Here is a 115,343-nt window from a genome sequence, read left to right as displayed (position 1 = left end):
TCTATCATAGTTGGAGTTCTAGTTTTAGGCATTATCCTATACCCAAATGAAGCTATAAAATCTGCAAGAGAGGGCTTTACTATATGGTCTAATGTTTTAGTTCCATCACTACTACCATTTATAATTGGAGCAAACTTAATTGTAGATTTAAAAATAGTGGATATTATAGGATTTATTATCAATCCCATAACTAGACTTGTGTTTAATGTTTCAGGAAAGAGTGCTTTAGCTTTTGCTATATCTACAGTATCTGGTTATCCCGTGGGAGTAAGTTTGGCCTCTGAGTTTAGAAATAGTAGACAAATTTCTAAGCATGAGGCTCAAAGACTTGTGTCTTTTTGTTCTACATCAGGGCCTTTATTCATAATAGGTTCAGTCGGTACAGGTATGTTCCAAAATTCAAACTTAGGTTACTTAATGATTCTCTGCCATTATCTAGGAACTATATTAGTTGGTCTTTTCTTTAGAAACTATGGTAATGAAAGTCTTCCAAAGACAAAATTGGATTTAAAAACAAACATAAAAAATATAATCAACATTAGGAATTCAAGTGGGAATGGTTTTTTTGTTCTATTTGGAAATGCTGTATTTAATGGAGTAAATACATTACTTACAGTTGGTGGATTTGTAATTGTTTTTTCAGTAGTATTTAAAATACTATCTCTTTTTAATGTAATCTCATTAATAGCATCAGTTATATATTTGCCTCTTTCATTTTTAGGTGTCAATAAAGAACTTTGTCAAGCATTTGTAAGTGGTCTATTTGAAATTACTATAGGTTGCAACAAGGTATCTAGTGTAACAAGTACTCCAGAAATTTTAAGAGCATCTTTAGCTAGCTTTTTGATAGGATTTAGTGGATTGTCCATCCTAGCTCAATGCTGTACATTTTTATCAAAAACAGATATAGACTTAAAATTATACATACTAAGTAAGTTTGCACATGGAGTTTTAGCTGCTATATTTATATTTATACTTTATCCAATTGCAAACTCTACTGTATTAGTTTCTAGCTTTGCTGATACATACAATGTTATATATAACAATTTAATCTGGTTTTATTATCTTAGCTATTATGATACAATTCTTCAAATTATAGTAATAATCTATCTAATCTCAGCTGTATTTATTGCTAAAAAGCATATGAAAAATTTATCTACAAGTGGGAAACTAATAAGATATAAAAATACTTTTTTCATTAGAAAATTTTTACGAAAAAAATAAAACTAACAAAAATTGACTAAATACTTCCATTTTTTTATTATATTTGTCATAATTTTAATAACCTTTTTAATTAGTTTAACAGTACAGTTATTTCATCACAATTTGATAATTTTATCAGAAATATTTTTCAAAAAATTCTCCTTAATCACATATATCACACTTGCATAAGTTTATTGGAATATTTTTCCATTATATAATATTTAATTTATATTATATAATAAATACCGACCTAAACTTACCAAATCAAACTAAGAGGAGTGGTTGAAAATGGCAACAAGACCTATAGAAATAGACGAATATAAAAAGATAATGGAACTATTACATACTGGCTTTATTTATAGTGAAAATGGCATTGAAAAAAGATTTAGAAAAAATCCTAAAGTTGCGTTGGCACTAATGTTAGAAGCTAATTTAGGTCTAAGAATATCAGATATTTTAAGATTAAAAATAGGTAATTTTAAAGGTAATATGTTAGAAATAAATGAAAAAAAGACAGGTAAATTACAATATAGACCAGTTAATAAAAATATAATTGAATCTATAAATGAACATGCAAGAAAATATAATCTTAAATCAGATGACTATTTAGTAAATATAAAGACAAAAGCTATTCAGAAACAATTGAGGATAATTTGCAGATACTTAAATTTGTATAATATAAGTACACATAGCTTTAGAAAGCTCTACGCTACTACTCAATTTGAAAAGAGTAACAATAACTTAGAATTGGTTAAGGAACTGTTAAATCATAGCTCTGTTGCCACTACACAGAGATATATAAGAGTAACTCAGCAAGCTATTAATGAAGCTAGTGAAAATTTCTTTATTGGATAATTATAACGTATACATTCTATTATCTTATTAATTCACCAGATACTAAAAAGGAGTGTCTCAAAATGAACTTTTTAGTTCATGAGACACTCTTTTTGAAGTATTATTTTCTATTAAATCAATTAATCCACTTCCTACTGTTCCATACCCTAATATTGCTATCTTCACTGTTACATACCCCCATCATTTTTATTATATTAAATTATTTATATATACAAATCAAAAAAGCTTGAGTATAAACTCAAGCCATATGACGGGTTTATACTCATCTTTCAGCATAACTGCTGCAGGATTTAGCACCAATGTATAATAAAATATACTGGTTGCTGGGCTTCATAGGGCCAGTCCCTCTGCCTCTCTTGATAAGATTGCTAATTTAAATTTATGTTTAATAGTATAATACAATTTCTTCTAATTGGCACTATTTTTTTAACTTATTTTCCTAAAAGGATATAAACTATTATCTAACTGCTCTTTTAGTGGGTTTACCTTTTTTTGTAACATTATTATTTTTAGTTTTTGCTTTTGCCTGTTCATGTCCTGGGAAAAGTATCTTAGGCTCATCAATGTTTTTCTTATAAATAGTAAATTTAAAACCAATAGCCTGCACAAATTCTGCTCTTAAAGCTTCACATACTGCATTGGCAGTTTCTTTAGCATCAAGACCTGCATTTTCTAATATAGTAACTTTTACTAATTCTCTAGTTCTTAACATACCATCTAATTGTTCTAAGAAGCTTTCTGTGACACCTTCTTTACCGATTTGTGTAGTAGGCTTTAAAGTATTTGCCAAAGATCTTAAATACGCCCTTTGTTTTCCTTTTAACATATTCTCACCTCTATAATTCTATACTTAAATTAATTGTAAAACTCAAATTCTAATTCGTAAATTTTAACCACATCTCCATCTTCTATTCCCATTTCTCTAAGCCTATCAAAAACACCTTGACTTTCCATAGCTTTTTGGAAATATTGAAGGGATTCCATATCATCAAAATTTACAGAATACATTATTCTTCTAAGTGCTTTACCTGTAACTACATACACACCATCTTCAATATCTATACTTAGCTCTTCTTCAGTACCAATATCAAGCTCTGGTCTGTACATTTCTTCCTCTGAAACTAATTCTACATCTTCTACTTCTTTTAATATTTTAGAAACATAAGCTATTACATCATCTATGCCCTCACGAGTCGCTGCTGACATTTTAAATACTGTATATCCTCTTCCTTCTAATTCATTCTTAAATGTATCAAACTTGCTTTCATCTTCTAATATATCCATTTTATTTGCAACTACAATTTGTGGTCTCTTTGAAAGTTTTTCATTATACAGTTTAAGTTCGTCATTTATCTTATCAAAGTCCTCTATAGGGTCTCTTCCTTCTAATCCAGATATATCTACAATATGTATCAATACCTTAGTTCTCTCAACATGTCTTAAAAAATCATGACCTAAACCTACACCTTCCGAAGCACCTTCTATGATTCCAGGTATATCTGCAAGTACAAAACTATCTCCAAACTTAGTTTGAACAACACCTAGATTTGGTGTAAGTGTTGTAAAGTGATAGTTTGCAATTTTAGGTTTAGCTTTAGTCACAACTGATAAAAATGTTGATTTACCTACATTTGGGAACCCTAAAAGACCTACATCTGCTATCATTTTAAGTTCAAGAGTTATCCATCTTTCTTCTCCATCTGTACCAGATTTTGCAAAAGCTGGAGCTTGTCTTACAGCATTTGCAAAGTGTTGATTACCTTTACCACCTATACCACCTTTTGCAACTATAGCTGTATCTCCTTCTTTCTTCAAATCTGCTAGTACAAGACCTGTTGCCTCATCTCTTATTACTGTACCTGCTGGTACTTTTAATATTAAATTTTCTCCATTTTTACCAGCTCTTTTACCTTTGCTTCCGTCACCACCATGTTGAGCTTGATATTTTTTCTGATACTTAAAGTCCATTAGAGTTCTAAGACCTAAATCAACTTCAAATACAATGCTTGCTCCACGACCGCCATCTCCGCCATCTGGTCCACCAGCTGGAACATATTTTTCTCTTCTAAATGCTACCGAACCATTTCCACCATTTCCAGCCTTAACAAATATTCTTGCCTTATCTATAAACAAATTCTTCACCTACTTAATTAAAAACTTTTAATTAGCATTGCCAAAAATACTATTATAAATTCATCAGTATTACAAGAAAAAGGAGTGCCTCAACACTCCTTTTATGTATATTACTCAGCTATTGCTACTGGATATATACTAACTTTTTTTCTCTTCTTGTCTTTTCTTTCGAATTTAACAGTACCATCAACTAATGCAAATAAAGTATCATCACTACCTTTTCCAACATTAGTTCCTGGATGTATTTTAGTTCCTCTTTGTCTAACTATTATACTTCCAGCAGTTACTAATTGACCATCGAATCTCTTAACACCTAATCTCTTAGATATAGAATCTCTACCATTTTTAGAAGAACCTACCCCTTTTTTAGATGCTAATAATTGTAAATTCATGTTTAACATATGGAGTCACCCCCTACTTTTTTAAAATTTTTATATTTTTTGGGTATTCCCGTTTAATTTCTTCAACCGCTAATTGAAAATGATTTAGTAATAATTGTGCGTCTTTTATATGTGTATCTTTAACTATACACTCTATATGACCTTCTTCTCCTACTACTTTTTCAAATCCAATCTTTTGTAATTTGTCTAAAGAATTTATAACTGCAATAGCATTAGATGTAACTGCAGCACATACTATATCATAGCCTATTTCAGCAAAATCAGCATGTCCCTTTAAACAAAAACCTTGTAACAAGAAATCATCATTATAATAATATTTAACCTTTATCATAACTTAACCAATAATTAAGCGTTTATTTTTTCTATAACTATCTTAGTGTATGATTGACGATGTCCTTGTTTTCTTCTGTAATCTTTTTTTGCTTTATACTTGAAAACTATAACTTTCTTAGCCTTACCTTGTTCAACAACTTTAGCTTGAACAGATGCTCCTTCTACTACTGGAGAACCTAATTTTAATTCTCCATCTTTAGAGCAAGCTAATACTTCGTTTAAAGTAACAACATCACCTGCGTTAGCTTCTAATTTTTCAACGAATAATACATCACCTTCAGAAACTTTATATTGCTTTCCACCAGTTTTTACTATAGCGTACATTAAATACACCTCCTCGGTCTCAAACTCGCCAGTACAAGGTACTTCATTTGAAGATTTAAACCTTTACTGTGCGGCATTACAATTATTAATTATAAAATATTTACATTTTATTGTCAACTATTTTATCAAAAATAACATTGGTTTTATTGTGCTTTAATGTACTATTTGCGTTTAAAGAAATATTTATATTATATTTTTCACCAATTTTATCAATTATATCCATATAATATTCTTTTATTTGTTTAAAAATAAAATCATTAAACTCTACTATTATGTTTTTGTAAACAGTATGTTCACTTATTCTCATAATTTCTTTTTCAATACTATCTAGTACATGATGTACAGATTTTATTGTTTGTTCACCATTACAACATGGACAATCCATTAAATAATACTTATCAATAGATTCTTTTTCTCTACGCCTAGCAACTTCTACTAAACCAAGTTTCGTCATACCTAATACTTCAACTTTTCTTTTATCTTTATTAAATTCTTCTTCTAGGATGTGTAAAACCTCATTTTGATGCTTCTTTTTATGCATGTCAATAAAATCAATTATTATTATTCCAGCTATATCTCTAATTCTAAGTTGCCTTACAATTTCTTTTGCAGCTTCAAGATTCGTTTTATAAACAGTTTCATCAAGTTTACCAGTTCCAACAAACTTACCTGTATTAACATCTATAACTGTAAGAGCTTCTGTCTTTTCGATTATTAAGTAACCTCCACTCTTCAACCATACCTTTTTATTTAATAATTTTTCTATTTGAGATTCTATTCTATATAAATCAAATACATCTCTATTTTCTTCAAGACATAGTTTATCAACATAAGTCTTATCTATATATCTTAAAATAGACTTAAGTTCAAAGTACTTATCATAACTATTAGTAATTATAGATTCAACATCATCATTTACATTATCTTTTACATATTTGGTTGCAAAATCTAAAGATTTATATAATAATTTTGGTCCCATGCCAAGTTTATATTCTTTTAAAATATTTTCATACTTTGATTTCAACTCTTCTATATCTTTCTTTATTTCATCATGGGTACAACCTTGAGCCTCAGTTCTTATTATTAATCCTAAATTTTCTTTGTTTACTGCCTTAGTAATTTTTTTTAATCTAAATCGTTCTTTTTCATCAGTAATTTTATTTGATATTGTAGTTCTATCATTGGAAGGTATATAGACAATATACCTTCCAGAAATACTAATCTCAGTATTTAATTTTGCACCTTTAGTTCCTATTTCTTCTTTATTTACCTGAACTAAAATATCCTGACCAGACTTTATAGTGCTTCCTTTTTTTAATTGTAAATAGGCAAGCTTATTAAATCCAATATCCACAAAACAAGCTTCTATTCCTGGTATAACTTTTTTTACGATTCCACGATATATATTGGATACAGTCTTTTTATTTAAATTATCTTCAACAAAAAGTTCTGTTAATCTTTCATCTTCAAGTACTGCTGTTTTCTGAGACCCTATTAAGGACTCAATAACTATCTTTTTCACAACTTCACCTCTCGAGCCTACATAGGAGTCACTAATTCTCCATCTTCTAATACATATAAATCTCTTCTCAATATATCAACATCTAATGGGTCAATATCAAGTTCAAATATCTCTAATATCTTTGGAATAAGTATATTAGTATTTAAATTAGTTTTTGAACCTGTAGCTATAGTGGCAGTAAGGGTAATATGTTCATCTTCTAAATTTAAAACATCAAAAGTCCTTATCATAGGTCTTATATCTACTTCAACCATCTTACCTTTTTTATTCTTTTTCGTTATGATTATTTCTTTATTGTTCATAAAATCGATTACTTTTCTTTTTACAAACTCTTTAGTCATAGGTCTTTTCAAATCTATATTAAACAAATATTCTCCATAATCTATCACAGAAGAAAGAGAAGGTGTTTGTCTATCAATTTCTTTTGCTTTGATAAATTCTATCCCCTCTGGAAGTTGAACTGATACTTTACTTAAAAATCCCTCTACTGATAAATCGTCTTCTTCTATCTCAATATCTACATACTCACCTTGGCTTTCCGTACCTAAAGCCAAAGCATTGCCATAACTCATCTTAGGATGAGGATTAAATCCTTGAGAATGTGATAAATTTATTTCGGCTCTTCTAAATGCCCTTTGTAATAGTCTCTGAAGGTCAAGATGTGATATATATATCATATCGCCTTCCTTTTTAAATTTTACTCTTATTATCTTACTCATATTAGCAAAGCCCCCTTCCTATATCATGTATATTTATTCCACAGCCATTGCAATTATGTCTACAATCAGAAGTAATTTTTTCTTTTTTAGCATTTTCATCTTCTCTAATTAGGAATTTTTTACTAACGCCTACATCTATATGGTCCCAAGGAAATACCTCTTCATAATTTCTATTTCTATGTGCATAAAAATCTATAGAAAGATTATTTTTTTCCATAGCTTCCTTCCATATATCCAAATTAAAATATTCTGCCCATCCATCAAACTTTGCACCCAGTTTGAATGCATCATATATAACTTTTCCTATTCTTCTATCTCCTCTAGCTACTACAGCTTCCATCAAGCTAGTTTTTGAATCATGGTAATTGTATTTTATATTGTTATTTCTCAATTTATTTACTAAATGTCTTTGCTTCTCAACAACTTCTTCTGTAGTGTCTTGACCATGCCATTGAAAAGGTGTAAATGGCTTTGGCACAAATGTAGAAGTACTTACTGTAACACTAAAACTTCTCTTTAGCTTTCCTCCATTTACCTTTCTATAAATATCAATAACCTTATAAGCTAATTTAGCTATTCCATCTAAATCATCATAAGTCTCAGTTGGTAAACCAATCATGAAATACAATTTGACACTATTCCATCCCATCTCAAAAGCTTTTTCTGTTGCATTTTCCAAATCTTCTTCTGTAACACCTTTATTTATGACATCTCTAAGTCTTTGAGTTCCTGCCTCTGGAGCAAAAGTAAGCCCAGACTTTCTTACTTGTTGTATTTTATCAGCAATTTCCATTGAGAAGTTATCCAGTCTAAGAGATGGAAGTGAAATACCTATATTATTAGATGCATATTCATCTACCAAATAATCAGTAAGCTCAGACAACTTGCTATAATCACTAGTACTAAGTGATGATAATGATATTTCATCATATCCAGTATTCTTAACTAATTTATCCAATATTTCCTTAAGTCTTTTAACACTTTTTTCTCTTATTGGTCTGTATATCATACCCGCTTGACAGAATCTACATCCTCTTGTACATCCTCTGAATAATTCCAACACTATTCTATCATGAACAGTGTCTATATAAGGTACTATTAGTTTTTCTGGATAGTCTACAGTCTCAACATCTTTTATTATTCTCTTAGTAGGATTTTTAGGAATTCCATTTCTATTAGGAGTTACACTTTGAACTGTTCCATCTTCATTGTATTTTACATCATAAAAACTTGGTATGTATACTCCCTCTATACCTGATATTCTATATAAAAAATCTTCTCTAGTCGTTTTATTTTTCTTCCATTCTTTATACTCATTTACTACTTCTAAATTTACCTCTTCACCTTCACCTAATATTACTACATCTACAAAATCTGCTAAAGGTTCGGAATTATAGGCACAAGGACCACCAACCATTACAAATGGGTCTTCCAGATTTCTTTCTTCTTTTAATATTGGTATATTGGCTAAATCTAATATATTTAAGATATTAGTATATGAAAGTTCATATTGAAGTGTAAAAGTAACAAAATCGAAGTTTGTTATAGGCTCTCTTGACTCTAATGCAAACAATGGTATATTTTTTTCTCTCATTATATTTTCCATATCAACAGCAGGAGAATACACTCTCTCACAAAATACATTTTCATCCTTATTTATTACATCATATAATATATGACTACCCAAATGACTCATACCAACTTCATATAAATCTGGAAAGCAATGTGCATATCTTATCAATTCACTATTACTAGTATCTTTATGAATTGAATTTATTTCATTTCCAAGATATCTAGCAGGCTTTTCTACTTTTTTTAAGATTTTTTTCAAGTCTACTTTATTCATTTATTAAAATTCCTCCAAACAAACGCTTTATTTTTATTCTTATTTATAAGTAATATTATACACGATAAAATATTTTCTATCAAAAATATAACTAAAATATTGAATTTAAAATCTATATTATTCACAAAATAGAATATCTAAAAATATATAATGATATTTTCTATTAAATTTTTATTAAAATACAGATTTTTTACCAAATATGATATATTATAAACATAAACTATTATTTTATATGGCTTATAATGACATCTTTTGTTTCATTGACCCTAAAATGGGGTATGTTACTTGTATAATGATAAATTTTAGGAGGGTTAAAAATGAGTAAAGTTTTTGAAGTAAAAAAAGATATCTACTTTACTGGTGTAGTAGATGAAGGTTTAAAAGTATTCGACATAATAATGGAAACTGAGTATGGAACAACTTACAATTCTTATTTAATCAAGGACGAAAAAACGGTTTTATTTGACACAGTAAAGGCAAACTTTAAAGATGAATTCCTAAGCAATCTATCAGAAATTACTGATATAGCTAAAATTGACTATGTTGTAATTCATCATACAGAACCAGACCACGCTGGTAGCTTAAAATACTTATTAGATTTAAATCCTAATATAGAAGTTTTTTGCACTAAAGCTGCTAAACTATACTTAGATGGTCAAATAAATAGACCTTTTAATTGTCATGTAATAAAAGATGGTGAAGTTTTAAATATAGGTAAAAGAAATCTTAGATTTATAACTGCGCCATTCTTACATTGGGTTGATACAATGTTTACTTACATTGAAGAGGAGAAGACTCTTTTAACTTGTGATGCATTTGGTTGTCACTTTGCAAGTGTTGATGCAGATGTAGTAAACAGTGAAGATTACCTAAAATCAGCTAAACACTATTATGACTGTATAGTTAAGCCATTTGCTAAGCATGTTTTAAGTGCTGTAGATAAGGTAGTAGGACTAAACATAGAATTTGATACTATATTGACTTCTCATGGTCCAATGCTTACTAAAGACCCAATGGCTGCTGTTAAAAGATATGTTGAATGGTCTACAGAGGCTATTAATAAAACTAATCAAAATCAAGTTTCTATATTCTATTTATCAGCTTATAGCAATACCTTAGAAATGGCTAAAAAGATAAAAGAAGGACTTGATAAAGAAGGTGCAAAAGCTGAATTATATGATTTAGAAGATATGACATTAACAGAAATGCACGATACATTAGTAGTATCAAAGGTAATACTATTAGGTTCTCCAACTATAAACAAAACTATGGTTAAACCTATGTGGGATTTATTCTCTGTTATAGACCCAATGGCTAATCAAGGCAAGATAGCAGGAGTATTTGGTTCATTTGGTTGGAGTGGTGAAGGTATAACTATGGCCGAGACCTTACTTAAATCTATGTCATTCAAAATGCCTGTAGAATCTCTTAAGAAAAAATTCTTCCCTAGTGAAGAAACATTAAAAGAGTGTATGGCATTTGGTGCAGAGTTTGCAAAATTAGTTAAATAGTCATTAATCTTATAAAATACTCTTATTTAAAAACAAATGTGGGGCTGTATCCGAAATACAGGATAAGCCTCTTTTTCATTGTTGAAATGATTAAAATATATTTGATTTTATGCAAAAAAGAGTGCCTCATGAACTAAAAATTTCATTTTGAGACACCCCATAATTTTATATTATTTACTTTTATTAAACACGTTGACTTTTACTTTTTCTAACTTCTCTCCATGATAGTTCTCCCCTATCAAGAGCTTTTATAAATATTTCTGCAGAAGCTAGATTTGTAGCTATTGGAACATGATAAACATCACAAAGTCTTATCAAAGCTTGTATATCTGTTTCATGAGCCTGAGATGTCAATGGGTCTCTTAAAAAAATAACTAAATCTATTTCTTGCGTTACTATTAAAGAACCTATTTGTTGGTCTCCACCTAAAGGACCAGATGCCAACCTATTTATATTTAATTCAGTTTCATCCATTATTCTTTTTCCTGTAGTTCCAGTTGCATATAGTCCATATTTCTTTAAAATTGATTCATAACCTATACAAAATCCGACCATGGTATTTTTCATTTGGTCATGTGCTACTAATGCTATATTCATATACTCAATCTCCTCAATTTATGTTTACAAGTATTAAATCTAGAAATTTATTTTCTTTCTTCTCATACAAACATTTAGTACTAATCCTAAATTTGCTAAAGATGTTAATAATGAACTACCTCCATAACTTACAAAAGGTAATGTTACTCCAGTTACTGGTATTAACGCAACAGTCATACCTATATTTTGGATTATCTGGTAAGCAAACATTCCCAGAACACCAACTACTATGAGGGTTCCATAAAAATCTTTTGCATCTCTTGCAATTGCTAAAAGCCTTAATAGGAATATCATAAATAAGATTATCAGTACCGCCATCCCTATTACACCAAGTTCTTCACCTACAACAGCAAATATGAAATCACTATCTTGCACAGGTAAAAAGTCTTCTTGATTTTGACTTCCATTGTATAGCCCCTTACCAGTTACACCGCCAGAACCTATTGCAATCAAAGATTGCATAACTTGATAGTTTCCTTTTAGTGTTACATCTTCTGGATTTAGAAAAGCTTCTATTCTTATCTTCTGATGGTCTGCCATCATTAAATACATTAGTGGCATTGATACCAACAGTATGATTATCCCTCTTTTTATCAACTTTGAGCTAAGACCTGCTGTAAACAGCATTGCAAATATCATAGAGCAAAATACAATCCCTGTTCCCAAGTCTGGCTGTGCAATTAACAATCCGATAAATGGAAGCGAATAAACTACAACAGGCATGACTTCCTTTAATGTATTTAATTTATCCTTTTTGGATTCAAGTATTTTTGCATAACTGAGTATAAATGTTAATTTAACTATTTCAGATGTCTGCAAATCAAGTGGCCCTAAGTTAATCCATGACCTAGCTCCACCTTTTACTGTACCAATTCCAGGTAATAAAACGATGGTTAACAAAATAAGACTTATTATATAAAGTGCTTTGTAATACCTACCTAGAAGATTATAATCAAAAAATAGTATAACTATAATCATTCCTATACCAAGCACAAAAGCTAGCCCTTGTTTAATCAATTGAAGATATGAACCTGTTGAGTTAGCATGTGTCGCACTACTAAGTATAACAAGCCCAAAAATAAAGATAGCTAATACTGTAACTATAAGTTTCCAGTCTAACTGTTTTATCAACTTAATTGTCGACTTATAATTAATATTGATTTTTTTCAAAGAATCACCGTCTTTCTATCTTTAAACATATAATTAAATAAAAGGGGCATATACCAATAAGGATATCCCCCTTTTAAGCACTAATTACATACATCTATCTTTTATATTCTTTAGTGGTATATTAGCAACTAATGCAGATACAGGTTTGTCATCATGCTCACCTCTGCATTTAGACATTTTTATTTCAAGGCCATCATCTTCTATTTCTGCATAATTAGCTATTACTTTTAAAATGTCTGTTTTTATCATCTCTAAAAGTTGTGGTGAACAATCTACTCTATCATGAACTAAAACTAGCTTTAATCTCTCTTTAGCAACAGACTTACTAGTTTTAGCTTCGTTAGAAAAAACTCTAAATAAATCTAACACAGATGTATCCTCCTTTGCTACTTAGCCATGCTAAACATTTTTTTAAGTCTACCAAAGAATCCATCTTCAACTTCAAGATCAAGTAGAGGAACTTCTTCATTTAGTATCCTTTTTGCGATATTTTTGTATGCTTGACCAGCAAGTGACTTAGAATCAAGTATAGCTGGCTCTCCTTTATTTGTTGATATAATTATGCTTTCATCATCAGGAACAAGACCTAACAAATCTATTGCTAATATTTCTATTATATCTTGTTTGTCCATCATATCTCCACGCTTAACCATATCATTTCTAATTCTATTTATAACTAATCTTATCTCTTTTATTTCATTTGCTTCTAATAGACCTATTATTCTATCAGCATCTCTTACTGCTGATATTTCTGGATTTGTAACTACAATAGCTCTATCTGCTCCTGCTACTGCATTTTTAAAACCTTGCTCGATACCTGCTGGGCAGTCTATTATTATATACTCAAAAGATTCTTTTAGTTTCTCACACAGGTCAATCATCTGCTCAACTGAAACAGCATTTTTGTCTCTAGTTTGTGCTGCTGGTAATAAATATAGATTATCAAATCTTTTGTCTTTTATTAGAGCTTGCTTAAGCCTACAAGTTCCTTCAACAACATCTACTATGTCATAAACTATTCGATTTTCAAGACCCATTACTACATCTAAGTTTCTAAGTCCAATATCTGCATCCACAACTACTGTTTTTTTATTTTCTAGGCTTAGCGCAGTTCCTAAGTTTGCTGCGGTAGTAGTTTTTCCAACCCCACCTTTACCAGATGTTATAACTATAACTTCGCTCATAATACTACCCCCTATTTTTCTTTCTATTTGTCTAACTTTGACAAATAGCTTTCGATTACAATTCTTCCATTACTTACAAAGGCTATTTCTGGGCTAATTTCTGATTCACTTTCATAATTTTCTTCATCATCTGGAGCTTCTGCAATATTATCTGCTATTTGTAATATTTTAGGATTAAGATTTCCAGCAACAACATATGCAAATTCATTGCCTTCTGCACCTGCATGTACAAAACCTTCTATTTTACCCATTACAAAAACATTACCTCCTGCTACAACCTTAGCACCAGCATTTATATCTCCCATAACAACTGTATTTGATTTTGAAAGGACTTTTGAACCAGGTTTCATATCATTCAATATAACTACATCACCTTCAAATTCAATATTTTCACCAGATCTTAGGGTATTGACATATTTTGTTGGAAAATTACTATTTTCTTCAACTTTTTGATCTTCAACAAATTCCACATCAAATCTAGAAGTAATTCCTTCTTTTAATTCTAGAATCTCCATGTCAGTTAAACAATCACTATTAATTTTACTAATTTTAGCCCCATTAAAAAAGCCAACATACGCTTCCAATTTGTTTATTATTTTTTCCTGTATTTCCTCAAATGGAGCTTCTCTTTTTATATTTACTATTATCCCTCTTTTATTACCCTTGAACTCTACTAGTTCTTGACTACAAATTTCTCTTAAAGACATAACAACCTCCAGAGTGATATATCATTTATATTCTTCAAATACGCTTTAAACCCTTTTATTTTTTCTATATAAAGCTAAAGTTTATACATAGATTGAGCTATCTATTAATTTGTGACTCGAAATTTATATTTTCGTCAGAAGAATTGTTAACATCATTCGTCTTGTTGTCATTTTTACTATTATTTGGCTCTAATCCCATGTAAGTTCCAATAACTTCTCTAGTTGGTAAAAGTGAGAATACACTTGAATCACCTTGAGGAATTACACATACAACAGCTATTTCTGGGTCATCTGCTGGAGCAAAAGCAACAGTCCATGTAAAAGAACCATAATCTTGTTTAAATTTATCTATTTGGTCATCTGTTATTTTTGGATTTAATTCTTTTATAGCTTTTCTTAGATATGAAGAATTCACTTTATCAGTATCCTCTAATCTAACTTTTACTCCATCTTCTAATTCTTCCTCTAATTTCTTTCTTTCTTCGTCTTTCAAATCTTTATTTTCTAATTTCTTTTTTATTTCCTTTTCTTTAGCTAATGAAAGTTCTTTTTCTTTTTCTGCTTTCATCTTATCAGCTAGTTTAATCGCATCATTTAGATTAACATTATAAGATGACATATGACTTTTTAAATATTCATATTCATTATCTGTAGGTATTTTCCCACTTTTCTCAGCTGTACCAGTTTTTGCTGCTACATCTATCGGGAAATCAGCAAAAGCACTCTTTGCTGTACCTTGTCTTGCAACCAATTTCATACCTTTTGTCAATTCTTTTAAGTTGTCTGGATTTTTAAAAGGTATTTTTTCTACTTTCTTCTGGTCATTGATTTTAATTGATGAATAATCACTTGAAACAGCTCTATCAACTACAGATAATTCTACTAAATTACCTCCATTTGCTATTACAGCTACATATCTTGATATTTGAGCTGGTGTATAAGCATTCTCACCTTGACCTATAGCTAAGTTGAATGTATCTGCAGTACTCCATTTTGCAAAGTTGAAATAACTGAATACTGCTAAATCTGCTACATCTTCGATTCTATCTTCTTTAACATCCATTTTTTTTAGCCTATTCATTGTTTCTACTCTACCAGGAGTTTTCTTTTCTGCTGCCCAACTTACAATCTCATTGATTCTTTTTTCATACTCTTTAGGATTTTTTTCTTTAGTTATATCAACAAAATCATTTGCCATTTCTCTTTCTAAATTGGACTTTAACAGAGCTTGTGTTGATTTTAATTTATCTTCTGTGCTAGGAACTTTACCTGCTCTTTCTTCTACTTCATCTTGAAGCCCTGTATTTTGGTCAAGCCCAAACAGTTTTGCATACTCAAGTATTTTATTTGCATTCATATCTATACCAATGCTTTTTCCATCTGGCCATGTTTTACCTGTACCAATCGTTGCCATATATATATTACAAGACTCTTGTATTGCTTTATATAAGTTTGTCATACCATGGTTTCCTCTACCATGGTTCCATACATAGTCACCAAAAGACTTTTTACCCAACATAATAACCCCAGGGTCATTTATAGTAAAGTTTGGATTTAAACCATTTTCCAAAGCTGCCATTGAAGTTACCATCTTAAATGAAGAACCTGGCTGGAATTCCCCTTGTGTAACCAAGTTTAAAAGTGGGCTTCCCGCTAGTAAGTCATTTGGATTCTTTGGTTGAAGTGCTTTATAATCTTCTGTAGAAATACCTTTTGCAAATTTATTTGGGTCATAATTAGGATAGCTTGATGAAGCTAGTACCTCTCCATTTTTGACATCAATAGCTATAAGAGCTGCTGATTGTGCTTTTCCTGCATATGCACTAATTGGCTTATCCCCAAATTTACTTTTAAAAGTACCTCCTTTAGAAGCAACTTCGATTATCTGTTTTAATGCATTATCTGAAACTTCTTGTAAATCTTTATCTAGTGTAAGGTATACAGTATCTCCTGATTTAGGCTTTTTAGATTCAATTTCTTTACTGATTCTACCCAATGCATCAACTTTAACCATTTTATAACCATCAGTTCCTCTTAGTCTACTTTCGTTACTCTTCTCTACTCCTGCAAGACCTACCATATCTCCATTTTCATAACCTTTCTGAAGATATGATTCTATTTGAGTGGATGGCATTTTTCCTACATATCCTAACATATGTGAAGCTAATGTCCCATTAGGATAATATCTTACTGGTTCTACTGCTATTGAAACACCAACAAGGTCCATAGCACTCTCTTCAATTTGTGCGATTGTAGTTTCCCCTACATCCTTTGCAATAGTTACTGGATTATATTGAGAATATCCTTTTGATTTTATCAAATCCCTTACAACCATTATTTTCCTTGCATCTTCATCACTTAAGCTTTTATCAATTTCTAATGCTTCACTATTTCTTACTTTTTCAAACGCTTCTTTGGCACTTAGTTTAGTTTCTTTTATCTTATAACTAGCTAACCAATCTCTCTTATCTCTTTCTGCTGTGAACATCCATTTACTAACTAAAATAGGTGGATAGTATCCATTTTCATTTAGTTTTGCCTGTAATTTTGTCGCATCCAACCTTTTATCCTCTTGAGACAATATTCCAGCTGATATAAGTTTATCTACTAAGTAATAAAAACTTTCTTTAGCATTATAATCACTTGGAATACCATTTTCTGATTTATATTCTCTAATATCTCTGTCATATGTATAATAGTACTTTCCATTTTCTACATATATAGGAAATTCATCTACATATTCTTCACCATTTTTCTCGAGCAAATTTATAAGTTTTAATGATATTTCATTTGCTCTTGAATGTTTGTTTGCATCTTTCTTATTGATATCGTTACCTGAAACTTGAACAGTAAATAAGTTTTTATTTCCTGCTAACAATCTCCCATATCTATCTTTTATTTCTCCTCTTGGAGCTTCTATTGCCAACTTTTTATATGTTTTATTCTCAGCTAACTCATTGTAATATTCATATTTAAATGTAGTCATGTAAATTATTTTTATTAAAATAGCTAAAAATATCACGCTCATGACTATTTTAATTATTTTTAGTCTATCAATTTGTTTATTTTCTTCCATGAAATCACCAACTAATCTTCTTTAAGTTTTAAAACTGCTTTTTTAGATAAGCGATATATTACTAAACCAATTAAACTATTCACTATTGGTGCTACTAGTAGACCTTTTATAAAAAGTGTTGATAAGTTATAGCTTTGATAGATTATACTAGATGTACCTATATTGACAATTGAATCAATTAAACTTCCTATAAAAATTAAAACGAAAGTAATAATATAACTGCCTTTATATATCTGATCTCTCATGTGCCCAATTGCATATGCAATAATAAACAAAACTAATGCGTTTACACCAAGAATTCCACCAACGGTTATGTCTTTAATAAGCCCTATTATGGCTGCTATAATCCCACCCTCTAATTCATCTAAATAAAGAGAGATTATAGTTACATATATAAGAGCTAAATTAAAGCTTATGCCAAAAATATCTATATAATTTGTTATACTATTTTCTATAGTCATAAGCACAATCCCCAATAGACAAAGTAAAACTTTTTTCATTGTTTTTATCCCCTTTATCCTATATTTCTTGGTTCTATGACTACAACGTCATTTATATTTTTAAAATCAACATAAGGTTTTACAACTACATATTTTAATGACTTATCTTTATCATCAACCACTTTTTCAACTTCACCAATTGGTATACCATCTGGGAAGAATCCAAGACCTGATGTTGTTATTATATCTCCTTGAATTACATTATATGATGAGTCAAACATATATCCTTGCAAATATCCTTTGCTATTATAACTATCTTTATTATCTAAAGTAGTATTTTGAGTAATTGTACCTTTAGCACTTGCATCCTTTGCTAGTTTAAAACTTACAGATGCCTTAGAATCCAATAGTGAAATTGCCTTACTATAATTGTTGGAAACTTCATAAACTATACCAACTAACCCACTGCCATTCATAACTATACTGTCTTTTTTTACACCTGAATTTTTTCCTGCACCTATGACAAAACTCTCATACCAGTTTCCATCATTTTTACCAACAACACTTGTAGAAATACTTGTCGCCTTATATTCTTCTTGTACAAAGTTAAGTGTCCTTTTTAACTCTTCTAGTGATTCTGTTTTATCTAATTTCGCATTTAAAGCTATCACATCTTTTTTAAGTTTTTCATTTTCTTCTTCTAATTTTTTTACCTTTTTAGAATTATCTTTGAAATTTGCTATGTCTTTAAAACCATTTTTGATAAAAGAAAATCCATCATTTATTCCTTTACCTACACTTGTAATAACATCTGAAGCTACTCCTAAGTTTACTGGACTACCACTAGAAAACTTACCAATTGATATACCCACAATTCCAATTAAAGTGATAGCAACTACGCCCGTTGCTATCACTTTAACATTAATCCTTTTTTTCTCATTTTTGTTCTTGTCAAATCTCAAGGCCATCACCAACTTCTAATTTTTAGCATTCATCATTAATACTTTTTCAAAGATTTCTTGGTCTTCAACAGATTTTCCTGTTCCAAGCGCAACACAATCAAGAGGTGTTTCTGCTATTTGTACAGACATACCAGTTTCTTGTGTAATAAGTTTATCAAGACCTCTAAGCAAAGCTCCTCCTCCTGTTAGCATTATTCCGTTTTCCATTATATCTGATGCTAATTCTGGTGGAGTTTTTTCTAGTGTAGATTTTATCGCATCTACTATTGAACTTACAGGTTCTTTTAATGCTTCTCTAACTTCTGTAGAGCATATTTCTATTGTTTTAGGTAACCCTGAAATTAAATCTCTACCTCTTATTTGCATATTTATTTCTTCATCATCTTTAAATGTAGAACCTATGCTAATCTTAACATTTTCAGCAGTTCTTTCACCTATCATAAGGTTATATTCTTTTTTTACATAAGCAACTATAGATTCATCAAACTCGTCTCCACCAATTCTTATAGATTTAGCAGTAACGATTCCTCCCAAAGATATTACAGCTATTTCTGAAGTACCTCCACCAATGTCAACTACCATATTACCTTCTGGTTCTTCAACTTTTAATCCAGCTCCAATAGCCGCTGCCATTGGCTCTTCTATAAGGAATGCATCTTTAGCTCCTGCTTGTCTTGCAGCCTCTTCTATAGCTCTCTTTTCTACCTCTGTAACTCCAAAAGGAACACATATAGCGATTCTTGGACTCACAACACCTTTTTTGTCAGCTGCTTTTTGTATGAAATAGCTAATCATTGACTGAGTTATATCAAAATCAGCTATTACCCCATCTTTCATAGGTCTTATAGCTACTATATTTCCTGGTGTTCTACCTATCATTTTTTTGGCTTCCTCACCTACTGCTAATACCTCTTTACTGTCATCTCTTATTGCGACAACTGAAGGTTCTCTAACAACAATACCTTGTCCTTTTATGTAAACTAATGTATTTGCAGTCCCTAAATCTATTCCCATATCCTTTGTCATCTTATTAAAACTAAAAAAACCTTTTTTTTCTTTCTTTTTTTCCTTAGCCATGATTTTACTCCTTCCTACTATTAAGAATCATGTTTAAAACATTCTCCTCTTATTTTATCACATATAAAGTCAAATTATCATATTTTCTTTAAAGCTAAAGTATAATCCATCTCCAATAATTATATGGTCTATTATTTCTATTCCAATTATTTCTCCACATTTAACAAGTCTTGATGTGATATTCTTATCTTCACTTGATGGTTCCACACTTCCTGAAGGGTGATTATGCATCACTATTATCTTACTTGCACTTCTTCTTATAGCTTCTTTAAAAACCTCTCTAGGATGGACTAATGACGAGCTTAAAGTCCCTACAGATACATCTACATCAGATATTATCTCATTTTTTGTGTTTAAAAGAACAGCTTTAAAAACCTCTTTTTTTAAATACCTCAGGCTATCCATATAATACCTCTGTATATCCCAAGGATTCTTTATTTTATATTTCATAGGTTTAAAACTAGCCACTCTAGAGCCTAGCTCTAAAGCTGCTTTAATTTGGGTCGATTTTGATAACCCAATTCCATCTATATTACACAGCTCCTCTATTGTCATGTCTTCTAAATGTCTAATACCCTGAATATCTCTATTTATTATATAGTTGGCTAAATCAATAGCATTTTTATTCTTGTTGCCAGTTCTTAAAAGTATAGCTAACAACTCAGCATTTGATAAGCTTTTTACTCCTTCAGCAAGCATCTTTTCTCTGGGTCTTTCCTCTGGTGCCATTTCTTTTACCTTAATGGTTGAATTAAATGACTTTTTCAGATAAATCACACTCCATAAAAAAGATTTATACTAAAATATTTTTTTAATAGTTCACCTAGCCTTGAAATTGGAAGACCAACTATATTAAAATAATCTCCTCTAATTTCATCAACTAACAAAGCTCCATAGCCTTGTATACCATACGCTCCTGCTTTGTCAAATGATTCATTAGTTTTCAGATAATCCTCAATATCCTGTTCTGATAACGTTTTAAATTTCACATCGCTGATTACATAGTCAATTACTTTTTTATCTTCGCACAAGTTTATTAAGCTAATACCTGTTATGACTTGATGCTCTCTTCCAGATAGTCTTTTTAGCATATCTCTTGCACAAGACTCATCTTTTGGTTTTCCTAAAATAGCATTGTCTAAAACAACAACTGTATCAGCTCCAATAACAACATCTTCATTATGTTCAGATGCTACATACATACTTTTTTCAAAAGCTAACCTCATAACTAAATGTTTTGGTGCTTCACCTTCCAATATAATCTCATCAATTTCACTTTTAATTATATCAAATCTTACATTTGTATTCTCTAGAATTTCTTTCCTTCTTGGAGAGGCTGATGCCAAGATTATATTCATTTATTCACCTCGTTTGTACGTAATTTGTACCTATTTAGTCTATCACTATATTGTAAAAAATTCAACAGAAATGTCGAACCTTTTTTGTTACACTATTGTTATATTTATTACCATTAGAATAAATATACATAAAATAGAGGTATGGAAATTATTCCATACCTCTGTTTTATGTACTCATTAGAGATATGGAAATTATTCCATATCCTTATTTTGTCCATATTACAAAATTTTAATAGCTTTCTTTGGACATTTTTCCATACATAAATGGCATCCTACACATTTATCTGCATCTACCTTATGTTTTTCTTTTAATTCTCCCTCTATTGCATCAAACTTACATTGTTTTTTGCACACTGTACAACCAACACAAAGTTCTTGGTCGATAGTAACTTTCTTTTTCTTAGTTATATCACCTGATATTACTTTTGTAGGACATTTCGCTACACACTGCATACAACCTACACACTTATTATGGTCTATCTTAGCTATTTTGTCTTCAAATATTATCGCATCAAATTTACAAGCTTTTACACACATTCCACAGCCAATACATCCAGCAGTACATTTTTCTTTAACAGCTTTACCAAACTCTTTGCTATTACACTCTACAACTACCTCGTGACTTTCTGGTTTTGTGATTATTATACCCTTAGGGCAAACTTCTTTACATTTTCCACAGTTTACACACTTTTCTTCATCTATTACTGCTACTCCATCAACTATAGAAATAGCGTCAAATTTACAAGCAACTTTACATGTTCCAAGACCTAAACATCCAAATTTACACATCTTAGCACCTGAATTTAAAACATTTGCTGCTCTACAATCAGATATTCCTTCATACTCATATTTATCTTTTGCACTTGAACAAGTTCCTTTACAAATAACTTTTGCTACTTGTTTCTCACCTGCTTCAGCACTTATTCCCATTATTTCTCCAACTTTTGCACCAACATCTGCTCCACCTACAGGGCAACCGTTAACTGGTGCGTTTCCTTCAACTATAGCATTTGCAAGACCTCCACAACCTGGAAATCCACAACCTCCACAGTTGGCTCCTGGAAGTACTCCTAGTATAGCTTCCACTCTCTCGTCTACTTCTACAGCAAACTTTTTAGATGCAAAATCTAGTACTATCCCGAAGATTAAGCCCATAATTCCTAAAACTAATACAGCTGTAAGTATCACCATTTTCACCCCTCTTTTTTATAGCTTTATAAGTCCTGTAAATCCTAAGAAAGCTATTGACATTAAACCTGCTGATATAAGCGTTATAGGGAAACCTTTAAATGCTTCTGGTATATCAGCTAATTCTAGTCTTTCTCTTATACCTGCGAATATTACTATTGCTAAAGTAAATCCAGCTCCTGCTCCAAATCCATTTATTATTGTTTCTACTAAGTTATAACTTTTTTGAACATTAACTAGAGCTATACCAAGAACTGCACAGTTTGTAGTTATAAGAGGTAAATAAACTCCTAATGCTTGATATAAAGATGGACTCATCTTTTGAATTACCATTTCAACGAACTGAACTATAGAAGCTATAACCAATATAAAAGCTATTGTTTGTAAGAATCCAGTTTCAGTTTTTACTAATAAAATTTGTATAAAATAAGTTATAATTGAAGCTAAAGTTAAAACGAATGTAACTGCAACTCCCATCCCTACTGCTGTATCAACTTTCTTAGAAACTCCTAAGAAAGGACATATACCCAAGAACTGAGATGTTATAACGTTATTGACAAGAACGATACTTAAAAATAAAAGTATTAAATTCATTTATTACACCTCCACTATGCTTTTTTACTTCTTAATTTATTAAATCCTGCAAATAGGAATCCTAATGTTAAGAATGCACCTGGTGGCAATATAAATATTAATACCGGTTGGAAAGATGCTCCAAATAGTGTCATTCCAAATAAACTACCATTTCCAAGTAATTCTCTTACTGCACCTATTATTGTAAGTGCAACAGTAAATCCAAGCCCTTGACCTACACCATCAACTATTGAAGGCATAGCTCCTGTTTTGAAAGCAAAACTTTCTGCACGAGCTAGTATTAAACAGTTAACAACTATTAATGGTATGTATATACCAAGAGCCTTATCAAGAGCAGGAACGTATGCTTTTAAAAGCATACCTACTATTGTAACAAATGTAGCTATAACTACTATAAATATAGGTATTCTTATCTTATCTGGTGTAATTTTTCTTATTAAAGATATAACTAAATTTGCACATATTAAAACTGCTGCTGTTGAAAGACCCATACCGATTCCATTTATTGCTGAAGTTGTAACGGCTAGTGTTGGACACATACCTATAACTTGAACAAATGTTGGGTTCTCATCTATTAGCCCATTTTTAAATACTTTAGCTAAATTCATAATTAACCCTCCTTATTTATTAAGAGCACTATTGAAAACATCTATAGCAGCATTTACTCCTGTAGTAACTGCTGTAGATGTAATAGTTGCACCTGATATTGCTAATATTTGATTATCTGCTGTTGTACTTCCTTTTGCTACTTCAAGAGGTTCAGCAGTTTTTCCTTTGTATTGACCCTTAAATGCATCATCCTTAGCTTTTGCTCCAAGCCCTGCTGTTTCTGACATATTACCAATGTCAACGCCTGTAACTTGACCATCAGATGATATACCTACCATAACTTCAACTTCTCCACCATACCCACTTGGCTTAGCTTTTAAAGTATATCCAACTACCTCAGAACCATCTAAGCCTTCATACACTTCAGCTATAAGATTATCTCCAAGGTTTTTATAAGTACTTTTATTCATTTCTTTAAACTCTTTTGCTTCTGGAAGTACTGCTTTTCTAAGTTCATTATTTGCTTGTATATTCCTTTGTTCTATTACTGGAGCTGTAACCTGATTTGTAGCTCCAAGTGCTAATGCAGCTATCGCACTTATAGCAAGTAAAGTTCCACCTAATCTCACCATACTATTCATTATTTAGCCACCTCCCCAAATACTCTATTTCTAACAAACTTATCTATAAGTGGAGCAAGACAGTTTACTAGTAGTATTGAGTAAGATACACCTTCTGGATATCCACCATACATTCTTATAACAGTCGTTATAAGACCAGCTAATACAGCGTATATTATTTGACCTTTTTTAGTCATAGGCGAAGTCGTATAATCTGTAAGCATGAAGAATCCACCTAACATAAGACCTCCAGCAAAGAGCTGATATATTGCGAAACTTATATTAAATCCACCTAAAAGAAATGTTAATATAAATACAGTTGCTATGTAAAATACTGGTATAACATAATTTATTATGCCTTTATACATTAGGTATACTCCACCTAATAATAATAATATTGCTGATGTCTCACCTATACATCCACCAATATTACCAATCATCATATCAGCAAGCCTAATTCCATTGCCAGAAAGGTCTGCTAATCCTGCTGCTCCATTTTTTAAAAAGCTTAATGGAGTTGCTGTAGTAACTGCGTCTAAATTTTCACCTATCCAGTTGACACCTGGTTTAGTCCAAGCAGTCATTGCTACTGGGAATGATGCTAATAAAAATGCTCTTGCAGCAAGTGCTGGATTGACAAAGTTACATCCAATCCCACCAAATACCATTTTAACTACTAGTATTGCAAATATACCTCCTACTAGACACATCCACCAAGGAAGTGATGCTGGCACGTTAAATGCTAATAATAATCCTGTTACAACAGCTGAAAAATCTCCTATAGTACTTTTTTGCTTCGTAAATTTTTGATATAAAAATTCAGTACCTACTGTACCAAGTATACAAAAAAACATAGCACTCAAAGCATTAAGTCTAAAGAAGTATACTCCTGCTACTGCTGCTGGAAGGAGTGCTATAATAACTTGTTTCATTATATATGAAGTATCTTCATTACTTCTCACATGAGGAGAAGATGATACTATCAACTTATTTTCCATCGTTTTTCCCCCTTAACTTTCTTTATTTCTGAGCAGCTTGCTTTCTTCTCTTTGCTCCTATTTCTCTCTTTGCTGATCTTATAGATTGAAGTAATGGTCTTCTTGCTGGACAAATAAATGAACAAGACCCACATTCTATACAATCCATTGCTCTATGATATTCAGCCGTGTCATAGTCATCTTTTAAAGAATATGCACTTATGAAAAGTGGTTGTAAGAATGCTGGGCATACATCTGTACATCTTCCACATCTTAAACAGTTTTGAATATCTGGAGTACGTGATTCTTCTTCATCCAAACATAAAATTCCTGAAGAACCTTTATTAGTTGCTATTTCAGTAGTATACTGAGCTATTCCCATCATAGGTCCACCCATTATAACCTTACCAATCTTCTTATCTTCTTTAAATCCACCACATTGTTCTATTATTTCTGAAACTAATGTTCCAACTTTTGTTATTAGGTTCTTTGGTTCTTTGATGCAACTACCTGTTACTGTAGTGATTCTTTCTACCAAAGGCATACCTGTTTTAATAGATTTAGCTATTTGTGCTGCTGTGGCAACGTTGTCAACAACTGCACCTGCTGCTATTGGTAATCCACCAGATGGAACTTCTTTGCCTGTACACGCATAAATAAGTTGTTTTTCTGCTCCTTGTGGATATTTCACTTGAAGACCAACAACTTCTATTTCACTATAATCTTTAGCTACATTTTGAATTGCTTCTATAGCATCTGGTTTATTTGTTTCAATCCCTATAAATCCTTTTTTAACATCTAATACCTTCATTAATGCTCTTAAGCCAAATACAACATCTTCTGGATTTTCCACCATTAATCTGTGGTCTGCAGTTAAATATGGCTCACATTCTGCACCATTTAATATAACTACTTCTGCTTTGCTATCTGGCGGAGGTGATACTTTTACATGGTTAGGGAATGTAGCTCCACCCATACCTACTATTCCTGCCTCTTTTATGATACCTACTATGTCTTCTTTGCTCAAATCCTCTAACTGACCTTTTGGTTGAACACTCTCATGTAATTCTTCCTTAAAGTCGTTTTCGATAACTACACATTGAGCTGAACCACCTGGTACTTCATGTTGTTCAATAGCAATAACTTTACCTGATACTGAAGAATGAACGTTACATGAAACGAACCCTTGTTGTTCACCTATTTTTTGCCCAAACTTTACTTCATCACCAACTTCAACAATAGGTTTAGCTGGTGCCCCTATATGTTGCTGAAGAGGAATGTAAACAATCTTTGGAGCTTGAGCTTTTTCAAGTGCCTTTGTGTTAGAGTACTCTTTTCTATATGGAGGATGTATCCCTCCCTTAAAAGTTAAGAGTTTCATTATTTTACCCCCTTATCTATAAAAAAACTTTTTTTCTGCCTTCTATAAGTATACTATATATATTAAAAAAGCTTAACAATTGTTAAAAAAATATCCGCATTTTTATAATTTATTTTATAAATCAAGCTCTATATATTAAGTCAAAGTGAGGAAAAGGATTGCTTAATTACACAATCCTTTTTATATATATTTCTAAAGTCCAAATATTCTGTATTTTATTTTATAGAATTTATAAACAGAGAATACTCTTGCATAGATGATAAAAGCAGACTTTTACTTACACTATATTTTTCTTCATTTGCAGCTTTTGAAGCTGTATCAATTTTTTCATTCACATTCTTTACATACTCTATTAAATTATCTTTAAATAATCTCATTTCAGAATAATCAATCTTTTCAGCTTCTTTTGATATATTTTGTGATATTTCCTTTCTATTTGTCAAAATAGTATTATATTTTTCCATATCTACATTATTTTCAGCATTCGACCAAAAACTTGATTCTTCTTTAAAGTTTGTTATTAATTTATTTAATTCTTTAGATATACTGTCTATATAAGCGTAATTACTTGTGTACTCTAAAGACAACATAGGTGCATCTAAGTGTGATAAAAATGCATCTGGAAACACCTTTCTTACACTGCTTATCTGCTTTCTAACATCATTTTCATCAAAAGAAGAATATGTCTGTATTTTTTTTACTCCATCCTTCTCCATAACTGAAAAAGGTATATCATTATTGACTAATGATGTTTGTATTTTTTTCAAATCATCATTATTATCTATTGCAGCAACTTGAATAGTATACATATCCCAGCCTTCTATAGTAGCCAATTTCACTTCTTCTGGTTCTTTAGCGTTATTTACTGTTTTTTCTGGATTAGTTTCTTGTTTATCATCTGAATTGGTTTGTGATTTAGATTTTTTTCCGTTTTTTATTGAATTTAATTCATCAGATATATCTTTATAAGTTATATCTGATGAATTATTTAGAAATGGTATTTTAGCCGATACATACTCCAATATTTCTCCATCTTTTATTTTTGTATAAGAATAATAGCCAATAAGACACAAGCAAGCAATCGTTATAACATATTTACGCAAATCAATCTTATGTCTATTATTATTAAATCCTCTGTATATCGTTTTTCTTCTATTCATTAGTTTGTCCCTCCCAAAATTATATTATTAATAAAGTATATTTTTAAGAGTCACAATTTATGAATATAAATAATTATTTATTCTAATTTTTTAATAAGAAATTGTATTTACTAAGCAAATCTCCTTGCCCCAAGTAATGCTTTAGACCAATATGAACTGGTTAAATTGTCCACTTTAACCTTATTAGGATTAGTCTGAGTACCACTACAGTGAATAAATTTACTATTACCTACATATATACCTACATGATTAGTTGTTCCATCACCATCAGTATCAAAATAAACTAAATCTCCTGGTGCATAATTCCCCATAGAAATTGCACTTCCAGATTTAGCTTGCTCTCTAGAAACTCTAGGAATAGAAACACCTACAGAATTTTTAAAAACATATTGTGTAAATCCAGAACAGTCAAATTTATCAGGTCCTGAAGCTCCCCATTGATATGGTATTCCAATAAGAGTATATGCAAAATCTACTACTGTTGAGCCTTTTGCTGTAGACTTATCTGAATTTCCAGTAAAGGATGAATTTGAGTTACTATTAGATTGAGAATTCTGATTAGATGATGAATTTGGATTTTCTTTTGTACCTTCATTAGTCTCAGAAATATAACTGGCACTCACCCATCCAGTTGTTCCACTCGATAGCTTTACCTTATACCAACCATTATTTTTAGCCTTTAATTCAACAACATCTCCACCATTTAATTTTCCTATTATAGAATAGCTTGTCCCAGGACCACTTCTTACATTTAAGCTCACAGTAGATATTACCTTACCATTTTTTCCCTCAATTGCCTCTTCACTAGATGGTTTTTTATCAGAATTATTAGTACTACTTGAACTAGAATTATTTGAATTAGAATTATTTGTCCCAACATCTTCTGACGTTTTTGAGATATATTGACTACTAGCCCATCCAGTAACCCCATTTGATAGTTTTATTTTATACCATCCATTACTTTGTTCTAATAACTTTACTACATCTCCATTATTTGCTTTACCAACTAATGAATAGTTAGTACCTGCACCACTTCTTACATTCAGTCTAGAACTCACATTTACTTTACCATTTCCACTGATAGTTGTTCCACTTGAAGTTGAATTATTTTGGTTTGATGTACCTTCAGACGAACCACTTGTTGATATGTATTTTGCACTTCCCCATCCAACAACAGAACTTGATACCCTTACTTTATACCATCCATTAGATTTTTCTAAAATTTCTACGGTTTTGCCTTTGTATAATTTTGCTACCTTGTCGCAATCAGAACTTGGCCCACTTCTTATATTCAAGGCACTTGCTGTCACTATTCCTTTTTCAAGTGCACTTGCATTTATGGAGCTAACAGATACTGCTACTGCTCCAATTCCTAAAGCCGTTATAGCTTTCTTCACTACTATCACTCCCCCAACAAATTTTTATAGTCATAAAGTCATAACATTATTATCCATTTTTAATACCTACAATTTAATGATAACTTATTCTATTATTAATTGTAAAGAAATTATAAACATATACTTAAAATTAATGATTTTTAGGAAGTATTTCAATCCAATAATTATCCGGGTCTGCTATAAAATAAATTCCCATACTTTCATTTTCAAAACATATGCAATCTAAATCTTTATGAAGTTTTTTTGCCTCATCAAACTCCTCAACTTCTAAAGCTAGGTGGAATTCATTATCTCCTAAATTGTATGGTCTGTCCCAATCTCTAAGCCAAGTTAATTCTAATGTATGACTAGTAATGCCATCTCCTAAATAAACTAATATAAAACTTCCATCTTCTGCTTCCTTACGCTTTACTTCTTTAAGCCCCAAAGCTTTTTTATAAAAATTCAAACTTTTTTCTAAGTCAGTTACATTGAAATTGTTATGGCAAAAATTAAACTTCATTTTGAAATCACTCTCCAATTTTTATTTTTTTTTATTATATCATTATTATAAATTTATTTAAATCACATTAAGTTAAAAATTTGAATAATTGTGTTCAATTACTAAATAGTGGTAAATTATTTAAAATAATATGTCAAAAAAAGAATAAGCTCTTTCAAACACATAAAAAATTTATAACCTAGTTATATTTAATCATGCAAATTGACAGAACTTATTCTTTAAAATTTTTATAATTAATGTTTCACTTCATCCAATTCCAAGTAAATCAATTAAAACTTTAATTTTTAATCTTTTCTTTGATAATATAATTTATTACTTTTTTTCTAATATCCTCAGCATTATAATTATCTTCTACTTCTATATCCAAAAGTTTTGCTATTGACTTCATATCTTCCCTAGTCTTTGACCTATAGCTCGATATTAATTCATCTTTTATTTTCTCAGGTTCTAAAAGATATTCTTCATCTCCTCTTTTGAAAACAACATATTTTTGAGCATATGAACTTCTATTATAGTATATATATCTTGATATTTTTCTTAAAATTTGATTATATGAAAGCCGCTTGTTAATATCAAGTTTTAAATACTCTGAAAAGGCAAATAGCTCTTTTTTTGATTTAAATAATGCTTCTTTCTTTATAGTTCTTGATATCGAAGTTACACTTTCTTGATATGCACACTTTTTTAACATTTTTAAATATACTCTATTAAGACCAATACTTTGATTGAATTTTTTTATGTTATTATTAATAATCTTATCCAAGTTACCTTCAAAGTATTTTTTTGCTCCTTTTTGTGATACATAACTCTCAAGTTCTTTGTGGGCCATATCAAGTATCATTTTTTTTAAATCCTCTTTATATCCCCTAGATTCCATGATACTCCCTCCCTTAGCTATTTATAGTATATTCAAAACGTCTAAGAAATGTGAGTCATTACAAATTTTTTTTACTTTTTATGTATATATTAATTTAAAAGGGGAGATAATAGTAATGTAAAATCAAACATACTCAATCTCCCCCATTTTTAGACCTCTATTACTCCCCAATAGAGGTCTTTTTTTAGTTTATTTTCTATTCAATTCCCTTTAATTCAAATCCTAACTCTGCTATTACTTCTTTTAACTTTTCAATTGACACATCGTCTTTCATATCTACAGATGCACACTTGTTTTCTAAATCTACATCTAAAACTTTAACACCATCTATGTCTTCTGTTAATGCAGTTTTAAGATGATTTACACAATGACCACAACTCATACCTTCTACTAATAGTTTCTTCTTCATTTAATTACCTCCTTATACCCTATAAGGGTATTTTATCATATAGTTTACACTTTTTAAATAGCAATTAATTATTTAATTTAATTCATTCGATTTTATATCTAAATTAGATATTCCGTCATATACATCAAAATCATTTGGAGTAATTTTACCTTTTAATCTACTATTACTTACAATATAGTTGTTTCTGACAGCTAAACTTATAAATGTTGCATTATCTTTTACATATGTCTGTACATCTTTGTATGCTTTTTTTGTTTCAATTTCAGATGAAGAGCTTGTAAGTGCAGACATATATCCATTTAACTTATCATCAGTATATCCACTACTTGCTATGATACTGCTTGCATCTGGTATACTTGATAATTTCCACCCAACCAATGCTAAATCATAGTTTTTAGAATTAAGAGCATTTTTCATGTCTTTATCTGATAGTTGATTTATTGTATTATTTATTCCTATAGCTTTTAAATTTTCACTTATTATATTTGCAGTTTTTATTCTCTCACTGTTATCTCTGTTTACTATTATTTTTAAGTTCATCTCAGAAAGTCTTTTCTTTACTTCCTCTTTTTCTCTCTTTTTTTTCTCCTCAGCTTCTTTTTTGATTCTCTCCTCTTCTGCTTTTTTAGCTTTTGCTTCTTCTTCTGGAGTAAGTTTCTTTGTTTTCTTTTTAGTTAATTTTTTCTGCTTTTTTTCTGCTTTTTTGTCCTTTGGGTTTACTGGATTTACATTTGCATATTCTACTTTAGCAAGGCATTCTATTGCTTTATCTTTACTAAACTCTAAATCTTTCATTTCGCTATTATAATATTTTGACTTTGAATTAAGTGGAAAATTAACTGGAGTAGCATCATCCATATAACCTTCACTAATAATTCTATCTTTATCTATAGAATGCGCAATTGCTTTTCTAAAATTAACATCTTTGAAAAAAGGATTATTATAATTAAATAATACACACTCATAATCTCTACCTTGATATTTTGTTATATTAAACTCTTTTTCTTGAAACTTACTTAAATCATTTAATGTAACATTGGTTATATCACTATCAAGAGCCATAACCATAGATGTCCTTGCATCTTCATTAGGCACCATACCTACTTTTATGTTTTTCATAGTATTCGGAACTTCTTCATAGTAATCCTTATTTACAGATAAAACCAGTCCTTCTCTTTCTGTATATGATTCTATTTTATATTTCCCATTTCCTATCATATTATTATTCTTGTCATTTACATCTTTTGAATCTAAATGATTTTGAGATACGATTGGAAAAATTAAACTATCAATCGAGAAAGCATATCTAGCTTTAAATTTTATTGTAAAATCTTTATCTGATTTAATATTCACAGAAGCTATGTTTTTAGTAAATTCATTATATGGACTATCTGTACTCTTTTGAATTAAACCAATAGTATAATTTATATCATTTGAAGTAATAGCTTTTCCATCATGCCACTTTGCATCTTTTAATTCTATATCTATGCTCATTCCATCCTGAGCTATATTATACTCCTTAACTAATTGAGGAGTTACATTGTAGTTCTCATCTATCGCAAATAAACCATCATAAACTAAATTCATTATATAACCAACAGACTTGTCAGTATTAGTTATAGGATTTATAGTTTTTGGAGTTACCATTGTTAGGTTTATATACTTAGAATTTATAGAACTTTGACTTTTTAAACTTGAATCGCTACTACTTTGTTTTGTTTTAGTATTACTACAACCAACTACCATAAGAGTTATAGCTAAAATAAATGTTAAGACTTTTATTCTCTTCATTAGTTTTTTCCTTTCTTGCCATATATCTCATTATAATGTTTATAATTATTTTTAACTTTTTCTACATATTTTGAAGTTTGCTCAAAAGGTATGTCATGTAGATTTTCTCCATCTTTACTATAATCATTATTTTCTAACCACTTCCTCACATTACCTGAACCACCATTATATGCAGCTATCACTAAATCCAATTTACCAAATTCTTTGTATAATTTATTTAAATACCAACAGCCAAGTCTTATATTAGTCTCTGGGTCGAAAATATCCACATTTTTTAGATTTAGTTCCTCTGCTCCCCAATCTCTAGTTATATCTAATATTTGCATTAATCCCTTTGCTTCTTTTTTTGAAACAGCAGAACTATTAAACTTACTTTCGGCTTTTATAACACTGTAAACTATATTTTCATCTAAATTAAACTCTTTAGAATACTTTTCTACATATTCTGAATATTTTTTAGGAAATAAAAATTTATGTATTACTTTGCTTTCCATTAATAGTGCTCCAAATAAGATTATAAAAATAGATAGAATCAATACTTTCTTACTATTCACGCCAATTCTCCTTCATGTACTCAATAAATTTATGTGCTTTACTTTCTAATTCAGTTATTGTTCCCGAATTATCTATTATATAATCACCATATTTGGATTTTTCTTCCTGACTCATTTGTGAATTTATCCTACTAAGTGCTTCCTGTTCACTGCAATTATCCCTCTTTTGTATTCTACTAATTTGTACTTCTTGTTTGCAAGTAACTACTAATAGCTTGTCAACCATCTCTAAAAAACCACTTTCTACCAATATTGCCGCATCTAAGACTATTATACTTTTACCTTTTTTTCTCAACTCTTCTATTTCACTTATTATTTTCTCTCTTATTCGTGGATGAGTCAAATTATTTAACTCCTTAAGTTTTTCTTTACTATTAAAAACTATTTTCCCAAGAGCTTTTCTATTTAGAGTTCCATCATCATTTTTTATATTTTGTCCAAAATGGTCAAATACTTTTTCTAATAACAGCTTATCATCAAATATCTTTCTAGATATAATATCAGCATCCACTATAGAAATATTAAGATTTCTAAATATGTTTGATAGGCTGCTTTTTCCACAGCCTATTCCTCCTGTAAGCCCTAATATCAACATAAAATCACCTACTTTGTCTCATACCAAGAACTACCGACATTTAAATCTACATCTAAGTAAACATCCATATTCACGGCATTTTCCATTTCTTCTTTTACTATTTTCTTAACTATATCTATCTCATCATCAATTGCCTCAACTATCAATTCGTCGTGAACTTGTAGTATAAGTTTTGACTTCAAATTATTCTCTTCCAATTTTTTATGAACATTTATCATAGCAATTTTTATTATATCTGCTGCACTTCCTTGTATTGGTGCATTCATTGCAAATCTCTTTCCTCTATTTCTTTCCATAAAATTGCTTGACTTTATTTCTGGTATATATCTTCTTCTGTTTAAAATTGTTACAGCATATCCATCTTCACTAGCCTTTTCTACTGTCGTATCCATAAACTCTTTTATTTTATGATATTTAGCAAAATAACTTTCGATATATTCTTTTGCTTTTGGGACAGGTATATTTAAATCGTCTGCCAATCCAAAATCACTTTTACCATATATAATACCAAAGTTTACTGCTTTAGCTGCACCTCTCAATTCACTAGTGACATCTTCCATAGGAACATTAAAAACTTGTGAAGCTGTTTTGGTATGAATATCTTCATTATGTTTAAATGCTTCTATCATATTTTCATCCTGACTCATATGTGCAAGAACTCTAAGCTCTACTTGTGAGTAATCGGCATCAACCAATTTACAGTTATCATCTGCAATAAATACTTTTCTTATTTTTCTACCCATTTCCATTTTTATAGGTATATTTTGAAGATTTGGTTCTGTAGATGAAATTCTTCCTGTAGTTGTTATAGTTTGATTAAATGATGAATGAATTCTATTACTTTCTGGATTTATTATATTTAAAAGCCCTTCAACGTAAGTAGAATTTAACTTTACTATTTGTCTATACTCAGTTATCTTATCTATTATTGGATGTTTATCTCTTAATTTTTCTAGAACATCTGCATTAGTTGAATATCCAGTCTTAGTTTTTTTAATTATTGGAAGCTCTAATTTTTCAAATAATATAACACCTAATTGTTTTGGTGAATTTATATTGAATGGCTCTCCTGATAATTCATAAATTTCCTTTTCTAATGTAGCTATTATTTCTTTAAACTCAATACTCAACTCATCCAAGATACTTTTGTCTACTTTTATACCTTCATACTCCATATGCCCTAAAACCTCTACTAATGGCATCTCTACATGATAAAAAAGACCATCCATACTCATATCCATTAGACTTCTTTCCATCATAGGAACTGTTTCTTTCACTGTACATATTATTTGCCCCATATACTCAGCCAAATCCTCAAATTCTAAATCTTCGTAGTTTTTGGATTTAACTCCTTTTCCTAACAAATCTTCTTTTGATTTAACCTTTTTTGATAAATATTTCATGGCTATTGCACTACAATCATATGAAGTAGATGAAGTTGAATCTATTAAATACTCAGCTATAGTTATATCAAAATACATATTTTCCAATTTAATATTATATGGCTTTAAAGATATATAATCATCTTTTAAATTATATCCATATTTTTTAATTTCGTTATTTGAAAGTATACTATCTAATTTTGTTACTTCATCTGAATCTATATAATATATTTTTTCTCCATCTACACTTATAAAAATATATATTATATTTTTTTCAATTATATTACCTTGTCCTCTAACAGTTTTTAAAATAACCTGTCCTTTTTTATTCACTTCATCTATAAATTTTTCTATATCTTTTAATTTTAATATTTCTATTTTTTCTTCTACTTGCTCTGTATCATTTGTATCAACTAAATCAACTAATCTTGATAAGAGACTTGTAAATCCAAAATATCTAAATTTATCTAAAAGCTCATCTTTATCATAATCACCAAAAATCATGCTATCTAAATTTACTTCTACTGGTACATCTCTTATAATTGTTGCAAGTCTTTTACTTTGAATAGCAATTTCTTTATTTTCCTCTATTTTCTTTTTTACACTTCCTTTAAGCTTATCTGTATTCTCTATTAAATTTTCTATACTAGAAAACTCTTTTATAAGCTTTATACCTGTTTTCTCACCGATTCCAGGTACTCCAGGTATATTATCCGACTTATCTCCCATAAGACCTTTTAAATCAATAAACTGCGTTGGAGTCATCTCATATTTTTCAATTACAGAATTAAAGCTGTATTCTTCAACTTCTCCAACCCCTTTTTTTGTTATAAGAGTAGTTGTATTATCTGAAGCAAGTTGAATAGCATCTTTATCTCCAGTTACTATGTATACCTTATATCCATTCTCTTCTGCTTTTTTAGAAACAGTTCCTATAATATCATCTGCCTCATAGCCATCTATTTCTAATCTATTTATTTTAAATTTATCTAAAAGGTCTTTTAGTGGCTGTAATTGTTCTGCCAATTCATCTGGCATTCCCTTTCTTCCAGCCTTATACTCCTTATATTCTAAATGCCTAAATGTAGGTGCTTTCCTATCAAAAGCTACACTTATATGTGTTGGTTTATATATATCTATCATTTTAAATAGCATTGTTGTAAACCCATATATCGCATTGGTCTTTAACCCTTCTTTATTATTCATTTCTGGCAGAGCATAAAAGGCTCTGTTTATTATTGAATTTCCATCTATTATAATTAATTTTTTTTCCAAATTATATCACTCCTAAAAATTATCTATTTTTGTAACATATATATTATATACCAATATACTGTTATTTAATATTCCCATAATAATAATAGTATATTAAAATTAAATATGTTGCAAACAATATATTTTTTTGCTATAATAATAAGCGTGACATGCCCGAGTGGTGGAATTGGTAAATACAATGGGTTCAAAGTCAACTGTGTTGATTCATAAGTTTTTGTAATAAAAATCTAGTATTTATGATATTTTACAGGTTGATGAGCATTTTGTATTCAATATTCCTCTTGCATATTCTTGGAAAATCTGGTAGGATATACAAGTAGTTCGGATTTAAAATATAAGCCGCTGTGGCGGAACTGGCATACGCATACGACTCAAAATCGTACGGGAAACCATATGGGTTCGAATCCCATCAGCGGCACCAATAAAAAAACTCTTTAGTACATACTAAAGAGTTCTTTTTACAATTATAGTATAAATAACATCTATCTTAATGGACTGTATAGAGCCATAACAAAAGGCAAACACATATAGTTAAGTAATGTGTCCGTAATTTTTCTTTATTATTTTATTGCAATAGCTTTATTAATTCATTATAATATTATATCATTTTAAAAAAATTATGTAAAAAGTCAAAATTTACATATAGATTAATTAAACTTGTAAAAACACAGTTAAATTTGTACAATTAAGTACTTAAAACGTGTAAATACTTACTTTGCTATATATTTTAGATAAAGATATAATTGATTTAGTTGTTTTATTTATTATTCATTTATTAAATAATAAAAAGATAAGGAGTCTAATATGATATTCAGTAGTTTAATATTTTTATTTTTATTCTTTCCAGTCACACTCATTTGCTATTACTTGGCAAATCCTAAGTATAAAAATGCTATGTTACTTCTAGCAAGTATTGCCTTCTATGCATGGGGAGAACCAAAATATATTTTTTTGATGATGCTATCAATAATAGTAAACTATATATTTGGTATTAAAGTTTCTGACAGTAAAGATAAAAAAATATGGGTTGTGCTTTCTGTGATTTACAATATATCTATTCTTGCTGTATTCAAGTATAGCAATTTCTTTGTAGATAATATTAATTTTTTATTAAATACAAATATAACTATACCTGAAATTAAATTACCTTTAGGTATCTCATTTTTCACATTCCAAATAATGAGCTATGTAATAGATGTATATAGAAATGATGCTAAAGTTCAAAGAAAATTAACTAATCTAGCATTGTACATAAGTTTATTCCCTCAGCTTGTAGCAGGTCCTATTGTTAGATATCAGACTGTGGCAGATAGCATTGAGCATAGAGAACACAATTGGGACAAATTTACTCAAGGAGTAAACAGATTTGTTGTTGGTCTTGGAAAAAAAGTAATTCTAGCAAATCAATTAGGTGTAATCGCAGATGGTGTATTTAATAAGTCAGCTGGAGATTTATCAAGACTTGAGGCGTGGCTAGGTATAGTTTGTTATACACTTCAAATATTCTATGACTTTAGTGGATATAGTGATATGGCCATTGGTCTAGGTAAGATGTTTGGATTTGAGTTTTTAGAAAATTTCAACTATCCATATATATCTCAAACAGTATCTGAGTTTTGGAGAAGATGGCATATATCTTTAGGTACTTGGTTTAAAGACTATGTGTACTTCCCATTAGGTGGAAGTAGAGTCTCTAGGGCAAAACTATATAGAAACCTATTTGTAGTATGGTTTTTAACTGGTATGTGGCATGGAGCTAGTTGGACTTTTATTATATGGGGTCTATATTATGGAATATTAATATCAGTAGAAAAAGCATTCTTAGAAAAGTTTCTATATAAGATACCAAGAATTGTAAGACACATATATCTACTTCTTATAGTCATGATTGGATGGGTATTTTTTAGAGTTGATGATTTACCAGCAGCTATTAAATTTATAGGTATTATGTTTGGTTCTGGAAATTATCCACTTGTCAGTAATGCATTCAATGTATTTATAATTGAATATTGGTATATAATTGTTGGAGCAATCATTCTATCAACTCCTATTGTAGAAGTTATAAAGTCATTAGTAGTTAAGAAGAATAAAAATACACTAAATAGCACAGTGTGTCAAGTTACTAATGCGGCTTTCATAGTTGCTTGTATGTTTATTGTAATGGTAATGTTAAGTAGCTCAACTTATAATCCATTCTTATACTTTAGATTCTAATTTTGGAGGTACAGACATGAATAAAAATAAGCCAAGGATTGTTGCCATTTCATTTTTAATTATAATATTTGGATTTTTTATATTAAACTTCGCACTGCCAAAGAAAAAATTAAGTATAACTGAAAATAGAAATCTTGCAAAATTCCCAACTATAGAAAATTTAAAAAAAGGTGATTATATAACTAAGTTTGAAGAGTACTTTAATGACCATTTTGCATTTAGAGATAAAATGATATCACTAAACACAAAGTTCCAAGTTAATTTAAATAAAACTAAGGTAGGCAACTATTATTTAGGAGAAGATAACTGGATATTAGGTATGTTTCCAAAAATTTTAAATCAAAACCAGTTAAACAGATATAAAGAGTCTATTAATTACTTATCTGGTCTAAGTAAAGATCTTGGAAAAGACGTGTATTTTACAATGATGCCACATAAATCTAATATGCTAAAGCATTTATATCCTAAGTATGTTGATAATACTGGTAATATAGATATAAATTTAAAGAATTTTAAAAATACATTAAATCCAGATTTAATTAAATATATAGATATGGATGAGTATTTTTTAAGCAACTATTCAAATAAAGAAAGAGAAAATTTATATTTTAAAACTGACCATCACTGGACTGGATATGGAGCGTTTGAAGGCTTTAAAATGATGGCATCAAATATGGACTTAGGTTTATCTAAACAAGATTTAGACAAGCATTTTAATAGCTATAAAAAGTCTATAATTACTGATAAAAAGTTTGTGGGAAGTTATAATAAAAATATAGATATGCTAATTAAAGAAAAAGAAGATATAATTTATATGACAAAAGCTAACCAAGATTATAGCTTTGATATAAATGGAAAAGAAAAAGAAGAAAAAGAAGTCTATGCAACTAAAAGAAATGATAAAGAGTGGGATTATGGTGGTGCATACATTAGAGGAGCTAAAACTAATATATTAACTATAAAAAATCCTAAAGCATTAGTAGCTAAAAAAATACTAATATTTAGAGATTCATACCAAGCTCCTACAACACTTTTATTTGCTGATATGTTTAAAGAAGTAGAGATAGCAGACCCTAGAAATATAAATGCAATAGATAAAACATACAAAGAAATTATTGAGGAAAGTAATGCAGATATTGTAATGTTTATGTATAATAGCTCTGGGTTTGATTCGATGATAGATGCAATGATAGATAAAGGAATAAAATAAACAATAAAAAACCTCTATTAAATTTAAAATTTAATAGAGGTTTTTTATTGTTTATTTTTTATTACTTTGGTAAAAATAAGCTAATCAAAATAAAAATAAGGAGATGTAGCACATTGAATAAAAGACATAATCTACTTATAGTATCAGCGATATTACCGATAGCTGTAATTACCTTTAATAATAAACAAAATGATATTACAATAAAAGAAGTTTTTAATGAGCATATTATACAGATTCAAAATAAAAAGATTGAACAAAAATATTACCTAACTAAAGATGGATGGCTATTAGGCAAATTCGCTAATTTATTACCCGATTATCATATTAAATCTTACTCCAAAGCCATTAATGACTTGAGTAATTTAAATAAGGAAAAAGATTTTTATTTTGTTTCACTTCCTCATAAGACAAACATGCTTAAACACTTATATCCAAGTGATATAGAAGGTAAAAATAATATAGATATTAACAGAGAAAACTTAGAAAATCAGTTAACAGATATAAATTTCATAGATATAGATGATTACTTTTATAGAAGTTTTACAGAAAAAGAAAGAGAAAACTTCTTTTTAAAAACAGACCATCATGGAAATTCATTAGGATCATTTGAAGAGTATAAGTTTATGCTTGATAAATTGAATCTTGGCTTATCTAAATCAGAAATAGATAACCATTTAAAAAGATACAGTACTCGATATGTAAATGACAAAATCTTTATAGGTAGTTATAATAAAAAGATGGGATATCCACTTAAGAAAAAAGAGTCTATAAGCTATGTTGAAATAAGTGATGCAAAGTACAAATATTTTATTAGTAATGGTACTAAAGACACTGAGATTAATGAAAATATCATAAAAGCCAAATTAAAAGATAAAAAAGAATGGGACTATGGTGGGGCTTATATGAGAGGTTGTGATTGTCATATACTTAAGATTAGAAATTCAAACTCTTTAACTAATAAAAAAGCTCTTATATTTAGAGATTCGTATCAAGCACCTATGACCTGGATGTTGGCTGATACTTTTAAGGAACTTGAAATACTAGATCCTAGATATATTGAAAATATAGATATGACTTATGATGAGATAATTAAAAACAGTAATTCAGATGTAGTTTTATTTATGTATAATAGCTTTGGATTTGCTGGAATGATACAGGAAATGATTGACAAGGGAATAGTATAACATAAAAATAGTAACTAAATTAAATTTAAGGGGTTGTTTCAAAATAAAAAAATACTCCCATACATCTGTTTAACAATAGAAATAAAATCACAAATATTTTTATATAGCCACTTATTCTTATGTAATACTATAGTACTTCTCTTTAAAACATATAGAATTCCATATAAAAAAGCCACAATACATAATACTTGTGGCTTTTAAAAATTTATAAAATTTGATATTTAGTATTATAACTTTTTATCTAATTTATTATATACAACAACACCACAAATAAATTGAAATAAAATAAGCAACCCAAGAACAATTAAAACCCATTTACTTATTACCATTACAGAGAATACACTCAATATAAAAACAATAAATATAAGAATTAGTAAAACATAAAGCATGATTTGGTTAGTAATACGTCCAGATTTATCACGTAACATAATTCTTCTTTCATCATTCATCTCTATCCTTTGATTCTCTACCTTTTCTTCATATTCTAAAGCTCTTTCTGGTTTACTCCAATATATATATTGAAAAATCATACATACCCCAGGGCCCAAAGTAGCTCCAGATAATCCCCAAATAAAAGCCTCAAATGAAAACTCTGTAAATGTAGCCAATAAAACAAGTAAAATTCCACAAATAAAATATCCAATTCCAACATATAATCTATTCTTTTTCATTTTTACTCCTCCTCATAAATAAATATTTCTTCAATATTCATATCAAAATATCTTGCTATCTTAAAAGCTAATATGATAGAAGGATTATATCTACCATTTTCTAATGAACCTATAGTTTGTCTTGATACTTGCAAAACAGATGCAAGTTCTTCTTGTCTTATGCCTCTCTTTTTCCTTATTTCTTCTAATCTATTTTTCACTTTGTTCTCCTTTAATATATTATTTATGTAAAGTTTCCTTTCCATAATTATACAACTATATTCCTTTTTTGTAAAGTCTCCTTTCCATTTATCAAAAAAATAACAGACTATTTCTAGTCTGTAATTTTAAAAGTTTATGTTATTCGTTAATTTGGGGATTGTTTTTTAATTGGAATCCAAACTTCTGTAGTATAATCAGGAGCATTAACATCACCATTAGGATAAAGTTCAATATCTGGTAAATTAGCATATACATATCCGGAGCTTGGTAACCATTCAGTAATAATTCTTTTTTGTAATTCTTGTATTGCCAAAGCATTTGGCATTGGAGATACACATTCAAATACTGCCCAGGTACCTGATGGTATATAGTATTCATAAGTATCTTCTAATGCAGGCTCATCCGTTGAAGCAGCAATATAGTAATCTAAGCTTTTATTATCTGTGCATACACTAACTCCAAGCAACCCATGAGGTTCGTTATTTATTAACTCTGAAAGTTTATCAATTGTTCCATTTTTTATGGATTTAGCCCACAACTTGGGAACTTTATCAAAACACTCTTCTACAATCATATTCATACTTTCTTTTATACCAACAATACGGAATCCTTTCTTTTCTACAATACGATACTGCATTTCTACATTCCCTTTTACATAAATACTTAATGTCATCTTAGGATATGCTTTTAAAACAGCTCCCTTTGCTCTAGCCGCAGACGGAGAAATACTATGTATATTTTGAAAAGCTCTATTAAAAGATGTTGGTGAATCATAACCATATTTCTCAGATAATTCTAAAATTTTAATGCTACTATTCTGTAGTTCAAATGCCGCTTTAGTCATGCGTCTTCGTCTAATATATTCAGACAATGGTACTTCTGCAATATATGAAAACATCCGTTGAAAATGAAAGGTTGAACAGCATGCGATTTTTGCTGCTTCTGCATAATCTACCCCATTTTCAAGATTATCTTCAATATAATTAATAGCTTGATTCAATTTATTTATCCATTCCATTTGATATTACCTCCAAGCAAATTATACAATCTAATAAAATAATATACCTCTCAATTCATGCACAAAATTGTAAGTATTTAAATTCGTAAGTATTTTTTAATTCATAAACATAATAAATAGGAAAGCTGCATTATACAATAAAAAGTTCAATAACATTATATTAAGAATGTTATTGAACTTTTTATAAAAATTAATTTAAGTGTAGTTAAATTAAGTATTAAACTATTTTATATATTACAATATCCAACTATCTTATAATCTTCTGGCACTTTGTAATCTTTATCTGGAGTACCTAAATTCCATTCCAACTCAAACATAGTTGCACTTATTATTGTTGCAAAGTAAAGCATAACTATACCTATATCTATTTTTTCTTCGTATATACTAGTGTGACCATCTTTTCTAACAGCTAAAACTACAACGCCTCCATCAACTATAAATCTCCATGGTTGCCTGTTTAATGTAGATGGTGCTAATCTTGCATAGTGAAATGCATCAAGAAGTGCTCTTTCTTCTAAGATTTCTATGCTTGCTTTATTTCCCCATTCATTCATATAAACAACATCTTCTACCCCTAGTCTAGAAGAACCCTTATCTGTTACAACTTGTATATCAGATTTTGAATAATTTTCCCCAATCTTTGTAGCATTTAATACTTTAGCATTACTTACATTTTCTCCATATCCAATAGCTATAATACCTGTTACCTCTTTATCTGAATTAATTCCAAGTTTTTCTTTTACCTTTTTACCATCTTCAAAAGTAACCCAACAAGAACCTATTCCAAGTTCTGTTACTTTAAAGATTATATTTTCTCCTATGTATCCTGAATTTTCAATGTAATTATCTTTTACATCAGATAATATTATAATATAACTTGGAGAATCTATCATATTTCCTTTATACCCTGCCACTTTATCTAAATTATCAAAAACTTCACTTCTATTCATAATTCTTATATCAACATCTATTTCTGGAACTAGTTTCTTGCAAGATTCTGAGTATTTCTTAATTTCACTAAGATATTCCTCTTTAATATCTGTGTTTTTATATTCTCTAACAGACTTTCTATTTAATATGATTGTTTTATAATTCATAACTTTATCCTCCCCAAATTAGTATTATTTTAATTATATACCCATTAATATAATACTTTACTCATTTACTTAATAAATAATAATTACAATTTTGTAATCATTTTTTATTAATAATATTCCACTTTTACATTAATAATGACCAGTTGTGCAAAATCCATTGCCAACCTTCAAATAAAAACATATTATAAAAGTAATATAAAATAACAAACAAATCTTAACAAAAAATTAAACTTTTTTTACACGAAAGAAGGCTTCCCGTTGCCTTCTTTATTTTTATAAAAAATAAGCTGTTTCTAAAATGATTTCACATTTTTGAAACAGCCAAGTTATTTTATAATGACAACTATAATTTGAGGATATGAGGGAGAGTTGTCATTATAATTTTAGGGTAATTATATTATGTTTTAAGCTAGTTCTTTCTATATTTATATAATACATTCTATATATGAATTTTATATGAGATTTGTATAAATGATACATGAAATTACATATACTTATTATATTAAATCTTATTATTACACTTTCCACAACAATACTCATATATCTCTACATTATTTGGAATATTTACAAATACAAATTCTTTACAATTCTCACAATACTTTAATATAGATATAGTTCCACAAGTGTAACATTCAAACGTTACACAATCCTCATTTTCCTCCACTATCTCAAATTTTTTACTATGTTCACCACACTCTGGGCACTTGTGATTATTTACATTCATAAATACTCCTCCTTATTAGTATAGTTACATGTCAAAGACTTAATTAATGTATTTATATTACTTATTATATATTCTATAATAAATCATATTCTAATATAATAAAACAAATTAAATAAAAAAAAACCATAAATTTTAAATTTATGGTTTAATTCTTGTAATGATAACTCTATTTAAGGATGTGAGGGAGGGTTATCATTACAATAGGGTATTATATTATGGTTTTAAGCTAGTCTTTCTATGCTTTACATAATACATATTCTATATGAATTTTATATGATTTTTACATAAATATTTTATGAAATTTAAATTTTTTAGTCATTCTGAAATTTGTAAAAAGTTCTCTGAAAATCCATAACATCATAAACAGCCAACATTTAAGTAAAACATCATAAAAAAATTTGTTCAATAATTTTAACAAGTCATATCACCTCATCATAATTATTGACACAAACTTAAATAGACAATCTATAAATCTCCTATAAAACTTAATTTTAACACTTATTGATAGACAATTTCTCGTTTATCAATCTTATTTTGCATCTCCAAGAAAATTTCTTCAACTGAATGGTCAAATATATTACCTAGATAGATTCTTTTATCTTTTTGAAGTGAATAAGATTTTACACTACCATCAGAAGAAATGTATAAATGGCTCCATTCTGCACCATATTTTGAAAATCTTTCTTTTGTATCTATAAATCTCATATCTTCTATTTTTATTGCTTTTTCCCTATCTCCTCTTACTACTGTATGCCCTCTTTTTATTAAACTAGTTATTTTTATATCTTCCTTTAATTTTACATGTGTATCATCATTTTTTGAATATACTTTCCATATTACTTTATGACGATAATTATCTAATTCTTTTATTAAACTCCTATCAATAGTAAAACAATCCCTAGTTACTACAATTAAATCAAAATGGTCTAGCATATATTGAAATACTTTTCTCATATTTTTATTTTTTAAGATATCCTCACCAATAATCTCGATAAATCTACAGCCTTTCTCATACATACATTTTAATAAACTTGTGATTTCAGAAAAATACTGACTAGTATTGTTATTTCCATCTATTTCTATAGTAAAGTATAAAGGAGTAAGATACACTTTATTTCCTGTTATCTCAAATACACTTGACAATGTTTGTACCTCATCTTCAAAGGTTAAATACACATTCTCATAAAACATAAAAAATTCCATAATTTGGTCTATCACATCAGGAATATTCCTATATCTATTAGATAATATATTTATTATATCTTCAGTAGTATTTTTCCCATCACATTCTGTCAGTACAATAATTTGTTTCCAACTTAAGCTATCCACATTTCCTATGCTTTTTTTATATCCATTTTCCTCATCATAAATAGGAGCAATTATAAGGTTCTCCTTTGGCCACATATGAACCCTAGTTCCATCTTTTAGTTTTGGATATTTATTTTTTACAGACTCATAAAATCTACTTGTATTACCCATGATTTTTTACTCCCCCCATACTTTAAATATTATCTGCTAAAAATAGCACTTTATTTTTATTAATTCAACAATTATTCAAAATTGGTCACTGTACGTGTTTAACTGGATTTCACATCAACTCTATTTATATGTTATTGATGTTTATATATACAAAGCCTTATTGATTAGACTTCAATGTAATCTTAACTATTTCTGGTTTACAATTAAATCTAATTAAAACTTTTGACCCCCCTAAACCTTTATTTAAAATCATAGTGCTATTATCTTTTTCATATTTTCCCCAATCATACTCAGGAAAAAACTCTCTATTTGGAGATAATACACCTCCAATAAAAGGTATTCTTATTATTCCACCATGAACATGTCCCGCTAAAACTAAATCAGCTCCCCATTTTGCATACTTTTCAAAGAAAAATGGTGTATGAGCTAAAAGTACATTATATTCATTTTCTTTTACTTTACCTAGAGTATCTTCTATAAAATCGTCACTTAATTCTAACTTTTTATTATTAGCAAAAAAATATGGATAGCATTCCAATGGTATGATTAAACCATACAAATTAATATGACTATCTCCTTTATATATTCTTACGGATTCATTTTTCAGATTCATTATTTTCTTTGAATACAACTCCTTAAAATAATCTTTATATAAATGCTTGTACTTTTTTATCAAAGATTTTTGTTCGTGATTTCCAATTATATGGTATACTTCATATTTTTCTACTAAATTATCGACTAAATCTAATGCAACTTGAAAATTTTTATTTTCTCCATCAATTAAATCGCCTGTTATAAATATAACATCTGGATTTAATGACTCAATTTTATCTATCAATACATTATTATTTTTGTCAAATACCTTATTGTGTAAATCACTCACTTGAACTATTTTAAAGTTATCAAATTCTTTTGGAATTTTTTTGTTGAAAATATTATATTCTGTCGTTTCTATATGTTGAGTTTCATACTTATACAAAATATACAATAATGCTAATACTATCAATAAAACCTTTATAATCATATTCTCTTCCTCTTTATTCTATTTTATTAATATTATTATAATGCTTTTATGTTTTTTTTAAAACAATACATCAACATATATATATAAATCTTTTCGACATTATAAAAATAAGTCATCCTTTTCTAAAATTGTCATTTATTTTAGAAAAGGATAACTATAAAATTATCTATAAACTTCTATATTGTGAAATATAGTTTTTCCTTTATTTAAATTCTTATATACATGCTCTAAAGTTCCATCAAACCTAATAGAATGTCCAGACTCTAAAATATAAGTTTTCCCATCCACATTAAGGTCAAGTTTCCCTTCTATTACGAGTACATATTCTTCTAAAACATGACTATGTGTAGATGAAACATGAGTGCAATTTTCTTCAAGCTCAATTATAAAAAGTTCAAATCTTCTTTGAGGACTGAAAGGGTATATTGGATATAATTTCATATTCCCTTGTTGCTCAATAATAGGTTCTACTTCTTCTTTTTTTATTACCTCATAAGTATTTGTATTTTCATTTAATAGTGTTGTAAAATTTATTTTAAATCCAGATGAAATTTTCCATAAGGTAGATACTGTTGGACTTGATTCACCTCTCTCAATCTGTCCAAGCATTGCTTTACTAACACCTGTCATCTTTGAAGCTTTATCTAAACTTATGCCCATTTCTTGTCTCAATAACCTTAAATTTTCTCCCACATTAGGAAATTTATTATCCATGTTAAAATCCTCCTGATAGCTATTTGTATTCTATTATTTTCACTCCTGTAAGCTCTACTATCTCTTTTAATTTTAACATATGATTGTTACAAATTTCATCAAATTCATATATACAATCTTCAAGTCCTAATGCCTTATATTTATCAATTCCAAATTTATGATATGGGAGCAATTCCATCTTTCCTCCTGGAACATTCTGTTTGACAAATAATGCAGTATTTCTTATATTATCTTCACTATCATTTACTCCATAGATAATTGGTATTCTTATAACCATAGATTTATTCAACTTTGAAAGCCTACATATATTATCTAATATAATTTTATTACTTACCCCTGTATATTCTTTATGAATATTATCGTCCATAGATTTTATATCTACAAATATATGGTCTATTTTCTCAAATACATCATTTACTTTATTCCAATCAAAATATCCGCAAGTTTCAATTGCGATATTTATACCTTTATCATAAAAGACATCAACTAATTCTCTTAAAAAATCAATCTGAAGTGTGGGTTCACCTCCAGAAAAAGTTACCCCTCCATTAGATTCAAAGAAAAATATAAAATCTTTTTCAACTTCCGTTACTATTTCTTCAACACTCATTTCTTCAGTCATTATACAGATAGCATCTTTGAGACATGCTTTGACACATTCTCCACATAAATCACATTTATTGTTTATTTGAGTTCTATCAAATAGTGAACTTATATTTTGATGACAAACATCTATACATCTATTACAAGATACACATTTATCCTTCATAACACCTAACTTTACTATATTACTCCACGAATCTGGATTAGAACACCACTTACATTTTAATTTACATCCTTCTAAAAATATAGTAGTCCTTATTCCATCTCCATCATTTACTGAAAAATGTTGTACTTTTACAACTCTACCTTTTTTGCTCATAATCTACCTCATAATTAAAAATTACTATGTGAATTTCTAGCTATTATAGCATCTTGCATTTCTCTTGATAAATTAACAAATTGAGTACTATATCCAGCAACTCTCACTAATAAATCTTTATATTCTTCTGGATTTTCTTGAGCCTTTAATAGAGTATCATTTGCTACTGTATTAAATTGTACATGGAATCCTCCTAAAGCAAAGTATGATTTCACCATAGATGTTAGATTTCTAAGCCCTCTTTCTGTTTCTACTAAATCTTGATTCAGTCTTAAATTTAGAAGTGTTCCACCAGTATGAACATCATGATTTATTTTTGATGCAGATTTCATAGCTGCTAGTGGACTTGTTGTATCAGTACCAACAAATGGAGAAACTCCCTCTGTCAAAGGTTTTGTCGCTTTTCTTCCACATGGAGTTGCACCTACGATTTTTCCCGTTGGTACATAGTTTGATATTCCCATAAATGCACTATTAAATTTAGAACCAAAAATATCCTTGTATTTTCTAGTTTCAGTATAATAAAAATCAGAAACTTCAATTGCTAATGAGTCTACATAATCATTATCATTTCCATACTTAGGAACATCTAGTGCAAGTTTTCTTAACTCTTCATAACCTTCCCAATCATTATTTAGTGCTTTTGTTAATTCTTCTAATGTAGTAACCTTATCTTCAAACACTAATTTTTTTATAGCTGCCAATGAGTTTGAAACCACACCTAACCCTATACCAGTTAATACAGGTCCTATATTATATTTTGCGCCTCCTTTGCTTAAATCAACCCCCTTATCCAAACATCCATCTACACAAGTAGATAAAAATGGTCTTGGTACCATTTCTTTATGAATTTGTTGAGCGACAGTAGTTCCTATAACAGAATTCTTTACAAGATATGCTAATTGCTTTAAAAACTCATCCTTAAGTTCTTCAAAAGAAGTAAATTCTGTGATATTTTTTGTATCTATCCCCATTTTTTCTCCAGTTAGTCTACTCTTACCTTCATTCATAGCATATTCTAAAGCTGCTGCAAAATTGATATTTACGGCTGAAGTCCATTGTCCTGTTTTTCTAAAATGAGGAACTACACAACCACAGTTACTCCAATCTCTAGCATCTTCTGCATCATATCCATCTTGTAATAACATTTGTGCCCCTGCACCATCACTGTGTATAGCAGGGAAACCAGTACCTTGTTTTACCAATTTGGCAACTGCCATAACAAAATTATCTGGTGCTCCCTGACTTACTCTAACGCTTAACCCTGGTTGATGAGTTTTTACACTTTCTGTAGCCTTTAAACACATATATGAGATATCATTCGTTCCATCAGTACCATTTCTCTTTTTACCACCGACAGTAAGATTTTGGAATTGATTATATCCTGCAAAATAATTTGCCGTATTTGCTGATATAGTCCATACCCATTCTGATAACTTAATCCAAAGTGCTTCTATCAATTCTTGAGCTTCAGATTCAGTTATTTTACCTTCTTTAACATCATTTTCATAATATGGATACATATATTGGTCAAATCTACCTAAATTTAATGCCAATGGATTTTCTGATAGAATACCACCAAGTTGAACAAACCATACAAATTGTATTGCTTCATAAAAATTGGTTGGAGGATTTGCTGGTACATTCATACATATCTCTGAAATTTTTATAAGTTCTAACTTTCTCTTTTCATCTATTTCTTGTTCACTCATCTGTTTTGCAAGATTTGAATATCTTTTTGCCAGTATCATAATCCCCTCTGCAACTATAGAAACAGATTTGTAAAAGTCTATTTTTTCAATATTTTCTGAAATCGATATATCTAATTCTTCTATTTTCTTATCTGAATCTTCTTTAATCCCTTTATATCCTTTTACAAACAGTACATCTTGATAATCTGGTGTTACCTCGCCTACTGCCTGTCTCCACTTAGAATCATTATCTATTATTCCTGTATCTACCAATATCTTAGCTGTATCTTCTGGAATTCTTGCTAAAAAAACTTCTTCTAAAGATTTTCCCTTCCAATATGGAAATATTTCTTTTCTTATAAATTCTATTTGTTCTTTTGATATTACATATGGGTCTTGAGTTCTTTCATCAAAAGTATCCATTTCTTTGTCTACCCATTGCCAAGAAAACTCTGGTGTCAATATCCCTGTTCTTCTAAATTTTCCTGCTGTACCTACAATTAATTCATTTTCAAATATTTTTATAGGAAGCTCTTTACATGTCTCCAAAAAAGCTTTAGCTCTTCTTATACATATAGCTTCTCCCTCAGTTTTTTTGTGTGATTCTGTAAAAATTCTAGCCCTTTCACAACATATCATAGGTTTAGAATTAATATATTCTTGTCTAAATGCTTCTATTCTATTAGTTTGACTCATTTAAAATCCCCCTTTGGATAAATATATACTATATTTTTGTATGTTATAACATACTTTAATTATATTATACTGTCCTTTAGCATAAAATGGAAGTAAAATAACTTATATTTTTTTCATGTACCTTGAACTCCTATATATTAATACTTTCTTTGTTAAATCTATAAAGCCTAAAAAATTTATCTATGATATATTTCTATATTGTTATAGTTTTTTATCGTATATTAATGATTTGATTGCTTATTGCACTGTAATATGTTTATATTCTCTTTATATTAAAAATTTATTATTCAATACATATCACCTTCTTATGAAATTCTTATAACTTACTATTAGTAAAATTATAAGTTCCTTATTTTTTTGTATCAATATATGTACCCCGACTAGTAACTTAATCGACCCTACTGTCAGTACCTTGGTTTAATGGTATGTATATATTCAGTATAAACTCATCCTTATTATCTTCAAATAATAATTCTCCATTATATTTTTGTAAAGAAGATTTTATACTCTGAATTCCTATTCCATGCACAAACTTATCCATTTTGTCTGTTAACAGTATATTTTTTTTGAAAGTAAGATGATTTACCTTACTATTTTCACATTTAAGTACAAAAAATGACTTTGTTATAGTTCCTTTAATTCTAATATATTTATTACTACTTTCATCTATTATTTTGTCACATGCCTCTATTGCATTATCTAAAGTATTGGAAAATATACTCGATACATCTATAGGTTTTACAAAATTTACTTTTGAAAAATTTATACAGCAAGTAAATTTAATTACCTTTTTTGCACATATTTTACTCTTTTCATTGATTATAATGTCTAGTATCATGTTCCCTGTATTATAAATATATTTAAACTCTTTAATTTCATCTTTTAAATTGTTAACATATTCATCAATTTCTTTGCTATTATTTCTAAGATTATCTATACAACAAATGTGGTTATTTATATCATGATAAAGTTTCTTAACTCTCATATGAGATTCTTGAATACTCAAATAATGTGCATATTGCATATCTAACTTATTTTTTATTAATTCATTTTGAGATTTTAATCTGTTTTCTTTTATTATTTCTTTAAACAATAGTATAAGAAATATACTACTAGCACCTACCAACTTTGGATTAACAAAATTATCAAAATAATATCCTTCTGAATATAATGACCCAAACCGTTCTAAATTTTTTAATATAAAATTTACAAACATATTCATTGTATTAGCTAATAAGGCAAATAATAAATATACATAGTTTCTCTTATCTTGGCTAAGTAATTTTATAGACTGCCTAAAAAAACTAAATATAAGATATATAAGAATAATTATTAAATTACTATATATCTGAATTTTTATAGATTCTAAGCGAGGTACCAATAAGGATTCTTTAGCCGAAACAACATTACCTGTAATTACAAAAAATAGTATTCTATATACAACAGTATCTAAACACTCATAATATACACTAAATAAATAAAAGAAAACAGAATACTTAATATAACCCATCTTGTAAAAATAATTATAGTATCCTCCCCAAGCAATAAATTCTACTATAGAAAATAAATAGTTTATATTATTAAAGTAATTTCCTCTATTAAATAATCTACTTATTTGAACTATAATATAAATCAGAAACAACAAAGTATAAAATACTATTTTTTCATTTTTTTCATCATCCTTTTTATAAATTAAAATTCCTTTCATTATAGAAAACTGTATAAATATAGATAAAACTACTAATAGCTCAGTCATAAAATTTAACATATTGTATCACCAAGAAATTTTAAAAATTTCTCCTTAACTTCTTTATATCTATATCTACTAATAGGTACTTCTTCTCCACTTTCCAGTATTACAGTATTAGGCTTTATATTTTCAACATATCTTAGATTTACTATAAAGCTTTTATGGCATCTTATAAATTTATATAGATTTAATTCTTTTTCTATTTTACTTAAACTATATCTTATATCAAAATTCTTATTTATTGTGTGTATTAGCATATCTTTCTTTTGAACTTCTATATATTTTATTTCATTTAAATAAATCTTATATGTATTAGACTTATTTTTTATTGTAATATGACTTTCCTTATTTATTTCAATATCTTTGATACAAGTTAGCACATGTTTTTTTAGTTCTTCCAACTCTATTGGCTTTAGTAAATACCTATAAGCTCTTACCTCATATCCTTCTTGCACATAATCTATTAATGAAGTTACAAATATTATTTCCATTTCATTTTCTACTTCTCTAATCTTTCTTGCAGTATCCATTCCATTTAGTTTTTCCATTTTTATATCAAGAAGTAATATATCTATATCTTTTAAATTACTTTCCAGTAACTCTTCTCCAGATATATACTTTTGTATCTCATATTCTATACTTATATTTTTTAATATATTCTCAAGGTAATCTTCTATTAAAAGTTGTGTTTCTTTTTCATCTTCACAAACTGCTATCTTAATCATAAAATACCTCCTTATATAATTTCTAGTTAATACAATTAAAATATTTATAATATATTTAAAGATAATTTTGTATATCTGATACTTCATAATAACATTTTCAAATTATTTTTATCAATACTCAATCCCATATAACTGTTATTTTGATATGTCAATTTAAAGACAGAAATTACTATAATTAAAAACAGTACTTACTGATAAAAGAAGGTGTCTTAAAATATTTAAAAAATAATTTTAGGACACCTTCTTTTATTTATTTAAACTTTCTAAGCTTTAAATAATACATTAATCTTCTAGCCATTTCTCTATCTTATCAGATGAGCTATACCAGTCAAATTTGAACTTTATTTTCTTTTCCATAATACTCACTCTCCAAAATGATGTTTTTAAATAGCTTAAAAATCTATTTAAATAGTAGTAAACTAATAGCCATAACTCCCATTCCTGCAATCAATCCATAAATCGATAAATGATGTTCACCATATTCTCTAGCTGACGGTAATAATTCATCTAGTGATATAAATACCATAATTCCTCCTACAATTGCAAATATAATTCCAAGAGTTAAATCGTTTAAAAAATTTCTGAGAAGTGCATATCCAATAATTGCTCCTAGAGGCTCAGACATACCAGATAAAAAAGAATAGTAAAAAGCTTTCTTCTTATCTCCTGTAGCATAATAAACTGGTACAGATACAGATATACCTTCTGGTATATTGTGTATAGCAATGGCTACGGCTATCGGAATAGCTATTGTAACATCATCAAGAGCTGATATAAATGTAGCTAATCCTTCAGGAAAATTATGAATTGCTATAGCCATTGCTGTAAATATACCTGTCCTCAAAAGAGATTTATTTTTTTTAATATTCTTTTCTTGTATATTTTCCATTTTCTTTATCTCATGTGGATTTTCTTCTTGAGGAATCAACTTATCAATAATAGCAATGATAACCATGCCTATAAAAAAGGCTATTACAGTTGACCAGCTTCCCAATTTCTCTCCCATAGATTTTGTCAAAGCATCTTGTGCTTTAGGAAAAATTTCTATCATAGACACATAAATCATAACACCAGCAGAAAATCCTAAACTTATAGAAAGAAACTTAGTATTTGTTTTTTTAGCAAAAAATGCTATACAACTTCCTATACCAGTAGATAAACCAGCCAATAATGTTATCAAAAATGCAAATACTACATTATTCAAATAAATCACCTTCTTTTCAATCAATATTGATTATTATTTTCTTTCATGCTATCATATATATTTTATATGGTCAATATTTATAAAAAATATACACAATAAAAAAACAGAGATATAAACTTAGTCTCTGCTTTTTCTTAATAGTATATTAAAATTATTTATTCAGAAAATCCACTGCATATTGAACATATAAAGCAGTTCCAATTTCTAAAGCATCTTCATCTATATTAAAGCATCCATGATGATGAGGATAACAAGCACCTTTTGACTCATTTCTAGCTCCTACAAATGCTAATGCACCAGGTGCTATGTTCATAAACTCAGCTAAATCTTCTGCTCCTGTTACTTTTTCAAATAGTGTTATACATTCTTCTCCAAATAACTTAACTGCTGCATCTGTAGCTATCTTTGAACATTCTTTGTCATTTATAACTGCTGGTGTCAAATACCCATACTCTAATTCTGCTTCTGCTCTATATGCTTCTGCTGTAGATTTTGCTATACGTTCTAAAATTCCAGGAATTTGCTTTCTAAGCTCCGGATTAAATAGTCTTATTGTACCTTCTAAAACAGCTTCACTAACGATTACATTAAATCTAGTTCCAGAATTTAAAACTCCAACACTCACAACTAATGGCTCTAGAGGACTTACTTCTCTACTAACCATAGATTGCAGGTTCATAACTATTGCTGAACTTGCAAGCACTGCATCAACACCTTGGTGAGGAAGTGAACCATGACCACCTTTACCCTTTACAGTAATTTTAAAGAAATCGGCAGAAGCCATTCTTGGACCCTCTTCTACTGATATAGTCCCAGATTCTACATCAGTCCAAAGATGTATTCCAAATACACCATCTACACCTTCCATAGCACCATCTTTAATCATAGCTCTTGCACCTTTACCAACTTCTTCTCCTGGCTGAAAAAATAATTTTACAGTTCCATTAATACTATCTTTAATATCATTTAACACTTTTGCTGCTCCTAGAAGCATTGATGTGTGACCATCATGACCACAAGCATGCATAAGTCCTTCATTTTTTGATTTATATTCTACATCAGTACATTCAACAACCTGTAGTGCATCCATATCACCTCTAAGTGCTACAGTCTTTCCTGGATTAGCTCCTTTTATAGTTGCAATTACACCTGTACCTCCAGCTGACACATATGGTATCCCTATTTTATCAAGTTCTTCTTTAACTCTCTTTGATGTTCTAACTTCTTCCATACTTTTCTCAGGATTTTCATGAAATTCCCTTCTAAGCTTAATTACATAGTCTTTATAACTTTTTGTTATTTCTTTAATATTCATTCCCAGACCTCCAAGTAGTTCATATTCTTCTTATTTAAAATACTTTTTATCATTTAAATACTATATTAGATTTACAAAGATACCTGCTATTACTACAGATGCTATTGTAACTGTAGTAAATCCTCCAACAAGCATCTTTGGAAGCATTTTATCCATTAAAAATTCTTTTTCTTCTGGTGTTTCAGCCAGAGCCTTTACTGCTTCTTCAGTTAATATATAGTTTGGTGGGAAACCATAAAGTGCTGTAAGTGAAACTGAAAAAGCCATTTCTTTACTTTCACCTAAAAGCTTTCCTGCTATAATAGAGAAAATTCCCATACCTATTACACCAAATATTATGATTCCTACAAGAGGAACTGCCATTTCAGCAAGCATTGTTGGTGTAGCTTTTGCTAACCCTGCAAATATAAAAGCCATCAATGATGTCATTAACCATCCAAATGAACCAGACTTATTAAGCGGTTTTCTATCAACTATTCCAAGTTCTGATGCTATTACACCAAATATTAAACATATAACATATCTTGATACGACTTCATTTGTAAGATTTGTAAATTGTACTGCTAACCATGCTACAAATCCTAATCTAAGTATTATCATATATGTTGTATCATACTTTTCAGGTAAGTCTGGAATTATCTTAAATCTACTTTTTTGTTCAGGTAAATCCTCAACTTTTTCTTCAACCTTATTTGCTGTTACTTTTCCACTTCTAAAATCTGATAAAAGTCTTTTTCCTTCTTTTTTAAGCATTAATGCTGTAATAGGATAGCCTGCAAATCCTTGTGCAACATACATTAAAATTGCAAGTACTGCCAAACTTGCAAGACCTTTTGCTGTAGCTGCATCTGCCATCATTATAGATGCAACTAGCCCTCCAGTAAGAGGTGGTGTAGCTATTACTGCTGTATCCCATCCAAATACTAATGTACCTAATGCTAAAGCTCCTATACATACTCCTGCGATTCCTGCTAGAGCTATTACAATTGTTTTCCATTGACCTGCTAATTCTTTAATACTCATCATAGTTCCCATATGTGTTATTAATAAAAGCATTCCCAACTGAGCTAATGGTGTTCCTAAAGCGGCTAAATCTACAATATTTTCTGGGAAAAAAGTCCAAAATCCTACTATAAATATAATTGCTGATACAAAAACTGATGGAACAAAAGCTTTAGTTTTTGCTGAAACTACGTCTCCTATCGTCAGTGATACTAAAACTAAACAAAAAGCTGTTATTGCCTCCATACAAAATCCCCCCTCATAATAAATATATTTTTATAAAATGTATGTATAGTTATCCATTATTTTACTACTTTTGAAAAACATTTCAAGTCAAAATTCGATTTTTTTCACAAAATTTCATAAATTCGATAAATTAAAGTTAGTTTTCTAAATTATTCTTTTTATAAAAACGTTATCCTAATCATTGGCTATTTAACTCTATCCTTATATAAAGAATTAAATGTAATTTGCAAAAAATAAAACATAGAATACATTTTATTCATAAAACACCTCTATAAAATGAATTGGCTTTATGAATCTTAACATATTCTATGTTTGTAAATTTAATAGGTATATTAGCTATAGTGTAAAATTTATATACTAGTTATTGTGTAACCTACTATATACTCCATTTTTATTTACCAACTCTTCATGAGTGCCTCTTTCTTCAATTCCTTTATCCGTCAACACTATGATTTCGTCAGCATTTTTTATAGTAGTCAATCTATGTGCAACAACTAAATTTGTTCTATCTTTACTTAATTCTTCTAAAGACTCTTGAATTTCTCTTTCTGTTACATTGTCCAAAGCAGATGTAGCCTCATCCAATATTATTATTGGAGGATTCTTTAAAAAGATTCTTGAAATTGAAATTCTTTGTTTTTGTCCACCCGATAATTTTACTCCTCTTTCTCCTATATAAGTATCATATCCATCTGGCAAAGTCTCTACAAAGTCATGTATCCTAGCTTTTTTAGCAGCAGCTATCATTTCTTCATCTGTAGCATTAGGGTTTCCACAAAGAATATTATCTCTTATAGTTCCTGTAAATAAAAACACATCCTGTTGAACTATACCTATATTTTTTCTCAATGATTTTAAACTGACATCTCTTATACTCTTTCCATCAATTTTTATATCACCCTTATCAAATTCATAAAATCTTGGCAATAGGTTACATAATGTAGTCTTTCCTCCTCCAGAAGGTCCAACTAATGCTATAGTCTTACCAGCTTTTATAGATAAACTCAAATTATCTAAAACTTGAGTCTTATCTTCATATGTGAAAGATATATTTTCTATCTCAATATCACCTTTTACATTTTCAAGTTCAATAGGATTTTTAGCTTCTTTTTGATGGTCTTGTTCCATTATCTCTATAAATCTTTTAAAACCTGTCATACCATTTTGATATTGTTCTGTAAAGTTTATTAATTTTTTCATAGGTTGTATAAACATTTTTACATATAGTATATAAGCAGCAAAATCACCCAAAGTAATTTTTCCTATATAGGTAAAGTAACCACCAGCTATGACAGCTACCCACTCTAAGGTGTCCATGTATAAATTCATACCAGAATAGTATTCTGCCATTACTTTATAAGAATCTTGTCTTGCTCTTCTAAATAATTTATTGCTTCTTACAAACTTATTTAATTCTTCTTTCTCAGTACAAAAAGACTTAGTTACCTTCATACCTGCTATACTATTTTCTAAAGTAGCATTTACATCACCTATAGTAACCCTACTTTTCATAAAAGCTATATTCATCTTATCTTTTTTAGCTATTGCAAACCAAATTATAAATGGTAATATAGCAAATATTATAAGGGTAAGAGGAATATTTATATCTATAAGTATAAAGAATGAACCAAGCAACATTACTATAGAAATAAATAAATCTTCAGGTCCATGATGTGCAAGTTCTGTTATATCCATTAAGTCATTTACTATTCTAGACATAGTTACTCCAGATTTGTTATTATCAAAATACGTATTTGGAAGTCTTTGTAAGTGTGTAAATACTTCATTTCTCATATCGGCTTGCATATCCACACCAATAACATGTCCCCAATACTGCATAAAATAGTTAAGCCCTGCTTTTGCTATAAATATAAGTATAAGTGCTACTGCAAAAACTACTAACATTCTTAAGTTTTTATTTGGAACAACGTCATCCATTATATTTCTAGTTATCATAGGATAAACTAAATCACATAAGGAAAATAAAAAAGCTGCTATAAGGTCTAGTGTAAAAATTTTCTTATATGGCTTATAATATTTGACAAATTGTTTTATCATAAATGTTAAACCCCTCCTTTATTAGTACTTCTAAAAAATACCCATAAATTAGTATAACATAACAATAACTTTAAATCTTTTATAAACTTATAAATTAAAACAATATTTTTCATAAAATTGAAGATTTATATAATATGGTTGTGTGCTTGAAACAACATAAAAAGAGTTATATCTATATAAATAAAATTTTATAAAGATACAACTCTATATTTAATACTAAATTCTTTTAATAAATACAAAACTATTTCAATGCATTCAATATCTTTTTATCTAATGCTGTCGTATTTATACCTGTTATATATCCTGTTGCCTTTATTGAAGGTATATCATAAGTTGTCGGTAGTATAGTAGTGGATACTATTAAATCAGCACCTTCTTGTTTTGTTACACATTCAGCGACTTTACATTGTACAACTTCTGCTTGTATATTATTTTCTTTAACCAATCTTTCTACTCTGTCACAAACTATTGTTGATGTTGCGATTCCTGCTCCACATGCTACCAATATTTTTTTCATATCTTGTCCTCCTACAATTTCTTCAACATTTTATAATTCAAAATACAACTGATGAATTTCTCATATCTTTATTTATATAAATAATTATATCATTTTATATAAAAAGAACATCTTAAAATTATTCTTTTAGTATGTTCCTTATTTCAACATTACTTACACTTAAAATATCATTTTTTATACAAGACTCTATGTACTTTGATATATTTTTATAGTCATTTAAATCAAACTGTTCAATATTCAAGTTATATTCTATATCACTGACAATACCTATTAAATCAGACTTATTAGATAAAATATCCTCATATTTATCTTTTCTAGTTACTTCCAATCTTTTAAACCTATAGTTTTTATATCCTTCTACGATAATTAAGTCCATATCTTCATATAATTTAATCATTTTATATAATGGATTCTTATCTTTTAGTTCTTCAATATATGCTACTCGTTTATCTGATATTATACAGACTTTTCTTGCCCCAGATTTTCTATGTTTGTAAGTATCTTTTCCTTCCTCATCCATATCGAAATCGTGACATGTATGTTTAATAACTCCAACACGATACCCTTTTTTATTTAATTCTTTTATTATGCCTTCAATCAACGTAGTTTTACCTACTCCTGAATAGGAGACAACTGACAATATATTATACATAAAATTGTGTCCTTTCATAAAACTATCTAATAACAACATCTACCAATTGATTTTCTTTTATTGTTTCATTCTTTTTAATCTTAATCATACAATTACTTCTTAGAGTTGCAGATAATCTCGCTTTGGCATCTTTCTTATCATTTAGCTCTACATACAATTTACCTTCACTTGTATATAGTTTTCCACTTACAAATCTATCTTTATTTGAAAGTTTATTAAATTCTCCTCTAAATATAGCTTTTATACAATGAATTCCTTTTTTATGTGTCAAATACTCAATAACAGGAACTACCACATTATCAAATACCACGATTGCTGCATGTGGATTGCCAGAAAGACCAAACAATAGTTTTTCTCCCAATGTAGCTACATAACAAGCACCACCAGGTTTAATGTTTATCTTCCAAAATAATTCTGTTGCCCCTATTTTTTTGAATACATCTGGAATTAAATCTTTATCTCCAACAGAAACACCACCTGTGGTAATTAAGAAATCTACATTCTGTAACATATCCCTTACCTTTTTTTCTAACTCCAATATATCATCAGAACAATTGCATATTGTATCTGCTTGTATCCCAAGTTTTAATAGTCTTGAATATAAGGTATATCTATTGCTATCGTATATCTTACCATTCTCTAAAATCTCATTTATATCTTGTAGCTCTGTTCCTGTATTCAAAATTCCAACTTTTAAATCATCATAAACAGTTACTTTGGATATTCCAAGACTTGCTAATATCCCAATACCATCATATCCTATATTCTGATTTTTATTAATAATCAATTGTCCCTTTTTTATATCCTCACCCTTAAATATGTAATTATCGTATTCCTTTAATTTTACATTTAAAGTTATCATATCACCTATAACCGTTACATCTTCTTTTTTTATTACACAGTTTGCACCCTTTGGTATCTTTCCACCAGTCATTATCTTCAATGCTTCATTTTTATTTAATACACTGTCAAACACTTCTCCTGCATACAAAGCCCCTATAACCTTTAAATTTCTATTTTCAGAATTTGCATTATATGCATAACCATCATATGGTGACCCATCAAATGGAGGACTATCAATTGTTGAATATATATCTTCTGCAACTACTTTATTTACTGCATCTATTAGATTTACTCTTTTGACCCTGTTTATTGGTAAAACATTTTTTTCAATAATTTTTATGGCATCTTCTAATTCTATCATTTTAAATACTCCCCAATATATTTTTTATTTAAGATATTTCTATGTAATATATTATAGATTATAAAAGTTGGAAATAATTTTATCTTATATTTAATTATAACTAATAGTTATCTATAAGTGCAGTTTAAATTTTATAAGTCTAATAAAAAAACTGTTCCCAGCTAGAAATTTCCTTCTATCTTGAAACAGCATCGTATGCCTTAGAATATTTTATTCTAATAAAGTTCCTTTTATTATTTTCACAATTTTATCACTTTCAATAGTTTTTATAGATTTTATTTTGTTATCCACAATACTTATTGTAAGTACCTCTTTTTTTAAAATTTTATTATCTTCTTTCAACCTATAGCTTCTAACTACTTTACTACCTTTATGATTATATGCTGTTAAATCATACTTCGCATCTCCTACAATTTCATTTATTCTAGACTCTTCAACTCCAACATACTCTCCTAAGTCAATACGTCTAAAGTTTTCTAGTGATACAGCCGATTTTTCATGGTCACTTTTTTCAATCGTAATACTAGATTCAGTATCAATGGCTATTATGCTCTGTAATGAGAAAGAATTAGTTTCAACATTGACAACTTTATTTTCATTAATATCAATATATAAAGCACTTCCATCTAGTTCATTATTTCCAGTATATTTGGGATAGACTAATGTCATATAACTTGATGTGTTTATATCCTGCATTGTATTTGATTCTTTTAAAACTTTAGGTTTTATATAATAAAATGTATTATAGGGAATACCCATATTCTTTATAATATACTTATAATCTTTATTCATAATTTCATTAACATCATTTTGAACTTTTGTCATAGTTTTTTGCTGTGTTGCTTTACTTGCTACTTGAGTTTTCTCTTTAGCATTTTCTTTATGACATCCAACAAGTATAATACCTAAAATGGTTACACAAACTAATGACCTTTTTAACTTCATAAATCAATCCTCCTTTCTTAAATTTTATAATATTTATCTATATCTCACTGTATGATTATCTTTTTTTTCAATAATTATATTTATTATTTTATAAAATAATTATATAATATTTATTTGAATTTAATAAGATTAAGAAGCTATTTGTAATTTTTCTGTAATAAAACATATTTTAAAGTTGAATTTTGAAAATTCAATTTGTGATATTTTTATTGTAAGTATCCTTATAACATTATACCAAATTATTCCTAAACAATCAAAAACTCCATGAATATTTAAAGGTTTTCTATTTTAAAAATCACCTTTACCTATTAATTTATCAAATATGTTATAATAGTTTTAGATAATTTAAGGAGGATTAAGTAATGGATTTTAAACAACTTGAAGTATTTGTTGCTGTTGCAAAACATCAGAGTTTTTCAAAAGCCGCAAGAGAACTTTTTTTAACTCAACCTACTGTAAGTGCACACATACAAAACTTAGAAAGAGAATTAGAAACTGTACTTATAAATAGAAACAACAAAGTTATTACACTCACAAAATCTGGTGAAATTCTTTATGAACATGCTATATACATATTAAACAACTGCAAACGTGCAATTTATGATATAAAAGAATATTCAGGAAAAATAGAAGGTATTATAGATATAGCATGTAGTTCTATACCTGAAACTTACATTTTACCTGATTTTATGAAGAGTTTTTCTATGAGTTACCCAGATGTAAAATTTTCTATAAGCCATTATGATTCTCAATATGCTATATCAGAAATTTTAAATGAACGAATAAGCTTTGGATTAGTTGGTTCTAAAATCAATAATCCTCAAATAGAGTACCTAGACTTATTAGATGATGAACTTGTTCTTATCACTCCTTCAGATTTTAAAATTGATAATAAAAATAATTACATCGATATAGGAGAATTGGCTTATCTAAATTTTATTATGAGAAAAGAAGGGTCGGGTACAAGAAACTTAATACTAAGCACACTTAATAAAAATAACTTTCCAGTAAATAAATTAAATGTAATAGCTCATGTAGAATCAAATGAAGCTATTAAAGAAATGGTCAGATTAGGTCTTGGCGTATCCTTTATATCGTACATTTCAGCTATTGATTATCTCAATTCAGGCAAAATAAAATGCTATAAAATAAAAGATGTTGATTTTACTAGAAAATTTTTCTTTATTTACTCTAAAAAGAAAACTTTTTCCCCACTAGAAGATAAATTTCTAAACAGATTATGTGAGTATTTCGAAATTATAATATAATAATTTTAATAAATAACGCTCAATTTTAGGTTTATGACTAATTAATAATATAATTAGAACTGTCACATAAATACTTATAAATTATTATGAGGCATCTTTCTTTTTTATTTAGTTTAGTTAAAAAATCCCTCGTTCAAATGAACTTGGGATTTTTTTATTTATACTACTCCAATAGCAGCTAATACTATACAAATAATCATAACTGAAATTAGTATTGTAGTTGTCTTTACCTTTTTTCCTAATAGCCAATACATAATACCGAATATCATAGCTGGAAGCATACATGGCATTATTTGGTCTAGGTAAGTTTGAATAGGCTCTGCCCATTCTCCACGACCTACATTAACACTAAGTTTTAACATTACATTAGATGCAGTCATTCCTCCAATTACCATAAGACCTAGCATTGAGGCTGCTTCCATAACTTTTGAAACTACATTTGAACCACTCACATCTTTAAAGAATTGAGTTCCATATTTAAATCCTTTATCTAGACATATATAACGAATAATAAAATGAGGAACATTTATTATTAAAAGAAATAAAATCGGTCCCATTATATTACCCTGAGAAGCTAAAGCTATACCAACCCCAGCTGCTATAAGCTTTAATGTTCCCCAGAAAAACGAATCTCCTATTCCAGAAACTGGCCCCATTAAGCTCGATTTAACAGCATTTATACTGTTTGCATCAAATTCTTTATTCTTTGAATTCTCTTCTTCCATAGCTCCAGATATACCTACCAAAAGAGTACTTATATGGGGAGTAACTGACATAAATTCTAGATGTCTTTTTAAAGCCTTAGATTTTTTTTCTTTATCATCTTTATACAATCTACGGATTATTGGTGCCATCATATATGCATATGCTATATTTTGCATACGTTCATAGTTCCAAGATGAATCTAATGTCAATGACCTTCTAAAACATTTCCAAAAGTCTTTCCTAGTTATTTTACTGTCTGGTGAAATTGTCTCTAACTTCTTAGAATTCGTTGTCATCTACTACTACCTCCTTCTCTCCTACAAAGTTAACATATATTAAAGCTATTGCTAATCCAAATAATGCAACTCCTGTTACTGTTATATTTAGATAAGCAACCAATATAAATCCTAATAATAAAAATGCTACTGTTTTCTTATTAAGCATCATTCTAGCTAGCATAGCAAAACCTATTGCTGGTATCACACCTGCTGCAACATCCATTCCATGAGTTACATATGATGGTATAAATGAAAGTATTTTTTCTATTACTGGAACACCTAATGAAAATCCTATACCTACTATTATTGCTAATATTAATTTATTTCCTATACCAAATAATAATTGCACACGCTCTACACCTTCAATATTCCCTTCTTCTGCATAACGGTCAGCAAGATGAGCCCCCCATGTAAGTACTACTGTCATTAAGAAGTTATCTATAAGCAATACTAGAGTTGCTATAGGAACTGCAAGGACAACTGCTGCTGATACATCTTGACCAGTTAATATTACAAATGCTGTTGCAATAATAGAACCAGATACAAAATCAGGAGGATTACTTGCTCCAACAGGAAATGCACCCATAAACACTAATTCTAATGTTGAACCTATTACTATACCTGTGTATAAATTACCTAGTGCTAAACCAACAAGTGGTGCAACAACTATAGGTCTATTATGCATTGTAGAACCTACAAAACAATGCATATATGCAAAGAATGCAATTAGAGTTATCAAAATAACTTGTGTAAATTCCATTTTCATCCCCCTAAAATTATATTAATTTCATTACATTCGTAACATCATCATCAGGAACCAACTGTACAAATACATTTACGCCTTCTGAATCTAATTCTTTAATCATATTTATATCATCTTTTGATACATGCACTGCCTTAGATATGTTTTCACGATTATCATCTGATTTTGTTCCGCCAAGGTTTATAGATTTAATAGCTTTTACCTCTTTAGCTAGTCTATAAACATCTTCTACAGATTCACAAAGTATCAATAAATTATATTTATCAGTAACACCTGAGTTAAGTGCTTTTATAGAATCTGCTATGCTTTTCATTACAAGCTTAACATTAGATGGTTTAGCCATTCTAAGCCCTGCCATTCTTAATTCATCCTTTAATAGTTTATCACTTGCTATCAATATACAGTCTGTACTTAAAAACTTTGTCCATGTAAATGCTACTTGTCCATGTATAAGTCTGTGGTCTACTCTTACTAATTTAATCATTATAATTCCTCCCTAATTTTTTTTATTTCATCCATGAATGTTTTCACGTGTTTTACACTAACATCCCCAAAATCTTTGTAATTATCTTTAAAGTAACTTCCTATTATTGCCATATCTCCTAGTTCAAGCTGTTTTTTGGCATTTTCTAATGTAACTCCAGCAGCTATAACTAGTGGGAAATCCCCTAGATTTTTACGAAACAGTTCTATTTTTTCCATTGATGTTTCTTGCCCTGTAGCGTTTTCTGTAACTGCTATAGCATCACATCTTGTCATCCCTATTTTTAAATCTTCTTCAATATTATTTTCTGATAATACTGGTTGGTATTTAAAACGTACACCTCCAATTAAATACGCTGGGCATTTTGAACGCTGTAATTTAAAAAATTCTTCTAAAGTAGCCTCATCTCTAGGTTTAACATGACCTACTACAGAATCAACTTGTATATAGCTAGCATTATATTTTGTTGCCAGTTCAAATCCCATAGTATCAACATTTAAGCAGTTTACTCCATATGGTATTGACAAATTAGCTTTTGATACATACTCAAGTATTCTTTCTAAATCATAGTAATTACCATAGTAATTTTCTAGCATTATCCCATCTACACCATTTTCCTCAAAAATTGTAATCTCTTTTTTAGCTCTTTCAAAGATATCTTCCGGAGTATCTCCTTTTAAGTGTATCATTGCTATAATCGGCTTTTTATTTTTAAATACTGATAATATTCCCTTTTTTTCCATAAACTAAAATACCTCTTCTTCTTCTTTAATTTGTAACGTCACACTTTGTATTCCCCTTCTAGCTTCTTCCACTAACTGGTCCATATCTTCAACTGTTAATGCATCAGAAAAGCTTGTAAGAAGTTCTAATACCATATTCAAATTCATTCCAGAAAATAACTTAACATTATGTAAATTGGTTAATCTTAACATTGCTGTACATACACTCGCCCCATATAAATCAGATAAAATTATATATTCACATTCTTTATTTTCTAATATTGTTTTTTCTAATTCTAAAGCAAAATCTGAAGCACTTTGCCCAGGATACAAACCATACGAACTAACACAATCTGCTAAATCTCCTACTATCATTTTTACTGAATCTAAAAGTCCTTTTGAAAAGTCTCCATGAGATGCCAATATTATCTTTCTCATACCTGTCCTCCTATTAAATATAGATTATATTTCTGCTGACACTGCATATTTGTACTTATCACTTCTTATAAATTGTTCATTGTAATATAAAACATCATTATTTTCTGTATACACTGATTGTCTTACTTTCAATAGTGGCATGTTACTTGCACATTTAAGATGGTCAGAATATTCTTTGGTTGAATGTTTCACTTCAAATATATTTTCTACACGCTTAGGTAATGTACTTATATTATTAGATATAACTTCCATTAAAGACTTATCTTCTAGTTCTTCTTTTAATAAAAACATGTAATCGATTCTAAAATAGTCAACTTCAAAGATAACAGGTACTTCATCTATTAATCTAAGTCTTTTAATACATATTACCTTCTCTTCTAGTTCAATACTTAAAGCTTCAGCCACTTGCTTATCAGCTTTTTTTATTAAAACAGAGATTATTTTAGTACTTGGTTTTGCATTAATACGATGACAAGAATTAGTAAAACTATTTCCTGCACATGTTGCTTCTATTCTCTCTGGTATTGTTACATAAGTTCCTTTACCACGTTTTTTACATAATATATCTTCTTTCACAAGTTCATTAAGTGCATTTCTCACAGTTATACGACTTATATTAAATTCTTTGCATAAGTCTCCTTCAGAGGGAAGTTTATCTCCTGGTTTATATATACCAGATGCTATCTGTTTTTTTATGTTGTCATATAGTTGTTGATATAAAGGAACAAAGGAATTTACTTCTAAATCCATTTCTTTTTTTTGTTTCTTTTCATCCATTTTGCTCACCTCCCTATGTAACATTTTTATAACATTATATAACAAGTTCTTTATTACATATTATAACAAGATGAAATCGTTGTCAATTTTTTTTAAAATAATTTTTAATTTGACAGTATTTTCTTTTATTTTCTCCAGTATGATAGGTTGCTATTTTCACAAAAAAATAAGACTGTTGTATAACAGGTTAAATTGTTTATACAACAGTCTTTGTTCACTTATTACGCTTATATTTTTATTTATAAATTGATATTAAAAAATGCCTTATATCCCTTATACATTTCATATATATCTACTTTAGAGACAATCTCATGTGGTGCATGCATATTTAAAACTCCAACACCACAATCTATAACCTCTGCACCTTGATTTGCTAATATATGGGCTATAGTTCCGCCTCCTCCTTGGTCTACCTTTCCAAGTTCAGCAGTTTGCCATACTACATTTCCTTTATTAAAAATTCTTTTTACTTCTGACATAAATTCAGCATTAGCATCATTACATCCACTCTTTCCTCTTGAACCTGTATACTTAGTTAAGACTAGTCCATTTCCCATATATGCAGAATTTCTCTTTTCATATGCTTCTCCAAAATTTGGGTCATATCCAGCAGAAACATCAGCTGATAGTACCTTACTATTTGCTAAAGCCCTTCTTACTTTAATATCACAATAATCTCCTTCTAAAGCAATTAGTTCAGCCACAGTATTTTCAAAAAACTTTGAGTGCATACCTGTATTACCTTTAGAACCAATTTCTTCTTTATCTACACATAATGCAACTGAGGTAAATTCTGGTTGTTCAGTTTCTAGTATAGCTTTTACAGCAGCGTATGAACATACTCTATCATCATGCCCATATCCCAACACCATTGACCTATCAAATCCTAAATCTCTTGCTTTACCAGCCGGAACTACTTCAATTTCAGCACTTAATAAATCTTCTTCAACTATACCGTACTTCTCATTTAAAATCTTTAATATATTTGCTGTTATAGGCTCTTTTTCTTCATCATCTAAAGGAATATTACCAATCAATATATTTAGAGCTTCACCACTAATTCCTTCAGATAGTTTCTTTTGCATTTGGTCTCCAGCTAAATGAATCAATAAATCAGTTACACAAAATACTGGGTCATTATCTTCTTCCCCAATAGATATATCAACTTTTGTTCCATCATTTAGTATAACTATACCATGTAAAGCAAGTGGAACAGCTGTCCACTGATATTTTTTTATTCCACCATAATAATGAGTCTTAAAAAAGCCTAGATTACCCTCTTGATACAGCGGATTTGGTTTTAAATCTAATCTTGGTGAATCTATATGACTTCCTATAATCTTCATACCCTTTTCTATATAATTTTTACCTATTACAAAAAGTGCTACTGCTTTTTCTTTATTTATAACATAAATCTTGTCACCACAACTTATACTTCCTTTTTCCATAGCTTCATCTATTGAAATATAACTATTTTCTTTAGCCAATTTTATAATTTCTTTTACTGAAAGCCTTTCAGTCTTTGACTTACTTAAAAAATCCATATAATCACGAGAATATTGCATAATTTGTTCAGTAGTATTTTCTTTTCTTTCAACATCCCATGCATTCTTAAATTCATATTTTAAACTCATATTTTCCTCCTACTAAGTTTTAATTTTTATTATTTTTCATGTATTGTTCATATTCTTCTGGTGAAACTACTTTGACACTATCTAGTCTTGATTTAAAGTGGGCTCTAAAGTTTTCTAAATATTCTTTCCTTAAAATTTCTCTTTCTTTGATTTCATCAGCAGAAAGAATTCCCTCTCTATTTTTCTTTGCTAATTCATTAATCCTATCTAATTTCTTCTTGTCAAACATTTTTTCCTCCTAAAAAACTTCTATTTATTTAATAAAATAATTTATTGCTTTTTATATCTAACTTGTTTTTATATTCACAAAAAAACTCATCTATGTTATCACTTATTATAGATACTCCCTTTTCCAGCTCTTCCATGCTTGGACGAGCTATATTGATTCTAAAGAATCTATCATCTACTAGATTATCAAAAAAATAAGTTCCTGGAAGCATTGATACACCTCTATTTAACATAAAACTTGTAAACGCTTGAGATGTATATCCTCTTGGTAATTCTAAAAAAAAGTTTATTCCTCCACAAGATTTTCTAACTTTTAATTTACCACTCAATTGGTCATTAATCAAGCTTTTTGCCAATTTGTACTTATCAGTATATATATTCTCTATATAACTCAAATAATTTTTCCAATCAAAATTATTCATATAGTAATACATTGATTTTTGAATTAAACCCGGTGTTGATATATCTGATGAATATTTAGCCCATAAAACTTTCTTTAACAATTCATTTGGCATTTCTACAATTCCTATCCTAAGACCTGGCATAAGTATTTTTGAAAAGCTCTTTATATACACTACTCTATTTTTATCATCATAACTTCTAACTGTTCTATTATCTTTTGACTCAAAAACAAAATCACTTATAAAATCATCTTCTATTATATAAAAATCATGTTCTTCTGCCAATTCTATTAACTTCTTTTTTTTATACGTTGAGTAAGATATTCCGGTTGGATTTTGAAAATTAGGCATAATATATATAAGTCTCGGTTTTATTTTTTCCAACTTTAATTTTAAAATACCTATATCAATACCATCATCTAACATAGGTATAGATATTATTTTTGCACCTCTACTTTTAAACACTTCAATTGCTCCATTGTAAGAAGGTTCTTCCATAAAAACAACGTCTGAATAACTTATTAGCCCTTTACAAACTATATCTATACCTTGTTGAGCACCTGATATTATTTGAATATTTTCCTTAGTAGTTTTTATATTTCCATCACTTAGATACTCTACCATCTTGTCTCTTAATTCTTCAGAGCCAAGACCTTCATCATAATCAAATATTGAACTACCATCTTTAGATAATGCCATATTTACAGCATTTTTAAATGAATCGATAGGAAACATATCATTAGATGGATTTCCATTGTCAAAATGAATTAAATCTTCTCTTTGTACAATAATCTTATTTTTACTGTTATCTATACTATTTTTATAAGAATTTGAACTCGATACAAAAGTTCCACTTCCTACAATTTTATATACATATCCTTCATTTTCTAAAAGCTCATATACCTTAACTATAGTAGTATTATTTACTTGTAAAAAATTTGATAGTTTTCTTATTGGAGGCAGTTTTTCATGTTCAACTAACTCTTTATTTATTATCAGTTCTTTTATATGATTAAATATCTGTATATATTTAGTTAACTTTTTCTCACTTAAATCTATTCTGTATTTTTCCACATTTATCACCGCTCATTGTATTTATATTTTATTGATGCTTTCATACATACTTGATATTATTTAGTATGTATATATAATACCAAAATTTTTATAAAAAGGGGAAATATTTATGTTTTACGACTATCACATGCACTCAAGTTTCTCTACTGACGGAAAATCTACAATTGAAGAAATGATAAAAGTATATCCTTCAAATGTATAAAGACTTGGGAGGAGAAATCATAACTACAGGCTCAGATTCACATCATATAAGTCAAGTTGCGTATGAGTTTGACTACATATATTCATTACTAAAAAATATAGGATTTAAATATGTATCTAAATTTAATAAATTGAAACCAGAATTTATAAAATTATAAATTTTTACACCTCCTTGTGAATATATTTAAAAGATAAGGAGGTGATTTTTTTGAAAGTACCTTATTTAGTACTATCAACAGTTATTTTATTTATATCTAATTTTGTTGTAAGAATATTTGGTTTTTTATATAAAATATTCTTATCAAGAGCATTAGGCGAAACAGGTCTAGGTATTTATCATATGATTTTTAACTTTTTGATGATTTGCTTAGCCGTTACAACAACAGGTATACCTACTGCACTTAGTTGTTTAGTTGCAAAGAGAAAAGCTTTAAACGATAAGCACAATACTAATGCTTTATTTATATCAACTTTATATATATCATTCTTCGTAGCACTAGCTATATCTATAGTTGCATCTTTCAATAGTTCTTTTTTATCACTTAAGTTTTTAAAAGATGCTAAATTAAACCTATTTATACTAGCAGTTTGTCCTGCTATAGTTATAATAACTCTTTCAAATGTACTAAGAGGATATTACTATGGTGTAAAGAATGTAAAAATCCCTGCTATTGGACAAATTATTGAACAAATCGGTAAAATATTATTTGTTTTTTTACTTGTTATGTATATAAATAATAAATCCATGAATTGTTATATTGCCCTGTTAGGTATATCGATTGGTGAATTGAGCAATATCATATTTATGCTTATCTGCTTATGGCGAGATTCATCATTTGACAATAGGTATATTATAAGCATAAAAGATTTTTATAATTCTTCTATGGAAACATTAAAAATGTCCATTCCCATAACTTGTAATAGAATGTCAAACATACTTTTGCAATCTATAAGTTCTATGATGATACCATCAAGATTAGCATTGTCAGGAATGACTTATCAGCAATCCTTAAGTATGTATGGTGTTGTCAGTGGAATGGTAATGCCTTTTATATTTTTACCTTTTACTGTTGGTTCAGCGCTTATTGTAAACTTAATACCTACTATTTCACAGGAAATAGCTCTAAGAAAACGTAAAAGCGTTATAAAAAAAATCAAATACTCTATACTTCTAACTTCATTTGTAGGTATACTATCATCAATATTTTTTTATTTCTTTGGAAAAGATTTGTGTATACTAGTATTTAAAAATACACTTGCTGGAGAATATCTAAAAGCTATGTTTTTAGTTCCACTATTTATGTCACTAAATCAAACTCTATCTGGCATTTTACATTCAATAAGAAAAGAATTAGCTTCAAGTATAAATACTATTGTTGGTATGCTAATTCAACTAGTAGCTTTATATGTATTTCTTCCTGTCCCAGGGCTTAATATTTATGCATATATATACACAATGACAATAGTATCAATATTTACTTCTCTATTACATACTATAGTACTTTTTAAATCACTAAAATCTATACGTTAGGTATAAAAACGTGAAGGCTAACAATGTAAATTATCTACTTTGGTAGCCTTCCTTAGATGATTTTTATTTATAATTTAAACTGTTTATATATCTACCTATCTATCTGTGGCAACTTGGCTTACCACTTCCATGATTAGGTCCACATTGCGAAAAATCACATACTTTAGCGAAAGTATCAACAAGTCTTGGTTGGATTGGATTTGGTGATGCTAAAACTACTATTTGCTCACTTATTAATGTGCTAACTGTTTCTTGTAAGCAAAGTACTAAATCTATACCATTTGGTATTATTAATTCATGGAAAGGTTCACAACATTCATTACATTCTAATTTTAATATAGATTTTCCTATACAATCTACAGTTAAGTTAGTTTGGTATTCTTGTCTTAAAGTAACAGCTCTTCCGTCAGCTGGCAAGCATATTGGTGCTGAAAGTGTGTTAAAAGTAAATTCTACATAATCAACTCTCTTCTTAGATCCACCTCCTGCTCTGACTGCTGGGAAAGCTAATGCAACGAATTCTGTACATCCACATCTACCTCTTAGTTCTAATACTAAATTACGAACTGCTACAGTTAATCCTCTTTGTTTATAAGCTACTGATTTGCCTTTTCCTTGTCTACAGCATTCAGCGTTTCTTTCTCCACATACTGCATATTCAAAAGTTGTTTCACAGTTTCTTCCTACTATATCTCCCAATGGGTCTAAATCGAAATCTTCTAAAGTCGTCATTCCTGTATCTATAACGATTCCATCATTACTTAAGCATATTTTGTCTATAGTTACACTTGCACGACCTGCACTTGGAACTGAACCAAATACTTCTACTACTTCTGTTTCAAAAGTTAATGGCTCTCCATTTGGACCAGTTGCATCTGTAAATGTTTGGAATTGCATAGTATCAAATATTCTATTAGCCTCTATTGCAAATGGCACTGCATTTGATACAGAGAAATTTCTTGGAGATATAGGATTACAGCATTCTGGTCCACATTTGTTTTCAAAACATTCATCTGAATCCATTTGACATGGTTCGCAATCACATTTACAACTGTCATGGCATTCACACTTGTCATCACATGGATTAGGTTTACATGGGTTGCATGGCTTGCAATCATCATGACAATCACACTTATTATCAGTATTACATCCATTATGATGGTGTGATTTTTTAAACCCTCTCATGTCCTCTGAATTTATTTCATCTGTATACACTTCTTCACTCATTGTAGACATTGGCTGATTTATCATTCTTCTTTTATTTTTTTTATAATCTTGCATTTTTCATTGCCCTCCCTGTAAGCGATTCTTATTAAGTCTTTGGCTTTTTGAAGCCTAATTAATACTATGCTCTTATAATCTTAATTGTTACTTGCTTTTTAAATTTATCAATAATTAGGTATATTTAGTAGAAAAATGCATTTTAATAAAAAAAGTACTACTATTTTAAATAGTAGCACTTTTTTTGTCCCGAAACACCGGTGGCTAAGTAAATTCACACCCTAGGCACTCCCAGGTGGGTGACTTGCTAGTAACCTTTAACGTCCAAAATCAACCAGGCATGTTATAATTTACCAGACACGGTCTCCCGTATTTCATTTGTAGGTTGAATTTAAAAAAGCCTTATCGTATGTTTCAGGATTTCATATTATTATTATATAATAAATTTTGAAATTTTTAAAGTGGTTTTATATAGTAATTGAGATAATCTTATTCTATCATTACTTTTTCTTCCTTTTTTCTTTATGTATTTAATTAATTATCGCTTTTTCTTAACTCTAGTTTTAGTATTTTTTTCATTATAATTATGTTTAGGTTCTTGCTCATTAATATTGTATAGTTCTTCATCATACACTATATCTTCTTCATTTTCGATATTTTCATAGTCTACGTCCTTATCCTCTACCAATTCATCTTCATTATCGTCTATTTCACCTTCATCTGTTAACTCTTCCTCATCATAATCCAATTCTTCGTCTTCATAATCTAATTCCTCATCTTCATAATTGTCTTCCTCATCATTATCATCATTACTATCATCACCTCTTAAGAGACTTCCTAGCAATTTAAGATTATTCATACTGCCAAGATTGTTTATATTTGCCAAAGAACTTAGACTAAATCCACCTTCTCCAAAGTCATCTGGTAAAAATAATTCTGCAAATAAATCTATCTTCTTTTTCATTCCTATAGCTTTTTCAACTGAATTTTTTCTTTTTTCTGGGAATATATCTATAATTTCCTTTATCATCATATTCTTTTTATCATCACTATCCATTTTTCTAAAAAAATCTGTTTCATCTTCTATGTCTACCACGTCTATATTATTTAATTTTTTTATTCCTCTAACCAAATCTAAAACACTCTCTATTTTTATTAGTATTTTTCTTTCATCTCTTGACATGTATTTTTTAGTTCTTGTTATTATTTCCATTCCCATTTCTAAATCTTCTTCACTTAAATCCATAAGCCTTAAACCTCTTTTTATGTCATTTGCATCAAACCTTAAATTGCCATGTATAGACTGTGATAGCTTATCATTTGCATTTTTTTTGTTTTTTCTAACTCTATTATTTCCTTTTGATTTATTTTTATCATCAAATATAGAGATATTACCATTACTCAATGCAATCACTCCAATCAAAAATAGTAAGTTATTCAAGACAATTCCCCCTTATATTATATAATTGCCCTATATTAAAGTATGTTTTTCATATTTTAATGTTCCATTTTTAAAGTTCAGTGCATATATATTATCTATAAGAATTTTTATTTATATTATATATCACTCACAATTCACAACTTCAATATTATTTCTATATATAAATAGTATGAATATAATTCAATATATATTTATAGAAAGGGGTTTTTTTATGAAAAAATTAGATACAGAGTCATTAGAAAAAATGGCTAAACAAAAAAATATTGATAAGGATAAGATAGAAAAGATGGCTGATAATTACAAAGGAAAGTCAGAAAGTGAACTTATGGAGGAACTTATAAAAATAGGCAAGAACTTAGATGGAAAAGATGAAGTAGTATCAAAATTCAAAGCATTTTTGGATGAAAATCAACGCAAAAAATTGGATACCATAATGGAAAAAATATCAGATGCAGAAACTCAAAGAGATACTAAGCCATCTAAAACGAAGAAGGTTAAACCTACTAAAGGTAAGTCAAATTCACCTGCACCAAAAAATACACCAAGTGGTCAACAAAAAAAATCTAAAGGCTTATTTAAGAAAACTAAAAAGTCTAATCCTCATGAATAGATAAAAAACGAACTATTTAGATAATTAGACAATTATTTTTTAGCTAAGCTATTCTTAAATTTTATATTATTGACATAAAAAATGGGAGTGTCTCAAAATGAACTTTTTAGTTCATGAGACACTCTTTTTTGTATGAAATCAAATATATTTTCATCATTTCATCAACGAAAAAAAGGCTTATCTCTATTTTGAGACAGCCTCATTGATTTTAATAGTTTTATTTTCTTCTTTCTATAACACTTTCTCTATCCACAATTCTATAAGGTAATTCTATTTTCTTATTTTCAATTAATTCCTTATTTATTAACTTTATAACCATTCTTATTGCTACTGCTCCCATATCGTATAAAGGTTGATATACTGTAGTAAGTTTAGGTCTATACATTCTAGCTATCTTAACATCATTAAATCCTGCAACCGATATATCCTCTGGAACTTTATATCCAGCATCACATATAGCATTTATAGCACCTATAGCAGCCTCATCACCTGTTACAAAAGCTGCATGAGGTATTATTCCATCATCTAACAATTCTTTCATGCTATTGTATCCACTTTCATAATCAGTTCCACCATACTTAATTAAACTCTTGTCTAATTCTATATTGTTATTTGAAAGTGCTTTCTCATAACCAGAAAGTCTTTCCATTTCTAAAACAGTATCATCTTTACTAGTCATTATAAAGGCTATCTTTTCATGACCTTTCTTTATAAGATGCTCTGTCATATCAAAAGTAGCTTCTTTATTACTAGTACTTACTGTATATATATCATAATTTCTAGCAGTTTTACTTATATAGGTTGCTGGTATTCCACAATTTTGTATATAGTTGATGTGGTCTTGTTCAACTATCCACGAAATCATAACTATACCTTCCACTTGTTTTGCTCTCAATAGATTTATACTCTTAAGTTCTTGTTCTTTATCAGAGTATGTATTTGCTAAAAGAATATCATAATCATACATTTTAGCAACTTCTTCTATTCCATTTAACACCTCATTAACAAAAGAATCTGAAACTTCTGGAACTATTACCCCTATTAATTGACTCTTCTTAGTTACTAAGCTTCTAGCAAGCGGATTTGGTATATATCCAGTCTCTTTTATAACCTCTAAAACTTTTTGTTTGACTTCATCAGTTACAGGTTTTGAATCATTTATAACTCTAGATACAGTAGATATTGACACGCCTGCTTGTTTAGCAACATCTTTTATCGTTATATTACCTTTCATCTTCATCCTCCTTATTTTACTAAATTTATCTAAAACTGAACCAAATTCTTGAAGGTTCCTATTTTAACTACATTTATATGAGTTTTTATTTTACCATAAAAACAGTTACACTTAAATACATTATATTTTATATTATACCCTATATTCAACAAATTTAATAATATTCATTTTTAATTTAAATTATATTAAAAAATAAAATAAAAAAATGCTGGTATAAAATACCAGCATTTTTCCATTCTAATGATTTCAGTATTAGCAGCCGCAGCCTCCGTCACCATCAAAGAATCCACCACATGAACAAGTTATTAGTAATAATATTAAGAAAGGTATCCATGACATTATATCAATGTCTCTCCAGCAATCTTCAAAAGCCAAGAATAGGAAGAATAGTACTATTATCCACCATCCTCCTCCACCAAAACATCCTTTTTCTCCAAAAAATCTATCTAACATAACAAAGCCCTCCTTTTTTTAATAACTGCACTCTTATTCTAAGCATCCACCACAGCAGCAAAGTATTAATAAAACTATTAGGAATGGTATCCATGCCATTATGTCAAATTCTGCCCAGCTATCTCCAAAAGCTAAGAATAGGAAGAATAGTACTATTATCCACCATCCTCCTCCACCAAAACATCCTTCTTCTCCAAAAAATCTATCTAACATTCTACGTTACCTCCTGTTGATATTTTGTTGAGCTTTTCGCTCCTAACATATACTATGCATTTGGTTTCCATTTTGCTAATGTATTTTTATTATTTTTTTAATTTTTTAATCTAAACTAAAAAAGGCAAAACCATAACTTGTATAAGTTACTGGCTTTGCCTATTTAATAATCAATATTTTTTAGCAACAACAACCATCATCGAAGTTAAATAACAACAATACTATTAGTATAACCCATATCCATATATTGTCATCGCATAATAAGTCTTCTAAAATGTCTGTACATAATAATAAGAATACTATAACTATTATTATCAACATTTTATTACCAAAAAATCCTTCGCATCCTCCAAAGAAACGTTCCATATTGTCTTCTAATTTTGTCATAACTAATCCTCCTTGAATCATTAAGAGACTAAGTTTTGTCTCTTTAATTAAATATATGTAGTAATAGACAGATAAGTTACTTCTAAAAAGTTTTTATTGATTAGTTTATTTATTTCTTTTTCACCAAGTTTATTGTATCTATCAACTTCATCTAGATAATCTTTTTTCTCTTCTGATATAGTATAGATTAAACTTTCTATTGATTTTACTTTGTATTCTTTATATCTTTCTATCAAGAAGGATGTTTTTGAGTTTTCTATCCCTTTCTTTACATGCATTAGTCTTGATATGTAATCTTCTTTTTCATTAGATACATAACTCTCCTTTTCAGCTACATCTTCAAGGATTAAATTAGTCTCCATTACATAGTCCTCTATACGTTGCATATCTAAAGTTATTGAATTATAATAAAAATTTACTGCTATAAGTAAAAACATTCCTACTGAAGTTAGTAATAGTCCTACATATTTCATAGCATTTCCTCCTAAGTTATATTTGTTATCAATAAAGTTTATTCATCAAATAATACTTTATTACTACCTTTATAAAATTTTATTATTTTTTATAGATTCCTTATTGAAAAATTCTCAATATTATATTAAACTAACATTAAAATTAATTAAAACTGCTTTAGGAGGCTTAAAATGTTTGAAAAAATAAAAGAAATAATAGCAGAACAATTAGGGGTAGACAATTTAGATGAGATAACTATGGAGGCATCTTTAATGGATGATTTAGAAGCTGATTCATTAGATGCTGTTGAAATTATAATGGCCCTTGAAGATGAATTTGGAATAGAAATACCAGACGAGGAAGCTGAGAATTTTAAATGTATTGGTGATATATGTAAATATATCGAAGAAAGCAAATAATATTGTTTTGTCTACAAATATAAATAGTCTGTGTAAACTTCCACATAATAATTTACATCGAAGTTCACGCAGACTACATTACATTTATTTACAATATATAGAAAATATATATTCTTATCTTTAATTTATATAGCAAGTATATAAATTGCCTAAATCAAAATTACTTTTCTTCATAAAATGTCACATTCTTTATTACTATATCTACAGTCCCATCTTGATTTTGTTTTACAGTATACTTCATTGGGTCTTCAAAATCAGTTAGGTTTCCTTTTATGTCAAAACCATTATCTGTTTTTATACTTCTTTTTTTAAGTTTTTTCTCAACCCATTTTTTATCTATACTAAAACTTTCATCAAGACCTTTTTCTTCCATATGCTCTTTAAAGCTATCTTTTAACTCATCATCTTTAATTGAATTATCAACAAAGTCATTTATATCAACTTCATGTTTTTCCTTTAGTGTGTAATTTAATATACTTCTTACATCTTCAGCTTGCTTTATATCATTACTAAGAGCATTGGTTATCCAGTTTTCAGCTGTATTTTTAAATACTTTTGTTTTATACTTATCATCATCTATTTTTTTAGCATTTAAAAATTCTGTCACAAACTTTGATTCTGACCCTTCTTTTTCAGCATCCTTATCTAAAAGTCTTAGGTGAAACTCATCATTTATACCACTTAGACTAATCAAAGCTCCTTGCTTTTGTCTTAGAGTCTCTGGAATACCAATCTCATTTGAAACCATTTGAATATTAAATTTATCATCTACAAATTCAATTGAATGAGTGTACAACTTTTTATAATCTAATTTCAGTATAGCTACACTCTTTTCATCTTTAATAGTATATAAACAAATTGCTAAATCACAAGATTCTAATGCAGCATTGATTTTCATAACATCAAATAAATAGGATGCAATTTCTTTAGAGTTTTTCAAAAAAGAACTTTCATCATATATTATTTGTTCACAGCAGTTTTTAATTAAATTATTATTATAATCTTTAAAAATAGCCTTTCTTAAGTCCTCATCCTTCGAAATTCTTTTTATAGACTTCTGGAAAAAGCCATCTACTTCTTGATTGACTTTACCTTCAAAGTCGTTTAGTATTGGAACATCACTATTTTTATCCAAAACATGTATTATAAACTTATGTATTATCATATATATCACCCCATTATCTTAATTTCGATATTAGTTCTTTCATATCCTCTGGTATATCTGCTTTAAATTTCAATTTTTCTTTTGTTCTTGGTTGTTCAAACTCCAGCTTGTATGCATGGAGTGCTTGCCTATTTATAAGCTCTTCATCTACACAGCCATATAACTCATCACCTATTATTCCATGACCTATATGAGCCATATGAACCCTTATTTGATGTGTTCTACCAGTTTCTAAACTTACTTCTAGTACCGTTGCATTTTTTAATCTTTCTACTACTTTATAATGAGTAACAGATGCCTGTCCTCTTTCATCTATTATCCTCTTTATTGAATCTTCTGTAGGTCTATAAATTGGCTCATCTATAGTTCCTTCATCTTCTTCTATAATTCCTTCAACTACTGTTATATATGTTTTTTCAACTTTGTTTTCACTCATTGCCGTAGACATAGTATGATGTGCATAAGCATTTTTTGCTACTATAACAAGCCCTGAAGTATTCATATCTAACCTATTTACAAATCGTATTTTCACATTTTCTTTTTTGTTATCTATATAGTAACTAATACCATTTGCTATTGTTTTATCATAGTGACTTTTTGTCGGGTGAACTACCATAAATGGAGGTTTATTCACCATAATTATGTCAAAATCATCATATATTATTTGTAAATTTAAATCTTGAGACTCAAAATTGGCTTTTTCCTCTTCTATTTTTACCTCTATTAAATCACCACAATATACTTTTGAGCTTGGCTTTTTATACACTCCATTTACTAAGACACTCTTTTCTCTCTTCATTTTTGATAATGACCTAACTGAGAAATTTAGTTTGTCCAATAAAACTTCTTTTAAAGTCATTTCTTCTTCATTTGTATACGATATAAGATTATATCTTTGATTTTCTTTTTTAAACAAACTTTTACCTACTTTCTTTTATCTTCCTACTTTCTTTTATATCTTCAAAATCATGATATTATATATTTTACACTATTTTTGTTTAATAGATAATAGTTATTTTTAACTATAAAAACCTGTAAGAATAACAAACAGTTATCCTTACAGGTTAAATTCATGATTAAATATTTAACTTAAAAAAATTATAATTTAAAACTATCTTTTAACTATTAAAGTAGTTCCCATTCCACCACCTATACAAAGTGTAGCTAAACCAGTTTTAGCATCTCTTCTCTTCATCTCATATAAAAGTGTAGTAAGTATTCTTGCTCCTGAGCATCCTATTGGATGTCCTATAGCTATTGCTCCACCATTAACATTAACTTTAGCCATATCTATATTTAAATCTTTTATCACTGCTATAGACTGAGCAGCAAATGCTTCATTAGCTTCAACTAAATCTATATCCTCAATAGTCATATTAGCAGCTTCTAGAGCTTTCTTAGTTGCTGGAACTGGTCCATATCCCATTATTTTAGGGTCAACACCAGCTGTTCCATAAGAAACTATAGTTGCAAGAGGCTCTATTCCTAGCTCTTCAGCTTTTTCCTTAGCCATTACTACTAACATAGCAGCACCATCATTGATTCCTGATGCGTTACCAGCAGTAACTGTTCCATCTTTCTTGAATGCTGGTCTTAATTTAGCAAGTTTCTCCATTGTAGTACCAGCTTTAATATATTCATCTTTATCTACTACAGTGTCACCTTTTCTTCCTTTTATAACAACAGGAACTATTTCTTCATCAAATTTTCCTTCAGCTTGAGCTTTTTCAGCTTTATTTTGACTTGCAAGAGCTAATTCATCTTGTTCTTCTCTAGTTATGTTCCATTGCTCTGCTATATTTTCAGCAGTAACACCCATATGATAGTTATTAAATATGTCTGATAATCCATCTTTTATCATTGAATCAACAAAAGCAACATCACCCATTCTCGCACCATATCTAGCACTTGGTACTAAATAAGGAGACATACTCATATTTTCAGCTCCACCAACTAGCATTATATCAGCATCCCCTAATGCTATAAGTTGAGATGCCATTGAAACAGATCTTAATCCAGAACCACAAAGTATATTTATAGTCATAGCTGGTTTTTCTACTGGTATCCCTGCACCTAACGCTATTTGTCTTGCTATATTTTGTCCAAGACCTGCTGTAAGTACTCCACCTACAAGTGATTCATCTATAATATCAGGAGTTATATTAGCTCTTTTTATAGCTTCTTTAGCAGCTGTTACACCTAATTCTACTGCTGAAACTGATTTAAATGCTCCCCCGAAACTTCCTACTGCTGTTCTAGCTGCACTGGCAATTACTACTTCTCTCATATTTATTACCTCCATTAAATTAGATTTTTATCAGATTTTTGAGATTGTTTTTTTTTAAACAATATTAGTTAAATTTTACATATCAAATTCTTATTTATTATAGTCATAGAATCCTATTTTAGTTTTTCTTCCTAATTGGTTAGCTCTAACCATTTTAGCTAAAAGTGGGTGAGGTCTATATTTAGTATCTCCAAATTCAGTATATAGAACGTTCATTATAGCTAAAACAACATCTAATCCTATTAAATCACCTAATGCTAATGGTCCCATTGGATGGTTTGCACCTAATTTCATGGCTTCATCTATTTCTTCCTTACTTGCAACACCATCTGCGTATATACCAACAGCTTCATTTATCATAGGTACAAGTATTCTGTTTACTACAAATCCAGGAGATTCAGATACATCTACTGGTACTTTATTGATACTCTTAGATAATTCAAATACTGTATCAAAAGTAACTTTTGACGTTAACTGACCACTTATAACCTCAACTAATTTCATCATAGGAACTGGATTGAAGAAATGCATTCCTATAACTTTATCTGCTCTCTTAGTAGAAGAAGCTATTTCTGTTATAGATAATGATGAAGTATTTGTTGCTAAAATAGTATCTTCTTTACATATTTCATCTAATAACTTGAAAACATCTTTCTTTATGTTCATATCTTCTACAGATGCTTCTATGATTAAATCCATATCTTTTAAATCTTCATAATTAGTAGTTGAGCTAACATGACTTAATATTTCTGTTTTTGTAGCTTCGTCTATTTTTCCTTTAGTAACTAACTTAGTTAAATTTTTATCTAACAAACCTAAACATTTATCTATAGCACCTTGAGTTCTACTCTTTAAACATACATCATGACCACAACTTGCAAAAGTTTGTACAATACCACTTCCCATAGTTCCACTACCTATTACAGCTAATTTCATAGTTATAACCTCCTGTTATTTTAGTATTTATATTCTGTTAACTAGATTAGAATATCTTAATCTAGTTAACAGCAAATATATTTTTAATTAGATTGTTTACCCTTTTATAAAGTTAGCTTCTCTTTTTTCAACGAAAGCTGACATTCCTTCTTTTTGGTCTTTAGTTGAAAAACAAAGACCGAATAAATTAGATTCTATATCTATTCCAGTATTTATATCAGTTTGAGCACCAAGTTGTATTGCTTCTTTAGAGTATCTAACTGCAAGCTGAGCATTTTTAGCTATTATCTTAGCTAGTTTCTCAACTTCTTCTATCAAAACTTCTGGCTCAACAACTCTATTTACTAAACCTATTCTTTCAGCTTCATCAGCTTTTATAACTTTACCTGTAAAGATTAATTCTTTTGCCTTTGCCATTCCAACCAATCTTGTAAGTCTTTGAGTTCCCCCATATCCTGGAGTTATTCCAAGAGTTACTTCTGGTTGACCAAATTTAGCTTTAGCAGATGCAATTCTTATATCACACGCCATTGCAAGTTCGCATCCTCCACCTAAAGCAAACCCATTTACAGCAGCTATTACTACTTTTTTACTACTTTCTATTTCTCCAAAAGCTTTAGCTCCTAAGCTACTAAAATCTTTAGCAGCCACAGCATCTAAATCCTTCATGTATGCAATATCTGCTCCAGCTACAAACGCTTTTCCTTCCCCTGTCAATATTACAACATCAATAGCTTCATCATTGTTAATATCTACAAATACTTCATAAAGTTCTTCTAAAGTCTTTGAATTTATTGCATTAAGGGCTTTAGGTCTATTCATTTTCACTGTACATATATTTCCATCTACTTCAACAGCTACATTCTCATAAACTTTAACATCACTTGTACTCATAATACCCTCCCCAAGAAATTAGTTAGCTAAAACTTCACCTTTTTCTTTTGCAACACTTAACTGACTGATAAGTTCTGGAAGTACCTTATGAACGTCTCCAACTATACCAACATCAGCATATTTAAATATTGGGGCTTCTGGATTTTTATTTATAGCAACTATAAACTCAGCATCTTCCATACCAGCTATATGTTGTATTGCTCCAGATATACCACATGCTATATAAAGGTCTGGTCTTACAGTTTTACCAGTTTGACCAACTTGTCTTGCTTTATCTAACCATCCTGCATCTATAGTGGCACGAGATCCAGAAACTTCTCCACCTATAATTTCAGCTAATTCATAAAGTATGTCTAAGTTTTCTTTTCCACCCATTCCACGTCCAGCAGAAACTAATATCTTAGCATCTTCTATTTTAACTTGTTTTTTAGCCTCTTTTATTACTTTTACAACTTGAACTAGTTTGTCATCCTCATTAAATTCTACCTTGAAACGATTGATTACAGCTTCTTTAGTTTCATCAGGCTCATTTTTCTTCATAACTCCTGGTCTAACTGTAGACATTTGAGGTCTGAAGTCTTTACAAACTATTGTTGCCATTATATTTCCACCAAAGGCAGGTCTTGTCATTAATAATAACTTTGTATCTTCAGCTACTGCAAGACCTGTACAGTCAGCAGTAAGACCTGTATGTATTCTTGCAGAAACTCTAGGTGCTAAATCTCTACCTATTGAAGTTGCACCAAATAATACAACTATTGGGTCAGCTGCTTTTATTGCTTCATAAGCTGCTTTTGTATATGGTTCAGTTGTATACACTGCTAAAGCTTCATCATCTACTACTATTACTTCATCTGCACCATAATGCGCTAATGTATCTATTAAACCTTCTACCTTACTACCTAAAAGTAATGCAGAAACTTTTGTATCATAATCTTTTGCTATTTCTGTAGCCTTTCCTAGTAATTCTAAAGAAACTGTTTGAATTACATTTTCTCTTTGTTCTATTACTACTAAAACGTTACCCATTCTTTATCCCCCCTTAAATTATATGATGTACTTCTCTTTTAATTTATCTATGATAATTCCAGCTGATGTTTTCGCATCTTCGTTATATATTGTACCAGCTGGTTTAACTGATTTTGTAAATGATTTAAATACACTAGTTGGAGAACCTTTAAGACCTAAATTAGAAGGGTCAACTTCTATATCTTTTACAGTCCATGTTTCTACTACATCATTTTCGAAAGCATCATATATTCTTCCAACTTTCATGTATCTTGGTGTGTTCATATCTTTAAGAGTTGTTATAAGGCATGGCATTTTAACTTTTAAGTCATGACAACAATCTTCAAATTGTCTTTTTACTAATACATATTCACCTTCAGTTTTTATTTCTTCAGCATATGTTATTGATGGAAGATTTAAATGTTCAGCTATTTGAGGTCCAACTTGTGCAGTATCACCATCAATAGCCTGTCTTCCAGCTATTATAATATCAAAATCTATATTTTTTAATGCTCCTGCTAATGCTGATGAAGTTGCCCAAGTATCAGCACCTGCAAATGCTCTATCTGTTAATAATATTGCTCTATCTGCACCCATTGCTAAAGCTTCTTTTAAAGCCATATCTGCTTGAGGAGGTCCCATTGTTATTACTGTTATATGAGCGCCCATTTCTTCTTTTAATTTTATAGCTTCTTCTAAACCTGCTTTATCATCAGGGTTTATTATACTTGGTACTCCATCCCTAATTAAAGTACCTGTATTAGGATCTAGTTTAACTTCTGTTGTATCTGGAACTTGTTTTATACAAACGACTATATTCATAAATCCTTCCTCCATATCTATTTTAATATCGACCTATTACGTATATTTTAGTATTTATCTATTTTAATAATTTTCCTGAAATAACCATTCTTTGAACTTCACTAGTTCCTTCATATATTTCAGTTATTTTAGCATCTCTCATCATTCTTTCTACTGGATAATCACGAGTATATCCATATCCACCATGAAGTTGTACAGCTTTTGTAGTAACTTCCATAGCTGTCTCAGCTGCAAATAGTTTTGCCATTGCTGCTTCCACTCCATAAGGTTTTCCTAAGTCTTTATTTATAGCTGCTTGATATACAAGATGTCTAGCCGCTTGTACTTTAACTTCCATGTCAGCTAATTGGAATTGTGTATTTTGGAATTTTGATAGTGGTCTACCAAACTGCACTCTCTCTTTTACATATTTAACTGTTTCATCAATAGCACCTTGTGCTAAACCTAAAGCTTGTGCAGCTATACCAATTCTACCACCATCAAGAGTAGACATTGCTATCTTAAATCCTTGACCTTCTTTTCCAAGTAAATTTTCTTTAGGTATTCTACAATCTTCAAATATTAACTCACTAGTAGCTGAACCTCTTATACCCATTTTCTTTTCTTTAACACCAAAGCTAAATCCAGGAGTTCCTTTTTCAACTATAAATGCTGATATTCCTTTGTTACCCTTAGATTTATCAGTCATTGCCATTACTACATATATGTCACCAGCTATTGCGTTTGTTATAAATATTTTTGAGCCATTAAGTATGTATTCATCTCCATCTAAAACAGCAGTTGTTTGTTGCCCAGACGCATCTGTACCAGCATTAGGCTCAGTAAGACCAAATGCGCCTAATTTTTCTCCACTTGCTAATGGTCTTAAGAATTTTTGTTTTTGTTCTTCATTACCATATTGATATATAGGCCATGAACCAAGAGATGTATGAGCTGATAGGATAACACCTGTAGTACCACAAACTCTAGACAATTCTTCAACCGCCATTATGTACCCTACTGTGTCTCCACCTTCTCCACCATATTCTTTTGGATACGGTATACCCATCATTCCTGCTTTTGCCATCTTTTCCACTGTTTCATAAGGAAATCTTTCTTCTTCATCAAGTTCTGTTGCTAAAGGTTTAACTTCATTTTCAGCGAAGCTTACATATAACTCTTTAAGCATCTGATATTTTTTAGAATTTAAATCCATAATAGCCTCCTCAGTATTTTATAAATATTTTATTTTCATTTATTAATTAAAATCTCGGCAACATCTATAATAAGGTATTTGAATATACGTCGAGAAATTTATAACCCTAATCAAAGTCCGCTCTATAATTTATATGTGATTATACTCACCAATTATGACATTAATTTAATTACAAATTGTTAATTTAAAATCAACTATAATTAAAAAAAATCTCGCTTTTTGGAATTTTATGAAATTTAAAGTTAGAATAAGATTTCTTTCACAATGGTTATAGAAAAAATAATTTGTTTACGATATTTATATTAGGATTTGTTAGATAGTAAACATTGTGTATATAGCTGTTTTTTAGCTATATACAGAAATTTTTTATTGTATAAAAATTATTTTAATAGAGCTAAACAATCATATTTTTATCTGATTATTTTTTATTTTTAAATATCTTACATTTATAATAGTATCACTCAAAGGATAATTTTTCAATAACTTCTAATTATTTTTTTAACAATATTTATTACATTTTTTCCATTTTTTTGTCATTTTTTTATTGTTTTGAAAAAAAATCAGAATTTTTTAACTTCATTTTGGATTATTAGTTTAAATTAAATTTTCCTCTTAGATTTATAAATATTTGCACAAAAAAACTATCTCTGTATAGATTATATATAGAGATAGTTTTTTACTAATTTCTACTATAGTTTACTATATTTTTTACCAATTTTTACAAACATCTACCCATTTTTCACATTTAGAAAACTTCTCCATTTCTTCACATGTAAGCTCTATTGCAGAATTACTACTTCCACATGCAGGAAATACTGTATCAAATCTCTTCATTGAATCATCTAAATACACTTTTAGAGAATTTTTTAATCCAAATGGACAAACACCACCAATGGCATGTCCAGTAAACTCCAAAACCTCTTCTGGTGTCAGCATTTTAGCCTTACAACTAAATTCAGCCTTATATTTCTTATTATCAATCTTAGCATCACCAGCCGTTACAATTAAGATTGCATCATCTCCTATTTTAAATGAAAGTGTCTTAGCTATTCTTGCTGGAATGACCCCTGCTGCCTCAGCTGCAAGTTCTACAGTAGCACTAGATTGTTCAAATTCTAATATGCTATCTTCTTTTCCAAATTGTTTAAAATACTCTTTTACATTACTTATTGACATTAAATACACCTCCTAACCTGAATGTTTACAAATTTCATATTATTTAATTATATCTATGATTGATTTGTTTTTCAATTTTTTCAAATCAATTCATAATATCAGCACTCCATACATCATTATTTTTTCCAACTACCAAATACAAGCATTTTACCATTGGAATATAGACAATATATTCTCCTTTATATTCAACACTCATACCAGACTCATTAAAGTATCTATAATCAAAATTTAATCCCTTTGGAATTACAAAATCAACATAACCTTGATTGTTTGGTTTTATCCCATATTTTAGAGTTTTTTCAGTTATAGAATTTTTTTCATTAAATAAATCTATATTTACATATGAAGAACATTCGTTTATTCCTTTTTTATTTTCTACACAATTTTCAAACTTCATTTTAGCACTGTTTAACTTATAACTATATTTACTATTATTGCTTATTTTAAACCTTACAATAGTACCAATATCCCCACTTCTTCTGCTATCAAAATCAAAAACAATTTCCTCTAAATGATTTATTTCATAATCTTTGACACTTACCATATCTCTATATACTAATTTATTTATAGCTATGAATAGTGTAAAAATTCCCAAAATAAAAAATGAAACTTTTATAAACTTATTCATTTCTAGTCTCCTTATATTTTGTGCTATAATATTAATTAAAATTTTAATAATTAAACTTATTCTTTTTTGAAATCCTAATAGAAAAATACATAGATATTATAAAAATTATTATTGTTAAAAATGTCATACTGTATAAATTTATATATTTAGTATTAGCCATATCAGTTACATAATTTGAAAGATATACTCCTCCAATTTTACTATAATTAAAATGCTTTACTTGATATACAGCCATGCTAATCGTCTTTAAAAGACTTCCATATACAAAATAAATTAAAATACTTACTATGAGACCACAAACTTTTATTTTTCCATATCCAAATTTAAAAATTAAAGGAAGTAAGATTGCCAAAATTGCTAAAAATATATTTACAGAAAAAAACACATCATTTAAAACCATATTCCTAAAGAATACTAGTGATGTCAATTTACTCACTAAAGACACAAATGTTGTTACAGAAATTATTAACCCTGCACCTAATAAATATTTTGAATAAACTATGTCTTCTATACTAACTGGCATACTCCTTATAAAAATCCTTGAATCATTTTCATAATCACACTCAAATGTATTTATAAACATTAAATAACTCACAACAACGCTTACTGTATAATATGAAATTGAATTAAGGAAAAAATAAAACACAAAAAACAGCAATATGTACTTTAAATTACGGATACCATCTGAACTAATCCCTATTATTAAATCTTTCCTTATTAAATTGAACATTATTTCACCTCATTTACATAATAATACATTAGTTCTTCTATAGTAGGATTTTTGACCTTATGCTTATCAATTTCTATCAACAGGCTTTTTACTTTCAAGCTACTTCCAACTTTAACAAGTGCCTCATTATAATATTTATACTCTTTCACACCAACTATGTTTTCTTTAATTGCTTCTAATTCTGCTTTATTTGCTCTAATTAGTTTATATTCTTGTTCTATTAATTCTTTCTTAACAGTAAAAATCTGATTTCCTCTATTTATAAAAACAAGATAATCAGCAATTTTAATTAGATTATCAGTATTATGAGTAGAAATTATTACACTGCTCTTTCCATTTTTCACAAAGTCTTGTAAATACTGCATTATTTCAGTTCTTACAATGGGGTCTATCCCAGCAGTTGGTTCATCCAAAATCAATAACTTAGCATCATGACTAAGTGCACTTGACAACATAAGTTTCTCAGATTGACCTTTAGATAAATTTTTAATATGCATATTTTCCTCTATATCAAACTTATTAAGGTATTCATCAAATATTTTTCTATCAAAATTCTTATAAAATAAAGACACTATTTTTCTAAATTCCTTAACCTTTAAATGTGGATAAAATTGTAAAGAATCATATACAAAACCAATATTGTTTTTAAAACTTATTGGAGAATTTTCAATAGTTTCATTACAAAGTTCAATTTCGCCTTCATCTGCATCAATAATCCCCATTATAATTTTTATTAAAGTCGTCTTTCCAGAACCATTTGGTCCTATAATCCCAGCAATATCCCCTTCCTTTAACTCTAGGTTTATATTACTTAACTTGAATTTTCCTAATTTCTTTGTGATATTCCTTACCTTAAACACATCTTCACCTCTTATGCATTTTTTTATACCCACCTATACATATTTTAACACATTCGCTACAAGCCAGGTCATTTATAAATTTATAAATTAAGAATTATAAAACTATGTTATAATACAAAGTATGAAGAGGTGAATATATGAAAAGAATTATAACTATAAATACAAACCAATTAAATAAGTCCCTTGAGACTAAAGAACTCTTAACTAAAAAACTTATCAATGCTGGCTTTGAAGTGTATTCAGATATTTATCCAGACACAGAACTCATTATATCAATTGGTGGTGATGGCTCTTTTTTAAGAACAGTTAGAGATTTCGATTTTCCTGAGATTCCTATAATGGGAATAAATACAGGTCATCTTGGGTTTTTTCCTGATATTTTACCAAATAAGATTGATAGATTTATTGAAGCTTATATAAAGAAAGACTATATTATTCAAGAAATGTCACTTCTTAATGCTGAAGTATATACAACTACTAGTGGCTCCAACATGCTTGCTGTAAATGAGGTTGTTATAAGAGGAGACAAGTCTAGGACTATACATCTAAATTTAAGCCTTGATGATAAACATATACAAAATTTTAGTGGAGATGGTATGATTATTTCTACTTCTACAGGTTCAACCGCCTACAACTATTCTGCTGGAGGTAGTATTGTTGATATAAATCTTGAACTTATGCAGATTACACCTTTACATCCAATAAATACCAACGCATATAGGTGCTTTACATCAAGCATAATATGTTCAAATGAATCTGTTATAAAAATTGCACCAGAATATAGATTTGAAGATTCTGTATTGATTGTCGTTGATGGAGTTGAGCACAGATTTAGACAAATTGAAAATATAAAAGTTAGCATATCTGATGCAAAAATAAAATTACTTAGGATGTCAAACTACGAATTTTGGCATAGAGTATCTGAAAAATTTTTATAGACTGTACTTAGGAGGATTTTTAATATGAAAATAGGAATAATGAGTGATACTCATGGTAGTTTACTTTACTTTGAAAAAGCGTTAAATGTATTATCTGATTGTGATGTTCTATTACATGGTGGTGATGTATTATATCATGGCCCTAGAAATGATATTCCAGAAGGATATAATCCTAAAAAATTTATTGAGACATTAAATAAATTAGAAAACATTGTGATTGTAAAAGGTAACTGCGATGCAGATGTTGACCAGATGGTTATAGAGCATCCTATTCAAAGCCCTTATGTAATGAGCCAATTTGGTGAAATTAGAATTATATTGAATCATGGTTATACAGAATCAGAAGAAGAAATTATTGACAAAGCAAAGAAAATGGGTGCTGACATATTAGTTTTAGGACATACTCATGTAAAAAAGCTATACATGGATGATAGTTTAATAGTAATAAATCCAGGAAGTACTTCTATCCCAAAAGATGGAACCCATTCTGTCGCAATTATAGATATCATAAAAACTGATGATGAAGATGAGCTTGAACTTGATATCAACTTAATTGACATCAATACTGGAAATATAATAAATATTAATGAATAATACATTTTCAACAACAATAAAGTAAACTTAATCTGTTAAATTCATAATAAAAAACAAGTAAACTATGTTATTTCTACTTCAATTAGAAATTTAAAGATAATACCTTAAACTTCTAATTAAATATAACTTGGTTTACTTGTTTTTATTATATACTATATTGAAATATAACTTAGTTTACTTATTTTTATTGTATACTATATTGAAATATAACTTAGTTTACTTGTTTTTATTGTATATTAATATTGATTTACAATGTTACTGTAATGCTAATGCTTCTGTATATGGTTTACTGTTCTTACCTCCACCAACTTGTACAAATTTATCAGCCTTTACTTTTTTTATAAAACTTTTCTGTGCATTACTTAAACTTCCACTTGCAAGGACTACAGGAGACTTTGTTTTTGATGCTAATACTCCAGTAGCAAGCCCATCAACTAAATCAGCTTCTCTACCACTTCCATCTTTTGCAAAATACATATTATTAACCTTACTTGACTTCCCATAAAACTTTTCTAAAACTTTAGCGTTAGTATCTTTTCTATCTGTTCCTGCTAGTCTTTCTGAATTTATTAATTGTCCTTCAAGTTTTTTACTTATACTATATTCTCCACCTACTATGTATGTCTCAGTTGAGTTTTGTGTAATAAAATTCTTTGCCTCACTTCTTATACTATCTTTGCCTGTATATATTATAGCTGTATTATCACTTGCTGCTGGGCTTGATATTGAAGTTGCATCTGCTAGACCATTATATCCATTAACCACTGCTACTTTTGAGACACCTAAATCACCAGTGTCATCTAACTGCTTAGTAAGAAGTAAAGATGTCTCTTCTCTATCTGCTCCACCAATTCTACTAACTAATACTCCTATATCTTCAAGAGATTCTTTTACACTTGATGAAATAGCTCCTTCGCTTCCAATTAAAATAACTTCCGCTGGATTAAGCCTTTTTATTTCATCTATTACACTCTCTGGTATACTATTTTTATTGGTAAGTAGTATTGGTGCATCCAACTTACTTGCCAAAGGAGTTGAAGCCAATGCATCTGGCAATGAATTTGAGTTAACTAGAAATACCCTTTCTGAACCATGATTCCATCCACTTTGAGATATTTTTATGGCTGTATCAAATCTATCTTCACCAATCAACGTTTCTTCTTTTAGAGCTTTTCTATTTTGGAGATAATAATTCATATCTACCTGTACATTTTGATTTTTACTAGTAGTCTCTGCATATACACAATTCGGCATTACAATCCCAAATGAAAGTACAAATGCAATTATTTTTTTAGATTTAATTTTCAATACAATTCCCCCTTTTAAATGTTAATACCTATTGATATCCATATTTCTTATTGATACGAGTTAAGTGTTTTTAATGTATTTAAATTTGCTAAAAAACCTATTGATATCTATATTTCTTATTGATACCCTAATAATTATCTTTTATAAAAATAATCATAAAAATAGCTATACCATTTCAAATACAATACAAGCTTATAATAAGCCTGACTTATAAAGAATGATATAGCTATTATAACTTTAAATACTTAATTTTTGAATACTTTTTAACTAAACTCTTTCAGCATATTTTTCAGCTATTCTTACAATTAATTTAGTAGCTTTCTCCATAGAGCTAACTGGTATACACTCATTTTTTCCATGGAAGTTTAATCCACCAGTAAAGATATTTGGACAAGGTAATCCATTAAAAGATAATCTTGCTCCATCAGTACCACCTCTTACAGGAACTAAACGTGGTTTTATATCTAATTCCTCCATAGCTTCCTTAGCTATATCAACTATAAACATAACTGGCTCAATCTTTTCTTTCATATTGTAATAAGAATCTTTTAAATCCAATTCCACTCTATTATCATATTTCTTATTTATTTTTTCTATATTTTCTATCATAATAGATTTTCTCTGTTCAAATTTTTCTCTACAATGGTCTCTAATAATATAAGCCATACTTACATTCTCAACATTTCCACCTATAGAATTTAGATGCCAAAATCCTTCATATCCTTCTGTTGTTTCTGGTCTCTCATCTGCTGGGAACATTTCTGATATTTCAGTAGCTATATGTATAGCATTTACCATTTTATTTTTAGCTGAACCTGGATGAACATTTCTACCATGTATAGTAATAGTTGCATTTGCTGCATTGAAATTTTCACATTCAAGTTCTCCAACTATTCCTCCATCTAAAGTATACGCATATTTTGCTCCAAATTTTTCAACATCAAATAAATCAGCACCTCTACCAATTTCTTCATCTGGTGTAAATCCTATTTTTATATCTCCATGCTTGATTTCTGGATGATTTATCAGGTATTCTATTGCAGTTACTATCTCAGCTATACCAGCTTTATCATCAGAGCCAAGTAGAGTTGTTCCATCAGTAACTATTAAATCGTCACCTTTGAATTCTACTAACTCAGGAGAATCGTTTACATACGTAACAACATTTAACTCTTCATTTAAAACTATGTCTTTTCCATCATAATTTTCTATTATTCTTGGTTTGATATCTTTTCCACTAACATCTTCAATTGTATCTAAATGTGATATGAATCCTATAGTATCCACACCATCAGTGTTTCCCTTTAAAGTAGCCATTATATAACTATTTTCATCTAAACTCACATCATCAACACCAATTGCTTTTAGCTCTTCAACTATATACTCAGCTAAAACTCTTTGACCTTCTGAAGATGGACAATTTTCACACTGAGAATTAGATGTTGTATCAAATGATACGTATTTTAAAAATCTTTCTACTACTTTTTGTTTCATATATATCCCCTCTTTCTTATAATATTAATGAAAATTTTTATTTATAAGTGAATAAAATTTTATTAAAAAAATCTCTCAATTCTTATAATTAAAAAATATCCACCTTCTTAAGTATATCATGCATACATACCAAACCCAAACAAAAAATTACTCCAATTATTCCTTTTACTTGGATTCCAATAAAAATCGCAGCTAGTGTAGCTAATGGATTCAGTCCAACATTTACTGATACTAGTTTAGGCTCAAGTATTTCTCTAACCAAAGATAAGACAAAAAATATTATAGTCATACTTATAGCTATAAAATAATTTTTTATAAGAAAATAGTAAACAATTATTGGAAGGTATATTGTTATTATCCCTAGAAATGGAATTAAATCCATTAAAGCTCCTACAAATCCCACTATTAGACCGTATTTCAATCCAAATAAAGCAAAACTTCCCCAGATTACAAAAAATGTTATAGCCATGAGTATTGTATAAGCTCTTACATATCCAACAAGTGAAAGACCTGCCTCTTTTTTTACATTTTTTACCTTCTTTCTGATATCAACAGTAAACATACTATAAAAACTATTTTCAATCTTATCTAGGTCTTTTGCTATAAAATATGTAGCAATAAACAAAGTAATTATAAATATTATAATATATGGAATAGAAGTAGCCAGTCCAAGTATACTAGTAAGAAGATTTTTTGTAATTTGCATTACCTCACCACTGAATTTATTTACTAATTGTTCTATATCAAAATTGGCTAGTTCTTGAAATGATTTCATAAAGTCGTTTATTTTATTTAAGAAATACATAATAGTATTGCTTATATCCTCAGGATTAGTAGATATATTATTTAAAAATCCCATTAATTCTTTTACTGAATTTATTACTATTATTGTAGTAACTGTACTAACTATAGCCACTGCAAGAAAACTTAGAACGAGCGTAGATATACCTTTGTTTATATGAAATTTATTTTCTAATTTTTGCGATATAGGATTAATCATAAGTGCTATTATACCACCTAGAAAAAATGGAGCTATGTATGGAAAAGCTTTGTAAATAAAAATGAATAACAATGTATATATACAAAAAAAGATAGTGTTGTTTTTTAATTTGTATAAAAAATTATTTTCTAGTATACTCATCTTAAAAATCTCCTTTCTTCTAATTTATATTTTTATTTTGTCCATTTCATACTAGTTTTATTTGAATACAAAATAAAAATAAGTGCATGAATATAAAAGCTAATTTTTATATTCATGCACTCCTAATAAATTTAAGAACATTATTACATTATGTATATATTCTTATTTTTTTAATTCTATTTTTTTCTATACTTTCTATACAAAATCTTATATTATCGACTTCAATTACTTCATTCTCTTCTGGCAATCTGCTTAGGTGTCCAATTATAAATCCTCCTATGGAATCAAACTCCTCAGATTCTAAATTTACACCAATAAGTTCATTAACATCACCAATTTTAGTGCTTCCATCTACAATATACTCATCTTCCTTTATAACTTGTATCTCATCTTCTTCTTCATCATATTCATCTTCTATATCTCCAACAATTACCTCTACTAAGTCTTCTATAGTTAGAAGTCCAGATGTACCACCATACTCGTCCACAACTATAGCCATCTGACTTTTCTCAAGCTTCATCTCTTCAAGAAGTTGTGTTATTTTTTTGAACTCATATGTGAAAAAAGGCTCTCTCATATAATTTTTAATATCAAATGACTCTATTTCTTCATCAGATAAAAATATAATATCTTTTATATTAAGTATCCCTACAATATCATCTATAGTTTCTTCATACACAGGCATTCTACTTAATTTTTCAGTTTTAAATACCTGTATTATCTCATCGTAACTATCTTCCATATCTATAGCTACCATATCTATTCTTTGTACCATTGCATTTTTAGCTTGCATATCTCCAAATTCAAAAACATTATTTATTATTTCTCTTTCTTCCATCTCAAGGACGCCTTCTTCATGACTTACATTTACCATAGTTTTTAGTTCTTCTTCAGTTATGAATGATTTAGCTCCTTTATTTGTTATACCAAATAATTTAAATATAATATTTGTGATTATATTAAATATCCATACTATTGGTCTCAATATAAATATAATTGCTTTTATAGGCTTGGATACTAATAGAGAAACCTTTTCTGAATTATTTGCTGCTATTGTCTTTGGAGTAATCTCACCAAATATTAATACTAATACTGTCATAACAGCTGTAGCAAGTGCCACTCCTTTTTCTCCCATTAATCCTATAAACAAAGATGTTGATATAGATGTTGCTGCTATATTTACGACGTTATTTCCAACCAATATAGAACTTAAAAGTTTATTTGGATTTTCTATTAATGAACTTACTAACTTAGCTCCTTTAACTCCTTCATCTTGCATATATCTGATTCTAATTTTACTCAACGACATTAAAGCCGTTTCAGATGCTGAGAAAAATGCAGACCCCATAAGTAATACTATTAAAAATATAATCTGAATCAAATTATTGGGCGATTCCAACACTTACCACACTCCTACTTACATGTTTTTATATTAATATTAATTATAAATAACTTTAATATTAGTTTTTATTATATCACAATTACATATTTTTTGGAAATATTAGATAATATATTCAATTAACATATATTTTCTAACTATATTCAATTTTTACTTTTGAGCCTATTCCAGCCTCACTAGATGAAACTAATAGCTTAACAGGAACTCTATTTTTAAGTTCCTCGACATGACTTATTATGCCCACACTTAGATTATTACTATGCAATCTTTCCAATGATTCTATAACAATTTCTAAAAGTTCACTATCTAATGAACCAAAACCTTCATCTAAAAAGAAGAATTCTAGTGGTGCACTTCCCTTTAGTTGTATTTGAGATGAAAGAGCAAGTGCTAGTGATAGAGATGTTAAGAATGTCTCTCCACCAGATAGAGTATCAATGCTTCTTCTTTCTCCCCCATTAAAGTTATCTCTCATTACAAAATTTAGTGTTGAGTCAATTTCAAGTGCATATCTTCCTTTTGTTATTCCATCTAACCTTTTTGATGCTTCCAACGCTATATATTTTAATTGGTTTGTAGAAACATATTCTACAAATTTATTTCCTTGTACACATTTATCTAATTCTTCCAATAAGTCCACATTGTGTTCAACTACTTTGAGTTCTTTATTAAAATCATTTATCTTATCTAAAGAGTCTTTTAATGTTATTAGCTGATTTTGATTAGCTCCAATATCTTTGGATATATTTCCTATTTCTACTTTCAAATTATAAATCTCATCTTTTAATTGTTCAAAGTACTCCTTCTTTATAGTTCTTCCATTTAATTTTTCTTTTGATGACTTTATTTTAAATGATAATAGCTTTTGTTCTTCTTCATGCTCTAATATCTCTTCAACCAATTTTTTTACTTCATCAGCATCTAATAAAGCTCTTTTTACTGTATATATGCTTTCAAATTTATTTTCTGCCAATAGTCTATTTAGAGTTGATTTTTGTTCTTTATATTGTTCCTTAGCAGTTTTAAGCCTACCATCTATATTATGCTTTTCGGCAATGTTTTTTTCATATTCTAATCTTTGCTCTTCCAATTTTTTCTTACTCAATTCTTCTTGTTCTAATATCTTACATATATTTTCTTCAACATTATGTAAAAGATTTTTAGCTAAATCACCCTTTGTTATGTCAATAACTTCTTTATACTTATTATCTCTACTCAATTTTTTTTCCACATATAATTCTCTAGCCTTTATTAACCCTATCTCTATTTCATGTAGCTTACTTTCATTTTCTCTTATTTTAATGTCCAATGAGTCTCTATTTTTTAATAAATTTGAATGCCCAGTACTTAGTAATTCTAATTCTTTTTCATTCTCTCTTATTTCCTTTACTTTTGAAAATAGATTAGAAACTTTAGTAATCGTCTTTAATCCTATATACTCCTGTTTAAGTTTTTTACATTTATGTTCTAAGCCTTCTATCTCTGTATTTAAATCTCTTGTTAATTTCTTATAGTTGTTCAAACTCTCTTTTATTTTTAATTCTTCTTTTTCAATTCTATTTTTTTCTTCTTTAGCCAATGTTACCTTATTTTCGGTATTCTCTTTCTCTTTCTCCCACTCTTGAATATTAAACTTCAACAAATCAAGTTTTCTCTGTTCATCATCAAGTTTTTTTAATAATTGGCTAGATGTAAAATTCCCTAGTTTTCCCTTTACATCTTCAAGTTCTTTAGTCTTCATTTTTTCTATAGATAAATATCCACTTACTTTAGCATTTAGTTCCTCTATATTGTTTCTTATACTTATTTTTTCTTTTTCTAATTTTTCCAGTTTCTCTTTGACAAAGTCTATATTTTCATCATATTCAGTTATATTATGATTTTCATGATGTTTTGACCCACAAACTGGACAAGGCATATTTTCTTTTAATTCACGTCTAAGTTCAGAAGCTAAATTTAAATACTTTAGTTCTTCTAACTCTTTTTCTAGGTCTTCTCTATTCTTTCTATTATTTTCAAGTTTTTCATTTAGTAAATTTATTTCCCTTTCAGTATTAAACTTACTTTCAAGTATTATCTTTAATTCATCTTGTATACTACTTTTCTTAATTTCATTTTCCTTGGTATTATTTGCTTTATTTCTTAATTCAGTCACATATTCAGATTTTAAAAGTAAATCTGCACTCTTACCAGGACATTTTTTAAGAAGAACATCCAAGTGAATAGATAAATTTTCTAGGTTGCGATTTATATCATTTTTATCTTTATCAATATATCTAACTTTTAAATTTATATCTTCTGTCTTTTTGAGTATTTCTTCTAGTTTATTTATCTTTTGATTTTTCTCTTCTAATACATTATTGTAATCTTTCTCATATTCATATGCTAAAAATATTTTTTGTTTTAATTCTGCACTTATATTTACTTTATCAATTTTTCCTTCAACTTCTTTTATAGACTTATTAACTGCATCTTTTCTGGACTCCGACTCTTGCTTTACTTTTTCTAATTCCACTTTATTTTTATTTAAATTAATCCCACTTTCTTTTAACTCTTTTAACTCTTTATCTAATAAAACTAACTCTTCTTCTAATTTTATTGCTTGTTGTAACCTTATTTTTTCTTCACTCAATTTAGGAACTTCTTCATTCTTAATTTTGCTTATTTTTTCATATCTATTTTTTATAACTTCAAGTTCCTGATTTAATATCACTAATTTCTTTTCTAAATTACCTACTGTAAAGCTATCTTCATTTATCTTTTTTTCTAGATTTTGAACTGAACTTATGTACGGGTCTACCTTTCTCGCATTACCATCATTTTCTACAAGAGCAATCTTTTCTTTTATCTCACTACTTTTTAAATTAAGTTCATTTTTTCTAAGTTCATTTTTCTCTAATTTTAATTGCTCTTCATATACTGCTTTACTCTCTTCGTAAGATTTCTGAGCTAAGTCTAAAGCATTATTCTTTTCTTTTTCTAATTTTTTTAACGCTATTAATTCTTGATTTATACTGTTGTATATTTCCTCTGTAATCCCATCATATTGACTTAATTTTGATTTCAAATCTTTTAAATTTTGTAATTGTAGATTTTTTCTCTTTTTCACTTTTTCTCCAAGACTTCTTCCATATTTCTCAAGATTGAAAATTCTCTCTAACATATCTCTTCTATCTGCACGTGACAATCTTAGAAACTCATTAAATTTGTCTTGTGGTAAAACTACTGACCTAGTAAAATCATTTGCTGTTAATCCCACAACCTGAGCCACTTTTTCATTTACTTCCACAACTTTATCAGCCAAAACATTTTTAGTATTGTCATTCAATATTTCTATTAATCTAGCATTAGAAGTCTTTGTTCCTGTTTTACTTCTAGCAATAGTTCTGTCTACAATGTATCTTCTTCTAGTGTTTTTACTCCCTATCTCAAACTCATATGATATAATTGCCTTATCACACACACTATTTATATATTCTTTAGTATTTCTGGATATATTTCCATACATAGCAATGGTTATGGCATCTAAGATTGTAGATTTTCCACTTCCAGTAGTTCCAAATATCCCAAACAAACCTCTTTCAATTAGTTTTTCAAAGTCTATAACTTGTTTATCAATATAGCTATTAAGCCCTGTAAGTTCTAATCTAATTGGTCTCATCTGCTGATTCACCTTCTTCACTTATTATATCTAGAAATAAATCCATAAGTTCTCCTTTTGGCTCTACACCTTTGCTAAAAGAATAAAACTCTTTAAATAACTCTGCCATAGACTTTTCTTTTATATCTACACTTTCTTGTTCATAACAAGATGTTATTATTGGTTTTATTTCTATTATGTCTTTTAATAGTTCCTTCATTTTTTTAATTTCATTCTGTGATATTATCTCATCAGTATTTATTTCAAAATATGACCAAATCTCTCTATCTTGATTTTTTTCACATATATCTAGTGCTTCTTCTATTCCATTGCATTTAAATACTTCTATAGGTTTATAATTATTAAAATATACTTCCTCAATTATTGGTTTTTCACCAGCTTTTATATCTACTATGTATGCACCCTTAGTATATGCTCTTTCATCCTTGCTATATTGAAGTGGAGAACCAGAATAGTATGCATTTAAACGTTCAGAAGCTTTCTGTTGTTTGTGTAAATGACCTAATGCAGTATATTGAGCCTTTTCTGGCAAGTCTTTTCTTTCAACCAAAAAACTTCCACCTAGTTGTATCGGTCTTTCTGATTCAGTACTCTCTCCACCTATTACAAATATATGTGATACGGCTATATTTATAGTATCACTTCTAAAATTTTCTTCTAATCTTCTAAATATATCTCCTACTTTTTCAGAATAATTTTTTTGTTTTTCCAAATCATCTTCACTTGAAAAAACTTCATTTAACCTTTTTTCACTTGGATAAGGTAATGTAGCAATTACAACACTTTCTCCATTTATATTTAGTGCTGTGCATCCTTGTGTTGCATATGTTATTTCAAATCCTTTATACTTAGCTTCTGTTGTAGCACTTAATGGATAACCAAATATAAGTATACCCTGTTCATGTGCTAGAGGTGTTATTGCAGAAAGTCTCTCTGGATTATCATGATTTCCTGAGATTATCAATACACACCTCTTACCATTATTAGCAAGTCTTGATACAGTTTGATAAAACAGTTTTTCTGCTTGTGCTGGAGGATTAGAAGTATCATATATATCCCCAGCAATTATAACCATATCTATTTCATTTGACTCTACTATTTTTATAAATTCTTCACAAAACTTTGCCTGTTCTTCAATTCTAGAGTGGCCCTCTAGGGATTTCCCTAGATGCCAATCTGATGTATGAATAAATCTCATCTTTTCCCCTTCCTCTATCTTTATACTTAATTTATATAAAAAAGCTAATAACAAACAGCCTCGTCAACTCCAAATAAATATATACATTTCTCTTTCACTGACTTCCCAGTTAAAGTTTCAATAACATCTGCATATAAATCCAACTGTTTTTTATATTTCTCTATTATTTGATTTATATTTTCTTCATTTACAAAGTCTGTTTTATAATCTACCAAAACTATTTGATTATCTTCTTCAAAATAAGCATCAACTATACCTCTTAACATGACACTTTCTTTATCATAAAGTTTTTTATCATCATTTTTTATAAGTTTTTCATAAACATAGATGTCTTTCAAATTCACTTGTGCATAAATTGATTTTTCTCTATTTATAAGTTCAGCATTCAACATTCTTTTTCCTATGCTAGAGGCAAAAAACTTATATATTTTATATGGATTTACTATACTAGCTTGCTTTTCTGTTATTATACCTTTTGAAACAAAACCTTTTATTTGTGATTTTATATCATTTACACTACTCACTTTTTTTAAGTCTAAAACCTCCATAACTAAATGGACTATTGTACCTCTTTCTGCTCCATTTATTTTTTCTCTTTCTTCTTCATTTTGAATGAATAGAGGTTTTTTTAATATTACTTTTTGTTCAAATATAGTATTTATTAACTCTTCCTCATAATTATTTTGTATCTTTTTTATTTCTGTAACAGATATAGTAGCAGGTTTTTTTGTGCTAAATTCATATGGATACATGTAGTTTAATTTTGCTTCTATTTCATTGTAATAATCACTGTCAGGACTATCTACATCTATTTTTTCAAGAATTTCTTCAACACTTTCTCTTTCTTCATCATTCTTCTTTTCTACTAAAATGTCGTTCTTATTCCATAGTTTTCCATACCATTTTGAATTATGGTCAACACTAAAAACTGCATCTAATCCTACTTCTTCTAATAAGTTAGATAAATCTTTATGTTTTAATACACAAGGCATTATCCAATCTAAAAAATTTTTACCTTTTAATATCTCATATTGCGATATTGTATTTAAACTTTCAATTCCATTTGACCATCTCTTTATACTATCTTGTATATTTCTAGTAGAACCTGTTATAATCAATTTTTCTTTAGCTCTTGTAAATGCAACGTATAAAACTCTCATCTCTTCTGATAAATTTTCTATATTTATTTTGCTTTTTAATGCTTCTTTGGCTATACTTGGAAAAGAAATTCTTCTCTCATAATCTACAAACTGAGGTCCATACCCTAAATTGTGATGATATAAAATACTTTTTTTAAAATCTTGGGTATTGAAATTTTTACCCATTGCAGAACATATAACTACTGGAAATTCTAGTCCTTTACTTTTATGAATACTCATTATTCTAACAACATTTGCATTTTCACCAAGTGTTTTTGCACTTCCCATATCAGAACTAGATTTCTTTAACTTCTCTATAAAATTTACAAAGTTGAATATTCCTTTAAAACTAGTCTCTTCAAATTGTTTTGCTCTCTCAAACAATACTTTTAAATTAGCTTGTCTTTGACTTCCACCTGGCAATGCTCCGACATAAGCATAATATCCAGTTCTTGTGTACAAATACCATATAAATTCATCTGTACTCATGTACATTGATTTTTCTTTAAATTCCTTTAACTTAATTAAAAAATCTTTACTTTTATTTATGCACTCTTTACTTGGTATAAACTCAGACCCATTTTCATTTTGAGAATCTGTAAACTCGTCGTACTCTGATGTACTTTGTAAAACCTCATAAAAAGTTTTATTTTTACTCTGAATTCTAATATCAATCAAATCCTCTGGTGTAAATCCAAATATAGGCGATTTTAATACAGATATAAGAGGTATATCTTGCATTGGATTATCTATTATCTGAAGTAATGACAATATTGTTTTTATTTCAATTGTATCAAAATATCCCACTCCAACATCAGCGTACGTCGGTATGTCCATATTCATCAACTCATCTGCAAACACTGGAGCCCATGCAGATGTAGCTCTTAAAAGAATAACTATATCTCTAAATTCTACAGGTCTATATGCATCTATTCCCTTATCATAAACCTTTTGAATTTTTCCATCTTCATTAACTTTCATTAAATCTTTGATAATCTTTCCAACCATTCTAGCCTCAAGTTGTATATTATCTAATTTTTCTTCTTCTAGTTCATCTTCTTCATTATTAGCACTATCATCTTTATCATTTATAATATCATCTTCAGGTTTATTATCTTTTTGTATTAGGTGTATTTCTGTTGCTCCACCAACAATAGATTTCTCGTCTGTATCCATCTTAAAATCTGCACCTAAATTGAGCCTTTCTTTTTCTGTATATTCAATTTCTCCTATATTCTCATTCATTATATTTTCAAATATATAATTTACAGCATCTACAACTTCTTCTCTACTTCTAAAGTTTTTATAAAGCATTATTTTTCTATGGGAACTTCCCTTTTTATCATTATAGTTATTATATTTTTTTAAAAATAATTCTGGCTTTGCTTGTCTAAATCTATATATACTCTGCTTTACATCACCAACCATAAATCTATTTGGAATTTCTGTATTAGCCACAGCTTTAAGCAGTACTTCCTGCACTAGATTACTATCTTGATATTCATCTATAAATATTTCATAAAACTTGTTTCTATATCCCACTGCTATATCAGAAGGTACAATATTACCTTTTTCATCTACATTTGTGAGTATATTTAAGGCAAAATGCTCTATATCATTAAAATCTATTATTCCTTTTTCTCTTTTCTTATTACTATATTCCTCTTCAAATCTCAGTACAATATTAGATATGGGCTTAACTATATTATAAAGATATTTTATTTCTTCTCTAATAGAGTCATTATCTTTATTGAATGTAGCATTTACTATACTTTCTAAAGATTTCTTAGTCTTATCTCTTATAGTTTTTGCCTTTTCCTTTGATTCTTTTATATACGAAGGAGCATCTTTTGGAATTCTTTTTACTCCTTTTGCATAATTTTCAAAGGACATACTTGCCATATTTTTATATGTCTCATTCCAAGATTTATTACAAGCTTGTGAAATATCGACTATTTTTTTATACTCAACAGCTAACTTTTCTGTAAAAGTTTCTAATTCTTCTATTGATTCCACTTCTTTTAATGCCTTTTCCATGTTTAGACAAAGACCATTAATTTCTATTTTTACAGTATCCAGTATAGCTCTAGCCCAAATAGACTGTGAAAAATCAAAATTTTCGTCAATATTAAACCTTTCTGCTGAATCAATCAACCATTTTTTTGGTTCAGGAGAAGCCATTGCAAATGAATATATTCCTAAGATAATATCTTGTACTTCTTTATCTCCTCCTCTTTCCGCATAACTTTCAACTAAATTTAAAAATCCCTCATCTCTTTCTTCATATAAAGCTTCAAATACTTCCTCTATTGCTTCTTGTTTCAAAATAGCACATTCAGTTTGGTCTCCTATTCTGAAATTAGGGTCTAAGTTTATTCTATGAAAGTTTGATTTTATAACATCCAAACAGAATGAGTGTATTGTTGTAATACTAGATTTATTTAATAAAACAAGTTGATTTTGTAAATGTTTATTTTCTGGATTTTCATCTAAGGCTTTTCCTATAGCATCCCCTATTCTCTCTCTCATCTCTGATGCAGCGGCATTAGTAAATGTAACGACCAATAACTTATCTATATCAATTGGATTTTCTCTACTCGTTATCATTTGAATTATACGCTCAACTAGCACTGCTGTTTTCCCTGAACCAGCAGCAGCTGCAACCAAAAGGTTGCATTCTCTACTTTCTATGACCTCTAGTTGCTCTTTTGTCCATTTAGGAGAACTCATTAATTAACATCTCCTTTCATCATCTTTATTATCTCTTCATTACTCTTATTATTTAAATTTTTATATTTATTGTCTTTCATAGTTGAATCAAATTGGCATATAGCAGAGTAATCACAAAAGTCACATGATGTCCCATCTTTATGTTTATATGGAGCTATACGTATTTCTCCACTTAACATTTCTTCACATAAATCCTTTATAGCGTGCTTTACATATTTTCTAAGTAATTTAAAGTCTTCATAGGTTATTGCTGAAGTACTTTTACCTACATTTCCATCCTTAGTAAGACCTACTGGTATTACTAAAGAGTTTTTTCTTTCTCCATCTATTAATGATTTATCCATCTCTTTTATTATGTGAGAGTCTTTTACTACAAGCCCCTTCATTCTAAGTTCTTTTAATATTGCTTCTTGTATTTCTTCATCATCTTTATCTTCGTTAAATTTTGCTATTGGATTATTTATTCTACAATATAGTATTGCAGCTGGATTTATATTTATATCTTCACCTTTTACGCTTTCAAGGATTGCATCTAAATACACAAGTAATTGTAACTGTAGACCATAATATATTTCTGTTAAACTTATGGATTTATTGCCTGACTTATAATCTACTATTCTTATATATTTATTTTCTCCTTCTTCAAATTCATCAACTCTATCTATTTGTCCAACCAAATTTACTTCTTGTCCATTTTCCAATACTATTTTTATAGGAGGATATTTTCCGTTGTTTCCAAATTTAACTTCATAGTCTATTGGTTCAAATGAGCCTTGTTTTATTTGCTGGCTAATTATAGTTATAGCAGTTGTCAACATATTCTTTAATCTATATGCAAGATATTTATACCTCTCGGAACTGTTTAATATATATCCTGGTATCTTTAAAATTATTTCGTCAACTATTATACCTATCTTTGATTCTATATATTTTTCATCAATATCTCTCCAAGATAAATTATCTTGTGAAAGTTCTTTTGAAAACCTATCTAAAATATTGTGAATAAAAGTTCCTAAATCTGGTGGTGTAAATGAATACTCTTTACGTTTTCTTGCTTTTAGACCATATTGTATAAAATAAGCAAATGGACATTCAGCATATTTTTCAAGCCTAGATATACTAAGAGAATTACTTTTATACAATGACCTTATTTTTTTCTCTTCAATCTTATGAACTTGATTAGTATAACTAAGACCTTTTATAACTTTTTTTGTTATAGAACTATACATTTCATCCTTTAGGTAGTATCTATATATATCTAACCAAATACTATTAATATCTTCTTTATTGTAACTATCATTGTCATAATTTTTTATTACACTTATAAGTTCATTAAATGTAGGTGATTTAACTGTTATTTTTTTAAGTATATCTTCATCAGTGCTCTTATTTTCTTCTACTAAATAACTTTTATTTTCTATATTTGGAAATATCTTCTTAAGCCTTGATATAATTATTGATGGTCTAAGTGTTTTACCCTCATGGTCCGATATTGGATATGTTATGATTAAATTCTTAGATGTCGAAGTAAGAGCTTTATATACAAGAAACTGTTCTTCAAAGCTTCTAGTCTTACTATCAATATCTACTTCGATTCCTTTGCTTCCAAGACTTTCCCTATCATTATCACTCAATATTCCGCTGTCCTTTGTAATCAGAGGAAATACACCATCAGTAGTTCCAATTAGGTATAAATATTTGGTATCTGGATTTTTCATTCTATCCACACTACTTACAAGTACCTGGTCTATACTAGGAGGAACTAATCCTAATTCGTACTCATCAAAACCTAAAGTTATTAATTTTATAAATTTTTCTAAAGAAATTATTTCATTCCCCATAAGTTCTACCATTTGGTCTAAGATGTCCACTACTATGTCCCAAACTTGTGAGTACTGGTTTGCAACATCAAGTTCCCCTTTATCCTTAAAATTTACTATTAAACTTTCTATAGTTTCCGGCATATTTATATCTAATAAAAATTCATATATATACCTACAGATTTCTTTTACTCTATTTTTTCCTTTTAATTTTTCTTGTAAAGTTACTATAGGCTCTAATACTCTATTTTTTATTTCATTTATTTTAGCTTTTAATTCAAGTTCAAATTCACTTTCTTCACTTGAAAGACTTTGTGTTATTCTATAATCCCATTTTTCATCAAACCATTTCTTACCCTTAATCCCATTAGCCAACACATAATTTTCTAGTAAATTTATATCATCGTTATCAATTCCTATAAGCCCACTTTTTAAATACCTAAACATAGTTTCATACCCATATCGTCTATTCTTCATTTCTAAAGCTGAAATAATTAAAATAACTATTGGATTACTTTTTGCCTCTCTCTTCTTATCTATAAAGTTTGGTATATTATATTCATTAAATATAGAGTGTACTAAAAAATCATATCTATTTAAATCTCTTGTAGCAATAGTTATATCTCTATATCTGACATTCTTATCTCTAACTAAATGTATAATTTCTCTGGCTATTTCTTCTACCTCTGAATATAAGTTATTAAACTCTTTTATCTTTATATTTTCAGTTGGATTTGAATATATCTTATATGGATAAGCATTATAAAATCTTTCTAGGTGCTGTAGTTCCTTAACTTCTTCAAATCTTTTTATAACACCTGTATTTAAATTTACTTGTGGCAGTATTTTTATTCCTTCTTCGTTGCACAATTGAGTCAATTTTGAATAAGTAAATTTCGTTCTAGAAAATACATCAGCTTTACTATACCCAATATAGTTAACATCATCTACAGTCAAAGAAATATTAACACTTTTACATTTACTTAATATACTATTTAAGACATTGTACTGATTTGGTGTAAAACCTGTAAATTCATCTATATAAATACAAGCTCCATCTAAATAACTGCTTAATTCAATTTTATTTGCCAATGAAGTTAACATATCTTGAGCGTCTACATAATTTTCATGCAATTTCCCTTCAAAAGAGTTATATATTTTACTTATATCTTTTAATTTTAAACTTAAAGTTTCATTATCTATCTCACCAGATATATTTTCTAACATCTCAGGGCTTATATTATACTGTTTCATTTCTGATATCATATCTGTAATTGAGCTTACAAAACCAGATTGCGATTTTGATTTTGAAAATACATTTAATTCTTCACTTACATCTTCAATAGCCCTATATACCATCATTGCTTTTCCACTAGAATTTATATTTATATCTGTCAATCCTCCTGCTTGAGAAAAAACTATATTACTCAGTGTTTTAAAACTAAGCACCCTAACTCTCAAATACTTATCCTTTTCTTTTCCTAAAAATAGTTTACTTACCCTATTTTCAGCCTCAAATGTGTACTGTTCTGGAACTAAAAGTATAATTGATGTCGTTTCATTTTTTTGAGCTTCTTTTTTAATCTCATCTAACATATAGGTGGATTTTCCACTTCCACTTCTACCTAATATAAACCTAAGTCCCATAAATTTCCGCCTCCAAAATACTATAATCTATTTCTTTACCATTACATAACTTATTAAATTCACAATACTCGCAATGCTTTTTATTTCTATAGCACATACGTTCTTCTTTATTATATACCTTTTCTATATCATTGTATAGATTGTCTTCGTATGTATGTTCCTCATAATTAGTATTCTTTATCATGCTTATATAGTTTTGAATTTTACTTTTATTTGCTTCATGTTTTTGTGCATTATATAAAATGGTAATTGGTAAATCATCAAATTCAGGCTGATAATATCTCATATTTATATCTTTAACATTTACGTCTATTTTTAAAACTTTCGGTATTACTTCTTTTGCTAAAAACATATAAACAATTGTTTGTATTCTATTTTCTACATTTTTATAGTCAATCTTTTTAGACTCAGTTTTCCAATCCCATATCTCTATACTTTTTTTTCCAATTACAACTAAATCATACTTTGCTTGTATTGTATCTCCATTTAAAGTCATCCTTACTTCATATTCTGGTAGATATATTTTTTCTTCTTCAATAGGAACAATTTTTTTTATATTTTCAATCCACTTTAAAAATTTTTTACCCTTTTTATCACCCTCATTAAAATAGATTCCAAGAGGTATATTGCTAAAATATCTTTCACAAATTAAATGAAAATCTCTTCCAGTTTTTAAACTTTCGTAATATTCTCTATTATCAGTATCATCACTTTTCCAATTTATTCTATCAATATATTTATATTTAAATTTCAATGGACATGATTTATATGTGTTGATTGAATTTTGACTGTAAGAAAAATATTTTAATCTATCATTCACTCATATCACTTCTCTCTTAACTTTATTTTTAATAACTATTTACTGCATATACTGTTCTATCCTATTTTCAACAATATATTAAACATCGCATTAATTAAATTCTTTATATATATTTAACCTCTTTTCAGTAATATGACGGTTCAATCTGCCTAAATATATACATGGTTTTTGCTCTTTTCTCTTGTTTCCTATATCATTTTCATCTCTATAAGCACTTCCTGAAAGTATTAACATCTCCTTTGCTCTAGTGATTCCTACATATAAAAGTCTAATCTTTTCATTTATAGAATCAATCTTTGTTTTATAAGCATAATCAGTTGAAATACTTCCTTTTAATATAGCTTCAATTTCTGATTTAATAATTGCCATAGGATTTTTATATTTTTCTTTTAGATACCATTTATCACTCTGAAATTTTTGATTGATATTGTCAGGGAAATTATATTCAATAAGACCTAATAAAAATACGCAATCCCACTCCATCCCCTTTGATTTATGGTAATTACATAGTGTTATACTCCCAGGCTCTGGCTCATATCCATTTATCTCATATACTACATCTATTATGTGATTGAATACCTTATTTTTTACATCAAACAATAAATTATATACATCTTCTAAATCCATATTTATATTTTCTGATACTAGATACTTTATATAAAAAGATATATAATCAAGTACAGCCTTATCTTCTTTTTCTAAATTAAGTTTTTTTCCAATAAACAAAACTAAAAGGTCTAACCTTATTATTGGATATTCTAATATATATTTTATAATATCTATTCCTCTTTTGAAGCTTAAATATATATCACTTTCTTCATTTCCTTCTATTAAATCATTATCTAACTTACTAAATTCAAAATTGTAGATAATTTCTTCTGTAGAATAGTTTCTTAATTTTTCTAAAAAATTCTTTAACTCTTCTTCATTATCAGTATTTATAAAAACCTTCTCAAGTACAATTATTAACTTTTCTATATCATCACAATGTAACATAAAATCAATAATAAATGCTATATTGTTTATAACCTTCCTCTTACTCAAAGAATTTGGCCCTAATTCTTCAAAGGCTAGATTATACTCCCTAAGTTCTTTAGCAACTTGTGTAACTTGCTCATTAAATGGAACTAATATACCTATACTTTTATCTGGGTATTTGTTTTTTATACCTTTAACATATTTAGCAGTTTGCTCTATTTCATTTTTCCAACTCTCATACCACTTTACGTTTATGTTGTAATGCTCTGGATTAGGATTTTCTTTATATCCCATTCCATTTGGTACAGTTTTTATTTGCATATCTTCAAGGGCATGTCTGCATTCTTCCTGTCTAAATTCCTTTGTAACATATTCCACAAGGATATTTGCTAAATCAAGTATATCTTTTGAACTTCGATTTGACATATCCATCCTATAACAGAAATCTGCATTATTTATAAACTCTTTAAAAAATCTAGGGTCTGATGATGAAAATGTTCCTGTTATACTTTGATTTATATCTCCAACTCTAACTAAATTTTTATTTTCACTAGATATAATTTTTATTATATTACCTTGAATTTCATTTGAATCCTGACATTCATCTTCAAAGATGTATTTGTATCTGGTTTGAAACTTCTTTCTAAGCCCTTCATCTAAGCTTAAAGTTTTTTCTGCTAAAATTAATATGTCATCATAGTCTAATAATCCATTTTGCTTTAACTTTCTATCATATAATTTATATATTGGGAGAATAATTTTAAGCATTCCTTTGTGTCCTCTTGCCAATATTTCTTCAAGTTTATCTGGAGAAATTCCCTTATACTTAAGCTCACTTATTGCATTTCCTGCAAATTCAAAAAAACCTCTTTCCCAAGCTTCGAGAGTTATTTCTTTCCAACGCTCATCTTTTTGTTCCTTTAAAAACCATCTAAAAGCTCTTTCTCCACCTTCAAATCTAAATCTACTTATACATTCATTTAATATAATATTTTTTTGTAAATCATCAGCTATATTAAAATCCTCACTTAACATTACAACTTCTGGTTTTTCCTTTATTATTTTTACAGCCAAACTGTGTATAGTCATTACTTCATATGAACTAGTGTCATCTATTTTATTCTCTTCAAGAATCTTTCTTATTCTACCTTTAAAATTGTTTACAGCACTATTCATATATGTAAGAACTAATATTTTACCGCCCTTATGTTTCTGTTCAAGTAATAATTTAGCTACTAAATTTGTTATTATAAATGTTTTTCCAGCGCCTGGCACTGCTGGTACTGCCATAGTACCATTATCATAATTTATGATTGGTATCTGGTCTTCTCTATAATTTATATTAATCATAATTTTTATCTCCTTTATGTGAGATTTTTAAAAGTATACTATATAACATACTTTCTTGGATATAGCCATTAATCGTATACTCACTTTTATACGCATAGATTTTCTTTGCACTTAATAGCAAATTATACACTGTATTGTATAGATAATATTTCTTATAGTATTCTTCCATTTCATTTGTATAAATCTTTTTTTCCTCAAAAGATTTTCTAAGTACAATTAAATTGCTTATATCCTTTTCTATTTTCATATTCCAAGCATTACTTCCTATATCCACCCATATTTGTATACTTCTATCTATATTTGATGATATATATGAATAAGGAGTGGTTATTACTACTTTGTCTTTGGATTTTAACTCTTCTATATCAACGACAGAGTAATAATCGTTTATCGTAGTCTTCAAAGCTTCTATAAATATCTTTTCTTTTCTCATACCAAGTAAACTTATACTTTCACTAAAAGATTCACTTTCAGCTATTATCTTTTTACATAACCCAACATTCTTTTTACCTTCTTTTAAACTTAGCATCTTATCTATATAAAACTGAATTAAAAATTCATGTATTTTTATGTCACTCTTCTTTTTTTCTTCAATATACTGTAAAATATCACGATACTGACTATGTTCACCCATATTATCAATACTTAAATGTCTTGTTTCATTGAAAATCTTAAATGCTTTTATCCTATTTATATCTAAAAGAGTTTCTAAAAAGCTTAAATACTCATCATCTTTTATAAAATCTAAATACCCATAGAATATACATGTAGCCACTACTAATGCATTTCCATATGGATAATCTACAGCTTTTTTATCTTTCTTAGTATTAAAAACATCTATATTTTTTTCTATCAAAGAATCTCTAATTTGATGCTCCAATATAGTATTGTTTATAGGAGATATAATCGCTATATCTCTTGGAGATGTACCATCTTCTATGAGAGATATGATTTTTTTACTTATTAAATCTAACATTTCATTGTATAATTGGCTTGATTGATTTAATTCTATAGTTGCAGGTAATAAGTATAAATCTTCTATTCCAATATTCTTCTTATTAATATCTTCTTCTTCAGTTTTAAGTTTTGATATTATCTTTTCCTTTATATAGTCCATATCTACATTATTAAATGCAGAATAATCTTTGCTATAATCAATATACATATAACTTTCTAGTACATTATTTAATGCTTTTGTAATAAAATCAACTTCTACATTACTTGAATTTTCAAGACTATCCACTATTATATACCTAACTTCTTTAAATAAATTCTTTATATAAAAATCATCATTAAGTAAATACTGATTGTACATATATACACTTAGTGCATTATCTAAAAGTGAATTTGATAGTAAT

General features: G+C 28.7%; 105 protein-coding genes, 1 tRNA gene, 1 other RNA gene, 1 pseudogene and 1 riboswitch (2 of these 109 only partly in view). Of the genes and pseudogenes, 14 read left to right on the top strand and 94 right to left on the bottom strand.

The features are described from left to right. Both JJC02_05520 and JJC02_05515 read left to right on the top strand, forming a co-directional pair. Positions 1-1,224, top strand: partial view of a sporulation integral membrane protein YlbJ gene (locus JJC02_05520; protein ID UDN55633.1) — the 3' portion only. It extends 36 nt beyond the left edge of the window; the window shows 1,224 of its 1,260 coding nt (coding positions 37-1,260); its start codon lies off the left edge, out of view; its stop codon occupies positions 1,222-1,224. 267 nt (positions 1,225-1,491) lie between these two features. Then, the gene (locus JJC02_05515) at positions 1,492-2,058 is read left to right on the top strand and encodes a tyrosine-type recombinase/integrase (GenBank protein ID UDN55632.1); all 567 of its coding nucleotides are present in this window, start codon (positions 1,492-1,494) and stop codon (positions 2,056-2,058) included. Positions 2,059-2,317: 259 nt separating this feature from the next. After that, positions 2,318-2,424: riboswitch (SAM riboswitch) on the bottom strand. A gap of 91 nt (positions 2,425-2,515) precedes the next feature. On the opposite strand, the gene JJC02_05510 is transcribed toward JJC02_05515, so the two are convergent. From JJC02_05510 to JJC02_05475, 8 genes are all read right to left on the bottom strand, one after another. Then, positions 2,516-2,884 (bottom strand): YhbY family RNA-binding protein, encoded by a 369-nt coding sequence (locus JJC02_05510; protein UDN55631.1) that lies wholly within the window; start codon positions 2,882-2,884, stop codon positions 2,516-2,518. A 29-nt stretch (positions 2,885-2,913) separates the two neighbouring features. Then, on the bottom strand, positions 2,914-4,191 hold the full coding sequence (obgE, locus tag JJC02_05505) for a GTPase ObgE (protein ID UDN55630.1): 1,278 nt from the start codon (positions 4,189-4,191) through the stop codon (positions 2,914-2,916). A 110-nt stretch (positions 4,192-4,301) separates the two neighbouring features. Beyond that, complete coding sequence (rpmA, locus tag JJC02_05500) at positions 4,302-4,592, bottom strand: 50S ribosomal protein L27 (protein ID UDN55629.1); 291 nt, start codon at positions 4,590-4,592, stop codon at positions 4,302-4,304. 13 nt (positions 4,593-4,605) lie between these two features. After that, entirely contained in the window at positions 4,606-4,923 is a 318-nt protein-coding gene (locus JJC02_05495) for a ribosomal-processing cysteine protease Prp (protein ID UDN55628.1), read from the bottom strand. Between the two features lie 14 nt (positions 4,924-4,937). Then, the gene (gene rplU / locus JJC02_05490) at positions 4,938-5,249 is read right to left on the bottom strand and encodes a 50S ribosomal protein L21 (GenBank protein UDN55627.1); all 312 of its coding nucleotides are present in this window, start codon (positions 5,247-5,249) and stop codon (positions 4,938-4,940) included. 100 nt (positions 5,250-5,349) lie between these two features. Next, positions 5,350-6,771: an Rne/Rng family ribonuclease gene (locus JJC02_05485; GenBank protein ID UDN55626.1), complete on the bottom strand. Its 1,422-nt coding sequence runs from the start codon at positions 6,769-6,771 to the stop codon at positions 5,350-5,352. A 17-nt stretch (positions 6,772-6,788) separates the two neighbouring features. After that, positions 6,789-7,490, bottom strand: coding sequence for a DUF2344 domain-containing protein (locus tag JJC02_05480; GenBank protein ID UDN55625.1), 702 nt, complete (start codon positions 7,488-7,490; stop codon positions 6,789-6,791). A 1-nt stretch (position 7,491) separates the two neighbouring features. Then, positions 7,492-9,336, bottom strand: coding sequence for a TIGR03960 family B12-binding radical SAM protein (locus tag JJC02_05475; GenBank protein UDN55624.1), 1,845 nt, complete (start codon positions 9,334-9,336; stop codon positions 7,492-7,494). A gap of 317 nt (positions 9,337-9,653) precedes the next feature. Here JJC02_05475 and JJC02_05470 point away from each other — a divergent pair, with 317 nt between their 5' ends. Continuing rightward, the gene (locus JJC02_05470; protein UDN55623.1) at positions 9,654-10,847 is read left to right on the top strand and encodes an FprA family A-type flavoprotein; all 1,194 of its coding nucleotides are present in this window, start codon (positions 9,654-9,656) and stop codon (positions 10,845-10,847) included. A gap of 183 nt (positions 10,848-11,030) precedes the next feature. Here the strand turns inward: JJC02_05470 and JJC02_05465 are convergent, their stop codons facing one another. The 26 genes from JJC02_05465 to polA form a co-directional block, all read right to left on the bottom strand. Further along, complete coding sequence (locus tag JJC02_05465; GenBank protein UDN55622.1) at positions 11,031-11,444, bottom strand: methylglyoxal synthase; 414 nt, start codon at positions 11,442-11,444, stop codon at positions 11,031-11,033. 39 nt (positions 11,445-11,483) lie between these two features. Next, complete coding sequence (gene rodA / locus JJC02_05460) at positions 11,484-12,614, bottom strand: rod shape-determining protein RodA (protein UDN55621.1); 1,131 nt, start codon at positions 12,612-12,614, stop codon at positions 11,484-11,486. Positions 12,615-12,698: 84 nt separating this feature from the next. Next, positions 12,699-12,983 (bottom strand): cell division topological specificity factor MinE, encoded by a 285-nt coding sequence (minE, locus tag JJC02_05455; GenBank protein ID UDN55620.1) that lies wholly within the window; start codon positions 12,981-12,983, stop codon positions 12,699-12,701. Positions 12,984-13,000: 17 nt separating this feature from the next. After that, on the bottom strand, positions 13,001-13,798 hold the full coding sequence (gene minD, locus JJC02_05450) for a septum site-determining protein MinD (GenBank protein ID UDN55619.1): 798 nt from the start codon (positions 13,796-13,798) through the stop codon (positions 13,001-13,003). Positions 13,799-13,821: 23 nt separating this feature from the next. After that, entirely contained in the window at positions 13,822-14,505 is a 684-nt protein-coding gene (locus JJC02_05445) for a septum site-determining protein MinC (protein UDN55618.1), read from the bottom strand. A gap of 97 nt (positions 14,506-14,602) precedes the next feature. Beyond that, positions 14,603-17,581: a penicillin-binding protein gene (locus tag JJC02_05440; protein UDN55617.1), complete on the bottom strand. Its 2,979-nt coding sequence runs from the start codon at positions 17,579-17,581 to the stop codon at positions 14,603-14,605. Positions 17,582-17,592: 11 nt separating this feature from the next. Further along, positions 17,593-18,081, bottom strand: a complete 489-nt coding sequence (mreD, locus tag JJC02_05435) for a rod shape-determining protein MreD (protein ID UDN55616.1) — start codon at positions 18,079-18,081, stop codon at positions 17,593-17,595. Between the two features lie 14 nt (positions 18,082-18,095). Further along, positions 18,096-18,989: a rod shape-determining protein MreC gene (mreC, locus tag JJC02_05430; protein ID UDN55615.1), complete on the bottom strand. Its 894-nt coding sequence runs from the start codon at positions 18,987-18,989 to the stop codon at positions 18,096-18,098. 9 nt (positions 18,990-18,998) lie between these two features. After that, positions 18,999-20,009, bottom strand: a complete 1,011-nt coding sequence (locus tag JJC02_05425) for a rod shape-determining protein (GenBank protein UDN56382.1) — start codon at positions 20,007-20,009, stop codon at positions 18,999-19,001. 120 nt (positions 20,010-20,129) lie between these two features. Continuing rightward, a complete protein-coding gene (radC, locus tag JJC02_05420) occupies positions 20,130-20,789 on the bottom strand; it encodes a DNA repair protein RadC (protein ID UDN56381.1) in 660 nt (219 codons plus the stop codon). 44 nt (positions 20,790-20,833) lie between these two features. Continuing rightward, positions 20,834-21,418 (bottom strand): septum formation inhibitor Maf, encoded by a 585-nt coding sequence (maf, locus tag JJC02_05415; protein ID UDN55614.1) that lies wholly within the window; start codon positions 21,416-21,418, stop codon positions 20,834-20,836. Positions 21,419-21,637: 219 nt separating this feature from the next. Beyond that, positions 21,638-22,609 carry an RnfABCDGE type electron transport complex subunit B gene (locus JJC02_05410; GenBank protein ID UDN55613.1) on the bottom strand — a complete coding sequence of 324 codons (972 nt, stop codon included), beginning with the start codon at positions 22,607-22,609 and terminating at the stop codon, positions 21,638-21,640. A 15-nt stretch (positions 22,610-22,624) separates the two neighbouring features. Beyond that, complete coding sequence (gene rsxA / locus JJC02_05405; GenBank protein UDN55612.1) at positions 22,625-23,200, bottom strand: electron transport complex subunit RsxA; 576 nt, start codon at positions 23,198-23,200, stop codon at positions 22,625-22,627. Positions 23,201-23,214: 14 nt separating this feature from the next. Next, on the bottom strand, positions 23,215-23,808 hold the full coding sequence (locus JJC02_05400) for an electron transport complex subunit E (GenBank protein ID UDN55611.1): 594 nt from the start codon (positions 23,806-23,808) through the stop codon (positions 23,215-23,217). Between the two features lie 12 nt (positions 23,809-23,820). After that, positions 23,821-24,390, bottom strand: coding sequence for an RnfABCDGE type electron transport complex subunit G (locus JJC02_05395; protein ID UDN55610.1), 570 nt, complete (start codon positions 24,388-24,390; stop codon positions 23,821-23,823). Next, positions 24,390-25,367: an RnfABCDGE type electron transport complex subunit D gene (locus JJC02_05390; protein ID UDN55609.1), complete on the bottom strand. Its 978-nt coding sequence runs from the start codon at positions 25,365-25,367 to the stop codon at positions 24,390-24,392. The genes JJC02_05395 and JJC02_05390 overlap by 1 nt, the downstream gene beginning before the upstream one ends. 22 nt (positions 25,368-25,389) lie before the next feature. Beyond that, positions 25,390-26,727 carry an electron transport complex subunit RsxC gene (gene rsxC, locus JJC02_05385; protein ID UDN55608.1) on the bottom strand — a complete coding sequence of 446 codons (1,338 nt, stop codon included), beginning with the start codon at positions 26,725-26,727 and terminating at the stop codon, positions 25,390-25,392. A gap of 215 nt (positions 26,728-26,942) precedes the next feature. Beyond that, positions 26,943-27,887, bottom strand: a complete 945-nt coding sequence (locus tag JJC02_05380) for a hypothetical protein (protein UDN55607.1) — start codon at positions 27,885-27,887, stop codon at positions 26,943-26,945. Between the two features lie 110 nt (positions 27,888-27,997). Next, positions 27,998-29,284: an SH3 domain-containing protein gene (locus JJC02_05375; protein ID UDN55606.1), complete on the bottom strand. Its 1,287-nt coding sequence runs from the start codon at positions 29,282-29,284 to the stop codon at positions 27,998-28,000. Positions 29,285-29,414: 130 nt separating this feature from the next. Then, on the bottom strand, positions 29,415-29,786 hold the full coding sequence (locus JJC02_05370) for a VOC family protein (protein UDN55605.1): 372 nt from the start codon (positions 29,784-29,786) through the stop codon (positions 29,415-29,417). Between the two features lie 277 nt (positions 29,787-30,063). After that, positions 30,064-30,663, bottom strand: coding sequence for a hypothetical protein (locus tag JJC02_05365; GenBank protein UDN55604.1), 600 nt, complete (start codon positions 30,661-30,663; stop codon positions 30,064-30,066). 196 nt (positions 30,664-30,859) lie between these two features. Beyond that, positions 30,860-31,072 (bottom strand): heavy-metal-associated domain-containing protein, encoded by a 213-nt coding sequence (locus JJC02_05360; protein ID UDN55603.1) that lies wholly within the window; start codon positions 31,070-31,072, stop codon positions 30,860-30,862. A 72-nt stretch (positions 31,073-31,144) separates the two neighbouring features. Continuing rightward, on the bottom strand, positions 31,145-32,863 hold the full coding sequence (locus JJC02_05355; GenBank protein UDN55602.1) for an ABC transporter substrate-binding protein: 1,719 nt from the start codon (positions 32,861-32,863) through the stop codon (positions 31,145-31,147). Beyond that, a complete protein-coding gene (locus tag JJC02_05350; protein UDN55601.1) occupies positions 32,863-33,417 on the bottom strand; it encodes a lytic transglycosylase domain-containing protein in 555 nt (184 codons plus the stop codon). Before JJC02_05350 ends, JJC02_05355 begins: the two co-directional genes overlap by 1 nt. Then, positions 33,410-34,012: a dephospho-CoA kinase gene (locus JJC02_05345; protein ID UDN55600.1), complete on the bottom strand. Its 603-nt coding sequence runs from the start codon at positions 34,010-34,012 to the stop codon at positions 33,410-33,412. The genes JJC02_05350 and JJC02_05345 overlap by 8 nt, the downstream gene beginning before the upstream one ends. 8 nt (positions 34,013-34,020) lie before the next feature. Next, positions 34,021-36,669 carry a DNA polymerase I gene (polA, locus tag JJC02_05340; protein ID UDN55599.1) on the bottom strand — a complete coding sequence of 883 codons (2,649 nt, stop codon included), beginning with the start codon at positions 36,667-36,669 and terminating at the stop codon, positions 34,021-34,023. Between the two features lie 338 nt (positions 36,670-37,007). Here polA and JJC02_05335 point away from each other — a divergent pair. The 4 genes from JJC02_05335 (at position 37,008) to JJC02_05320 (ending at position 41,277) form a co-directional block, all read left to right on the top strand. Next, a tRNA-Leu gene (locus JJC02_05335) sits at positions 37,008-37,090 on the top strand. Between the two features lie 383 nt (positions 37,091-37,473). Continuing rightward, positions 37,474-38,883, top strand: a complete 1,410-nt coding sequence (locus JJC02_05330) for an MBOAT family protein (protein ID UDN55598.1) — start codon at positions 37,474-37,476, stop codon at positions 38,881-38,883. Positions 38,884-38,899: 16 nt separating this feature from the next. Beyond that, positions 38,900-40,093 (top strand): hypothetical protein, encoded by a 1,194-nt coding sequence (locus JJC02_05325; protein ID UDN55597.1) that lies wholly within the window; start codon positions 38,900-38,902, stop codon positions 40,091-40,093. Between the two features lie 200 nt (positions 40,094-40,293). Next, a complete protein-coding gene (locus JJC02_05320) occupies positions 40,294-41,277 on the top strand; it encodes a hypothetical protein (protein UDN56380.1) in 984 nt (327 codons plus the stop codon). A 227-nt stretch (positions 41,278-41,504) separates the two neighbouring features. On the opposite strand, the gene JJC02_05315 is transcribed toward JJC02_05320, so the two are convergent. From JJC02_05315 to JJC02_05220, 20 genes are all read right to left on the bottom strand, one after another. Beyond that, positions 41,505-41,948 carry a hypothetical protein gene (locus JJC02_05315; protein ID UDN55596.1) on the bottom strand — a complete coding sequence of 148 codons (444 nt, stop codon included), beginning with the start codon at positions 41,946-41,948 and terminating at the stop codon, positions 41,505-41,507. 2 nt (positions 41,949-41,950) lie between these two features. Next, positions 41,951-42,148: a helix-turn-helix transcriptional regulator gene (locus JJC02_05310; GenBank protein ID UDN56379.1), complete on the bottom strand. Its 198-nt coding sequence runs from the start codon at positions 42,146-42,148 to the stop codon at positions 41,951-41,953. 146 nt (positions 42,149-42,294) lie between these two features. After that, on the bottom strand, positions 42,295-43,167 hold the full coding sequence (locus JJC02_05305; protein ID UDN55595.1) for an AraC family transcriptional regulator: 873 nt from the start codon (positions 43,165-43,167) through the stop codon (positions 42,295-42,297). A gap of 227 nt (positions 43,168-43,394) precedes the next feature. Further along, positions 43,395-44,264 carry a nitroreductase family protein gene (locus tag JJC02_05300; protein ID UDN55594.1) on the bottom strand — a complete coding sequence of 290 codons (870 nt, stop codon included), beginning with the start codon at positions 44,262-44,264 and terminating at the stop codon, positions 43,395-43,397. 502 nt (positions 44,265-44,766) lie between these two features. Continuing rightward, on the bottom strand, positions 44,767-44,988 hold the full coding sequence (locus JJC02_05295) for a hypothetical protein (GenBank protein UDN55593.1): 222 nt from the start codon (positions 44,986-44,988) through the stop codon (positions 44,767-44,769). A 498-nt stretch (positions 44,989-45,486) separates the two neighbouring features. After that, entirely contained in the window at positions 45,487-46,467 is a 981-nt protein-coding gene (locus JJC02_05290; GenBank protein UDN55592.1) for a hypothetical protein, read from the bottom strand. 157 nt (positions 46,468-46,624) lie between these two features. Continuing rightward, positions 46,625-47,491: a metallophosphoesterase gene (locus JJC02_05285; protein UDN55591.1), complete on the bottom strand. Its 867-nt coding sequence runs from the start codon at positions 47,489-47,491 to the stop codon at positions 46,625-46,627. A 162-nt stretch (positions 47,492-47,653) separates the two neighbouring features. Further along, the gene (locus tag JJC02_05280) at positions 47,654-48,205 is read right to left on the bottom strand and encodes a helix-turn-helix domain-containing protein (protein ID UDN55590.1); all 552 of its coding nucleotides are present in this window, start codon (positions 48,203-48,205) and stop codon (positions 47,654-47,656) included. A 19-nt stretch (positions 48,206-48,224) separates the two neighbouring features. After that, complete coding sequence (locus JJC02_05275; GenBank protein UDN55589.1) at positions 48,225-49,127, bottom strand: glycyl-radical enzyme activating protein; 903 nt, start codon at positions 49,125-49,127, stop codon at positions 48,225-48,227. Positions 49,128-49,141: 14 nt separating this feature from the next. Further along, a complete protein-coding gene (locus JJC02_05270) occupies positions 49,142-51,514 on the bottom strand; it encodes a formate C-acetyltransferase/glycerol dehydratase family glycyl radical enzyme (GenBank protein UDN55588.1) in 2,373 nt (790 codons plus the stop codon). 388 nt (positions 51,515-51,902) lie between these two features. Next, positions 51,903-53,282: a GHKL domain-containing protein gene (locus JJC02_05265; protein UDN55587.1), complete on the bottom strand. Its 1,380-nt coding sequence runs from the start codon at positions 53,280-53,282 to the stop codon at positions 51,903-51,905. Further along, entirely contained in the window at positions 53,276-53,989 is a 714-nt protein-coding gene (rgbR, locus tag JJC02_05260; GenBank protein ID UDN55586.1) for a two-component system response regulator RgbR, read from the bottom strand. The genes JJC02_05265 and rgbR overlap by 7 nt, the downstream gene beginning before the upstream one ends. Before the next feature lie 400 nt (positions 53,990-54,389). After that, positions 54,390-55,193 (bottom strand): zinc transporter ZupT, encoded by an 804-nt coding sequence (gene zupT, locus JJC02_05255; protein UDN55585.1) that lies wholly within the window; start codon positions 55,191-55,193, stop codon positions 54,390-54,392. 151 nt (positions 55,194-55,344) lie between these two features. Then, complete coding sequence (locus JJC02_05250) at positions 55,345-56,508, bottom strand: amidohydrolase (protein ID UDN55584.1); 1,164 nt, start codon at positions 56,506-56,508, stop codon at positions 55,345-55,347. Between the two features lie 60 nt (positions 56,509-56,568). Next, on the bottom strand, positions 56,569-57,756 hold the full coding sequence (locus JJC02_05245) for a hypothetical protein (GenBank protein ID UDN55583.1): 1,188 nt from the start codon (positions 57,754-57,756) through the stop codon (positions 56,569-56,571). A 357-nt stretch (positions 57,757-58,113) separates the two neighbouring features. Beyond that, on the bottom strand, positions 58,114-59,814 hold the full coding sequence (locus JJC02_05240; GenBank protein ID UDN55582.1) for an ABC transporter ATP-binding protein: 1,701 nt from the start codon (positions 59,812-59,814) through the stop codon (positions 58,114-58,116). Between the two features lie 241 nt (positions 59,815-60,055). Further along, positions 60,056-60,331 (bottom strand): PTS sugar transporter subunit IIB, encoded by a 276-nt coding sequence (locus tag JJC02_05235; GenBank protein ID UDN55581.1) that lies wholly within the window; start codon positions 60,329-60,331, stop codon positions 60,056-60,058. Positions 60,332-60,449: 118 nt separating this feature from the next. Further along, complete coding sequence (mobB, locus tag JJC02_05230) at positions 60,450-61,022, bottom strand: molybdopterin-guanine dinucleotide biosynthesis protein B (GenBank protein ID UDN55580.1); 573 nt, start codon at positions 61,020-61,022, stop codon at positions 60,450-60,452. Then, positions 61,006-62,187 (bottom strand): molybdopterin molybdotransferase MoeA, encoded by a 1,182-nt coding sequence (locus JJC02_05225; GenBank protein UDN55579.1) that lies wholly within the window; start codon positions 62,185-62,187, stop codon positions 61,006-61,008. Before JJC02_05225 ends, mobB begins: the two co-directional genes overlap by 17 nt. A gap of 210 nt (positions 62,188-62,397) precedes the next feature. Next, positions 62,398-63,132 (bottom strand): hypothetical protein, encoded by a 735-nt coding sequence (locus JJC02_05220; GenBank protein ID UDN55578.1) that lies wholly within the window; start codon positions 63,130-63,132, stop codon positions 62,398-62,400. A gap of 362 nt (positions 63,133-63,494) precedes the next feature. Between JJC02_05220 and JJC02_05215 the strand changes: the two genes are divergently transcribed. Beyond that, positions 63,495-64,400, top strand: a complete 906-nt coding sequence (locus JJC02_05215; protein UDN55577.1) for a LysR family transcriptional regulator — start codon at positions 63,495-63,497, stop codon at positions 64,398-64,400. 158 nt (positions 64,401-64,558) lie between these two features. Here JJC02_05215 and JJC02_05210 read toward each other — a convergent pair whose 3' ends face one another. The 9 genes from JJC02_05210 to JJC02_05170 all read right to left on the bottom strand — a co-directional run bounded on the left by JJC02_05210 (position 64,559) and on the right by JJC02_05170 (position 71,904). Then, a complete protein-coding gene (locus JJC02_05210; protein UDN55576.1) occupies positions 64,559-65,401 on the bottom strand; it encodes a PTS system mannose/fructose/sorbose family transporter subunit IID in 843 nt (280 codons plus the stop codon). Then, entirely contained in the window at positions 65,385-66,143 is a 759-nt protein-coding gene (locus JJC02_05205; protein UDN55575.1) for a PTS sugar transporter subunit IIC, read from the bottom strand. Before JJC02_05205 ends, JJC02_05210 begins: the two co-directional genes overlap by 17 nt. Before the next feature lie 16 nt (positions 66,144-66,159). Continuing rightward, positions 66,160-66,630, bottom strand: coding sequence for a PTS sugar transporter subunit IIB (locus tag JJC02_05200; GenBank protein UDN55574.1), 471 nt, complete (start codon positions 66,628-66,630; stop codon positions 66,160-66,162). Next, the gene (locus JJC02_05195) at positions 66,630-67,373 is read right to left on the bottom strand and encodes a membrane biogenesis protein (GenBank protein ID UDN55573.1); all 744 of its coding nucleotides are present in this window, start codon (positions 67,371-67,373) and stop codon (positions 66,630-66,632) included. Before JJC02_05195 ends, JJC02_05200 begins: the two co-directional genes overlap by 1 nt. Positions 67,374-67,376: 3 nt before the next feature. Beyond that, on the bottom strand, positions 67,377-67,790 hold the full coding sequence (locus JJC02_05190; GenBank protein UDN55572.1) for a PTS mannose transporter subunit IIC: 414 nt from the start codon (positions 67,788-67,790) through the stop codon (positions 67,377-67,379). Positions 67,791-67,814: 24 nt separating this feature from the next. Further along, on the bottom strand, positions 67,815-68,567 hold the full coding sequence (locus tag JJC02_05185; protein ID UDN55571.1) for a GntR family transcriptional regulator: 753 nt from the start codon (positions 68,565-68,567) through the stop codon (positions 67,815-67,817). Positions 68,568-68,806: 239 nt separating this feature from the next. Beyond that, the gene (locus JJC02_05180; GenBank protein UDN55570.1) at positions 68,807-70,201 is read right to left on the bottom strand and encodes an aminopeptidase; all 1,395 of its coding nucleotides are present in this window, start codon (positions 70,199-70,201) and stop codon (positions 68,807-68,809) included. 19 nt (positions 70,202-70,220) lie between these two features. Beyond that, the gene (locus JJC02_05175; protein UDN55569.1) at positions 70,221-70,430 is read right to left on the bottom strand and encodes a DUF896 domain-containing protein; all 210 of its coding nucleotides are present in this window, start codon (positions 70,428-70,430) and stop codon (positions 70,221-70,223) included. A gap of 28 nt (positions 70,431-70,458) precedes the next feature. Then, positions 70,459-71,904, bottom strand: a complete 1,446-nt coding sequence (locus JJC02_05170; GenBank protein ID UDN55568.1) for a PLP-dependent aminotransferase family protein — start codon at positions 71,902-71,904, stop codon at positions 70,459-70,461. 119 nt (positions 71,905-72,023) lie between these two features. Here JJC02_05170 and JJC02_05165 point away from each other — a divergent pair. Together JJC02_05165 and JJC02_05160 are read left to right on the top strand one after the other, a co-directional pair. Further along, positions 72,024-72,263, top strand: a pseudogene (locus JJC02_05165) (hypothetical protein). Between the two features lie 50 nt (positions 72,264-72,313). Further along, complete coding sequence (locus tag JJC02_05160) at positions 72,314-73,636, top strand: polysaccharide biosynthesis protein (GenBank protein ID UDN55567.1); 1,323 nt, start codon at positions 72,314-72,316, stop codon at positions 73,634-73,636. Between the two features lie 99 nt (positions 73,637-73,735). Here JJC02_05160 and JJC02_05155 read toward each other — a convergent pair whose 3' ends face one another. The 3 genes from JJC02_05155 to JJC02_05145 all read right to left on the bottom strand — a co-directional run bounded on the left by JJC02_05155 (position 73,736) and on the right by JJC02_05145 (position 76,298). Then, complete coding sequence (locus JJC02_05155) at positions 73,736-74,917, bottom strand: hypothetical protein (GenBank protein ID UDN55566.1); 1,182 nt, start codon at positions 74,915-74,917, stop codon at positions 73,736-73,738. 182 nt (positions 74,918-75,099) lie between these two features. Beyond that, positions 75,100-75,281: non-coding RNA, 6S RNA (gene ssrS / locus JJC02_05150), on the bottom strand. 114 nt (positions 75,282-75,395) lie between these two features. Beyond that, positions 75,396-76,298, bottom strand: a complete 903-nt coding sequence (locus JJC02_05145) for a hypothetical protein (protein ID UDN55565.1) — start codon at positions 76,296-76,298, stop codon at positions 75,396-75,398. A 211-nt stretch (positions 76,299-76,509) separates the two neighbouring features. Between JJC02_05145 and JJC02_05140 the strand changes: the two genes are divergently transcribed. Then, complete coding sequence (locus JJC02_05140; GenBank protein ID UDN55564.1) at positions 76,510-76,908, top strand: hypothetical protein; 399 nt, start codon at positions 76,510-76,512, stop codon at positions 76,906-76,908. Between the two features lie 217 nt (positions 76,909-77,125). On the opposite strand, the gene ccpA is transcribed toward JJC02_05140, so the two are convergent. From ccpA to JJC02_05115, 5 genes are all read right to left on the bottom strand, one after another. Beyond that, the gene (ccpA, locus tag JJC02_05135; protein ID UDN55563.1) at positions 77,126-78,142 is read right to left on the bottom strand and encodes a LacI family transcriptional regulator CcpA; all 1,017 of its coding nucleotides are present in this window, start codon (positions 78,140-78,142) and stop codon (positions 77,126-77,128) included. Positions 78,143-78,394: 252 nt separating this feature from the next. After that, entirely contained in the window at positions 78,395-78,595 is a 201-nt protein-coding gene (locus JJC02_05130; protein UDN55562.1) for a hypothetical protein, read from the bottom strand. Positions 78,596-78,628: 33 nt separating this feature from the next. Next, complete coding sequence (locus JJC02_05125) at positions 78,629-78,808, bottom strand: hypothetical protein (GenBank protein ID UDN55561.1); 180 nt, start codon at positions 78,806-78,808, stop codon at positions 78,629-78,631. A 180-nt stretch (positions 78,809-78,988) separates the two neighbouring features. Next, complete coding sequence (locus JJC02_05120) at positions 78,989-79,195, bottom strand: hypothetical protein (protein ID UDN55560.1); 207 nt, start codon at positions 79,193-79,195, stop codon at positions 78,989-78,991. Positions 79,196-79,242: 47 nt separating this feature from the next. After that, positions 79,243-79,668: a hypothetical protein gene (locus JJC02_05115; protein ID UDN55559.1), complete on the bottom strand. Its 426-nt coding sequence runs from the start codon at positions 79,666-79,668 to the stop codon at positions 79,243-79,245. Between the two features lie 171 nt (positions 79,669-79,839). Here JJC02_05115 and acpP point away from each other — a divergent pair, with 171 nt between their 5' ends. Then, positions 79,840-80,067, top strand: a complete 228-nt coding sequence (gene acpP, locus JJC02_05110) for an acyl carrier protein (GenBank protein UDN55558.1) — start codon at positions 79,840-79,842, stop codon at positions 80,065-80,067. Between the two features lie 160 nt (positions 80,068-80,227). On the opposite strand, the gene JJC02_05105 is transcribed toward acpP, so the two are convergent. The 12 genes from JJC02_05105 to JJC02_05050 form a co-directional block, all read right to left on the bottom strand. Next, positions 80,228-81,232, bottom strand: coding sequence for a nucleoid-associated protein (locus JJC02_05105; protein UDN55557.1), 1,005 nt, complete (start codon positions 81,230-81,232; stop codon positions 80,228-80,230). Between the two features lie 13 nt (positions 81,233-81,245). Beyond that, a complete protein-coding gene (locus JJC02_05100; protein UDN55556.1) occupies positions 81,246-82,148 on the bottom strand; it encodes an RluA family pseudouridine synthase in 903 nt (300 codons plus the stop codon). Between the two features lie 195 nt (positions 82,149-82,343). Beyond that, positions 82,344-83,519, bottom strand: coding sequence for an acetyl-CoA C-acetyltransferase (locus tag JJC02_05095; GenBank protein ID UDN55555.1), 1,176 nt, complete (start codon positions 83,517-83,519; stop codon positions 82,344-82,346). 90 nt (positions 83,520-83,609) lie between these two features. Then, positions 83,610-84,455: a 3-hydroxybutyryl-CoA dehydrogenase gene (locus JJC02_05090; GenBank protein UDN55554.1), complete on the bottom strand. Its 846-nt coding sequence runs from the start codon at positions 84,453-84,455 to the stop codon at positions 83,610-83,612. Positions 84,456-84,551: 96 nt separating this feature from the next. Then, the gene (locus JJC02_05085; protein ID UDN55553.1) at positions 84,552-85,349 is read right to left on the bottom strand and encodes an enoyl-CoA hydratase/isomerase family protein; all 798 of its coding nucleotides are present in this window, start codon (positions 85,347-85,349) and stop codon (positions 84,552-84,554) included. Between the two features lie 18 nt (positions 85,350-85,367). Beyond that, the gene (locus JJC02_05080; protein ID UDN55552.1) at positions 85,368-86,378 is read right to left on the bottom strand and encodes an electron transfer flavoprotein subunit alpha/FixB family protein; all 1,011 of its coding nucleotides are present in this window, start codon (positions 86,376-86,378) and stop codon (positions 85,368-85,370) included. 18 nt (positions 86,379-86,396) lie between these two features. Continuing rightward, a complete protein-coding gene (locus tag JJC02_05075; GenBank protein UDN55551.1) occupies positions 86,397-87,179 on the bottom strand; it encodes an electron transfer flavoprotein subunit beta/FixA family protein in 783 nt (260 codons plus the stop codon). A gap of 58 nt (positions 87,180-87,237) precedes the next feature. Continuing rightward, positions 87,238-88,374, bottom strand: coding sequence for an acyl-CoA dehydrogenase (locus JJC02_05070; protein UDN55550.1), 1,137 nt, complete (start codon positions 88,372-88,374; stop codon positions 87,238-87,240). A gap of 708 nt (positions 88,375-89,082) precedes the next feature. Continuing rightward, positions 89,083-89,550, bottom strand: coding sequence for a YbaK/EbsC family protein (locus tag JJC02_05065; GenBank protein UDN55549.1), 468 nt, complete (start codon positions 89,548-89,550; stop codon positions 89,083-89,085). Positions 89,551-89,635: 85 nt separating this feature from the next. Then, entirely contained in the window at positions 89,636-90,178 is a 543-nt protein-coding gene (locus tag JJC02_05060; protein UDN55548.1) for a hypothetical protein, read from the bottom strand. Positions 90,179-90,221: 43 nt separating this feature from the next. Then, on the bottom strand, positions 90,222-90,908 hold the full coding sequence (locus JJC02_05055; GenBank protein UDN55547.1) for an ABC-2 transporter permease: 687 nt from the start codon (positions 90,906-90,908) through the stop codon (positions 90,222-90,224). Beyond that, positions 90,908-91,768, bottom strand: a complete 861-nt coding sequence (locus JJC02_05050) for an ABC transporter ATP-binding protein (protein UDN55546.1) — start codon at positions 91,766-91,768, stop codon at positions 90,908-90,910. The genes JJC02_05055 and JJC02_05050 overlap by 1 nt, the downstream gene beginning before the upstream one ends. A 137-nt stretch (positions 91,769-91,905) precedes the next feature. On the opposite strand from JJC02_05050, the gene JJC02_05045 reads away from it, so the two are divergent. Continuing rightward, positions 91,906-92,706: an NAD(+)/NADH kinase gene (locus JJC02_05045; GenBank protein ID UDN55545.1), complete on the top strand. Its 801-nt coding sequence runs from the start codon at positions 91,906-91,908 to the stop codon at positions 92,704-92,706. A gap of 24 nt (positions 92,707-92,730) precedes the next feature. Beyond that, positions 92,731-93,300 (top strand): phosphodiesterase, encoded by a 570-nt coding sequence (yfcE, locus tag JJC02_05040; protein ID UDN55544.1) that lies wholly within the window; start codon positions 92,731-92,733, stop codon positions 93,298-93,300. 255 nt (positions 93,301-93,555) lie between these two features. On the opposite strand, the gene JJC02_05035 is transcribed toward yfcE, so the two are convergent. The 11 genes from JJC02_05035 to JJC02_04985 form a co-directional block, all read right to left on the bottom strand. Beyond that, entirely contained in the window at positions 93,556-94,608 is a 1,053-nt protein-coding gene (locus JJC02_05035; protein ID UDN55543.1) for a cell wall-binding repeat-containing protein, read from the bottom strand. A gap of 267 nt (positions 94,609-94,875) precedes the next feature. Continuing rightward, positions 94,876-96,102 (bottom strand): peptidase T, encoded by a 1,227-nt coding sequence (pepT, locus tag JJC02_05030; GenBank protein ID UDN55542.1) that lies wholly within the window; start codon positions 96,100-96,102, stop codon positions 94,876-94,878. 88 nt (positions 96,103-96,190) lie between these two features. Next, positions 96,191-97,243, bottom strand: a complete 1,053-nt coding sequence (ytvI, locus tag JJC02_05025) for a sporulation integral membrane protein YtvI (GenBank protein UDN55541.1) — start codon at positions 97,241-97,243, stop codon at positions 96,191-96,193. A gap of 148 nt (positions 97,244-97,391) precedes the next feature. Next, positions 97,392-98,645: an HlyC/CorC family transporter gene (locus JJC02_05020; GenBank protein UDN55540.1), complete on the bottom strand. Its 1,254-nt coding sequence runs from the start codon at positions 98,643-98,645 to the stop codon at positions 97,392-97,394. Positions 98,646-98,775: 130 nt separating this feature from the next. Next, entirely contained in the window at positions 98,776-102,303 is a 3,528-nt protein-coding gene (locus JJC02_05015) for an AAA family ATPase (protein UDN55539.1), read from the bottom strand. Next, a complete protein-coding gene (locus tag JJC02_05010) occupies positions 102,290-103,501 on the bottom strand; it encodes an exonuclease SbcCD subunit D (protein UDN55538.1) in 1,212 nt (403 codons plus the stop codon). Before JJC02_05010 ends, JJC02_05015 begins: the two co-directional genes overlap by 14 nt. A 44-nt stretch (positions 103,502-103,545) precedes the next feature. After that, positions 103,546-107,370 (bottom strand): helicase-exonuclease AddAB subunit AddA, encoded by a 3,825-nt coding sequence (addA, locus tag JJC02_05005; protein UDN55537.1) that lies wholly within the window; start codon positions 107,368-107,370, stop codon positions 103,546-103,548. Beyond that, complete coding sequence (gene addB / locus JJC02_05000; protein UDN55536.1) at positions 107,370-110,837, bottom strand: helicase-exonuclease AddAB subunit AddB; 3,468 nt, start codon at positions 110,835-110,837, stop codon at positions 107,370-107,372. Before addB ends, addA begins: the two co-directional genes overlap by 1 nt. Further along, entirely contained in the window at positions 110,827-111,657 is an 831-nt protein-coding gene (locus JJC02_04995) for a PD-(D/E)XK nuclease family protein (GenBank protein ID UDN55535.1), read from the bottom strand. The genes addB and JJC02_04995 overlap by 11 nt, the downstream gene beginning before the upstream one ends. 90 nt (positions 111,658-111,747) lie before the next feature. Next, positions 111,748-113,985 (bottom strand): ATP-dependent helicase, encoded by a 2,238-nt coding sequence (locus tag JJC02_04990; protein ID UDN55534.1) that lies wholly within the window; start codon positions 113,983-113,985, stop codon positions 111,748-111,750. Next, positions 113,978-115,343: the 3' portion of a hypothetical protein gene (locus JJC02_04985; GenBank protein UDN55533.1), read on the bottom strand. The gene runs 548 nt beyond the window's last position; 1,366 of the gene's 1,914 nt are visible here — the last part of the coding sequence; the start codon falls outside the window, past its right edge; it ends in the stop codon at positions 113,978-113,980. The genes JJC02_04990 and JJC02_04985 overlap by 8 nt, the downstream gene beginning before the upstream one ends.

The organism is Clostridioides sp. ES-S-0054-01 (genome assembly GCA_021561035.1).
Classification (GTDB): Bacteria; Bacillota; Clostridia; order Peptostreptococcales; family Peptostreptococcaceae; genus Clostridioides.
Note: the sequence above shows the minus strand (reverse complement) of the source record. Positions and strands in the feature narration are given on the sequence as shown.

Excerpts from the sequence above, each read along its gene's own strand:
- JJC02_05515 (UDN55632.1), top strand. The coding sequence starts at position 1,492 with ATGGCAACAAGACCTATAGAAATAGACGAATATAAAAAGATAATGGAA.
- JJC02_05510 (UDN55631.1), bottom strand. The coding sequence starts at position 2,884 with ATGTTAAAAGGAAAACAAAGGGCGTATTTAAGATCTTTGGCAAATACT.
- rpmA (UDN55629.1), bottom strand. The coding sequence starts at position 4,592 with ATGTTAAACATGAATTTACAATTATTAGCATCTAAAAAAGGGGTAGGT.
- JJC02_05495 (UDN55628.1), bottom strand. The coding sequence starts at position 4,923 with ATGATAAAGGTTAAATATTATTATAATGATGATTTCTTGTTACAAGGT.
- rplU (UDN55627.1), bottom strand. The coding sequence starts at position 5,249 with ATGTACGCTATAGTAAAAACTGGTGGAAAGCAATATAAAGTTTCTGAA.
- JJC02_05480 (UDN55625.1), bottom strand. The coding sequence starts at position 7,490 with ATGAGTAAGATAATAAGAGTAAAATTTAAAAAGGAAGGCGATATGATA.
- JJC02_05475 (UDN55624.1), bottom strand. The coding sequence starts at position 9,336 with ATGAATAAAGTAGACTTGAAAAAAATCTTAAAAAAAGTAGAAAAGCCT.
- JJC02_05470 (UDN55623.1), top strand. The coding sequence starts at position 9,654 with ATGAGTAAAGTTTTTGAAGTAAAAAAAGATATCTACTTTACTGGTGTA.
- JJC02_05465 (UDN55622.1), bottom strand. The coding sequence starts at position 11,444 with ATGAATATAGCATTAGTAGCACATGACCAAATGAAAAATACCATGGTC.
- minD (UDN55619.1), bottom strand. The coding sequence starts at position 13,798 with ATGAGCGAAGTTATAGTTATAACATCTGGTAAAGGTGGGGTTGGAAAA.
- JJC02_05445 (UDN55618.1), bottom strand. The coding sequence starts at position 14,505 with ATGTCTTTAAGAGAAATTTGTAGTCAAGAACTAGTAGAGTTCAAGGGT.
- JJC02_05440 (UDN55617.1), bottom strand. The coding sequence starts at position 17,581 with ATGGAAGAAAATAAACAAATTGATAGACTAAAAATAATTAAAATAGTC.
- mreD (UDN55616.1), bottom strand. The coding sequence starts at position 18,081 with ATGAAAAAAGTTTTACTTTGTCTATTGGGGATTGTGCTTATGACTATA.
- mreC (UDN55615.1), bottom strand. The coding sequence starts at position 18,989 with ATGGCCTTGAGATTTGACAAGAACAAAAATGAGAAAAAAAGGATTAAT.
- JJC02_05425 (UDN56382.1), bottom strand. The coding sequence starts at position 20,009 with ATGACAAAGGATATGGGAATAGATTTAGGGACTGCAAATACATTAGTT.
- radC (UDN56381.1), bottom strand. The coding sequence starts at position 20,789 with ATGGCACCAGAGGAAAGACCCAGAGAAAAGATGCTTGCTGAAGGAGTA.
- maf (UDN55614.1), bottom strand. The coding sequence starts at position 21,418 with ATGAATATAATCTTGGCATCAGCCTCTCCAAGAAGGAAAGAAATTCTA.
- JJC02_05410 (UDN55613.1), bottom strand. The coding sequence starts at position 22,609 with ATGGTGATACTTACAGCTGTATTAGTTTTAGGAATTATGGGCTTAATC.
- rsxA (UDN55612.1), bottom strand. The coding sequence starts at position 23,200 with ATGAATTTAATACTTTTATTTTTAAGTATCGTTCTTGTCAATAACGTT.
- JJC02_05400 (UDN55611.1), bottom strand. The coding sequence starts at position 23,808 with ATGAATTTAGCTAAAGTATTTAAAAATGGGCTAATAGATGAGAACCCA.
- JJC02_05395 (UDN55610.1), bottom strand. The coding sequence starts at position 24,390 with ATGAATAGTATGGTGAGATTAGGTGGAACTTTACTTGCTATAAGTGCG.
- JJC02_05390 (UDN55609.1), bottom strand. The coding sequence starts at position 25,367 with ATGGAAAATAAGTTGATAGTATCATCTTCTCCTCATGTGAGAAGTAAT.
- rsxC (UDN55608.1), bottom strand. The coding sequence starts at position 26,727 with ATGAAACTCTTAACTTTTAAGGGAGGGATACATCCTCCATATAGAAAA.
- JJC02_05380 (UDN55607.1), bottom strand. The coding sequence starts at position 27,887 with ATGAATAGAAGAAAAACGATATACAGAGGATTTAATAATAATAGACAT.
- JJC02_05370 (UDN55605.1), bottom strand. The coding sequence starts at position 29,786 with ATGAAGTTTAATTTTTGCCATAACAATTTCAATGTAACTGACTTAGAA.
- JJC02_05365 (UDN55604.1), bottom strand. The coding sequence starts at position 30,663 with ATGGAATCTAGGGGATATAAAGAGGATTTAAAAAAAATGATACTTGAT.
- JJC02_05360 (UDN55603.1), bottom strand. The coding sequence starts at position 31,072 with ATGAAGAAGAAACTATTAGTAGAAGGTATGAGTTGTGGTCATTGTGTA.
- JJC02_05355 (UDN55602.1), bottom strand. The coding sequence starts at position 32,863 with ATGAAGAGAATAAAAGTCTTAACATTTATTTTAGCTATAACTCTTATG.
- JJC02_05345 (UDN55600.1), bottom strand. The coding sequence starts at position 34,012 with ATGTTGATATTAGGGCTTACAGGAGGAATAGGCTGTGGAAAAAGCAGC.
- JJC02_05330 (UDN55598.1), top strand. The coding sequence starts at position 37,474 with ATGATATTCAGTAGTTTAATATTTTTATTTTTATTCTTTCCAGTCACA.
- JJC02_05325 (UDN55597.1), top strand. The coding sequence starts at position 38,900 with ATGAATAAAAATAAGCCAAGGATTGTTGCCATTTCATTTTTAATTATA.
- JJC02_05315 (UDN55596.1), bottom strand. The coding sequence starts at position 41,948 with ATGAAAAAGAATAGATTATATGTTGGAATTGGATATTTTATTTGTGGA.
- JJC02_05305 (UDN55595.1), bottom strand. The coding sequence starts at position 43,167 with ATGGAATGGATAAATAAATTGAATCAAGCTATTAATTATATTGAAGAT.
- JJC02_05300 (UDN55594.1), bottom strand. The coding sequence starts at position 44,264 with ATGAATTATAAAACAATCATATTAAATAGAAAGTCTGTTAGAGAATAT.
- JJC02_05295 (UDN55593.1), bottom strand. The coding sequence starts at position 44,988 with ATGAATGTAAATAATCACAAGTGCCCAGAGTGTGGTGAACATAGTAAA.
- JJC02_05290 (UDN55592.1), bottom strand. The coding sequence starts at position 46,467 with ATGGGTAATACAAGTAGATTTTATGAGTCTGTAAAAAATAAATATCCA.
- JJC02_05285 (UDN55591.1), bottom strand. The coding sequence starts at position 47,491 with ATGATTATAAAGGTTTTATTGATAGTATTAGCATTATTGTATATTTTG.
- JJC02_05280 (UDN55590.1), bottom strand. The coding sequence starts at position 48,205 with ATGGATAATAAATTTCCTAATGTGGGAGAAAATTTAAGGTTATTGAGA.
- JJC02_05275 (UDN55589.1), bottom strand. The coding sequence starts at position 49,127 with ATGAGCAAAAAAGGTAGAGTTGTAAAAGTACAACATTTTTCAGTAAAT.
- JJC02_05270 (UDN55588.1), bottom strand. The coding sequence starts at position 51,514 with ATGAGTCAAACTAATAGAATAGAAGCATTTAGACAAGAATATATTAAT.
- JJC02_05265 (UDN55587.1), bottom strand. The coding sequence starts at position 53,282 with ATGTTAAATTTTATGACTGAGCTATTAGTAGTTTTATCTATATTTATA.
- rgbR (UDN55586.1), bottom strand. The coding sequence starts at position 53,989 with ATGATTAAGATAGCAGTTTGTGAAGATGAAAAAGAAACACAACTTTTA.
- JJC02_05250 (UDN55584.1), bottom strand. The coding sequence starts at position 56,508 with ATGAATATTAAAGAAATAACAAAAAGTTATAAAGACTATGTAATTAAG.
- JJC02_05245 (UDN55583.1), bottom strand. The coding sequence starts at position 57,756 with ATGGAGGCAATAACAGCTTTTTGTTTAGTTTTAGTATCACTGACGATA.
- JJC02_05240 (UDN55582.1), bottom strand. The coding sequence starts at position 59,814 with ATGATAAAACAATTTGTCAAATATTATAAGCCATATAAGAAAATTTTT.
- JJC02_05235 (UDN55581.1), bottom strand. The coding sequence starts at position 60,331 with ATGAAAAAAATATTGGTAGCATGTGGAGCAGGAATCGCAACATCAACA.
- mobB (UDN55580.1), bottom strand. The coding sequence starts at position 61,022 with ATGTTGTTATTAGATAGTTTTATGAAAGGACACAATTTTATGTATAAT.
- JJC02_05225 (UDN55579.1), bottom strand. The coding sequence starts at position 62,187 with ATGATAGAATTAGAAGATGCCATAAAAATTATTGAAAAAAATGTTTTA.
- JJC02_05220 (UDN55578.1), bottom strand. The coding sequence starts at position 63,132 with ATGAAGTTAAAAAGGTCATTAGTTTGTGTAACCATTTTAGGTATTATA.
- JJC02_05215 (UDN55577.1), top strand. The coding sequence starts at position 63,495 with ATGGATTTTAAACAACTTGAAGTATTTGTTGCTGTTGCAAAACATCAG.
- JJC02_05210 (UDN55576.1), bottom strand. The coding sequence starts at position 65,401 with ATGACAACGAATTCTAAGAAGTTAGAGACAATTTCACCAGACAGTAAA.
- JJC02_05205 (UDN55575.1), bottom strand. The coding sequence starts at position 66,143 with ATGGAATTTACACAAGTTATTTTGATAACTCTAATTGCATTCTTTGCA.
- JJC02_05200 (UDN55574.1), bottom strand. The coding sequence starts at position 66,630 with ATGATTAAATTAGTAAGAGTAGACCACAGACTTATACATGGACAAGTA.
- JJC02_05195 (UDN55573.1), bottom strand. The coding sequence starts at position 67,373 with ATGGAAAAAAAGGGAATATTATCAGTATTTAAAAATAAAAAGCCGATT.
- JJC02_05190 (UDN55572.1), bottom strand. The coding sequence starts at position 67,790 with ATGAGAAAGATAATATTGGCATCTCATGGAGACTTTTCAAAAGGACTT.
- JJC02_05185 (UDN55571.1), bottom strand. The coding sequence starts at position 68,567 with ATGGATGAAAAGAAACAAAAAAAAGAAATGGATTTAGAAGTAAATTCC.
- JJC02_05180 (UDN55570.1), bottom strand. The coding sequence starts at position 70,201 with ATGAGTTTAAAATATGAATTTAAGAATGCATGGGATGTTGAAAGAAAA.
- JJC02_05175 (UDN55569.1), bottom strand. The coding sequence starts at position 70,430 with ATGTTTGACAAGAAGAAATTAGATAGGATTAATGAATTAGCAAAGAAA.
- JJC02_05155 (UDN55566.1), bottom strand. The coding sequence starts at position 74,917 with ATGCAAGATTATAAAAAAAATAAAAGAAGAATGATAAATCAGCCAATG.
- JJC02_05140 (UDN55564.1), top strand. The coding sequence starts at position 76,510 with ATGAAAAAATTAGATACAGAGTCATTAGAAAAAATGGCTAAACAAAAA.
- ccpA (UDN55563.1), bottom strand. The coding sequence starts at position 78,142 with ATGAAAGGTAATATAACGATAAAAGATGTTGCTAAACAAGCAGGCGTG.
- JJC02_05130 (UDN55562.1), bottom strand. The coding sequence starts at position 78,595 with ATGTTAGATAGATTTTTTGGAGAAAAAGGATGTTTTGGTGGAGGAGGA.
- JJC02_05125 (UDN55561.1), bottom strand. The coding sequence starts at position 78,808 with ATGTTAGATAGATTTTTTGGAGAAGAAGGATGTTTTGGTGGAGGAGGA.
- JJC02_05120 (UDN55560.1), bottom strand. The coding sequence starts at position 79,195 with ATGACAAAATTAGAAGACAATATGGAACGTTTCTTTGGAGGATGCGAA.
- JJC02_05115 (UDN55559.1), bottom strand. The coding sequence starts at position 79,668 with ATGAAATATGTAGGACTATTACTAACTTCAGTAGGAATGTTTTTACTT.
- acpP (UDN55558.1), top strand. The coding sequence starts at position 79,840 with ATGTTTGAAAAAATAAAAGAAATAATAGCAGAACAATTAGGGGTAGAC.
- JJC02_05105 (UDN55557.1), bottom strand. The coding sequence starts at position 81,232 with ATGATAATACATAAGTTTATAATACATGTTTTGGATAAAAATAGTGAT.
- JJC02_05095 (UDN55555.1), bottom strand. The coding sequence starts at position 83,519 with ATGAGAGAAGTAGTAATTGCCAGTGCAGCTAGAACAGCAGTAGGAAGT.
- JJC02_05090 (UDN55554.1), bottom strand. The coding sequence starts at position 84,455 with ATGAAATTAGCTGTAATAGGTAGTGGAACTATGGGAAGTGGTATTGTA.
- JJC02_05085 (UDN55553.1), bottom strand. The coding sequence starts at position 85,349 with ATGAGTACAAGTGATGTTAAAGTTTATGAGAATGTAGCTGTTGAAGTA.
- JJC02_05080 (UDN55552.1), bottom strand. The coding sequence starts at position 86,378 with ATGGGTAACGTTTTAGTAGTAATAGAACAAAGAGAAAATGTAATTCAA.
- JJC02_05075 (UDN55551.1), bottom strand. The coding sequence starts at position 87,179 with ATGAATATAGTCGTTTGTATAAAACAAGTTCCAGATACAACAGAAGTT.
- JJC02_05070 (UDN55550.1), bottom strand. The coding sequence starts at position 88,374 with ATGGATTTAAATTCTAAAAAATATCAGATGCTTAAAGAGTTATATGTA.
- JJC02_05065 (UDN55549.1), bottom strand. The coding sequence starts at position 89,550 with ATGTCAATAAGTAATGTAAAAGAGTATTTTAAACAATTTGGAAAAGAA.
- JJC02_05060 (UDN55548.1), bottom strand. The coding sequence starts at position 90,178 with ATGAATAAGTTTATAAAAGTTTCATTTTTTATTTTGGGAATTTTTACA.
- JJC02_05055 (UDN55547.1), bottom strand. The coding sequence starts at position 90,908 with ATGTTCAATTTAATAAGGAAAGATTTAATAATAGGGATTAGTTCAGAT.
- JJC02_05045 (UDN55545.1), top strand. The coding sequence starts at position 91,906 with ATGAAAAGAATTATAACTATAAATACAAACCAATTAAATAAGTCCCTT.
- yfcE (UDN55544.1), top strand. The coding sequence starts at position 92,731 with ATGAAAATAGGAATAATGAGTGATACTCATGGTAGTTTACTTTACTTT.
- pepT (UDN55542.1), bottom strand. The coding sequence starts at position 96,102 with ATGAAACAAAAAGTAGTAGAAAGATTTTTAAAATACGTATCATTTGAT.
- ytvI (UDN55541.1), bottom strand. The coding sequence starts at position 97,243 with ATGAGTATACTAGAAAATAATTTTTTATACAAATTAAAAAACAACACT.
- JJC02_05015 (UDN55539.1), bottom strand. The coding sequence starts at position 102,303 with ATGAGACCAATTAGATTAGAACTTACAGGGCTTAATAGCTATATTGAT.
- JJC02_05010 (UDN55538.1), bottom strand. The coding sequence starts at position 103,501 with ATGAGATTTATTCATACATCAGATTGGCATCTAGGGAAATCCCTAGAG.
- addA (UDN55537.1), bottom strand. The coding sequence starts at position 107,370 with ATGAGTTCTCCTAAATGGACAAAAGAGCAACTAGAGGTCATAGAAAGT.
- addB (UDN55536.1), bottom strand. The coding sequence starts at position 110,837 with ATGGGACTTAGGTTTATATTAGGTAGAAGTGGAAGTGGAAAATCCACC.
- JJC02_04990 (UDN55534.1), bottom strand. The coding sequence starts at position 113,985 with ATGATTAATATAAATTATAGAGAAGACCAGATACCAATCATAAATTAT.